The 112,858-nt window shown below is 67.8% G+C and carries 105 protein-coding genes and 1 pseudogene (2 of these 106 only partly in view); 52 read left to right on the plus strand and 54 right to left on the minus strand.

Going from position 1 to position 112,858, the window contains the following annotated elements; genetic code table 11:
• The 11 genes from hisA to WG898_RS08410 form a co-directional block, all read right to left on the minus strand.
• Positions 1–537: the 5' portion of a 1-(5-phosphoribosyl)-5-[(5-phosphoribosylamino)methylideneamino]imidazole-4-carboxamide isomerase gene (hisA, locus tag WG898_RS08360; protein WP_339602316.1), read on the minus strand. 210 nt of this gene lie to the left of the window's left edge; the window shows 537 of its 747 coding nt (coding positions 1–537); it begins with the start codon at positions 535–537; its stop codon lies off the left edge, out of view.
• Between the two features lie 75 nt (positions 538–612).
• Positions 613–1,260 (minus strand): imidazole glycerol phosphate synthase subunit HisH, encoded by a 648-nt coding sequence (gene hisH / locus WG898_RS08365; protein WP_339602317.1) that lies wholly within the window; start codon positions 1,258–1,260, stop codon positions 613–615.
• Position 1,261: 1 nt separating this feature from the next.
• Positions 1,262–1,852 carry an imidazoleglycerol-phosphate dehydratase HisB gene (hisB, locus tag WG898_RS08370; protein ID WP_339602318.1) on the minus strand — a complete coding sequence of 197 codons (591 nt, stop codon included), beginning with the start codon at positions 1,850–1,852 and terminating at the stop codon, positions 1,262–1,264.
• The gene (gene hisC / locus WG898_RS08375; protein ID WP_339602319.1) at positions 1,849–2,928 is read right to left on the minus strand and encodes a histidinol-phosphate transaminase; all 1,080 of its coding nucleotides are present in this window, start codon (positions 2,926–2,928) and stop codon (positions 1,849–1,851) included. The genes hisB and hisC overlap by 4 nt, the downstream gene beginning before the upstream one ends.
• Positions 2,929–2,932: 4 nt before the next feature.
• The gene (locus WG898_RS08380; RefSeq protein ID WP_339602320.1) at positions 2,933–3,373 is read right to left on the minus strand and encodes a PIN domain-containing protein; all 441 of its coding nucleotides are present in this window, start codon (positions 3,371–3,373) and stop codon (positions 2,933–2,935) included.
• A complete protein-coding gene (locus WG898_RS08385; RefSeq protein WP_339602321.1) occupies positions 3,370–3,588 on the minus strand; it encodes a CopG family transcriptional regulator in 219 nt (72 codons plus the stop codon). Before WG898_RS08385 ends, WG898_RS08380 begins: the two co-directional genes overlap by 4 nt.
• Positions 3,589–3,630: 42 nt before the next feature.
• A complete protein-coding gene (hisD, locus tag WG898_RS08390) occupies positions 3,631–4,944 on the minus strand; it encodes a histidinol dehydrogenase (protein ID WP_339602322.1) in 1,314 nt (437 codons plus the stop codon).
• A gap of 5 nt (positions 4,945–4,949) precedes the next feature.
• Positions 4,950–5,588, minus strand: a complete 639-nt coding sequence (gene hisG / locus WG898_RS08395) for an ATP phosphoribosyltransferase (protein WP_339602323.1) — start codon at positions 5,586–5,588, stop codon at positions 4,950–4,952.
• Positions 5,589–5,687: 99 nt separating this feature from the next.
• Complete coding sequence (locus WG898_RS08400) at positions 5,688–5,948, minus strand: BolA family protein (protein ID WP_339602324.1); 261 nt, start codon at positions 5,946–5,948, stop codon at positions 5,688–5,690.
• Between the two features lie 25 nt (positions 5,949–5,973).
• Entirely contained in the window at positions 5,974–6,744 is a 771-nt protein-coding gene (locus WG898_RS08405) for an ABC transporter permease (RefSeq protein WP_339602325.1), read from the minus strand.
• Positions 6,741–7,700, minus strand: coding sequence for an ABC transporter ATP-binding protein (locus tag WG898_RS08410; protein ID WP_339602326.1), 960 nt, complete (start codon positions 7,698–7,700; stop codon positions 6,741–6,743). The genes WG898_RS08405 and WG898_RS08410 overlap by 4 nt, the downstream gene beginning before the upstream one ends.
• Positions 7,701–7,806: 106 nt before the next feature.
• On the opposite strand from WG898_RS08410, the gene WG898_RS08415 reads away from it, so the two are divergent.
• From WG898_RS08415 to WG898_RS08430, 4 genes are all read left to right on the plus strand, one after another.
• Positions 7,807–8,463 (plus strand): TetR/AcrR family transcriptional regulator, encoded by a 657-nt coding sequence (locus tag WG898_RS08415; protein WP_285233568.1) that lies wholly within the window; start codon positions 7,807–7,809, stop codon positions 8,461–8,463.
• 12 nt (positions 8,464–8,475) lie between these two features.
• Positions 8,476–9,249 (plus strand): tetratricopeptide repeat protein, encoded by a 774-nt coding sequence (locus WG898_RS08420; protein ID WP_339602327.1) that lies wholly within the window; start codon positions 8,476–8,478, stop codon positions 9,247–9,249.
• 108 nt (positions 9,250–9,357) lie between these two features.
• Positions 9,358–9,777, plus strand: a complete 420-nt coding sequence (locus WG898_RS08425; RefSeq protein ID WP_339602328.1) for a hypothetical protein — start codon at positions 9,358–9,360, stop codon at positions 9,775–9,777.
• 192 nt (positions 9,778–9,969) lie between these two features.
• Positions 9,970–10,317, plus strand: a complete 348-nt coding sequence (locus WG898_RS08430) for a hypothetical protein (RefSeq protein WP_339602329.1) — start codon at positions 9,970–9,972, stop codon at positions 10,315–10,317.
• 161 nt (positions 10,318–10,478) lie between these two features.
• Here the strand turns inward: WG898_RS08430 and WG898_RS08435 are convergent, their stop codons facing one another.
• Positions 10,479–11,876 carry a wax ester/triacylglycerol synthase family O-acyltransferase gene (locus WG898_RS08435; protein ID WP_339602606.1) on the minus strand — a complete coding sequence of 466 codons (1,398 nt, stop codon included), beginning with the start codon at positions 11,874–11,876 and terminating at the stop codon, positions 10,479–10,481.
• Positions 11,877–11,995: 119 nt separating this feature from the next.
• Between WG898_RS08435 and WG898_RS08440 the strand changes: the two genes are divergently transcribed.
• Positions 11,996–12,247, plus strand: coding sequence for an acyl-CoA-binding protein (locus WG898_RS08440; RefSeq protein ID WP_339602607.1), 252 nt, complete (start codon positions 11,996–11,998; stop codon positions 12,245–12,247).
• A 95-nt stretch (positions 12,248–12,342) separates the two neighbouring features.
• On the opposite strand, the gene WG898_RS08445 is transcribed toward WG898_RS08440, so the two are convergent.
• Genes WG898_RS08445 through WG898_RS08455 form a run of 3 tightly spaced genes read right to left on the minus strand, consistent with a single transcriptional unit; the run spans position 12,343 to position 15,774 of the window.
• The gene (locus tag WG898_RS08445; RefSeq protein ID WP_339602330.1) at positions 12,343–12,669 is read right to left on the minus strand and encodes a polyhydroxyalkanoic acid system family protein; all 327 of its coding nucleotides are present in this window, start codon (positions 12,667–12,669) and stop codon (positions 12,343–12,345) included.
• Positions 12,644–13,732, minus strand: coding sequence for an aminopeptidase (locus WG898_RS08450; RefSeq protein ID WP_339602331.1), 1,089 nt, complete (start codon positions 13,730–13,732; stop codon positions 12,644–12,646). The genes WG898_RS08445 and WG898_RS08450 overlap by 26 nt, the downstream gene beginning before the upstream one ends.
• The gene (locus tag WG898_RS08455) at positions 13,729–15,774 is read right to left on the minus strand and encodes a molybdopterin-containing oxidoreductase family protein (protein WP_339602332.1); all 2,046 of its coding nucleotides are present in this window, start codon (positions 15,772–15,774) and stop codon (positions 13,729–13,731) included. The genes WG898_RS08450 and WG898_RS08455 overlap by 4 nt, the downstream gene beginning before the upstream one ends.
• Before the next feature lie 110 nt (positions 15,775–15,884).
• Here WG898_RS08455 and WG898_RS08460 point away from each other — a divergent pair, with 110 nt between their 5' ends.
• The 12 genes from WG898_RS08460 (at position 15,885) to WG898_RS08515 (ending at position 31,147) form a co-directional block, all read left to right on the plus strand.
• Entirely contained in the window at positions 15,885–17,081 is a 1,197-nt protein-coding gene (locus WG898_RS08460; protein ID WP_339602333.1) for a M20 aminoacylase family protein, read from the plus strand.
• A complete protein-coding gene (locus WG898_RS08465) occupies positions 17,078–18,169 on the plus strand; it encodes a M14 family metallopeptidase (RefSeq protein ID WP_339602334.1) in 1,092 nt (363 codons plus the stop codon). The genes WG898_RS08460 and WG898_RS08465 overlap by 4 nt, the downstream gene beginning before the upstream one ends.
• Positions 18,166–18,723, plus strand: coding sequence for a DUF1415 domain-containing protein (locus WG898_RS08470; RefSeq protein ID WP_339602335.1), 558 nt, complete (start codon positions 18,166–18,168; stop codon positions 18,721–18,723). Before WG898_RS08465 ends, WG898_RS08470 begins: the two co-directional genes overlap by 4 nt.
• Before the next feature lie 98 nt (positions 18,724–18,821).
• Positions 18,822–19,394 (plus strand): cysteine hydrolase family protein, encoded by a 573-nt coding sequence (locus tag WG898_RS08475; protein WP_339602336.1) that lies wholly within the window; start codon positions 18,822–18,824, stop codon positions 19,392–19,394.
• 15 nt (positions 19,395–19,409) lie between these two features.
• Entirely contained in the window at positions 19,410–20,384 is a 975-nt protein-coding gene (locus WG898_RS08480; RefSeq protein WP_339602337.1) for a GlxA family transcriptional regulator, read from the plus strand.
• 145 nt (positions 20,385–20,529) lie between these two features.
• A complete protein-coding gene (gshA, locus tag WG898_RS08485) occupies positions 20,530–21,993 on the plus strand; it encodes a glutamate--cysteine ligase (RefSeq protein ID WP_444718930.1) in 1,464 nt (487 codons plus the stop codon).
• 66 nt (positions 21,994–22,059) lie between these two features.
• The gene (locus WG898_RS08490; RefSeq protein ID WP_339602339.1) at positions 22,060–23,151 is read left to right on the plus strand and encodes a tellurite resistance/C4-dicarboxylate transporter family protein; all 1,092 of its coding nucleotides are present in this window, start codon (positions 22,060–22,062) and stop codon (positions 23,149–23,151) included.
• 179 nt (positions 23,152–23,330) lie between these two features.
• Positions 23,331–24,596 (plus strand): putative Na+/H+ antiporter, encoded by a 1,266-nt coding sequence (locus tag WG898_RS08495; RefSeq protein ID WP_339602608.1) that lies wholly within the window; start codon positions 23,331–23,333, stop codon positions 24,594–24,596.
• A gap of 186 nt (positions 24,597–24,782) precedes the next feature.
• Positions 24,783–25,073: a co-chaperone GroES gene (locus WG898_RS08500; protein WP_339602340.1), complete on the plus strand. Its 291-nt coding sequence runs from the start codon at positions 24,783–24,785 to the stop codon at positions 25,071–25,073.
• Positions 25,074–25,126: 53 nt separating this feature from the next.
• Positions 25,127–26,773 (plus strand): chaperonin GroEL, encoded by a 1,647-nt coding sequence (gene groL, locus WG898_RS08505; protein ID WP_339602341.1) that lies wholly within the window; start codon positions 25,127–25,129, stop codon positions 26,771–26,773.
• 111 nt (positions 26,774–26,884) lie between these two features.
• Positions 26,885–28,882 (plus strand): DUF1631 family protein, encoded by a 1,998-nt coding sequence (locus tag WG898_RS08510; protein ID WP_339602342.1) that lies wholly within the window; start codon positions 26,885–26,887, stop codon positions 28,880–28,882.
• A 27-nt stretch (positions 28,883–28,909) separates the two neighbouring features.
• Positions 28,910–31,147, plus strand: a complete 2,238-nt coding sequence (locus tag WG898_RS08515) for a patatin-like phospholipase family protein (RefSeq protein ID WP_339602343.1) — start codon at positions 28,910–28,912, stop codon at positions 31,145–31,147.
• Here WG898_RS08515 and WG898_RS08520 read toward each other — a convergent pair.
• Both WG898_RS08520 and yihA read right to left on the minus strand, forming a co-directional pair.
• Entirely contained in the window at positions 31,123–32,019 is an 897-nt protein-coding gene (locus tag WG898_RS08520) for an alpha/beta fold hydrolase (RefSeq protein WP_339602344.1), read from the minus strand. The genes WG898_RS08515 and WG898_RS08520 overlap by 25 nt on opposite strands.
• 54 nt (positions 32,020–32,073) lie before the next feature.
• Positions 32,074–32,886 carry a ribosome biogenesis GTP-binding protein YihA/YsxC gene (gene yihA / locus WG898_RS08525; RefSeq protein ID WP_339602345.1) on the minus strand — a complete coding sequence of 271 codons (813 nt, stop codon included), beginning with the start codon at positions 32,884–32,886 and terminating at the stop codon, positions 32,074–32,076.
• Positions 32,887–32,955: 69 nt separating this feature from the next.
• On the opposite strand from yihA, the gene WG898_RS08530 reads away from it, so the two are divergent.
• The 13 genes and pseudogenes from WG898_RS08530 to WG898_RS08590 all read left to right on the plus strand — a co-directional run bounded on the left by WG898_RS08530 (position 32,956) and on the right by WG898_RS08590 (position 45,808).
• On the plus strand, positions 32,956–33,573 hold the full coding sequence (locus tag WG898_RS08530; protein WP_339602346.1) for a c-type cytochrome: 618 nt from the start codon (positions 32,956–32,958) through the stop codon (positions 33,571–33,573).
• 95 nt (positions 33,574–33,668) lie between these two features.
• A complete protein-coding gene (locus WG898_RS08535; protein WP_339602347.1) occupies positions 33,669–35,807 on the plus strand; it encodes a cytochrome c biogenesis protein ResB in 2,139 nt (712 codons plus the stop codon).
• A complete protein-coding gene (gene ccsB, locus WG898_RS08540; RefSeq protein ID WP_339602348.1) occupies positions 35,804–37,171 on the plus strand; it encodes a c-type cytochrome biogenesis protein CcsB in 1,368 nt (455 codons plus the stop codon). The genes WG898_RS08535 and ccsB overlap by 4 nt, the downstream gene beginning before the upstream one ends.
• Before the next feature lie 88 nt (positions 37,172–37,259).
• The gene (gene msrP, locus WG898_RS08545) at positions 37,260–38,231 is read left to right on the plus strand and encodes a protein-methionine-sulfoxide reductase catalytic subunit MsrP (RefSeq protein ID WP_339602349.1); all 972 of its coding nucleotides are present in this window, start codon (positions 37,260–37,262) and stop codon (positions 38,229–38,231) included.
• A 2-nt stretch (positions 38,232–38,233) separates the two neighbouring features.
• On the plus strand, positions 38,234–38,836 hold the full coding sequence (msrQ, locus tag WG898_RS08550; RefSeq protein ID WP_339602350.1) for a protein-methionine-sulfoxide reductase heme-binding subunit MsrQ: 603 nt from the start codon (positions 38,234–38,236) through the stop codon (positions 38,834–38,836).
• Between the two features lie 67 nt (positions 38,837–38,903).
• A complete protein-coding gene (locus tag WG898_RS08555) occupies positions 38,904–40,103 on the plus strand; it encodes a GGDEF domain-containing protein (protein WP_339602351.1) in 1,200 nt (399 codons plus the stop codon).
• A 77-nt stretch (positions 40,104–40,180) separates the two neighbouring features.
• Positions 40,181–41,068: pseudogene (locus WG898_RS08560) on the plus strand (FAD-dependent oxidoreductase); the annotation flags it as partial.
• Positions 41,069–41,158: 90 nt separating this feature from the next.
• Positions 41,159–41,527 (plus strand): dihydroneopterin aldolase, encoded by a 369-nt coding sequence (locus WG898_RS08565; protein WP_339602609.1) that lies wholly within the window; start codon positions 41,159–41,161, stop codon positions 41,525–41,527.
• A gap of 5 nt (positions 41,528–41,532) precedes the next feature.
• Entirely contained in the window at positions 41,533–42,474 is a 942-nt protein-coding gene (gene ttcA / locus WG898_RS08570; RefSeq protein ID WP_339602352.1) for a tRNA 2-thiocytidine(32) synthetase TtcA, read from the plus strand.
• Between the two features lie 65 nt (positions 42,475–42,539).
• The gene (locus tag WG898_RS08575; RefSeq protein WP_339602353.1) at positions 42,540–43,145 is read left to right on the plus strand and encodes a DUF4136 domain-containing protein; all 606 of its coding nucleotides are present in this window, start codon (positions 42,540–42,542) and stop codon (positions 43,143–43,145) included.
• Between the two features lie 50 nt (positions 43,146–43,195).
• Positions 43,196–44,584 (plus strand): bifunctional UDP-N-acetylglucosamine diphosphorylase/glucosamine-1-phosphate N-acetyltransferase GlmU, encoded by a 1,389-nt coding sequence (gene glmU / locus WG898_RS08580; RefSeq protein ID WP_339602354.1) that lies wholly within the window; start codon positions 43,196–43,198, stop codon positions 44,582–44,584.
• 131 nt (positions 44,585–44,715) lie between these two features.
• Positions 44,716–45,204: a hypothetical protein gene (locus WG898_RS08585; RefSeq protein ID WP_339602355.1), complete on the plus strand. Its 489-nt coding sequence runs from the start codon at positions 44,716–44,718 to the stop codon at positions 45,202–45,204.
• A 73-nt stretch (positions 45,205–45,277) separates the two neighbouring features.
• Positions 45,278–45,808, plus strand: coding sequence for an SRPBCC family protein (locus WG898_RS08590; protein ID WP_339602356.1), 531 nt, complete (start codon positions 45,278–45,280; stop codon positions 45,806–45,808).
• Here the strand turns inward: WG898_RS08590 and WG898_RS08595 are convergent.
• From WG898_RS08595 to WG898_RS08605, 3 genes are read right to left on the minus strand one after another with little or no spacing between them, the layout of a single operon-like run.
• Positions 45,805–46,656 carry an amidohydrolase family protein gene (locus tag WG898_RS08595; protein WP_339602357.1) on the minus strand — a complete coding sequence of 284 codons (852 nt, stop codon included), beginning with the start codon at positions 46,654–46,656 and terminating at the stop codon, positions 45,805–45,807. The genes WG898_RS08590 and WG898_RS08595 overlap by 4 nt on opposite strands.
• Positions 46,646–47,530 (minus strand): transposase, encoded by an 885-nt coding sequence (locus tag WG898_RS08600; RefSeq protein ID WP_339602358.1) that lies wholly within the window; start codon positions 47,528–47,530, stop codon positions 46,646–46,648. Before WG898_RS08600 ends, WG898_RS08595 begins: the two co-directional genes overlap by 11 nt.
• A 53-nt stretch (positions 47,531–47,583) precedes the next feature.
• Positions 47,584–48,057: a thioredoxin family protein gene (locus WG898_RS08605; RefSeq protein ID WP_339602359.1), complete on the minus strand. Its 474-nt coding sequence runs from the start codon at positions 48,055–48,057 to the stop codon at positions 47,584–47,586.
• A 70-nt stretch (positions 48,058–48,127) separates the two neighbouring features.
• Here WG898_RS08605 and WG898_RS08610 point away from each other — a divergent pair, with 70 nt between their 5' ends.
• The 5 genes from WG898_RS08610 to WG898_RS08630 all read left to right on the plus strand — a co-directional run bounded on the left by WG898_RS08610 (position 48,128) and on the right by WG898_RS08630 (position 51,932).
• The gene (locus WG898_RS08610; protein ID WP_339602360.1) at positions 48,128–49,066 is read left to right on the plus strand and encodes a DUF808 domain-containing protein; all 939 of its coding nucleotides are present in this window, start codon (positions 48,128–48,130) and stop codon (positions 49,064–49,066) included.
• Between the two features lie 76 nt (positions 49,067–49,142).
• Positions 49,143–50,672 carry a S10 family serine carboxypeptidase-like protein gene (locus WG898_RS08615; RefSeq protein WP_339602361.1) on the plus strand — a complete coding sequence of 510 codons (1,530 nt, stop codon included), beginning with the start codon at positions 49,143–49,145 and terminating at the stop codon, positions 50,670–50,672.
• Positions 50,669–51,001 carry an EF-hand domain-containing protein gene (locus WG898_RS08620; RefSeq protein ID WP_339602362.1) on the plus strand — a complete coding sequence of 111 codons (333 nt, stop codon included), beginning with the start codon at positions 50,669–50,671 and terminating at the stop codon, positions 50,999–51,001. Before WG898_RS08615 ends, WG898_RS08620 begins: the two co-directional genes overlap by 4 nt.
• 43 nt (positions 51,002–51,044) lie before the next feature.
• On the plus strand, positions 51,045–51,287 hold the full coding sequence (locus WG898_RS08625) for a hypothetical protein (protein WP_339602363.1): 243 nt from the start codon (positions 51,045–51,047) through the stop codon (positions 51,285–51,287).
• 21 nt (positions 51,288–51,308) lie between these two features.
• Positions 51,309–51,932, plus strand: a complete 624-nt coding sequence (locus WG898_RS08630) for a UPF0149 family protein (RefSeq protein WP_339602364.1) — start codon at positions 51,309–51,311, stop codon at positions 51,930–51,932.
• On the opposite strand, the gene WG898_RS08635 is transcribed toward WG898_RS08630, so the two are convergent.
• Together WG898_RS08635 and WG898_RS08640 are read right to left on the minus strand one after the other, a co-directional pair.
• Positions 51,902–52,969 (minus strand): adenosine deaminase, encoded by a 1,068-nt coding sequence (locus WG898_RS08635; protein ID WP_339602365.1) that lies wholly within the window; start codon positions 52,967–52,969, stop codon positions 51,902–51,904. The genes WG898_RS08630 and WG898_RS08635 overlap by 31 nt on opposite strands.
• Before the next feature lie 9 nt (positions 52,970–52,978).
• Positions 52,979–55,645: a S9 family peptidase gene (locus tag WG898_RS08640; protein ID WP_339602366.1), complete on the minus strand. Its 2,667-nt coding sequence runs from the start codon at positions 55,643–55,645 to the stop codon at positions 52,979–52,981.
• Positions 55,646–55,796: 151 nt separating this feature from the next.
• On the opposite strand from WG898_RS08640, the gene WG898_RS08645 reads away from it, so the two are divergent.
• Positions 55,797–56,204: a hypothetical protein gene (locus WG898_RS08645; RefSeq protein WP_339602367.1), complete on the plus strand. Its 408-nt coding sequence runs from the start codon at positions 55,797–55,799 to the stop codon at positions 56,202–56,204.
• A 130-nt stretch (positions 56,205–56,334) separates the two neighbouring features.
• Positions 56,335–56,631, plus strand: a complete 297-nt coding sequence (locus tag WG898_RS08650) for a hypothetical protein (protein ID WP_339602368.1) — start codon at positions 56,335–56,337, stop codon at positions 56,629–56,631.
• A gap of 7 nt (positions 56,632–56,638) precedes the next feature.
• On the opposite strand, the gene uvrA is transcribed toward WG898_RS08650, so the two are convergent.
• Positions 56,639–62,284, minus strand: coding sequence for an excinuclease ABC subunit UvrA (uvrA, locus tag WG898_RS08655; RefSeq protein WP_339602369.1), 5,646 nt, complete (start codon positions 62,282–62,284; stop codon positions 56,639–56,641).
• A 320-nt stretch (positions 62,285–62,604) separates the two neighbouring features.
• Here uvrA and WG898_RS08660 point away from each other — a divergent pair, with 320 nt between their 5' ends.
• Positions 62,605–63,024, plus strand: a complete 420-nt coding sequence (locus WG898_RS08660) for a response regulator (protein ID WP_339602370.1) — start codon at positions 62,605–62,607, stop codon at positions 63,022–63,024.
• On the opposite strand, the gene WG898_RS08665 is transcribed toward WG898_RS08660, so the two are convergent.
• The 8 genes from WG898_RS08665 to WG898_RS08700 all read right to left on the minus strand — a co-directional run bounded on the left by WG898_RS08665 (position 63,021) and on the right by WG898_RS08700 (position 72,175).
• On the minus strand, positions 63,021–63,863 hold the full coding sequence (locus WG898_RS08665; protein ID WP_339602371.1) for an alpha/beta fold hydrolase: 843 nt from the start codon (positions 63,861–63,863) through the stop codon (positions 63,021–63,023). The genes WG898_RS08660 and WG898_RS08665 overlap by 4 nt on opposite strands.
• Complete coding sequence (locus WG898_RS08670; RefSeq protein ID WP_339602372.1) at positions 63,860–64,942, minus strand: branched-chain amino acid ABC transporter permease; 1,083 nt, start codon at positions 64,940–64,942, stop codon at positions 63,860–63,862. Before WG898_RS08670 ends, WG898_RS08665 begins: the two co-directional genes overlap by 4 nt.
• A gap of 6 nt (positions 64,943–64,948) precedes the next feature.
• Positions 64,949–65,980 carry a branched-chain amino acid ABC transporter permease gene (locus tag WG898_RS08675; protein ID WP_339602373.1) on the minus strand — a complete coding sequence of 344 codons (1,032 nt, stop codon included), beginning with the start codon at positions 65,978–65,980 and terminating at the stop codon, positions 64,949–64,951.
• 17 nt (positions 65,981–65,997) lie between these two features.
• Positions 65,998–66,732, minus strand: a complete 735-nt coding sequence (locus WG898_RS08680) for an ABC transporter ATP-binding protein (protein WP_339602374.1) — start codon at positions 66,730–66,732, stop codon at positions 65,998–66,000.
• A complete protein-coding gene (locus WG898_RS08685; protein ID WP_339602375.1) occupies positions 66,729–67,487 on the minus strand; it encodes an ABC transporter ATP-binding protein in 759 nt (252 codons plus the stop codon). Before WG898_RS08685 ends, WG898_RS08680 begins: the two co-directional genes overlap by 4 nt.
• Before the next feature lie 59 nt (positions 67,488–67,546).
• Entirely contained in the window at positions 67,547–68,695 is a 1,149-nt protein-coding gene (locus WG898_RS08690) for a substrate-binding domain-containing protein (protein ID WP_339602376.1), read from the minus strand.
• 302 nt (positions 68,696–68,997) lie between these two features.
• Complete coding sequence (locus WG898_RS08695) at positions 68,998–70,542, minus strand: methyl-accepting chemotaxis protein (RefSeq protein WP_339602377.1); 1,545 nt, start codon at positions 70,540–70,542, stop codon at positions 68,998–69,000.
• 106 nt (positions 70,543–70,648) lie between these two features.
• Positions 70,649–72,175, minus strand: coding sequence for a sigma-54 interaction domain-containing protein (locus tag WG898_RS08700; protein WP_339602378.1), 1,527 nt, complete (start codon positions 72,173–72,175; stop codon positions 70,649–70,651).
• A 115-nt stretch (positions 72,176–72,290) separates the two neighbouring features.
• Here WG898_RS08700 and WG898_RS08705 point away from each other — a divergent pair, with 115 nt between their 5' ends.
• The 5 genes from WG898_RS08705 to WG898_RS08725 all read left to right on the plus strand — a co-directional run bounded on the left by WG898_RS08705 (position 72,291) and on the right by WG898_RS08725 (position 76,874).
• Positions 72,291–73,589: a malonyl-CoA decarboxylase domain-containing protein gene (locus WG898_RS08705; RefSeq protein WP_339602379.1), complete on the plus strand. Its 1,299-nt coding sequence runs from the start codon at positions 72,291–72,293 to the stop codon at positions 73,587–73,589.
• A gap of 28 nt (positions 73,590–73,617) precedes the next feature.
• Positions 73,618–74,592 carry a Bug family tripartite tricarboxylate transporter substrate binding protein gene (locus WG898_RS08710; protein WP_339602380.1) on the plus strand — a complete coding sequence of 325 codons (975 nt, stop codon included), beginning with the start codon at positions 73,618–73,620 and terminating at the stop codon, positions 74,590–74,592.
• Positions 74,593–74,598: 6 nt separating this feature from the next.
• Positions 74,599–76,143: a malonate--CoA ligase gene (locus WG898_RS08715; protein WP_339602381.1), complete on the plus strand. Its 1,545-nt coding sequence runs from the start codon at positions 74,599–74,601 to the stop codon at positions 76,141–76,143.
• Entirely contained in the window at positions 76,140–76,340 is a 201-nt protein-coding gene (locus tag WG898_RS08720) for a cysteine-rich CWC family protein (protein WP_339602382.1), read from the plus strand. The genes WG898_RS08715 and WG898_RS08720 overlap by 4 nt, the downstream gene beginning before the upstream one ends.
• Before the next feature lie 93 nt (positions 76,341–76,433).
• Positions 76,434–76,874 (plus strand): hypothetical protein, encoded by a 441-nt coding sequence (locus WG898_RS08725; protein ID WP_339602383.1) that lies wholly within the window; start codon positions 76,434–76,436, stop codon positions 76,872–76,874.
• Positions 76,875–76,910: 36 nt separating this feature from the next.
• Here the strand turns inward: WG898_RS08725 and WG898_RS08730 are convergent, their stop codons facing one another.
• Positions 76,911–77,108, minus strand: coding sequence for a hypothetical protein (locus WG898_RS08730; RefSeq protein ID WP_339602384.1), 198 nt, complete (start codon positions 77,106–77,108; stop codon positions 76,911–76,913).
• A 215-nt stretch (positions 77,109–77,323) separates the two neighbouring features.
• Between WG898_RS08730 and WG898_RS08735 the strand changes: the two genes are divergently transcribed.
• Positions 77,324–78,094, plus strand: a complete 771-nt coding sequence (locus tag WG898_RS08735; protein ID WP_339602385.1) for a substrate-binding periplasmic protein — start codon at positions 77,324–77,326, stop codon at positions 78,092–78,094.
• A gap of 691 nt (positions 78,095–78,785) precedes the next feature.
• Positions 78,786–80,036 (plus strand): MFS transporter, encoded by a 1,251-nt coding sequence (locus tag WG898_RS08740; protein WP_339602386.1) that lies wholly within the window; start codon positions 78,786–78,788, stop codon positions 80,034–80,036.
• Between the two features lie 22 nt (positions 80,037–80,058).
• On the opposite strand, the gene WG898_RS08745 is transcribed toward WG898_RS08740, so the two are convergent.
• A complete protein-coding gene (locus WG898_RS08745; RefSeq protein WP_339602387.1) occupies positions 80,059–80,697 on the minus strand; it encodes a TetR/AcrR family transcriptional regulator in 639 nt (212 codons plus the stop codon).
• 101 nt (positions 80,698–80,798) lie between these two features.
• Between WG898_RS08745 and WG898_RS08750 the strand changes: the two genes are divergently transcribed.
• Genes WG898_RS08750 through WG898_RS08765 form a run of 4 tightly spaced genes read left to right on the plus strand, consistent with a single transcriptional unit; the run spans position 80,799 to position 86,208 of the window.
• Positions 80,799–83,213: a TonB-dependent receptor gene (locus tag WG898_RS08750; RefSeq protein WP_339602388.1), complete on the plus strand. Its 2,415-nt coding sequence runs from the start codon at positions 80,799–80,801 to the stop codon at positions 83,211–83,213.
• Positions 83,214–83,217: 4 nt separating this feature from the next.
• Positions 83,218–83,556, plus strand: coding sequence for a c-type cytochrome (locus WG898_RS08755; RefSeq protein WP_339602389.1), 339 nt, complete (start codon positions 83,218–83,220; stop codon positions 83,554–83,556).
• Complete coding sequence (locus tag WG898_RS08760; protein WP_339602390.1) at positions 83,553–84,944, plus strand: D-arabinono-1,4-lactone oxidase; 1,392 nt, start codon at positions 83,553–83,555, stop codon at positions 84,942–84,944. Before WG898_RS08755 ends, WG898_RS08760 begins: the two co-directional genes overlap by 4 nt.
• Complete coding sequence (locus WG898_RS08765) at positions 84,934–86,208, plus strand: alanine racemase (protein WP_339602391.1); 1,275 nt, start codon at positions 84,934–84,936, stop codon at positions 86,206–86,208. The genes WG898_RS08760 and WG898_RS08765 overlap by 11 nt, the downstream gene beginning before the upstream one ends.
• Before the next feature lie 13 nt (positions 86,209–86,221).
• Here WG898_RS08765 and WG898_RS08770 read toward each other — a convergent pair whose 3' ends face one another.
• Positions 86,222–86,656: a universal stress protein gene (locus tag WG898_RS08770; RefSeq protein ID WP_339602392.1), complete on the minus strand. Its 435-nt coding sequence runs from the start codon at positions 86,654–86,656 to the stop codon at positions 86,222–86,224.
• A 103-nt stretch (positions 86,657–86,759) separates the two neighbouring features.
• Here WG898_RS08770 and WG898_RS08775 point away from each other — a divergent pair, with 103 nt between their 5' ends.
• On the plus strand, positions 86,760–89,402 hold the full coding sequence (locus tag WG898_RS08775; protein WP_339602393.1) for a diguanylate cyclase domain-containing protein: 2,643 nt from the start codon (positions 86,760–86,762) through the stop codon (positions 89,400–89,402).
• Here the strand turns inward: WG898_RS08775 and WG898_RS08780 are convergent.
• The gene (locus WG898_RS08780) at positions 89,380–89,877 is read right to left on the minus strand and encodes a 3'-5' exonuclease (protein ID WP_339602394.1); all 498 of its coding nucleotides are present in this window, start codon (positions 89,875–89,877) and stop codon (positions 89,380–89,382) included. The genes WG898_RS08775 and WG898_RS08780 overlap by 23 nt on opposite strands.
• Positions 89,878–90,081: 204 nt before the next feature.
• On the opposite strand from WG898_RS08780, the gene WG898_RS08785 reads away from it, so the two are divergent.
• Positions 90,082–90,882, plus strand: a complete 801-nt coding sequence (locus WG898_RS08785) for a glutathione S-transferase family protein (RefSeq protein ID WP_339602395.1) — start codon at positions 90,082–90,084, stop codon at positions 90,880–90,882.
• A 754-nt stretch (positions 90,883–91,636) separates the two neighbouring features.
• Here the strand turns inward: WG898_RS08785 and WG898_RS08790 are convergent.
• Positions 91,637–92,836, minus strand: coding sequence for a hypothetical protein (locus tag WG898_RS08790; RefSeq protein ID WP_339602396.1), 1,200 nt, complete (start codon positions 92,834–92,836; stop codon positions 91,637–91,639).
• 305 nt (positions 92,837–93,141) lie between these two features.
• Between WG898_RS08790 and WG898_RS08795 the strand changes: the two genes are divergently transcribed.
• Positions 93,142–93,285, plus strand: a complete 144-nt coding sequence (locus tag WG898_RS08795; RefSeq protein WP_339602397.1) for a hypothetical protein — start codon at positions 93,142–93,144, stop codon at positions 93,283–93,285.
• A gap of 21 nt (positions 93,286–93,306) precedes the next feature.
• Here WG898_RS08795 and WG898_RS08800 read toward each other — a convergent pair whose 3' ends face one another.
• The 18 genes from WG898_RS08800 to WG898_RS08885 all read right to left on the minus strand — a co-directional run.
• Positions 93,307–93,540, minus strand: a complete 234-nt coding sequence (locus tag WG898_RS08800; protein WP_339602398.1) for a DUF2789 domain-containing protein — start codon at positions 93,538–93,540, stop codon at positions 93,307–93,309.
• Between the two features lie 2 nt (positions 93,541–93,542).
• Positions 93,543–93,992 (minus strand): acyl-CoA thioesterase, encoded by a 450-nt coding sequence (locus WG898_RS08805; protein ID WP_339602399.1) that lies wholly within the window; start codon positions 93,990–93,992, stop codon positions 93,543–93,545.
• Positions 93,992–94,564: a hypothetical protein gene (locus WG898_RS08810; RefSeq protein ID WP_339602400.1), complete on the minus strand. Its 573-nt coding sequence runs from the start codon at positions 94,562–94,564 to the stop codon at positions 93,992–93,994. The genes WG898_RS08805 and WG898_RS08810 overlap by 1 nt, the downstream gene beginning before the upstream one ends.
• Before the next feature lie 51 nt (positions 94,565–94,615).
• Entirely contained in the window at positions 94,616–95,818 is a 1,203-nt protein-coding gene (locus WG898_RS08815; RefSeq protein WP_339602401.1) for a TIGR04552 family protein, read from the minus strand.
• Between the two features lie 49 nt (positions 95,819–95,867).
• The gene (locus WG898_RS08820; RefSeq protein WP_339602402.1) at positions 95,868–98,477 is read right to left on the minus strand and encodes a TonB-dependent receptor domain-containing protein; all 2,610 of its coding nucleotides are present in this window, start codon (positions 98,475–98,477) and stop codon (positions 95,868–95,870) included.
• A 154-nt stretch (positions 98,478–98,631) separates the two neighbouring features.
• The gene (gene glk, locus WG898_RS08825; RefSeq protein ID WP_339602403.1) at positions 98,632–99,618 is read right to left on the minus strand and encodes a glucokinase; all 987 of its coding nucleotides are present in this window, start codon (positions 99,616–99,618) and stop codon (positions 98,632–98,634) included.
• A complete protein-coding gene (locus WG898_RS08830; RefSeq protein ID WP_339602404.1) occupies positions 99,615–100,781 on the minus strand; it encodes a Gfo/Idh/MocA family protein in 1,167 nt (388 codons plus the stop codon). The genes glk and WG898_RS08830 overlap by 4 nt, the downstream gene beginning before the upstream one ends.
• Positions 100,778–101,842, minus strand: a complete 1,065-nt coding sequence (locus WG898_RS08835) for a sugar phosphate isomerase/epimerase family protein (protein WP_339602405.1) — start codon at positions 101,840–101,842, stop codon at positions 100,778–100,780. The genes WG898_RS08830 and WG898_RS08835 overlap by 4 nt, the downstream gene beginning before the upstream one ends.
• Positions 101,839–102,885, minus strand: coding sequence for a LacI family transcriptional regulator (locus tag WG898_RS08840; RefSeq protein ID WP_339602406.1), 1,047 nt, complete (start codon positions 102,883–102,885; stop codon positions 101,839–101,841). The genes WG898_RS08835 and WG898_RS08840 overlap by 4 nt, the downstream gene beginning before the upstream one ends.
• Entirely contained in the window at positions 102,882–104,600 is a 1,719-nt protein-coding gene (locus WG898_RS08845) for an amylo-alpha-1,6-glucosidase (RefSeq protein ID WP_339602407.1), read from the minus strand. The genes WG898_RS08840 and WG898_RS08845 overlap by 4 nt, the downstream gene beginning before the upstream one ends.
• Positions 104,600–105,442, minus strand: a complete 843-nt coding sequence (locus tag WG898_RS08850) for a carbohydrate ABC transporter permease (RefSeq protein ID WP_339602408.1) — start codon at positions 105,440–105,442, stop codon at positions 104,600–104,602. The genes WG898_RS08845 and WG898_RS08850 overlap by 1 nt, the downstream gene beginning before the upstream one ends.
• Positions 105,439–106,350: a carbohydrate ABC transporter permease gene (locus tag WG898_RS08855; RefSeq protein WP_339602409.1), complete on the minus strand. Its 912-nt coding sequence runs from the start codon at positions 106,348–106,350 to the stop codon at positions 105,439–105,441. Before WG898_RS08855 ends, WG898_RS08850 begins: the two co-directional genes overlap by 4 nt.
• 104 nt (positions 106,351–106,454) lie before the next feature.
• Entirely contained in the window at positions 106,455–107,660 is a 1,206-nt protein-coding gene (locus tag WG898_RS08860; RefSeq protein WP_339602410.1) for an ABC transporter substrate-binding protein, read from the minus strand.
• Complete coding sequence (locus tag WG898_RS08865; RefSeq protein WP_339602411.1) at positions 107,657–108,709, minus strand: ABC transporter ATP-binding protein; 1,053 nt, start codon at positions 108,707–108,709, stop codon at positions 107,657–107,659. Before WG898_RS08865 ends, WG898_RS08860 begins: the two co-directional genes overlap by 4 nt.
• A 1-nt stretch (position 108,710) precedes the next feature.
• Positions 108,711–109,466: a sugar phosphate isomerase/epimerase family protein gene (locus WG898_RS08870; protein WP_339602412.1), complete on the minus strand. Its 756-nt coding sequence runs from the start codon at positions 109,464–109,466 to the stop codon at positions 108,711–108,713.
• Positions 109,463–110,569: a Gfo/Idh/MocA family protein gene (locus WG898_RS08875; protein WP_339602413.1), complete on the minus strand. Its 1,107-nt coding sequence runs from the start codon at positions 110,567–110,569 to the stop codon at positions 109,463–109,465. Before WG898_RS08875 ends, WG898_RS08870 begins: the two co-directional genes overlap by 4 nt.
• Entirely contained in the window at positions 110,566–112,605 is a 2,040-nt protein-coding gene (locus WG898_RS08880; RefSeq protein ID WP_339602414.1) for an aldo/keto reductase, read from the minus strand. The genes WG898_RS08875 and WG898_RS08880 overlap by 4 nt, the downstream gene beginning before the upstream one ends.
• Positions 112,606–112,689: 84 nt before the next feature.
• Positions 112,690–112,858, minus strand: the final stretch of a protein-coding gene (locus WG898_RS08885) for an SDR family NAD(P)-dependent oxidoreductase (protein WP_339602415.1). It continues 617 nt past the right edge of the window; the window shows 169 of its 786 coding nt (coding positions 618–786); the start codon falls outside the window, past its right edge; the stop codon is at positions 112,690–112,692.

The following is a 112,858-nucleotide window of genomic DNA, read 5'->3' on the forward strand; positions in this document are numbered from 1 at the left end:
GATGCCGCTGAGCATGCCGTCGCGGCCGATGTCGGTATAGATCACGCCCTCGACGCCATAGTCCTCGAACTTCTTGGCCAGGTCCACCACCTCGTGGCCGGTCAGCTTGCTCCAGCCATCGGTGGCCACCTTGCCGTCCTTGGCGTCCAGGCCCACGATGATGTGGCCGCCGAAGGCCGAGCAGGCGTCCTTCAGAAAGCCCGGGCTCTTCACCGCGGCCGTGCCGATGATGATGTAGGAGATGCCCGCGTCGAGGTAGCGCTCGATGGTGTCGAGGTCGCGGATGCCGCCACCGAGCTGCACCGGAATCTCGTCACCGACTTCGCGCAGGATGGACTTGATGGCCGCTTCATTGACGGGTTTGCCCGCGAAGGCGCCGTTCAGGTCCACCAGGTGCAGACGGCGCGCGCCGGCGTCCAGCCAGCGGCGCGCCATCGCGGCGGGGTCTTCACCAAAGGTGGTGGAGGCATTCATGTCGCCCTGTTGAAGGCGGACACAGCGACCGTCTTTCAGGTCAATCGCAGGAATCAGCAGCATGGCCGAGTTGCAGGTGGTGGTGGAAAAGGATTGGGGAGAGGAGAAAGAAACGGGCCGCCGAGGACGAGGCTGTCCTCAAGGCTTCCAGTGCAGGAAGTTGCGATACAGGGCGAGCCCCAGCGCGGCACTTTTCTCGGGATGGAATTGGGTGGCAAAAATATTATCCCGGGCCACCGCGCAGGTAAAGCGCAAGCAGTAATCGGTCTCGCCGGCGCTGTGGCGGGCATCCGACGGTTGCGCGTAGTAGCTGTGCACGAAGTAGTACCAGGATTCGTCGGGCACGCCGGCCCAGATCGGATGCGGCTGGCTCTGGCGGACGCGGTTCCAGCCCATCTGCGGCACCTTGTAGCGGCTGCCATCGGGTTGCAAGCGACCTTCCAGCTGGAAACGCTTGACGCGCCCGGGGATCAGGCCCAGGCCCGGCGTGTCCTGCTCCTCGCTGTGGTCCAGCAGCATCTGCATGCCCACGCACACGCCCATCAGCGGCTTGTGGGCGGCGGCATGCAGCACCGCCTCCTTGAGGCCGGAGTCCTGCAGCTCGCGCATGCAGTCGCGCATCGCGCCCTGGCCCGGCAGCACCACGCGTTCGGCGGCATAGACCTCGTCGGGATTGGCGGTGATCAGCACGGCCAGGCCCGAGTCCTGCGCGACATGCTGCACCGCCTGCGAGACCGAGCGCAGATTGCCCATGCCGTAATCGACGACAGCGACTGTGCGTGTCATCTCAGAGGCTTCCCTTGGTGGACGGAATCACGCCGGCCGAACGGGGGTCCAGCGTGGCGGCCATGCGCAGCGCGCGGCCGAAGGCCTTGAACATGGTTTCGCATTGGTGATGCGCATTGTGGCCCTTGAGGTTGTCCACATGCAGGCTCACCAGGGCATGGTTCACGAAACCCTGGAAAAACTCGTAGGTCAGCTGGGTGTCGAAGGCGCCGATCGCGCCGGCCGTGAACTTAACGTCCATCTCCAGGCCAGGACGGCCGGAGAAGTCGATCACCACGCGCGAGAGCGCCTCGTCCAGCGGCACATAACTGTGGCCGTAGCGGGTGATGCCCTTCTTGTCGCCGATCGCCTGAGCAACGGCCAGGCCCAGCGTGATGCCGACGTCCTCCACCGTGTGGTGGCCGTCGATGTGCAGATCGCCATGGGCCTCGACCTCCAGATCGATCAGGCCATGGCGTGCGATCTGGTCCAGCATATGGTCGAAGAAGCCGATGCCGGTGGCGAGCTTGGCCTCGCCGCTGCCGTCCAGGTCGACGCGCACGCGAATCTGGGTTTCCTTGGTATTGCGGGTGACTTCAGCGACGCGAGTCATGACAGGCTTTCCTTCAAGGCGGCCAGCATGGCCGCATTTTCGTCTGGGGTTCCGATGGTGATGCGCAGGCAGTTGGCCAGCAGCGGGTGCATGGCCGAGACGTTCTTGATCAGCACGCCGCGTGCCTTCATGGCCTCGAAGGTCTTGGCCGCATCGGCCACGCGTGCCAGCAGCATATTGCCCTGGCTGGGATAGGGGCGCACGCCCGGCAGGGCCTGCAGCGCCGCCAGCACGCGCTCGCGCTCGGCACGCAGGGCGCGGGCCTGCTCGGCATAGACCTCGGCATGCTCCAGCGCGAACAGGCCGGCCTCGGCGTTCAGCACGCTCACATTGAAGGGCGGGCGCAGCTTCTCGATCTCGTTCACCAGCGCCGCGGCACCGATCAGGTAGCCGATGCGCACCCCGGCCAGGCCGAACTTGCTCATGGTGCGCATCACCAGCACCTTGGGGAATTCGCGCAGCAGGGCCATGCCGTCGCGCTGGGCAAAGGGCTGGTAGGCCTCATCCAGCACCACCAGGCCGGGGGCGGCCTCGATGATGCGGCGGATCGCGCCCTCGTCCCACTGGTTGCCGGTCGGGTTGTTGGGATAGGCCAGGTAGATCAGTGCGGGCTGGTGCTGGCGAATCGCCGCCAGCATCGCGGCCTCGTCAAGCTCGAAGTCGGCGTCCAGCAGCACGCCGACAAACTTCAGCCCCTGATAACGCGCCGAGATCTCGTACATCACGAAGCTGGGCAGCGGCGCCAGCACCACCGCGCCGGGCCGGCTTACCGCCATGCTGAGCAGGCCGATCAGCTCGTCGGAGCCATTGCCCAGCGTGATGGCGCAGCCCGCGGGCATGTCGGCGTGCGCCGCCAGCGCGGTGGCCAGGTCGCGCGTGCGTTCGGCCGGGTAGCGGTTGATCGCCACCGCGCCCAGGCGCCGGCCCAGCTCGGTCTGCAGGGACTCGGGCAGGCGGTAGGGGTTCTCCATCACGTCCAGCTTCACCAGGCCGGCGGCGCTTTGCACCGGGTAGGCCTTGGTGGCGCGCAGGTCCTCGCGCAGGCAGTTCAGGGCAGAGGTCAGTTCGTCGCTCATGGGCTCAGGCCGTCAGCAGCTCGGGGCCGCATTGCAGGGGGTTGATGACGCGCACGCTGTCGAACTGCGCCTCGTGCGGCAGTTCCAGGCTCAGCAGCAGCTCGCAGCCCTGGGCCTTGGCGGCGGCCACGACCAGGGCGTCCAGATAGGCCAGGCCAAAGCGGCTTTCGATTGACCAGGCGCTCTCCACCGTGGCATGGTCCACGGCCCAGGGGTTCCAGCGCTGGTAGCGGCGCACCTCGGCGCGCGCGTCGCCGTTGGGCATGGCGGGTTCGATGCGGGTGGTGACGAGGCGGTAGAAATCGTTCAGCACCTGGGTCGAGACGCGCCCCAGGCGCTGCTGCCACAGCAGCCTGAGCCAGGCCATGGCCTGCTCGCGCCTGCTTTCGTGGGCGCCGTCTTCGCTCAGGATCAGCACCGAGGTATCCACGAATACCGGGCTCACTTGCTGCCCCGCTTGGGATAGACCTTGCCCGCCGAGGCCCAGGCGCGCTCGCGGTGCAGCCAGTCCTGCATGGCGCGCTCGTAGGCGTCGTCGTGCCGCATCTTCTCGGCCAGCAGCTCACCCACCAGGCGCGAGACGCTGGTATTGCGCCGCGCGGCCTCCAGCCGGGCCCATTCGGCCACGCTGTCTTCCATCGTGACGGTGACGTTCTTCATGAGCGCGATGGTACACGAAGTTCGTGTAACACGAACTTCGTGTCAGCGCTTCAGTCTCAGCTCGGCCGCGCGCGCGTGGCCCTGCAGGCCCTCGCCATAGGCCAGCTCGGCGGCGATCGGGCCCAGCTTCTGTGCCCCCGCCTCGCTCACCTCGATCAGGCTGGAACGCTTCTGGAAATCGTAGACGCCCAGCGGCGAGGAAAAACGCGCCGTGCCCGAGGTCGGCAGCACATGGTTCGGGCCAGCACAGTAGTCACCCAGCGATTCGCTGGTGTAGGCGCCCAGGAAGATCGCGCCGGCGTGGCGCAGCAGCGGCTCCCAGCGATGGGGGTCAAGACTTGACACCTCCAGATGCTCGGGCGCGATGCGGTTGCTGATCTCACAGGCCTCGTCCATCGAACGCGTCTGTATCAGCGCGCCGCGCCCTTCCAGCGAGGCGCGGATCACAGCTTCGCGCGGCATGGTCGGCAATAGTCGTTCGATCGATGCCCTCACCTCTTCGATATAGGCGGCGTCGGGGCTGAGCAGGATGCTCTGCGCCAGCTCGTCATGCTCGGCCTGGCTGAACAGATCCATCGCCACCCAGTCGGGCGGGGTGCTGCCATCGGCCAGCACCAGGATCTCGCTGGGGCCGGCGATCATGTCGATGCCCACCTGGCCGAACACATGCTTCTTGGCGCTGGCCACATAGGCGTTGCCGGGGCCGGTGATCTTGTCCACGCGCGGCACCGTGGCCGTGCCATAGGCCAACGCCGCGACCGCCTGCGCGCCGCCGATGCAGAAGGCGCGGTGCACGCCGGCCACATAGGCGGCGGCCAGCACCAGCGGGTTCTTCTCGCCCCGGGGCGTGGGCACCACCATGACGATCTCGGGCACACCCGCCACCTGGGCCGGTATGGCATTCATGAGCACGCTGCTCGGGTAGGCGGCCTTGCCGCCCGGCACGTAGATGCCCACGCGGTCCAGCGGGGTCACTTTTTGCCCCAGCAGCGTGCCGTCCTCGTCACGGTAGCTCCAGCTGCGGCCGCAGGCCTCCAGCTGGCGCTCGTGGTAGCTGCGCACCCGGGCGGCGGCGGCCGTCAGAGCCTCGCGCTGGGCCGGACTGATGGCGTCGAACGCGGCCTTCAGTTCCTCACGCGTCAGTTCCAGCGCGTTCAGGCCGTCGGCATTCAGCTGATCAAAGCGGGCCGTGTATTCCAGCACCGCGGCGTCGCCACGGGCGCGCACATCGGCCAGGATCTCGGCCACGCGGCCCTCGATGGCGGCGTCGGTCTCGGCCGACCAGTGCAGCACGCGCTGGAACTCGGCCTCGAAGTCGGCGGCGGCGGTGTTGAGTTGGCGAAGCTTGAGCGTCATGGTGATCAGGCCGGGATGGCAGAGGCAAAGGCGTCGATCATCTGGCGCAGCGGCTCGCGCTTGAGCTTGAGCGCGGCCTGGTTGACCACCAGGCGCGAGGAGATGTCCATGATGTGCTCGACCTCCACCAGGCGGTTGGCCTTCAGGGTGTTGCCGGTGGAGACCAGGTCGACGATGGCATCGGCCAGGCCGGTCAGCGGCGCCAGTTCCATCGAGCCATAGAGCTTGATCAGGTCCACATGCACGCCCTTGTCGGCGAAGTGCTGGCGCGCGATCTCGGTGTACTTGGTGGCCACGCGGATGCGCGAGCCCTGCTTCACCGCGGCGGCGTAGTCGAAATCGTCGCGCGTGGCCACGCTCATGCGGCAGCAGGCGATGTTCAGGTCCAGCGGCTGGTACATGCCCGCACCACCATGCTCGATCAACACATCCCGCCCCGCCACGCCGATGTCGGCGCCGCCGTACTGCACATAGGTGGGCACATCGGTGGCGCGCACCAGCACCACGCGCACGTCAGGGCGGTTGGTGGCGAGGATGAGCTTGCGCGAGGTTTCCGGGTCTTCCAGCACCACGATACCGGCCGCCTTCAGCAGCGGCAGGGTCTCTTCGAAGATGCGGCCCTTGGAGAGTGCCAGCGTGATCATGATGTGTCGTCCTTTGAATCTGAATTCGGTTCAGCGGACGGCAGCGGGTTCACACAAGTGGCACCAACAGCCACCCGCCCTCAGCAGCGGATGGTTTGTTCAGTGATGATGGTGCGGCTCGGCGGCCGCGTGCTCCGCGGGCGTGAGCGTTTTCATCGACAGCGCATGGATCTGCTCGCGCATGCGCTCGCCCAGCGCCTGGTAGACGCGTTGGTGGCGGCGCACCCGGTTCAGCCCCTCGAACTCGGTGGAGACGATGGTGGCAAAGAAATGGCGGCCATCGCCCTCGACCTGCAGCAATTGGCAGTCGAGTCCGTTGGCGATGTAGTCTTGAACTTCGGCGGGGGTGGGATCGGCCATGGTGGGTGGATTCTAAACGGGCCGCTCAATGGCGGATTTTGTAGCCGCGGCGCAGCAACTCCAGGGCAAGACCTGACACCACGACAAAGCTGATGGCGACGATGGCCAGCGAGATCCAGGGCGAGACATCGCTGATGCCGAAGAAGCCGCGCCGGAAACCGTCGATCATGTAGAAGAAGGGGTTCAGGTGGCTGATGCCCTGCCAGAAGGCGGGCAGGCTGTGCACCGAATAGAACACGCCCGAGAGAAAGGTCATGGGCATGATGATGAAGTTCTGGAAGCCCGCCATCTGGTCGAACTTCTCGGCCCAGAGCCCGGCGATCAGACCCAGCGCGCCCAGCATGCCCGCGCCCAGCGCGGCGAACACGACGATCCACCAGGGCTCGGCAAAGCCGGGCGGTCCGAACCATACCGTCACCAGGAACACGCCCGTGCCCACCGTCAGACCGCGCACCACCGAGGCACCCACATAGGCCACGAACCAGGCCCAGTGCGACAAGGGCGTGACCAGCAGGAACACCAGATTGCCGGTGATCTTGCTCTGTATCAGGCTGGAGCTGCTGTTGGCAAAGCTGTTCTGCAACACGCTCATCATCACCAGGCCGGGGATCAGAAAGCTGGTGTAGCCCACCGAGCCATAGACCTTGACATGGTTCTCCAGCACATGGCCGAAGATCAGCAAGTACAGCACGGCGGTCAGCACCGGCGCGGCCACGGTCTGGAAGCTAACCTTCCAGAAGCGCAGGATCTCCTTGTAGAACAGGGTTCGCGCTCCCTGCAGTCGAATCGCGCTCATTGCCCTGCTCCCTGCATGATTTCGAGAAACACATCTTCCAGATCGGCGCGGCCAATCTCCAGGTCCTCGATCGGGCAGTTCGCCGCACGCAGCGTACCCAGGATGTGTTCCACCTCGGCCGCGTCATGCGCCTTGATCTGCGCGATGCGCCCGGTCACGCGCGTCTGGGCAGCCAATTGCGGCGGCAGGGCGGCGTCGGTCTTGAAGCGCAACATGGTGGAGGCGCGGCCGGCCAGCAGGTCGGAGGTGCGGTCAAGCGCCACGATGCGGCCCAGCTTGAGCATGGCGATGCGTTGGCACAGCGCCTCGGCCTCTTCCAGGTAATGGGTGGTCAGCAGCACCGTGTGGCCCTCGCGGTTCAGGCGCGCGATGAACTGCCAGAGGGTCTGGCGCAGTTCTACGTCCACGCCGGCTGTAGGCTCGTCCAGCACGATCACCGGTGGGCGATGCACCAGGGCCTGGGCCACCAGCACGCGGCGCTTCATGCCGCCCGAGAGCTGGCGCATATTGGCGTGGGCCTTGTCGGCCAGGCCCAGGCATTCCAGCAGTTCGGTGATCCAGGCGCCGTTGTTGCGCACGCCGAAGTAGCCGCTCTGGATCTCGAGCGCCTCGCGCACCGAGAAGAAGGGGTCGAACACCAGCTCCTGCGGCACGATGCCCAGCGACATGCGCGCCTCGGCGTAGTTGCGCACCACGTCGTGGCCATGCACCGACACGCTGCCACCGCTGGCCCGCGAGAGCCCGGCCAGGATGCTGATCAGGCTGGTCTTGCCGGCGCCGTTCGGGCCCAGCAGGCCGAAGAACTCGCCCTGCTGGATGTCGAAGGAGACGCCGTCGAGGGCGCGGACCTGGCCCCCTCGGTAGGTCTTGCTGACCTGGTCAAAACGGATTGCGGGAACGCCCGCGGGCAGGGCTGAGGGCGGGGCAATGGGCAGGGCTGGGGGGCTGGCATGCATGGGCGGCGATTGTAGGGAGGCCGCTCTTTTCCTGCTGGGCCTTGGCCAAATCCCTGGAGAGCGCGGCCGAACTGATGCCAGAATCGGCGCAGGAGATCACCCGCCCATGGCCACCAAGAAGCCGCGCCGCACCGCGGAACGCATCCTCGAAGTCACGCTGGACCTGTTCAACCGCTTCGGTGAACCCAATGTATCCACCACGCTGATCTCGGCCGAGCTCAATATCAGCCCGGGCAATCTCTACTACCACTACCCGGCCAAGGACGAGCTCATCAACGCGCTCTTCATGCGCTACGAGCGCGAACTCGAAGAGTTGCTGAGCGCCGCCGACAACGTGCGCAATGTGGAAGACGCCTGGCTGTTCTTCCATATGTTGATCGAGCTGATCTGGAAGCACCGCTTCCTCTACCGCGACCTCAACGACCTGCTCTCCAAGAACCGCAAGCTGGAGACGCATTTCCAGAGCGTGCTGCAGCACAAGGGTCAGGCCATGCGCACCGTGCTGGCCGGCCTGCAGCATGGCGGCGCGCTGCGCATGGATGCGCGCGAGGCCGGGCCCGCCGCCAACTCCATGGTGGTGCTGCTGAGCTACTGGCTCAGCTATGAATACGTGCGCGACCCGCGCCATGCGCTCGAACCCGAACGTGCCGGCGCGGCGCTGATGCGCGGCGCCTTCCATGTGCTGAGCCTGCTCCTGCCCTATCTGGAGCCGGCCTCACGCGAGCATCTGTTTGCACTCGCCGACTCATACCAACAATCCTGAAGGAGACGACCCATGGCCAAGTGGACCGCATTTCCCTATGACAACGCCGCATTCATCTACGACGCTGCGTCGCTGAAGAAAAACTGGGCACGCCTGCACGCCGGCGATGCCGAACCCTGGCCCAAGGACGCGGCCGTGGTGCAGGCCTGGATCCACTTCCACGCGGGCGAGTTCCAGAAGGCCTATGAGGCCGGCCTGGCGGCCGAGGGCGCCGGCATCACGGTCGCCAACAAGGCCCAGGCCATCTACGCCAACTACCTGGAGAAGAAGGAAAAGACCAAGCTCGAAATGTTCCTGGAAGTGGCCGAGCGTGCCGACATCCAGCAGGGCAGCGAGCCCAAGAACCCGAATGCCTATTACTGGCAGGCCTATGCGATCGGCCGCTACGGCCAGGGCATCAGCGTGGCCAAGGCGCTGGCGCAGGGCCTGGGCAGCAAGGTCAAGAACGCGCTGGAAAAGGCCATCGAGCTGCAACCCAAGCACGCCGATGCGCATATCGCCCTCGGCGCCTTCCATGCCGAGGTAATCGACAAGGTGGGCAAGCTGCTGGGCAAGACCCAGGGCGCCGATACCGCCACCGGACTGAAGATGTTCGAGCAGGCCCTCAAGCTCAACCCCAGCAGCGCGATTGCGATGATCGAGCGCGCCAACGGTCTGGTCATGCTGGAGGGCGACAAGCGCATGAAGCAGGCCGAGGCCCTGTATGCCGAGGCGGCCGCCTGCACACCCATGGATGCGATGGAATGCCTGGATGTGGAACTGGCGCGCGAGGAGCTGGAGGACTGAACGAGGACCAGCCCCTAGTCTGACGATCCGAAGGGGCGGCGGCTCCGTAGCAATTCGCAGGGCTCAGGACTAATCTTGATCACCCTCAAGCAGTACCGGGAGCCGCCCATGAAGCCCATCGTTCTCATGATCTTGCTGGCCGGCAGCGCCATGGCGCAGAGCGGCACAGGCAGCAGCAGCAGTTCCGACGCCGCCATCGAGGCCAGGCAACGCGTCGATTGCGCAATCAGCAAGCATGCCGGCAGCCGGCCCGATGCACCCAGGCCGCGCGGCTATATGAACACCGAGGCCACCGACTACGACAACCCCAGCTACGAGTACTCGCCCTGCAGCGATGCCGAGTACGGCGAGTACAAGAACCTGTTCGACCCGGCCCGCATGCTGCGCGAATCACCGTCGGCCGCGGGCCGCAGCAGCCCGGCCCAGGAACGCGCCCTGGTGATACGCGAACTGCAGCGCGCGCGTCAGGCCGGGGAGCTGAATTGGGCGGACCTGGAAATCGGCCTGCCCATCAAGACAGCGCCCTGAGCTGCCGCAACAAGGCGCGCAAGGCAAGCGCATTAATTCACGTTTTCACCCGACTGATCTCGCGATCCACCCCCGCAGTCACGGATGGCAATCCGTCGGCCGCGGGGCTAAGCTACGTGCCATGTGCTGGGCCTCAACGCATCGACATCCGGCACCGGCATTCCTTTCACTCACCGCGAGACAAGGTTGAATATGAAGCACGCCCTGATTGCCCTGATCCTGGCCCCCCTGGCCGCTGCCTCCTGGGCCAGCAACCAGGAAGCCAATGCCCTGCGCGCCGAGTGCGCCGCCAAGTACAGCCCGGTGGCCGAGGCCACGGCGTCGAACGAATACCAGTTCGTCTACAAGAAGGGCGACTACCGCGGCGAGAAGCACAACGGCAAGGTCGTGGGCTGCTCCGACTCGCAGTACAACACCTACCTGGCCAGCGTGGACCCGGCACGCGTGATGTCGGCCAACCCGACCGCCGCCGGCCGCCCCAATATCAAGCCCAATATCAAGCCCAACCTGGCCGGCGAAGCCGCCAAGGGCAGCAAGTAAGCCGCGCGAGGGCGTCAGGCTCGCATGCACGGAAGGAACCGAATCGGCGCCAGGTCGATTCGGTTTTTTTGTATCCACCCAGCAAGGCCCGAGGATCCGGCTCCGCCGGTCCTGCGGGCCTGCCCCCTTGAGGGGGCGCGCGAAGCGCGTAGGGGGTGGGCCTACTCCTCACCCCAGGGCAGCATGAGGGCGAGCATGAGCAGCTTGTTGAACTCGGGCGCAAAGCGCTTGATGATGGCCTCGGGGTCGGGGCAGAGCTTGCTGTCGGTGATGAGGCCGAACTGCACATGGCCGGCATAGGTGAGTATGCTGACGCCAACGCCGATATCGCCAGATTGCGGCACCCAGAACATCACCCGCTCCACCGTCGAGCCGCAGAACTTCAGCGCCTGGGCCGGGCCGGGCACATTGGTCATCACCGCGGTGGCCTTCTTGGCGAAGATGTTCAGCATCGCATGCTGCACCGGCTTGATCAGCAGGCCGGCCACACTCAAGAGCCCGAAGGCCATGATGGGCTGAAAGCTGCCCTTGAGCTCCTGCATGCGCGAGCGCACGGCGTAAAGCCGCTCTACCGGGTTCTCGATGCCGATCGGCAGCACCAGCGGCACCAGGCCGAAGCGGTTGCCCAGCTGATAGGCTTTTTCCAGCGGCCGCAGGTTCACCGGCACCATGGCGCGGATTTCCTGCCCGGCCACCTCATCGCCCTTGTCCATCAGATAACGACCGATCGCCCCGGCCACGCAGGACAAGAGCACATCGTTGACCGAGCAATTCAGCGCCTTGCCCACCGCCTTCACCGCGTCCAGCGGCAGCGCATCGTCCCAGGCCACGCGCTTGTGCGTGCCCGGCTTGCCCTTGAGGCGGGTATGCGAATCGTCGCTCATGAGCGCAAAGGCGGCCACATCGCTGACCGCCTGGTAGCCCATGCGCGCGGCGTGCAGCGAGCTGTCGAGCGGATGCTCCGGGTGCATCACCATGTCCACCGACTTGGCCATGCCCGCGCCGGCCATGCCTATGGCCTTGATGGTCAGGTCGCTGATGGGCTTGAGCAGTGCGTCGGTGATCCAGTCCTGGTCGTCGCGCGGCTGCTGCCGGCGCTTGGGCGGTGCCTTGCCACCGTCGGTGATCGAAAGCGTGACCGCCATCAGCGCGATGCCGTCGGCAATGCAATGGTGGATGCGCGCGATCAGCACGCTGCCGCCATCGAAATCCTCAACGAGTTGAAACTCCCACAGCGGGCGGCGCGGGTCCAGCGGCGTGGCCGCCAGCTCGCCCACGCGATCCTGCAGGGCCGCCTGCAAGGACTGACCCCTGGCGGGCGTGATGTGGCTGGCGCGCACATGCTGCTCGATGTCGAAGTCGGCGTCCTCCACCCATTGCGCGCCCAGCGTGTCTTCCACCACCTTCTGGCGAAAGCGGGTGTATTGCAGCAGGGTCTGCTCGATGCGCTTGCGCAGGGCGTCGAGCTTGATGCTCGGGCGTATGAACCAGACGCCGACGATCATCATCAGATTCGCCTCGGTGTCCATGCGCAACCAGGCGGTGTCCACCTTGGACATGCGTTGTACGGCCAGTACCAAGTTCGTTCTCCTGTTGACTTCTAGAGTTTGCGCACCAGAGCTTGCTGGTTAACATCCGCTGACTCGCACCCGATTGTCACCAGTACTGAGGAGCCATGATGAGCCTGAATGAGCAATTCGAAGCCGCTGTTGCAGCATCCAAACAACTGCCCGAGCGCCCCGACAACATGACCCTGCTGAAGATCTACGCGCTCTACAAGCAGGGCAGCAGCGGCGATGTGGAGGGCTCGCGCCCCGGCTTCACCGATATGGTGGGCCGCGCCAAGTACGACGCCTGGGCCGCGCTCAAGGGCACTTCGGCCGACGAGGCCAAGCAGCAGTACGTCGATCTGATCGAGTCGCTCAAGTAAACAGACCACCCCCTACGCGCTGCGCGCGCCCCCTCAAGGGGGCGGTACCGGCAGCCCGGCAGAGCCGGCGCTGCGGTACCCGCCAGGGAACAGCCTCAGCCCATCTTCTTCTTGCTGGACTTCCTGGCGCCGGCCCCGGCCAGCAATTGGTCCAGCTCCTTCTGGATCTCGCCCTCGATGGTGGAGCGGAAGGCGCCCAGCAGCAGGCCCAGCCTGGCGTGCAGATCGAAGTGGTCGGCCGCCACGATCAGCTCGCCCTTCACGCCCGAGCGCGTGAACTCCACCGTGTCGCTGGTCTCGCCCTCCAGCACCGTGCATTCCATGTCGAACTTGTCCTCCACCTGCTCGGCCCAGGCCCAGGCAATTTCGCGCGCCTTCTTCAGGCCCAGGGCATGTTCACGGTGGATGCGGATCTCGGCCATCGGTGGCTCCTTGTTCTGACGATGCCTGCAACTCTAAGCGACGCTGCGGCTTGGCCAGCGCGGCCAGGCGCCGCACCTCGGCATAGAAGCGCGGCCAGTCGCCGTCCAGCCGGGCATGCAGGCGCTCGAACTGCGGCGTGAGTTCGTTGTAGGCGCCCAGCAGCGCCAGGCTGGCGTTGTTGACACTGGCGTACCAGGCGTCGTAGCCGGCATGACCGCCCCATTGCTCGCGCTTGAGCCGTTCGTATTCGGCTCGCAGCTCGGCCAGCAGGCCCTGCTTGGCCGCGCGCTTGTCGGCGTCGGGCCGCGTCGAGGCATAGAGTGCCGCCAGGCGCTCGCGGTAGCGCAGATTCAGCGCCAGGAAGTCGCGCCGCCGTGCATCGCCCTGGCGGTACTGCGCCAGGGCCTCGGCCCGGGGCTGCTGGCCCAGCCAGCGCTGCGCGCCCAGGCGTTCCACCGCGGTGGCAAAGCTTTCGTTGAACACCGTGTCATCGGCGGCATAGGCCACCTGGTGCGCCAACTCATGAAACACCATGCGCGCCAGCTCACCTTCGGGGTAGGCAATGAAGGTGTTGAGCAAAGGGTCGCCGCCCAGCCAGCCGCTCCAGCCCAGGGTGGAATAGGCGGGCACGCCGTAGACGCTGACCTCCAGGCCCTGGGCGCGCAGCTCGGCCGCAAAGGCATCGGCCCGCGCACGCTCGAAGTAGCCGCGGTAGCTCACGCAGCCCATCACCGGAAAGCACCATTGCTGCAGGCTCAGGCTCAGCTCGGGCGCCGCCACCACATTCCAGACCGCGGCGCCACGCTGCAGATCGGCGTAGCGGCGGTAGCTGTTGTTGTCGGGCAGCTTGAGCTCGCGCACCGAGAACTCGCGCAGGCGCTGGCTCAAGAGCAGGCGCTCCCGCAGCACGGGCTGGAGATCGGGCTGGGCCAACCAGTCGTCCACCGGCCTGGCGGCAGCGACCAGGCGCAGATGGCCGGCCACGGAATGGCCCAGGTAGCCCAGCTCGGCGCAGCCGCTCAGCAGCACCGCAGCGGCCAGCGCCAGCGTGCTGCGCCTCACGCGGCGGCCACCTCGACCAGGCAGTCGTAGAACACCGGCCCATGGCCCATATCGGTGAGGCCCTGCTGCGTCACTTCGTTGACATTGCTGCCGCCCGCACCCAGCTTGCGCCACCACACTCCCAGGCCGTTGACCACGCCGGGGCGCGCGCGCGCGCTCACCGCCAGCCGGCACAGATAGCTGCCGCGGTCGTTGAAGGCGCGCACCATGGCGCCATCGGCGAGGCCGCGCGCCGCCGCGTCGTCGGCATGCATCTCCAGCAGCGGCTCGCCCTCGATATCGCGCAGGCTCTTCACGTTCACGAAGCTGGAATTGAGGAAGTTGCGCGCCGGCGGCGAGATCATCGCGAGCGGATAGCGCGCCGCCAGCGTCGGTGCGGAGCGCGCACTCTCGTAGTTGGGCACGAAATCCGCCCCGGCGGCCTGGGCCCGGCCATTGGGGGTCAAGAACTGACCCTCGGAAAACGGCGCCTCGGCCAGCGGCAGGCTCCACCAGCCCTGGGCGCGCAAGGCCTCGAAGTCGACGCTGTCCTTGAACGCCTGGCGCGCCAGCTGCTCGTCACTGTCGGCAAAGCAGGCTTCGGTGAAACCCATGGCCGCGGCCAGCTCGCGGAAGATCTGGGTGTTGGGCTTGGCCTGGCCCAGCGGCGCGATCGCCGGCTCGTTGATCAGCACGTCGGTATGGCCATAGCTGGTGTGCACATCCAGATGCTCCAGCTGGGTGGTGGCGGGCAGCACATAGTCGGCCAGATCGGCCGTGTCGGTCATGAAATGCTCCAGCACCACGGTGAACAAGTCCTCGCGCTGGAAGCCCCGCACGACCTTGGGCGATTCGGGCGCCACCGCCACCGGGTTGCTGTTGTAGACGATCAGCGCCTCGACCTTAGGGCCGAACTCCGCGCTGGCCTCGCGCAGCAGCGCATCGCCTATGGTGATCATATTGATGGTGCGCGACGGCCGGCCAGCGCGCAGCTGGGGCAGCTCCAACGCATCGACGTTCTTGTGCGACGCAAACCAGCCCGAGCTGGAGAGCAGCAGGCCGCCGGCGCGCTGGCGCCAGGCGCCGGTCAGGCAGGGCAGCAGCGCGATCAGGCGCACCGCATTGCCGCCGCCGCGCACGCGCTGCATGCCGTAGTTGAGGCGGATCGCGGCCGGCGCGATGCTGGCGTAGTCGCGCGCCAGCGCGCTCACCTCGGCGGCCGTGATGCCGCAAACCTCGGCCACCCGCTCGGGCGGCCATTGCAGGGCGCGCGCGCGCAACTCCTCCCAGCCATCCACATGGCGCGCCAGGTAATCGTGGTCCAGCCAGTCATGCGCGATCAGCTCGTGCATCAGGCCCAGCGCCAGCGCGCCGTCGGTACCCGGCAGCAAGGCGATGTGCTGGTGGCATTTGTCGGCCGTCTCGGTCTTGCGCGGGTCTATGCAGATCAGCTTGGCGCCGGCGCGCTTGGCCTGGTTGGCAAAGGTCCAGAAATGCAGATTGGAGGCGATCGAATTGCTGCCCCAGATCAGGATCAGGCGGCTCTCGGCAAAGAAGCGCAGGTGCATGCCCACCTTGTGCCCATAGGTGGCCGCCAGCGCCGCGCCGCCGGCGGCGGCGCAGATGGTGCGTTCCAGCTGCGAGGCGCCCAGCTTGTTGAAAAAGCGCGCTGCCATGCCCTCGCCCTGCACCAGGCCCATGGTGCCGGCATAGCTGTAGGGCAGGATGGCCTGCGGGTCGGCGATGGACTTGAGCCGCGCCGCGATCTGGCGCAAGGCCTGCTCCCAGCTCACCGGCTCGAAACGCGGCGCCTCGCGCTTGCCGCTGACGCGCTTGAGCGGCTGCAGCACGCGCTCGGGGTGGTAGCTGCGCTCGGCATAGCGCGAGACCTTGGTGCACAGCGCGCCATGGGTGGAGCCATGCTCGGCCTGGCCCTGCACCTTGGTGACGCGGCCGTCTTCCACGGTGATGCGCAGGGCGCAGGTATCGGGGCAATCATGCGGGCAGGCGCCCTTGACGGCGCCACTCAGCGGCAGCGGGGAGGCGGAGAAATGGGCGTTCATGCGCGCATGATTGCACAGCGCCCGGGCCGGCGGCACGGGCGGGGACTTTGCCGGGGGCTTGCCTTAAACTCGACGGCGTGCGGCGCGCCGCCCCCATTGGAGTGTTCGCCATGAAGCTCATAGCCCCCATCCTGGCCGACGCGCCGACCCTCACCAAACTGCGACGAGACATCCACGCCCATCCCGAGCTCTGCTTCCAGGAAGAGCGCACCTCGGAGCTGATCGCCCAGACACTCACGGAATGGGGTATCCCGGTGCATCGCGGCCTGGGCAAGACCGGCGTGGTGGGCATCGTCAAGAACGGATCGAGCACGCGCGCCGTGGGCCTGCGCGCCGACATCGACGCCCTGCCGATGACCGAGCACAACCGCTTCGAGCATGCCAGCGTCTACCACGGCAAGATGCACGCCTGCGGCCACGACGGCCATACCGCGATGCTGCTGGCCGCCGCCAAGCACCTGGCCACGCAGCGCAATTTCGACGGCACCGTCTACCTGGTGTTCCAGCCCGCCGAGGAAGGCGGTGGCGGTGCGCGCGAGATGATCAAGGACGGGCTTTTCGAGAAGTTCCCGATGGAGGCCATGTTCGGCGCGCACAACTGGCCGGGCATGGCAACCGGCCAGTTCGCCGTCAAATCTGGCCCGGTGTTCGCGTCCAGCAACGAGTTCAAGATCACCATCCGCGGCAAGGGCGGCCACGGCGCAATGCCGCACCTGGGCGTAGACCCGGTGCCGGTGGCCTGCCAGATGGTGCAGGGCTTTCAGACCATCATCACGCGCAACAAGCGGCCCATCGATGCGGGCGTGATCTCGGTGACCATGATCCATGCCGGCGAGGCCACCAATGTGATCCCCGACAGCTGCGAGATCCAGGGCACGGTGCGCACCTTCACGCTGGAGTTGCTGGACCTGATCGAGCAGCGCATGCAGCAGGTGGCGCACTCCATCGGCGAGGCCTTCGAGACCCAGGTGGAGTTCGAGTTCAGGCGCAACTACCCGCCCACCATCAACCACCCCAAGGAAACCGCCTTTGTGCGCAGCGTGCTGGAGGACCTGGTGGGTGCCGAGAATGTGCAGGAGTTCGAGCCCACCATGGGCGCCGAGGACTTCAGCTACTACCTGCTGGAAAAGCCCGGCTGCTATTTCCTGATCGGCAACGGCGATGGCAGCCACCGCATCGGCGGCCATGGCCTGGGGCCCTGCATGTTGCACAACCCCAGCTACGACTTCAATGACGAGCTGATCCCGCTGGGCGGCAGCCTGTGGGTGCGCATGGCCGAGGCCTGGCTCAATAGCCCGCGACCATGAGCACCGCCGCCTCCTGTTTTTCGCAGAGCTACGCCGAGGCGCGCAGCAAGTTCCTGGCCGCCGTCGATGCCGCGGGGCTGGACAGCGAGGCCCACCTGCACCCGCTGCTGGGCCGCGATGGCGAACGCCTGGCGATGGACGTGGTGCTGCAGGGCCCGGCCGACGCAACCGGCCTGCTGATCATCAGCAGCGCCTGCCATGGGGTGGAAGGCTTTTGCGGCTCGGGCGTGCAAGTGGCCCTGCTGCGGGATGATGGCTGGCGCACCGCGGTCGCGGCCAGCGGCCTGGCTGTGCTCTACATCCATGCGCTCAACCCTCATGGCTTCTCCTGGTGGCGCCGCGTCACCCAGGAGGGCGTGGACCTGAACCGCAATTTCATCCACGATTTCCACGCGCCCCTGCCTGCCAACCCCGGTTACGACGAGCTCGCCGCCTTCCTGCTGCCGCAGTATTGGCCGCCCACCGACGCGAACGAACGCCAGCTGCGCGCCTATGCCGAGCGCCACGGCGAGCGCGCCCTGCAGGCCGCCATCACCGGCGGCCAGTACGAGCATGAGCTGGGCCTGTTCTATGGCGGCCACGCACCCACCTGGAGCCAGCAGACCCTGCGCCATGTGCTGCAGGCCCATGGCCAGCGCTGCGCGCGCCTGGCCTGGATAGACCTGCACACCGGCCTGGGCCCCAGCGGCCATGGCGAGCGCATCTTTGCCGGCCGCGACGACCCGGCCGCCCTGGCGCGTGCGCGCGCCTGGTGGGGCCCCGAGGTCACGTCCATCAGCGAGGGCAGCTCCAGCTCGGCGCCGCTGCAGGGCCTGATGTGGAACGCCGCTTATGAGGAATGCCCGCGGGCCAGCTACACCGGCATCGCGCTGGAGTACGGCACCCTGCCGCTGGACGCGATGATCATGGCGCTGCGCGCCGACCATTGGCTGGAGGCGCATCCCGAGGCCGAGCCCGAGCAGGCCCTGCGCATCAAGCACCAGATCCGCGACGCCTTTTATGTGGATGACGAGGGCTGGAAGGCCCGCATCCTCGACCAGGCCTTTGATACCGCATACCAGGCCCTGCAAGGCCTCAGCCAACCATGAGTCCCGAAGAAGTAAATACCGTCCAGCAAGAAACCCAGCATTGGCTGGAGAAGGCCGTGATCGGCCTCAACCTCTGCCCCTTCGCCAAGAGCGTGCATGTCAACCAGCGCCTGCGCTATGTGGTGAGCGAGGCGGAAACGCCCGAAGCGCTGCTCAAGGAGCTGGCGCGCGAACTGCTGGCGCTGCGCCGCGCCGATCCGGACGAGATCGAGACCACGCTGCTGATACATCCCAAGGTGCTGACCGACTTCCTGGACTTCAACGACTTCCTCGGCGCCGCCGACGCGCTGCTGGAAGACCTGGAGCTGGACGGCGAACTGCAGATCGCCAGCTTCCATCCCGACTACCAGTTTGCCGGCACCGCGCCCGAGGACATCAGCAACTACAGCAACCGCTCGCCCTACCCCACCCTGCACCTCTTGCGCGAGAGCAGCATTGAGCGCGCCGTGGCCACCATGGCCGACACCGACGCGATCTACGAGGCCAACCTCGAGACCCTCGACAAGCTCGGCATCGAGGGCTGGAAGGCGCTCGGCCTCAAGACCCGGGACTGATGTCCTGATTTGACCGATGCCGGTCCGCAAGCGGCGCGACGACCGAGCCCGCGCCGGGCACAGTGGAGACCTCTGCAACCAGCACCGAGGCCCACGCCATGAAAAAGACCGCATTGCTCGTCATCGACGTCCAGGAATCCTTCCGCCAGCGCCCCTACTGGAGCGACCAGGATCTGCCCGCCTTCATCGCGCGCAGCAATGCGCTGATTGAAGGCGCCGAGAAGCTGGGCCTGCCCATCGTGCGGGTGTTCCACAACGAAGGCCCGGAAACCGCCAACAACGCCTTTGCCCTCGCCTCGGGCCAGGTGCGCCAGCTCGCCGAGCTGCGTGTCTATGCGCCGGCGGTCGAAATCATCAAGCATCGCCACAGCGCCCTGGCCGGCACCGGCCTGGCCATCTGGCTGCACCAGCAGGGCATCCAGCGCCTCATCATCAGCGGCATCCGCACCGAGCAATGCTGCGAGACCACCACCCGCCATGCCAGCGACGAGGGCTGGGAAGTGGACTACGTGACCGAGGCCACGCTGACCTTTGCGATGACCCACGCCAGCGGCGTCACGCTCTCGCCCGCCGAGCTCAAGTTGCGCACCGAGACCGTGCTGCAGGATCGCTTCGCGCAGATCTGCACCGTCGAACAGGCGCTTGACCGCGCCGCCACCGCAGGGCTGTAGGGCGATACTGCCGGCATGTCTCAAATTGATGTCGTGATGCTGGTCGAGCCGCGCGCGCTGCTGCTGGACCTGGCCGGGCCGGCCGAAGCGTTTCGGCTCGCCAACCAGGCCCTGCAGCGGCACGGCGAGGCGCCCGCCTTCCGGCTGCGCTTTGTCGCCGCGCAGCCGAGTTGCAGCAGCTCGGTGGGTCTGCAGCTCGGCGGCCTGGAGCCCCTGCCCGACACATTGCCGCCCGACGCCTGGCTGATGCTGGTGGGCTGCCGCCATGCCCAGCCCGGCGAAGCGCCCCCCGGCAGCACCGAGCTGGCCGACCAGCTGCGCACCCAGAACTGGCTGCATGCACGCGGCCAGGCCTTGCTGAGCCGCCCCGAGGGCCGGCTGCTGAGCATTTGCTCGGGCGCCCTGCTGGCGGCGCGCGCGGGGCTGCTGGAGGGGCGCCGCTGCACCACCCATCACGAGCTGCTGGACGAGTTGCGCCGTCAGGCGCCGCGCAGCGAGGTGGTGGACAACCGCGTCTTCGTGATCGACGGCCAGGTGGCCTGCAGCGCCGGCATCACCGCCGGCATCGACCTCTGTCTGCATCTGATCGCCCAGCATTGCGGCGACGCCATTGCCGCCGCGGTGGCCCAGACCATGGTCGTGTACCTGCGCCGCAGCCCGCAGGATCCCGAGCTCTCACCGCTGCTGGCGCATCGCAACCACCTGCACCCGGCCCTGCACCGCACACAGGACGCGATCTGCGCCGATCCGGCGCGCGACTGGAGCCTGGAGCGCATGGCCGAGGTGGCCCATGTGACCCCGCGCCATCTGAGCCGCTTGTTCGCCGCCCACACCCACACCACGCCGCTGGCCTATCTGCAGGCCATCCGCATGGAGCGCGCCCGGCGCGCCCAGGCACGCGGTGCCTCGCTGCAACAGGCGGCGCAGGAGGCCGGCTTCAGCTCCGACCAGCAGTTGCGCCGCACGCGTCGCAAGCTGGAATTGCGCTAACACAGAAGCGACAAACCTGCCGCGAGCGGAGTTCACCCACATCTGTTAACTTGCTCGCCCAGAACAACGAGACCTGCCCGAGGAACCCCGAGTGAATAATTGGCTGCAGCGCCTGGAAGCGCTAGACCCCGACCGACTGCAAGCCATGCGTCGCGGCGTGGAGAAGGAGAGCCTGCGTGCCAATGCCGACGGCTCGCTGGCCCTGACCCCGCACCCTGCGGCGCTGGGCTCGGCGCTCAAGCACCCGCATATCACCACCGACTTCAGCGAGTCGCAGCTGGAGCTGATCACGGGCGTGCATGCCTCGGCCGAGGCTTGCCTGGCCGAGCTGACCGAGATCCACCAGGCCGTGGTGCACAGCCTGGGCGGCGAGATGATGTGGGCCTCCAGCATGCCCTGCACCTTGCCGGCCGACGAGACCATCCCGATCGGCAATTACGGCTCGTCCAATATCGGCCGCGCCAAGAGCGTCTACCGCATGGGCCTGGGCCACCGCTACGGCCGGCGCATGCAGACCATCTCGGGCATCCACTACAACTGGTCGATGCCGGGCATCACGAGCGAGCAGTATTTCGACCTGATACGCAATTTCCGTCGCCACAGCTTTCTGCTGCTGATGCTGTTCGGCGCCTCGCCGGCGCTGTGTTCGAGTTTTGTCGAGGGCCGGCCGCACGAGCTGCAGGAAATGGGCGCGGGCACGCTCTACCAGCCCCATGCCACCTCGCTGCGCATGGGCAGGCTGGGCTACCAGAGCGACGCGCAAGCGCAGCTGGCCGTCAGCTACAACAGCCTGGAGGGCTATGCCGAGTCGCTGCAGGGTGCGCTGACCCAGGCCTACCCGGCTTACGAGGCGATCGGCGTGCGCAACCCGGGCGGCGAGTACAACCAGCTCTCCACCAGCCTGCTGCAGATCGAGAACGAGTTCTACGGCACCATCCGTCCGAAGCGCGTGATCAAGAGCGGTGAGCGCCCCCTGCATGCGCTGCGCGAGCGCGGCGTCGAGTACGTGGAAGTGCGCTGCATGGATCTCGATCCCTTCGAAACGGTGGGCATCAATGCGGACACGATGCGCTTCATCGACATCTTCCTGCTGCATTGCCTGCTCGCCGACAGCCCGCCCGACACGCCGCAGGAGATCGCCGCACTGGCCCGCAACCAGCAACGGGTGGCCCACGCCGGCCGCGACCCCGGCCAGGCGCTGGAGCGTGGCGAGCAGCGCGTCACCGTGCAGTCCTGGGGGCTGGAGCTGCTGGAGGCCTTCGGCCCGATCGCAGCCAAGCTTGACCGCGTCCTGGGCGGCCGAGCCTACGATCAAGCACTGGCACGTGCCCGCCAGAGCTTCGCCGACTTCGACAGCCTGCCCTCGGCCCACGTGCTGCAGCAGCTTCGCGGCGAGCATGACTGCTCCCATGTCGGCTTCATCGGCGAGCGTTCGCGGACGATCAAGGCCAGCCTGTTGGCACTGCCAATCTCGCCGCAGCGGCTGGACGACTATGCGCGCATGGCGCTGGTGTCGCGCGAGCAGCAAAGCGCGCTCGAGCGCGCCGAGCACGAGCCCTTCGAGGCCTTCCGACTGCGTTACCTGGACTCCCAACAGCTGCTTGCCTGAGCGAGCAGGCGCACACCGCGGGCAAACCGCAGCGCTGACTCCTGAGGCTGGGCCTAATATGGCCGCATGGACGTCACTGCATCGCCGCGCCCCCTGAGCCTCCAATCCCTGCATCCAGGCAACTTTGCCTTTGTGATGGCCACAGGCATCCTGGCGGTGGCGCTGGATTTGCACGGCTGGCGCGTGCTGGCGCAGGTGTTAGAGGGGATTGCCATCGGCGCCTGGCTGCTGCTGCTGGCGTTGTCGATGCTGCGCGTGCTGCGCTACCGGGCCGCGGTCGGCATCGATCTGCGCAACCCACGCATGGTGTTCGCCTACTTCACGCTGGTAGCCGCGACATCCGTGGTGGGGCTGTTGCTGCTCAATCGGGGCCACCAGCAGCTGGCCCTGGCTTGCTGGGCGCTTGCCTTCCTGGCCTGGGCCAGCCTGCTCTACCTGGCCTTTGCCGTGTTGACCTTTCTCTCGCACGAGCACAACGTCAATATCGTGCATGGCGGCTGGCTGATCACCATCGTCGGCACGCAGTCGCTGGTGCTGCTGGGCGGGCGGCTGGCGCCCCAGTTGGGCATCTGGACTAGCGCCATGTTTGTAGAGGTCCATCTGCTGTGGGGGCTGGGACTGATCCTGTACGGCATCTTCGTCACCCTGTTCTGCTACCGCATCTTCTTTCTGAGCCTCAAGCCGCAGGACGTCAGCCCGCTGCTATGGGTCGTGATGGGAGCGGCCGCCATCAGCACCAATGCCGGTACCACCTTGATCACGCAGGATCCTCAACTGCCCTTCCTGCTGGCGCAGCGCCCCTTCATCGATGGCATCACGCTGATGATTTGGGGTTGGGCCACCTGGTGGGTGCCCCTGCTGGCGATGTTTTTCATCTGGAAACACGGCGTGCACCGTTTGCCGCTGCACTATGAACCGGTGCAATGGAGCTTTGTGTTCCCGCTCGGCATGTATGCCGTGGCGAGCAGCCGCCTCGGCCTGGCCGCCGACTTTCCGCCGCTGCAGCACATCTCGCATCTGATGCTCGTGGCGGCCTTGCTGGCCTGGACGGCGGTGCTGACCGCACTGCTGCGACGCACGCTCGGGCAAATACGTGCCACGCCCGCTCAACATCCGATCGTCGCCGCGGAATCCGCGCCGCAGGGCAAGGAGCGCTAGCGCGTACCGCCGCTTTGCAGCCCATGGCCGACCCGACGTCGATTGTGTCCGGCCCTTTGGCACCGTCTGGCCCCACGGTTGATGCTTCCCTTGGCTACACTCCCGCCGGGTGCTGACTCGATCCCGGGCGCGGCAGGTTGATCGCGCTGGTCGGGCCGCCACGCGGAACCGCCACGACCATGCACTCAACGCCCGATCAAACCGTTCAGTACATCGCCCTTGCCATCTTTGTGCTGGCATTGGCACACACCTTCGCTGCCAAGCAGTTCGAACGCCTCTCCCATCGGTTTCCGGGGCATGCGGGGCTGTTCCACCTGCTCGGCGAAGTGGAAGTCGTTTTCGGTTTCTGGGCCATGGTGCTGGTGCTCGCGATGGCATTGATGACCAGCGGCAGCCAGGCGCTCTCCTATGCCGAATCCCGCAACTACACCGAGCCCTTGTTCGTCTTTGTGGTGATGGTGGTCGCGGCGTCAAGGCCTGTGCTGCGCACGGTGACCCAATTGGTCGACGGCCTCGCTCGCATGGCGCCGCTGCCCACACCGCTGGTCAGTGCCTGGTTGGGCCTCGCGGCCGTGCCCTTGCTGGGTTCGCTGATCACCGAGCCCGCCGCCATGACCATTGCGGCCCTGATGCTGGCACCGCAGGTATTCCGCCCGACCATGCCGGAGCGGCTCAAGTACTTCGGTCTGGGCGTGCTGTTCGTCAACGTGTCGATTGGCGGCACGCTGACGTCCTATGCGGCGCCGCCGGTCCTGATGGTGGCCAGCACCTGGCAGTGGGACAGCGCCTTCATGTTCTCGCATTTCGGCTGGAAGTCAGCGGTGGCGGTGCTGGCCAACGCCAGCATCGCGACCTTCATGCTGCGTCGACATCTGCTTGCCGCAGCGCCGGCAGCAAGCTCCACGGAGACCCCGGTGCCGCTGGCGGTCCTGTTTGTGCATCTGGCACTGCTGGCAGGCGTGGTGCTGTTGGCGCATCATCCCGTCGCCTTTCTAGGCCTGTTCCTGCTCTTTCTGGGTTTCACGCAAGCCTACGAGCGGCACCAAAGCCCGCTCATCCTCAAGGAAGCGCTGCTGGTCGCCTTCTTCCTCGCGGGCCTGGTGGTGCTGGGCGGAATGCAAGGCTGGTGGTTGCAGCCCATCGTCGCCAGCCTGCAGCCGCTGGCGCTGTTTTTTGGCGCGCTCGGCCTCACCGCTGTGACCGACAATGCCGCGCTGACCTATCTCGGCTCGCTCATCGCCGGCATTTCCGAGCAGTCAAAGTACATGTTGGTGGCCGGCGCGATGGCCGGTGGCGGCCTGACCGTCATCGCGAACGCGCCTAACCCTGCCGGCGTGGCCTTGCTCAGGCGCGGTTTCGAAGACGAGTCCATTGGCGCTGGCGGGCTGCTCCTCGGCGCGCTGGCACCAACGGCCCTGGCGGCCGCAGCCTTGCTGCTGCTTTAGCAAGCAATCGGGCCCTCTTGAAAGCCGCGCCGGCACCCATATAATCCCCTTGCTAGCACTCGAACAGTTCGAGTGCTAACAGCTCCATACGACCCCGGTCGACGGGGCTATCGCATGTGAAGAGGTGTTGCTCACCTTGACGCAGCACCTGGCATTCAAGCACCAAGACACTCTGAAGGAGATGTGATGAAACTGCGTCCTCTGCACGATCGCGTGATCGTTAAGCGCCTGGAACAAGAAACCAAGACCGCTTCGGGCATCGTCATCCCTGACGCCGCCGCCGAGAAGCCCGATCAGGGCGAAGTGCTGGCCGTGGGTCCTGGCAAGCGCAATGACAAGGGCGATTTCGTGGCCCTGAACGTGGCCGTGGGCGACCGCGTGCTGTTCGGCAAGTACTCGGGCCAGGCCGTCAAGGTCGACGGCGACGAACTGCTGGTGATGCGCGAAGAAGATCTGTTTGCCGTCGTTCAGAAGTAATTCTGCTGCGACCCGCAAGATCTGACCCCAATTAAGAATCCGGAGAAATACACATGGCAGCAAAAGACGTGATCTTTGGCGGCGAGGCACGTGCCCGCATGGTTGAAGGCGTGAACATCCTGGCCAACGCGGTCAAGGTGACCCTGGGCCCCAAGGGCCGCAACGTGGTGCTCGAGCGCTCGTTCGGCGCCCCCACCGTGACCAAGGACGGTGTGTCCGTGGCCAAGGAAATCGAGCTCAAGGACAAGCTGCAGAACATGGGCGCGCAGATGGTCAAGGAAGTTGCTTCCAAGACTTCTGACAACGCCGGTGACGGCACCACCACCGCCACCGTGCTGGCCCAGGCCATCGTGCGCGAAGGCATGAAGTATGTGGCCGCCGGCATGAACCCGATGGACCTGAAGCGCGGCATCGACAAGGCCGTGCTGGCCCTGGTTGAGCAGCTGAAGGCGGCCTCCAAGGCCACCACCACCTCCAAGGAAATCGCTCAAGTCGGCACCATCTCGGCCAACAGCGATGCCGACGTCGGCCAGATCATCGCCTCGGCGATGGACAAGGTGGGCAAGGAAGGCGTGATCACCGTTGAAGACGGCAAGAGCCTGAACAACGAGCTGGATGTCGTGGAAGGCATGCAGTTCGACCGCGGCTACCTGTCGCCCTACTTCATCAACAACCCCGAGAAGCAAGCCGCGCTGCTGGACAACCCCTTCGTCCTGCTGTTCGACAAGAAGATCTCGAACATCCGCGACCTGCTGCCCACGCTGGAGCAAGTGGCCAAGGCCGGCCGCCCGCTGCTGATCATCGCTGAGGAAGTCGAAGGCGAAGCGCTGGCGACCCTGGTGGTCAACACCATCCGCGGCATCCTGAAGGTCGTGGCCGTGAAGGCGCCTGGCTTCGGCGACCGCCGCAAGGCCATGCTGGAAGACATCGCCATCCTGACCGGCGGCAAGGTCATCGCCGAAGAAGTCGGCCTGACGCTGGAGAAGGTCACCCTGGCCGATCTGGGCCAAGCCAAGCGCGTCGAAGTGGGCAAGGAAAACACCACCATCATCGATGGCGCCGGTGCTGCTGCCGACATCGAGGCCCGCGTCAAGCAAGTGCGCATCCAGATCGAGGAAGCCACCAGCGACTACGACCGCGAGAAGCTGCAAGAGCGCGTGGCCAAGCTGGCCGGCGGTGTTGCCGTGATCAAGGTTGGCGCTGCCACCGAAGTCGAGATGAAGGAAAAGAAGGCACGCGTGGAAGACGCGCTGCACGCCACCCGCGCTGCCGTTGAAGAAGGCATCGTGGCTGGTGGTGGCGTGGCCCTGCTGCGCGCCAAGCAAGCTGCTGGCGAGATCAAGGGCGACAACGCCGATCAAGACGCCGGCATCAAGCTGGTGCTCAAGGCCATCGAAGCCCCGCTGCGCGAGATCGTCTACAACGCCGGCGGCGAAGCCTCCGTCGTCGTGAACGCTGTGCTGGCCGGCAAGGGCAACTACGGCTTCAATGCCGCCAACGACACCTATGGCGACATGATCGAAATGGGCATCCTGGACCCGACCAAGGTGACCCGCACCGCGCTGCAGAACGCTGCTTCGGTCGCGTCGCTGATGCTGACCACCGAGTGCATGGTGGCCGAGTCCCCCAAGGACGAGGCACCGGCTGGCGGCATGCCTGGCGGCATGGGCGGCATGGGCGGCATGGGCATGGACATGTAATCTCGGGAAACCGAGACTTTTGACGCGTGATCCGTCACGCTCAAACACAGGGGGCCGCAACAGCGGCCCCTTTTTCATGCTTGGCGCCGCAGATAATGCCAACAAACGCCCATGAACATCATGCCCAACGCACCCACGCTGCAGTCACTCGTCGACGAGGTCGTCGCCCGCGTGCCGGCGCTGAGCCTTGCCGTGCTGAACGAGACGCACGACGAGCTCAAGGACAAGCCCCAGTACCACCAGCTGTTCGCCGGCTGGCTGCGCGAACGACCGCGCTTCATCGGCGACTTCGAGTCTTCGCTGCGCCCCCTGCTGGCGGCGGCCCGCGAGGGCAAGGATCCGCTGCAGCGCAGCGCCCCGGTGCGCCTGGATACGCTCAGCCTGGTGGATGAGAAGCAGGCCTTGCAGGATGTGGCCATCGCCCATGTCGTCTCGGTGATCGAGGATCGCAGCAAACCCGAGCTGCACCAGCTTGGCAACTTCTTCGCCGCACTGCGCGGCATTGCCAGGCCGCTGAAGAACGACAACCCGCTGCGACCGGCGCTGTTCGCACAGGCCCTGAACCGCGCCATGCAGGGTGTGGACATGGACCCCGAGGGTCGTTATGCGCTGATGCGCGTGGCCGCTCAGCCCCTGGCCAACGCGGTGCATACCATCTATGGCGCCCTGTGCCAGCAATTGCGCGAGGCCGACCTCATCAATATGGTGGCCAGCCATGGCGCCGGCATCAAGGCCTCGGAACAGCGCCAGCGCCAGTTCGCCAACACCCACGCTACCGCCCTGCCCACCTCGCTGGACAGCCTGGCGCGCCGCGTGGACGAGCTCAACTCGCGCCCGCAGCGCCTGGGGATGCGCCTACCCACGCAGCCGCCCGCCGCAAGCGGCGGCGATTTGCTGTCGCGCCTGTACGGGCAGATCCTGGCCGACCCGAATCTGCTCCCCATGGTGAAGCAACTGCTGGCGCGGCTGCAGGTGGCCGTGGCGCGGCTGGCGCAGACTGACGGCAGCCTGCTGCGCCGGGCGGACCATCCCACCTGGCAGTTGCTGAATCGCGTGTCGGCCCACGGCCAGGCCTTTGAGAACCCGAACGACGAGCGTCTGCGCGAGTTCCTCAGCTTCATGGACGCGCAGGTGCAGCAGCTCGTGGCCGCGCCGGTGCCCACCGCGCTGCAATTCCAGCAAACCCTCAACGCGGTGGATCAGCAGATCCGCCAGCACGCCAGTCAACGCAGCGAGCGCAGCGCCGTGGCGCTGGCGGCGCTGGAGCGCGAGCAGCAGCGCGGCGACTGGTTGAAGCTGCTGCGCGAGCAGCTCAAGGAACAGCTGGCCGATGCTCCGCTGACCGCCAGCCTGCGCAAGTTCCTGCTCAGCACCTGGGTGGAAGTGATCGTGCAGGCGATGGTGCTACATGGCCGCGACGCGCCCGAGGCGCTGGCCTATATCGGGCTGGTGGACGAGCTGTTGGATAGCCTGCAACTGCCCGCGACCGAGGCACAGCGTGATCAGTTCCGCAGCCGACTGCCGGGCCTGGTCTCCCGCATGGAGCAGGGCATGGCTTCGATTGCGATGGACGCTTCCAAGCGTCAGGCCATCATGACCGAGCTGATGCAGCAGCATGGCCGCATCCTGCGTGGCCTGCCCGCGCTGGCCGAAGCGACGCCCAGCCGCCCCGCGAAGGCCGGCCAGGAGCTCAGCCCCGAAGAGTTGCTGCAGCAATTGCTCACCGAACGCGAGTCACAACTGCCTTCGCACTGGGCGCATTCGCAGGTCGACCGCGGCCATCTGCCCACGGTGCCGGTCTCGCTCTACGCGGGCCAGGACGAGGACAAGGCGCGCGTTGCGCTGGAGGCCTGGATGGACCAGCTGCAGATCGGCAATTGGTACCACCTGTTCCTGCAAAGCCAGTGGATGACGGCACAGATCGCCTGGATAAGCGAAAGCCGCCAGTTCTTCCTGTTCGTCGGCCAGGACGCCGACGAGCGCCATTCGCTCACGCGCGGCGCCATCGAGCAACTGCTGGCCAACGGCCTGATCACCGCGCTGGAAGAGGAATCCCTGGTACAACGCGCCGTGACCACGCTGATGCAGGATCTGGACGCGCATTCCTAGGCGCACCTGGTCCGCGCCCAGGACCGCATGACCCGCCCCCGACACTACGCTCTCATTGCCCTGTTGCTGGCTCCGCTGGCGTGGGGGCAAGTCCTGACAAGCACGCCTCCGGAGGAGCGCCCCAAGCTGGGTCTGGTGCTCTCGGGTGGCGGCGCGCGCGGCCTGGCCCATGTGGGCGTTCTCAAGGTGCTGGAGCGCGAGCACATCCCGGTGGACCTGATCACCGGCACTTCGATGGGTGCCATCATCGGCGGCCTCTACGCCAGCGGCATGAGTGCCGCGCAGCTGGAGCACGAGCTGACCCGGCTCTCTTGGGGCGATGTGTTTGCCAGCCGGGTGGAGCGCCAGGACCTTTCGCAGCGCCGCAAGGAGGAGGACTTCGAGTTCTCGGCAGTGCTTGAGTTCGGCATGCGCGATGGCGAATTCCGCGCCCCGCAGGGCACGCTCTCCAGCCGCGGGCTGGAAGCGCTGCTGCGCCGCTTCACCCTGCCGGTGCGCAAGATACGCCGCTTCGACGAATTACCCACGCCCTTTCGCGCCGTTTCCACCGACATGGAGTCGGGCGAGCAGCGGGTGCTCAGCGAGGGCGACCTGGCGCTGGCGATCCGCTCCAGCATGAGCGTGCCGGGCGTGTTCGCGCCGGTGGAGTGGGAGGATCGCATCCTCGGCGACGGCGGCCTGGTCAACAACCTGCCGGTGGACATCGCGCGCAGCATGGGCGCCGGGCGGCTCATTGCCGTGAATGTCGGCACACCGATCGGCGGACGCGAGTCGCTCGGCTCCTTGATCGGCGTGACGGCGCAGATGATCAACATCCTCACCGAGCAGAACGTCAAGCGCAGCATGGCCAGCCTGTGGGAGGGCGATGTGCTGATCAAGCCGCAGCTGGGCAAGCTCAGCTCCGGCGATTTCGAGCGCGGCGTCGACTTCATCAGGCTGGGAGCGCAGGCGGCGGAGGCGGCGCTGCCGCAGCTGCGCGCCTTCGCGGTCGACGAGGCCGACTACCGACGCTGGCGCGAGGCGCGCGGCGGTGCGCAGCTCGACAAGCCGCTGCTGGCCGCGGTACGCATGGAGGGCAGCGAGATCGCCAACCCCCAGCGCTTTGCCGACCAGCTCGAGTCCAAGCCCGGCGCACGCTTCGACCTCGCCAAGGCCGAACGCGACACACGCTTCCTCGCCTCTTCGGGCGACTATGAGCGCGTGGACTACCATGTCGAGGCGCGCGAGGCCGGCGACACCCTGGTGTTCAGCATGGAAGACAAGTCCTGGGGGCCTAACTACTTCCGTGTCGGCCTCGATCTCAGCACCGACCTGAGCGGCGACAGCGCCTTCAATCTGCGCATCTCGCACAACCGCCACTGGCTCAGCGCCAATGGCACCGAATGGCGCAACCAGCTCACGCTGGGCCAGACACCGCGTTTCTATTCCGAGCTCTACCATCCGCTGGGCATCGGGATGGGTGCGTCCAAGGACTGGTTTGTCTCCAGCTGGGGCGAAATTGAGCGCAAGCAGCTCAACCTCTACGACGATGCAGGCAATGGCCGCGCGCGCTTTCAGCGCAGCGGCGTCAGCGTCGGGGGCGATCTCGGCCAACCCTGGGGCAAATGGGGCGAGATCCGTCTCGGTCTGGTGCATGAGCGCTGGCGCCTGAGCCCGAGCCTGCTGACCATCGATCTGCCCGACCACGAAGCGCATCGCCAGGCCCGCGAAACCGCGCTGCGCCTGAAGGCGGTGGTGGACCAACTCGACTTTGCCAACTTCCCACAGCGCGGCTATCGAATCGCCTTCGAGGCACTCTACGGCCAGCAGACCAACAAGGACCACGACAGCGGCCGCTTCGAACGCGTCGAATTGCAGGCCTCGGGCGTGCAGAGCTGGGGTCGGCACACCCTGAATCTGCACCTGCGCAGCCTGTTGGCGCGCGAGCCTGAGAACTCGGTGCAAGGCCCCTACAGCCTGGGCGGTTTCCAGCAGCTATCCGGCTACAAGCAAGGTCAGCTCACCGGCGCGGCCCTGCTGTTCGGCCGCGCCAGCTACTACATGCGGCTGAGCGAAACGCCGGTGCTGACGCGCGGTTTCTTTGTGGGCGGCTCGCTGGAGGCGGGCAACACCTGGGACAAGCATCGTCAGGTCAGTCTCAAGGGCCTGCGCTGGGCCAGCAGCCTGTTCCTGGGCACTGACACCACGGTGGGCCCGCTCTACGTGGGCCTGGGCTACGCGCCGCAGGGCGGCAGCGCGCTCTACCTCTTCATCGGCAGGCCCTGACGGATCAGCCTGGCGATCAGTGCCGGCTGCTCATGCACGATCCAATGCGTCGCACCCGGCACGCGCTCGAGCCGCAGCTGCGGCACAAACTGCGCCAGGCCCTCCAGCATGCTGGGCGGCAGGGCGCAGTCGGCCTCGCCCCACATCACCAGGGTAGGCAGCTTGACGGTGACGAACTCGGGCGCGAACTCCAGCGCCATCGCGCCCGGATCCTCGGGCGTGGGTGGTCGCATCGGCGAGGCCCGGTAGTAGTTCAAGGGGCCGGTGAGGCCGCGCGACCAGAGCTCGCGGTAGCGCGCGCGCAAGGCCTCGCCGAGCCAGGGTGCGCCGTTCTCGGCGTGGTCGGAAAAGAAGGCGAACATGCCGGCAAAGTCATGCTCGGCCAGGCGCTCCTCGGCATCCGGCCGGCACAGCATGTTCATATAGGCGCTGGCGCGGCGCTGCGCCGGATTGAGCTGCAGCTCGCGCAAGAAGGTGCCCGGATGCGGTGAGTTGATGATCACCAACTGCTGCATCAGCTGGGGCTGCTGCACCGCCAGATTCCAGGCCAGCGCACCGCCCCAGTCATGCGCCACCAGGGCATCCAGCGGGCCGTCACCGGTGGCTGCCACCAGGGCCGCGATATCCGTCATCAGGTGCTTGACGCGGTAGGCCTCGACCTCGCGCGGCGCACTGGAGCGCTCATAGCCGCGCAGATTGGGCGCTATGCAGCGGTAACGGTCCGCCAGCATCAGCATCGTCTCGTCCCAGATGAAGGCCGCCTCGGGAAAACCATGCAGAAAGATCAGGCGCGGCGCCGCGGCCGGGCCGCAGGCACGGCAGGACAGGGTGATGCCATGCGGCAGCACCTGGTCAAAGCATTCAATCGTCATGGCCGAGGCTCCCTATGGAACCTCAGTATCGAGAGCCACCTCCCGGCAGCCCTGTCACTCCGGCGACAGCTCGGGGGGCGGAATTTCCCCCATGGTGGGCGCCACCACGGCCGACTGCATCCAGTCGTACAGGATATGGGCAACGTCCGCCACGCCCTGCTTCTTCAGCGCCGAGAACAGCGTCACCGAGACGTCCGACTCCTCCGTGGCCAGGCCAGCCAGGAAGGCCTGGCATTCGGCCAGCGCCGCGTTCGCTTCCTTGCGGTTGAGCTTGTCGGATTTGGTCAGCAGCACCAGCAGCTTGATCTCGCCGGTGCCCACGCGCGCCGCCACGAATTCGAGCAACTGCTTGTCCAGATCGGTCAGGCCCAGGCGCGAGTCCACCATCAGCACCACGCCGGAGAGGCTGCGGCGCACCTCCAGGTAGTCGGCCATGACCTTCTGCCAGCGCAGCTTGGCCGAGCGCGCCACCGCCGCATAGCCATAGCCGGGCAGGTCGGCGAAGAGCGCGTTGGGCGCGTCCTTGGGCCCGACCTCGAACAAATTGATGTGCTGGGTGCGGCCCGGCGTCTTGGAGGCAAAGGCGAGGCGCTTTTGCTGTGCCAGCGTGTTGATGGCGGTGGACTTGCCGGCATTCGAGCGCCCCACGAAGGCGATCTCGGGCAGTTCGTTGGCCGGCAGATGCACCAGCTGGCTGGCGGTCGTGAGGAAGCGCGCGGTGTGGGTCCAGCCCAACACCACCTTGTCCGACGCCGTTTCGGCGGCCCCGTCGGTGGCCCCTTCGGCGGGCACCGACGCCTCGGCAGGCAAGGCCTTTTGCGGGCCTGCGGCAGCTGTTTTGGCGCCGCGCTTGGTGTTGGTAGTCATGAAGTTCCAGGTCTCGTTGGTTTGCCATTGTAAAATCCGCCGGTTGCGCTTACCGAACCCAAAATACTCATGAAGACTGCCGCTATCCTGTTGACCGGTCTGATGTTCGCCGCCGCAGCGGTGGCCAACGAGCCTGCTGCTACCGCCAAACCCGATCTGGCCAAGGGCCAGGCCACTTCCACGCAAGTGTGCGCCGCCTGCCATACCGCCGACGGTTCGCGCGGCAGCCCGGCCAATCCCATCCTGCAGGGCCAGCACGCCGACTACCTGGCCAAGCAGCTGGACGAATTCAAGTCCGGCAAGCGCAACAACGCCATCATGAAGGGCATGGCCGCGACGCTGTCGCCCGAGGACATGAAGAACGTCGCCGCCTTCTATGCCAGCAAGCAGGCCAAGCCCGGCTTCGCCAAGGACAAGACCCTGGTGGCCCTGGGCGAGAAGATCTACCGCGGCGGCATTGCCGATCGCCAGATCGCGGCCTGCGCCGGCTGCCACAGCCCCAACGGCGCCGGCATCCCGGCCCAGTACCCGCGCCTGGCCGGCCAGCACAGCGACTACACCGAGGCCCAGCTGAATGCCTTCCGCAGCGGCCTGCGCAGCAACAGCGCCCAGATGACCGGCATCGCCGCCAAGATGAACGACCGCGAAATCAAGGCCGTGGCCGATTACGTGGCCGGCCTGCGCTGAGCAGACGCGCCTCGATGGTTCGCAAAGGCCGGTGTTCGCACCGGCCTTTTTTCGTTGCCCCCAGGTGAGCGCGCGCTCGCCGCGACAATTCCGCCATGTCCGAGACCTCCGAGACCCTCGCCCCGCCGCCCCGCCCCAGCCATGGCGCGGGACGCGAATTGCTGGACCTGCTGGCCTCGATGCGCTTTGCCATCGCGCTGCTGACGGTGATCTGCATCGCCTCGATCATCGGCACGGTGGTGAAGCAGCGCGAGCCGCTCAACAACTATGTGAACCAGTTCGGGCCCTTCTGGTCAGAGGTGTTCGGCAAGCTGGACCTCTACACCGTCTATGGCGCCTGGTGGTTCCTGCTGATCCTGGCCTTTCTGGTGATCTCCACCAGCCTGTGCATCGCCCGCAACACGCCCAAGATCATCCAGGACCTGAAGAGCTACAAGGAGCAGGTGCGCGAGCAGTCGCTGCAGCTCTTCAAGCACCGCGCCTTGGGCGAGCTGCCGCTGGCGCCCGAGGCCGCGCTCGGGCAGGTCTCGGCCTTCCTCGACCAGCAGGGCTGGAAGGCGCGCGCCCAGGTGCGCGCCAACGGCATCATGGTGGCGGCGCGCAAGGGCGCGGCCAACAAGATCGGCTATCTGTGCGCGCATAGCGCCATCGTGCTGGTCTGCCTGGGCGGCCTGTTCGACGGCGACCTGCTGGTGCGCGGCCTGATGTGGGCGCAGGGCAAGAGTGTCTACGAAGGCAGCGGCCTGATCTCCGAGGTGCCGGCGCAGCACCGCCTGTCGGCGCGCACGCCCAGCTTCCGTGGCAATCTGGTGGTGCCCGAGGGGGCACGCAACGGCACGGCGGTGCTGAGCATGCCCACCGGCGTGCTACTGCAGGAACTGCCCTTCGACATCGAGCTGAAGAAGTTCAGCGTCGAGTACTACGCCACCGGCATGCCCAAGCTGTTCGCCAGCGACATCGTCATCCGCGACCACGAGAGCGGCGCGATGCGCGAGGCCAAGGTCAAGGTCAACGAGCCGGTCACGCACCGCGGCGTGGCGATCTACCAGAGCAGCTTCGACGATGGCGGCTCCAGCCTCAAGCTGCGCGCCCTGCCACTCGCCGGCAAGGGCGATGGCTTCACGCTGGAGGGCAAGGTCGGCGCCAGCACCCAGCTCGTGAATGGCGAGGCCAGGCTGGGGCTGGAATTCACCGGCCTGCGCGTCATCAACGTCGAGAACATGGGCGAGAACGGCACGGCCAGTGGCGCCGATGTGCGCAAGGTCGATCTGGTCGAGTCGCTGCAGGGCCGGCTGGGCAGCAGTGCCAAGGGCAAGGCCGACCGCGACCTGCACAACGTCGGCCCCAGCTTCAGCTACAAGCTGGTGGACGCGAGCGGCCAGAAGCGCGAGTACAACAACTACATGGCGCCGGTCGAGCTGGACGGGCAGCGCGTCTTCCTGATGGGAATGCGTGAGACCCCCAACGAGCCCTTCCGCTACCTGCGCATCCCGGCCGACGATCAGGGCGGCCTCAGCGGCTGGCTGCGCCTGCGCCAAGGCCTGGCCGACGCCGGCCTGCGCGAGCGCGCTGCCGGCCGTTATGCCGATGCCGCCACCCCCGCCGACAAGCCGCAGATGCGGCCGCAGCTGACGGCCACGGCGCGACGCGCGCTCGACCTGTTTGCCGGCCTGGATGGCGGCAAGCCCGGCCAAGCTGACAAGATCGGCGGCCTGCCCGCACTCTCGCAGTTCATCGACCGCGAGGTGCCCGAGGCCGAGCGCGCGCGTGTCTCCGAGGTGCTGCTGCGCATTCTCAACGGCAGCCTGTTCGAGCTGCACAAGCTGCAGCGCGCGCAGGCCGGCCAGGCCGCGCCGGCCGCCGATGCCGCCACCCAGGCCTTCATGACCCAGGCCGTGCTCTCGCTGTCGGACTCGATGTTCTACCCGGCCCCGGTGCTGCTGCAGCTGGAAGACTTCCAGCAGTTGCAGGCCAGCGTGTTCCAGGTGGCGCGCGCGCCCGGTCAGAATCTGGTCTATCTGGGCGCGGTGCTGCTCGCCATCGGCGTGTTCGCGATGCTCTACATCAAGGAGCGGCGCCTGTGGATCTGGCTCGAGCCCGCGCCCGGTGGCCAGGAACACACGCGCGTGCGCATGGCGCTGTCCAGCACCCGCGAGTCGCCCGATACCCAGACCGAATTCGCCCAGCTCAGGCGGGCGCTGCTGAAGGAAGACGAAGGAAAGAGCCAAGCATGAACAGCACCACCACCGCATCCCCTGCGCTGATCGTGGGCCGCCGCGGCCTGCTGGCCCGGCGCGACCTGTTCGACTGGGTGTTTGCCGCCCTCATCGTGGCCGGCGCCGGCTTCGCCTTCAGCCGCTACGGCGGATCGATGGACGGCTACGAGAAGGGCATCCTCGTGTTCGCCGTGCCCGCGCTGATCGCGCTGGGCTGGTTCTGGAAGCCGGTGCGGCTGCTCAGCCTGGGCGTGGGCGCGGCCAGCCTGCTGGCCATCCAGCAATACCTGCAGCACACCGACGGCTTCGGCGCCGACCTGGCCGCCGCCGACAAGGTCTTCCTGCTCAAGTACGCGCTCTCCAGTCAGAGCGCGATCCTGTGGATGAGCCTGTTGGTGTTCATGAGCACGCTGTTCTACGGCCTGGGCTTTTTCGCCAAGGCCGGCGGCGCAAGCGTGGCCGAGCATATCGGCACGCGGCTGGCCTGGGGCGCCGTGTTCATGGCGCTGCTGGGCACCATGGTGCGCTGGTTCGAGAGCCACCAGATCGCGCCGGACATCGGCCATATCCCGGTGAGCAATCTCTACGAGGTGTTCGTACTGTTCAGCTGGATGACGACGCTGTTCTACCTCTACTACGAAGAGCGCTTCAAGACCCGTGCGCTGGGCGCCTATGTGATGCTGGCCGTCAGCGGCGCGGTGGGCTTTCTGCTCTGGTACACGGTGGCGCGCGAGGCGCATGAGATCCAGCCCCTGGTGCCGGCCCTGCAAAGCTGGTGGATGAAGATCCATGTGCCGGCCAATTTCGTCGGCTATGGCACCTTTGCGCTATCGGCCATGGTGGCCATGGCCTATCTGCTCAAGACCGCCTCGCAGCGCGCGCTCTATATCGGCCTGCTGGCGGTGCCGGGCGGGCTGGTGGCGCTGATCCTGGCGTTTCGCTTCGCCCTGCCGGAGCTGCCCGCCGAGACTCTGGCCGGCATGGATGGCTGGGCGCGCAAGATGAGCGCGGTGCTGGTCTTCTTCATCGCCGCCGTGGCCCTGCGCCGGCCGCTCACCGCGCGCCTGCCGGCGCTGGAGCAGCTCGACGACCTGATGTACAAGGCCATCGCGCTGGGCTTTGCCTTCTTCACCATTGCCACCATCTTGGGCGCCTTCTGGGCTGCCGAGGCCTGGGGCGGCTACTGGAGCTGGGACCCCAAGGAGACCTGGGCCCTGATCGTCTGGCTCAACTACGCGGCCTGGCTGCATATGCGATTGATGAAGGGCCTGCGCGGCGCGGTCTCGGCCTGGTGGGCGCTGGTGGGCCTGGTGGTGACGACCTTCGCCTTCCTGGGCGTCAACATGTTCCTCTCGGGCCTGCATTCCTACGGCACGCTCTGACGCCGCCAGCAGAATTTGCCCGGTTGACGTAAGGTTGTGCCCATCAGCCCGACTGATGGGCATCACCCGCTGAAAGTCGTCCACCATCATGCATCTGCTGCGCCCACGCTCCGGTCTTGTCATCCCCTCGAGCGAAGTCACGCCCCGGTCCGTCTACGAGAGTCGGCGCGACTGGCTGAAGCTGATGGCCGGCAGCGCGCTGGCGGGCTGGGCCGGCGGCGCGGCGATCGCGCAGAGCGGCAAGCTCGCCAAGCTGGCCGCCGGCAAGAGTGCCGTGCCGGGCGCGCTGACGCTGGACAAGCCCACGGCCTATGCCGACGCCACCGGCTACAACAATTTCTACGAATTCGGCACCGACAAGACCGACCCCGCACGCGCCGCCCACACGCTCAAACCCCGCCCCTGGACCGTGACGGTGGAGGGCGAGGTCGGCAAGCCCGGCGTCTTCGATCTCGACAGCCTGCTCAGGCTCGCCCCCATGGAAGAGCGCATCTACCGGCTGCGCTGCGTGGAGGGCTGGAGCATGGTGATCCCCTGGGTGGGCTATTCGCTCGCCGAGCTGATCCGGAAGGTGGAGCCTACGGCCAAGGCCAAGTACGTGGAATTCATCAGCCTGGCCGACAAGGCCCAGATGCCGGGCCTGCGCTCCGGTGTGCTGGACTGGCCCTATGTGGAAGGCCTGCGCCTGGACGAGGCCATGCACCCGCTGGCCCTGCTGGCTTTTGGCATGTATGGCGAGGTCTTGCCGAATCAGAACGGCGCGCCGCTGCGCCTGGTGCTGCCCTGGAAATACGGCTTCAAGTCGGCCAAGAGCATCGTCAGGATCCGTTTCGTCGAGAAGCAACCCGTCAGCAGCTGGACCAAGGCGGCGCAGCAGGAGTACGGCTTCTATTCGAACGTGAATCCGCAGGTGGACCACCCGCGTTGGAGCCAGGCGAGCGAACGCCGCATCGGCGAGGACGGCCTGTTCGCAAGGAAGCGCCCGACGCTGATGTTCAATGGCTACGAGGCCCAGGTTGGCCAGCTCTATGCAGGCATGGACCTGAAACGGCATTTCTGAGCATGGCCAAGCGATCGCTGTGGCTGCATCCCGCGGCCAAGCCGCTGCTGTTCGCGCTCTGCCTGACGCCGCTGGCCTATTTGGTGTGGGGCGCCGCCAGCGACGCGCTGGGCGCCAACCCCGCCGAAGCGCTGATACGCCGGCTGGGCGACTGGACCCTGCGCGGCCTGTGCCTGACCCTGGCCATCACGCCCCTGCGCGTCATCAGCGGCCAGCCCGCGCTGGCGCGCTTTCGCCGCATGCTGGGCCTGTTCAGCTTCTTCTATGCCTGCCTGCACCTGCTTGCCTATGGCTGGCTGGACATGGGGCTGGAGCCAGGCGAGATCGCCCGTGACATCGCCAAGCGCCCCTTCATCCTGATGGGCTTCAGCGCCTGGCTGCTGCTGCTGCCGCTGGCCGCCACCTCCTTCAACCGCGCCATCAAGGCGCTGGGTGCGCGGCGCTGGCAGGCGCTGCATCGCTGCGTCTATCTGCTGGTGCTGATCGCGCTTGCACATTTCGTCTGGATGCGCGCCGGCAAGCACAACTTCGCGGAACCCGCCGTCTACGGCGCGGTGATCGCCGCTCTGCTGGGTTGGCGCTTGGTTCGGCGCCGGCGCGCGTAATCTGACCAGCAGGCGTGCCGCCAGCTGCGCGATACTCGCCGCCATCGCTCGACCGCCCCTCGCCCGCATGGACGCCTTCACCCTGCAAGTCGCCGCACTGCTCGCCAGCGCAGTGATGGCCATCTCGATGTTCGGCCTGCACCGCGCCAGCCGCCGCGAGATCTGCTTGCGCGACTGGGCGGTGGCCGGCATGTGCTTCTTCTCTTCCAGCGCGCTGGGCTGGGCGGCGCAGTCGCAGGGCCTGTCGTACTGGATCGCGCCGGCGCTGGCCAACAGCTTCTACATCTGCGCTCACGCTGCCATCCTGGTGGGCGTGCGGCGTCATATGGGGCTGTCCGCCCACGCGCGTCTGTTGCCGCTGCTGGGCGCGGTGGCGCTGGCCATGCACGCCCTGCCCTTTGCCCAGGCCGCAGTGGCGAATCGGCTGATGCTCACCTACCCCGTCATCATGGCCTGCAATCTCGCGGTGATCGCCCTGCTATGGCGCGCCCCCGCAAGCGAGATGACGCCCGCCTACTGGCCGCTGCTGCTCACCGAACTGCTGTTCCTGCTGCAATTGCTGATGCGCGCCGCGATGGTGCTGATGGGCGACCAGACCGCGCTGACCCTGTTCGGCAGCCAGTTCGTCCAGACTTCGGGCTCGCTGGCCCTGCTGGCCTTTTTGTCGCTCGCCACCATGAGCTGCGCACTGATGGTGATTCGCAAGCAGGAGCTGCGCCTGCGTCGCGCCTCCCGCACCGACAAGCTCACCGGTTGGCTGAATCGACATGCACTGCACGAGATGGCGCAGCGCGAATTCCAGCGTCATGCGCGCCAGGCGGAACGCCTGGTCTTCATGATGTTCGACATCGATCACTTCAAGAGCATCAACGACAGCCATGGCCATGCCGCCGGTGATGCGGCCATCCGGCACGCCACCGCACAGGCCGCGACGGCCCTGCGCGGTTACGACGCCCTATTCCGCATCGGCGGTGAGGAATTCCTGGTCTTGATCAGCACGCCCGACGAGTCGGCCGCCCTGGAGGTGGCAGAACGGGTGCGCGCGCGCATCCAGGCCCAAGCTGTGGAGTTCGAAGGCAAGGCCATTGCCATGACGGTAAGCCTGGGCCTGGCAACGCGCCAGGCCGATGACCAGAACTGGGAGCAGGTGCTGCAGCGCGCCGACCAGGCGCTCTATGCTGCCAAGAAGGCCGGGCGCAACTGCGTGCACTGCTACACGCACGAGCCCGAGCCAGCACCGCGCATGCAATTGCTCACGCCCGCATAGCCCCTGGAATCGCGGCCCGGAGCGGCTGGCAGCGATAATCGCGGGTTTTCCTGCCCTTCACCCCCCGGCCGCCGTTTATGCCCGATTCCCTGCTGCCCCAGTACGACGTCGCCATCATTGGCGGCGGCCCGGCCGGCTGCTCGGCGGCATCCTGGCTCGCCCAGCTGGGCCTGAGCGTCGCGCTGATCGAGCGCGCGCCCCAGCTCTGCGCCGCCCTGCAGGGCCTGCAATTCGGCCAGCACTGGGTGCTGGGCGCCCCCGGCCAGAATCTTGCCACCCTGGGCCAGCAATACGCCCGCCAGATCGAGGGCATGGCCGGCCTGCGCCTGCTGCTGGGCCAGAGCATCGGCCATCTCGATTGGAATGCTGGCGAAGGCTGGCGACTGCAGTTGGACGACGGGCGCGCCTTCGCGGCCCGCGCCCTGCTGCTGGCCACCGGACTCAGGCCGCTGCGCCCCGAGGCCTTCTTTCCCGGCCCGCTGCCCCAGCCGCGCGTGCTGGACGCGCTCAGCCTCACGGCCCAGCGCGAGCAACTGCCGCCCGGCCGCCTGCTACTGCTGGGCGGCGGCGACAACGCACTGGAGAACGCGCTCTATCTGCAGGCGCGCGGCCACCAGGTCACGCTCTGGTCGCGCAGCGACTGGCGCGCCCAGCAGGCCCTGGTTGAGCGCATGGAAGCGCTGGGCGGCGCCATCCAGACGCGCCCGCGCAGCCCCATGCCCAGCCGGCTGCTGGCGGACGAACAAGGGGTGACGGTGGTTTCCAAGGCCCATGGCGAGGAGCGCTTTGACCATGTGGCGGTGCTGCTGGGCTTCGAGGCCGAACCCAGCGCCTGGCTGCAGGTGGGCGATGCGCTGCAGCGCGCCGGCATCACCGCGCCCTCGCACCCCTTCCGCGACGAGCCGCGCTTTGCACCGCTGGGCCTGTTCGTGGCCGGCGACGCCAGCGGCCGCCAGCACCCCTGCGTGCAGACCGCTTTAGGCGACGGCGTGGTGGCGGCCAAGGCGGTGGAGAGCTTTTTGCGCCCCTTGCGCGAGGGCCAGGCGCCGCTGGCCCTGCGCCGCAACAACCGCCAGATCATCCATCTGCAGGGTCTGCGCTTCGGCGCCAACCTGGGCGTGCTGGACTTCGAGCGCGAAGGCCCCCAGCCCATCCTGGTGGATGCCGAGGTCAACCTGGGCGCGCAGATGATCGTCTCGCGCGACGCCGACATCGGCCATGTGCTGGACTACCGGCGCGTGCGCAGCATCATCATCGACGAGTGCACCGCCGAACACACCGACCTGCTCGAAGCGCTCTTGGGCAAGCTCTGCACCCGGCTGATGAAGTTGCCCGGCGTGGTGGGCGTGCGCATCAAGGTGACCAAGCTCGAAATCTTTCCCGACTGCCAAGTCGCAATCAGCGCCGAATGCGGCCAGTGGTGACCCCCATGACGACGACCGAACTCCTGACCCCCGACAACACCGCCGATGCCAAGGCTGCCGAGAAAAAGGCCTCACTGGAAATCAACAAGCTCTCCAAGCGCCTGCACCGCCAGGTGGGCCAGGCGATCGGTGACTTCAACATGATCGAGGACGGCGACAAGGTGATGGTCTGCCTGTCCGGCGGCAAGGACAGCTACGCGCTGCTCGACATCCTCATCAACCTGAAGCAGCGCGCACCGATCAAGTTCGACATCGTCGCCGTCAACCTCGACCAGAAGCAGCCCGGCTTTCCGGCCGATTTGCTGCCCAGCTACCTCAAGTCGCGCGGTGTGGACTTCCATATCGAGACGCAGGACACCTATGCCATCGTCAAGCGCCTGATCCCCGAGGGCAAGACCACCTGCAGCCTGTGCTCGCGGCTGCGTCGCGGCATCCTCTACCGCGTGGCCGGCGAACTGGGCGCGACCAAGATCGCGCTGGGCCACCACCGCGACGACATCGTCGTGACCCTGCTCTTGAACATGTTCTTCGGCAGCCGCATGAAGGGCATGCCGCCCAAGCTGGTGAGCGACGACGGCAAGAACGTGGTGATACGCCCGCTCGCCTATGTGGCCGAGGACGACCTGGTGCGCTGGGCCGCGCACCGCGAGTTCCCCATCATTCCCTGCAACCTCTGCGGCAGCCAGGAGAACCTGCAACGCGTGCAGGTCAAGGCCATGATCCGCGAGTGGGAGAAGAAGTACCCGGGCCGGGTCGACAATATGTTCACCGCGATGAGCAATATCGTCACCTCGCACATGATGGACCGCGAGCTCTTCCCCTTCCAGAGCATCAAGGCCACCGGTGCGCCCATGCCCGATGGCGATATCGCCTTCGACGAGGACGAGGCCTGCGGCAGCGCGCCGACCGCGCCCTCGGTGATCAAGCTGCATCGCAACGACGACTGACTTTACAAAGCGTCAACATGCAAGGGCCACAATGGCGCTGTTGAGAACAGCACAGGAGGCCTGTCATGACTGCGACGCGACGTACCGCCCTCATCATCATCACTGCAGCCGCCGCCCTGGCGGCCTGCTCCGGCATCTACACCCTCAGCGCCGACGTGCAGACCTTCGGCGCCTGGCCCGAGGGCCGCAAGCCCGGGCTCTATGCCTTCGAGCGCCTGCCCTCACAACAGGGCGACAAGCGCCAGGACGCGCTCGAGGACAGCGCCCGTGTGGCGCTTGAAAAGGCCGGCTTTCGCCCCGCCGCCGATGCCAAGAGCGCCGACATTCTGGTGACGCTGGGCGCGCGCGTCAGCGCGCTGGACCGCGCCCCCTGGGACGATCCGCTGTGGTGGCGCTGGCATGTGGGCTATGCCAACTGGCGCCATGGCTTCTGGCGTGGCCGCGGTTATGCCGGCCTGGACCTGAGCGAGAAACGCTACGACCGCGAGGTGGCCCTGCTGCTGCGCGAGCGCGCCAGTGGCGAGCCCCTGTATGAAGCGCGCGCCAGCAACGACGGCATGACCCAGGGCGATGCGGCCCTGCTGGGCGGGCTGATGCAGGCGGCGCTGGGCGACTTCCCGCAAACCCGGCCGGAAGTGCATCGCATCACGGTCCAGCTCGGCGCGAAGTAGTCGCAGCCGGCGCCGCCGCGATAATCGCGGCTTCAAAAAATGGAGTCGCGATGGCGCTGAATCTGGTGATCATGGCCGCGGGCAAGGGTACCCGCATGAAGTCCGCCTTGCCCAAGGTGCTGCACAAGGTGGCCGGCCGCTCGCTGCTGGCCCATGTGCTGGGCACCACCGCGGGCCTCGACGCGCAGGCGCGCATCGTCATCACCGGCCATGGCGCGGACGAGGTCGAGCGCGCCGTGGCGGCGCCCGGCATCAGCTTCGTGCGCCAGCTGCCGCAGCTGGGCACCGGCCATGCGATCCAGCAAGTCGTGCCGGCACTGCAGGGCGAAGGCACAACGCTGATCCTGAACGGCGACGTGCCCCTCATCAAGGCCGACACCGCCAGCCGCCTGGTGCAGGCCTGCGGTGGCGAACGCCTGGCGCTGCTCACCATCATGCTGGCCGACCCCAGCGGCTACGGCCGCATCGTGCGCGCCGGCGGCGCCTGCGATGGCGAGGTGCAGGCCATCGTCGAGCACAAGGACGCCACGCCCGCGCAGCGCCAGATCCGCGAAGGCTATACCGGCATGATGGCCGCGCCCACCGGCGCGCTCAAGCGCTGGGTCGCGCAGCTCAACAACAACAACGCCCAGGGCGAGTACTACCTGACCGACATCGTGGCGATGGCCGTGGCCGAGGGCGTGCCCGTGGTGGGCATTGCCGCCCCCAACGAGACCGAGGTGCTGGGCGTCAACAGCCCCCTGCAACTGGCCGACCTGGAGCGCCGCCACCAGCGCGAGCAGGCCGAGGCGCTGATGGAACAAGCCGGCGTGCGCCTGGCTGACCCGGCACGCTTCGACCTGCGCGGTTCGCTGAGCTGCGGCCAGGATGTGGAGATCGACGTCAACTGCGTGTTCGAGGGCCGGGTCGCGCTGGGCGACGGCGTGCGCATCGGCGCCAACTGCGTGATCCGCAATGCCAGCATTGCGGCCGGCGCACGCATCCATGAATTCACCCATATCGACGGCGAGAGCGTCGGCGTGAAGATCGGCGCGGGCGCGCTGATCGGCCCCTTCGCGCGCCTGCGCCCGGGTGCGGAGCTGGGTGACGAGGTGCACATCGGCAACTTCGTCGAGGTCAAGAACTCCACTCTGGCCAAGGGCGCCAAGGCCAACCACCTGGCCTATCTGGGCGATGCCACGGTGGGCGAGCGCGTCAACTACGGCGCTGGCTCCATCACGGCCAACTACGACGGCGCCAACAAACACCGCACCGTCATCGGTGCCGACGTGCATGTGGGTTCCAACTGCGTGCTGGTGGCCCCGGTCAGCATCGGCGCCGGCGCCACCATTGGCGGCGGGTCCACCATCACCAAGGACGTGGGCGAAGGTGAGCTGAGTGTGGCGCGCGGCAAACAGGTAGCCATCAGCGGCTGGCAGCGCCCGGCCAAGAAGCGCTGATGCTGGTTTGCCAGCGTGACAAATTCACGCGCCACCTCTAGCATGGGCCCGCTTGCCACCGGATTGCGGGGCAGCAATTCGGGTGGCTTGGCCTAGTATTCAGGCTCAGGCAGTCGGACAGGAAGTACAGCATGGCGCAGCAAGGCAACTCGACCAAACACCAGCTCACGCGGCTGACGGATGAGTGCAGCGAGGCGCTCGAAGGGTTCGTCATAGACAGCTTGCGAAAGGACCTGGAACAGGCCACCGACCAGCAGGACCAGGCCGCGCGCAGCGAGACCCTGGAGCAGCTGGCCCTCTATCACGCCCAGTGCGATGACGCCGCCAAGGCCTGCTACTACCTTTGCCGCAGCCTTGGCCTGGCACGCCAGCAGGAGCCCGGTGAGCCGACGCTGGAGCTGCTGTTCGAGCTGCTGGGCGCGCTGGCCGATCTGCCCGCCGATCTGGGCGCCAGCGCCCAGGCCGAGCCGGTGGGTGAGGCCGACGGGCTGGGCGTGTTCGAACTCTGCCACCAGCTCGCCGCCGCGCGCGAACTCACGCAGGCCGCCTGGGATCAGGCCGAGCAAAGCGAACTCACCGACGCCCCCTGCCCTAGCGCGCCGGCGCACGCGCTGCATTAAGGTTTTGCCCCCTTGCGCCGCCCGGCGCAAGCATCGCATGCTGCGCCCACCAATCACTTCGTGAGGCGCCGGCATGAAGATCCTCAAATGGCTCGTGATCCTGCTGGTGGGCCTGATCGCCCTGCTCTACGCCGGCGGGCTGGCGCTATCGTCCAAATTCACTGTCTCGCGCAGCCTGCAGATCCAGGCCCCGCCCGACAAGGTCTATGCCCTGGTGGTCAACCCCAGGCATTGGGCGCAATGGTCGGTGTGGCACGCACGTGACCCGCAGATGCAGATCGACTACAGCGGCCCCGAGTCGGGCGCTGGCGCGGTATGGGCCTGGAAAAGCAAGACCGAGGGTGACGGCCGCATGAGCTTCACGGCCGCCGAGCCCGGCTTGCGCGTGGCCTATGACCTCTACTTCCCCGACTTCGGCACCACCTCGGGTGGCGAGCTGCGCTTCCAGGCCGTGAACGGTGGCACCCAGGTCAGCTGGGTGATGAATGGCGACATGGGCAAGAACCCCTTGTTCCACTGGATGGCGCTGTTCGCCGATGGCATGGTGGGCAAGGACTTCGAGGCCGGCCTGTCCAAGCTCAAGACGGTGGCCGAAAAACCCTAATCCAAACCGAACAGGCGCGCGCCATTGCCCCAGGCAATCAGGCGCGCCGCCGGCGCGGGCAGATCGCCCAGCCAGAGCCGGGCCTCGCTCATCAGGCCCTCGTAGTACTGCCAACGCTGGTTGATCCAGGTGTCCGAGCCGATCAGGAAACGCTCGGGCTGCTGGCTTAGCAGCGCCTGCCACGCCGGACTCAGATGGCCGCTCGCATCGGTCAGGCCGGGCCGGTAGGACAGCTCGGCCAGCAGGCCCGGGTAGCGCTGCAGCAGTTCGCGCACGCGCTCGATCGGCGCGCCGCCTATGCCGGCATGGGCCCAGATCAGCCGCGCCTTGGGCGCGTGGGCCATCAGCTTGTCGATCGCCACGTCATCCACATGGGCCAGCACCAGCAGGCCGCGCTGCTCGGCCAGGCGCATCAGCTTGATGGCCACCGGCCCATCGGCATGGGCGCTATCGTAGAGATGGAATTCGCCCAGGCCGCGATAGGGCCCGGCCGGTGTGCCGCGCGCCAGTTCGTCCAGCACCATCTGGTAGATGCTTTCATCGGCGAACCAGCCGCCGTAGTCGGCACGGTCGCGGTACAGGCGCACAAAGGGCACGACGCGCACGCCGGCCGCACGCGTCGCGTCCAGCGCCGTCGCCAGGCTCAGGGTGCCGGCATTCGGCCGGCTGTTGGCCAGCACCGCGCGCACGCCGCTGCGCTGCATGCGGCCCAGCACATCGGCCAGCGGATGGGGCTGCTGAGCCTCGACGTTGTAGTGCAGATGGGCGTCGAACAGTGGCCCCTCGTAAGCCTGGGCATGCAGGCCACCGCACAGTGCCAGCAGCAGCAGCGGCAGCTCAATGCGCATGCAGGCTGCGCTCGTGCCCGGCGATCAGGCGGCTGACGCGCGAGACCGAGAGGCCCAGCTCATGCGCCAGCCCGGTCATCGACAGCCCGCCCTCGGTGTGGGCGCGGTACAGCGCCTCCTCGCGGCTGCTGGATTCGCGCAGCCAATCCCGCCATGGGCGCCAGGGGCGCGAGCGCAGGCCCGCGGCGCGGCCACTGCCCGCCGATGCGCGCCTGGCGGGCGCCGGCGCGAGCTGCTGCATGCGCGCCGCAAAGGCCTCGTCGCCCAGAAAGATCTGGTGCCGCAGCCGCTGCCAGATGTCGGGGCCGGCGCCCTCGGCCAGCAGGCGCTCGTAGCGCTGGGCGGCGCGCTTGCGGTCGGCCACGGCCTGGGCCGGCTTGCCGATCAGGTAGGACCACAGCCCCTGCACCTCCAGCCACTCGGGCGCCGCGACGGCGCCGGCATGGGCGGCATAGCTGGACCAGGGCCAGCCCTGCGGCGTCTTGGCCAGGCCGGTGCGCACGGCGGACTGATCCACATGGCGGCAGACCTCCAGCAGCATGGCCTCGCGGTCCACCAGCACCGCCTTGAAGCGGCCCTGGAACAGATTGCCGGCGCCGCCATGGCGGCGGTTGTAACCCTGGGTGTAGACGCCGTTCAGATGGCGCATCAGGCGCGAGAGATTGGCCTGGCGCGTGAACAGCAAGAGCTCGTAACCGTCATGCCCGAGGTGATAGGCCAGCACCTGGGCGTCGAAGCGCTCCATCGCCTGGGCGATCACCGCCAGCAGGGCGCGGCGATCCGCATCGTCGTGGAACACCGCTGCGCCAGCATCGCCCTTGGAGGCGACATGGTAGACAGCGCCGGGGATTTCAATGCGTAGAGGTCTGGCCATGCTGGCAACTTAGGCCACCCATGCCCAAAAGGCAAGGCCTGACCCCAAAGGACTCAGCGCAGTTTCAGGCCGTCCAGCACCTTGAGCACGGCCTCTTCACCCATGCTGCGCGCATCGGCAAGCTCGCCCGCTCCCGTTGCACTCAAGACCTGGCCCTCGGGCCCGAGCACCGCGACCGCCGGGATGCCCTTCTTCAGCGGCACGCCCATCTGCGCGGCCAGCTCGGTGTTGCGGTCGAAGCGCCCGACATTGACCTTCAGCGTCACGAAGCGCCGGTTGGTTTCGGCCTGCAGCCGGCCCTCGGCCAGCTTGGCGTCCAGCGCCAGGCAGTCCTTGCACCAGTTGGCGCCGAACACCACCAGCACGTTCTTGCGCTGGGCGTTGGCCTGGCCGAGCGCCAGGTTCAGCTCGGCGCGCGCATCGGCCTGCTCGTTGTAGACCGGTTTGGCGCTGCCCTGGGCGGCCGCGGGATTCAGGCAGGCTGCGAACGCCAGGCCGCAGGAAATCAGCAGTTTGCGAAGCTTCATGGCGACAGTGTGCCATCGCCCTGAGGTACAACAGCGGCCTTGCCAGAATACTCCCGAAAGCCCTCACGCCATGGCCGGATCCAGCCTGCTGACCCTGATCGACGACATCGCCACCCTGCTCGACGATGTCGCCTTCCTTTCCAAGATGGCGGCGCAGAAGACCGCCGGCGTGCTGGGCGACGATCTGGCGCTGAACGCCCAGCAGGTCAGCGGCGTGGCGGCCGAACGCGAGCTGCCGGTGGTCTGGGCGGTGGCCAAGGGCTCGCTCAGGAACAAGGCCATCCTGGTGCCGGCGGCGCTGGCGATCAGCGCCACTGCGCCCTGGGCGGTGACGCCGCTGCTGATGGTGGGCGGCGCCTACCTGTGCTTCGAGGGCTTCGAGAAGATCGCCCACCAGTTTCTGCATGGCGAAGAGGACGTGGCACATGAGCGCGAACTCGCAGCGGCCCTGATGGATCCGACCGTGGACCTGGTGGCGCTGGAGCGCGAACGCATCCAGGGCGCGATCCGCACCGACTTCATTCTTTCGGCCGAGATCATCGCCATCACCCTGGGCACCGTGGCCGCGGCCGGCCTGGGCACGCAGCTGCTGGTGCTGACCGGCGTGGCGGCGCTGATGACGGTAGGCGTCTATGGCTTCGTGGCAGGCATCGTCAAGCTCGACGATCTGGGCCTGCACCTGCAGCGCCGCCCCGCCGCGCTGGCGCAGCAGCTTGGCCGCGCCATCCTGGCGGCAGCCCCCTGGCTGATGCGCGCGCTGTCGGTCGCCGGCACCGCGGCGATGTTCCTGGTGGGCGGCGGCATCCTCGCCCATGGCCTGCCGGTGCTGAGCCAACCCGCCGAGGCCCTGCTGGCGCGCCTGGCCGAGGCTTCGGGGTCAGGTTTTGCCGCCCTCACCCAGAGTCTGGGCGGCATGCTGCTGAACGGCCTCTTGGGCGTGCTTGCGGGCGCGCTGGTGCTGGGCGGCCTGAGCCTGGGCCAGGGTGTCTGGCGCCACTTGAGGCGCTGAGGGTCGGATGGCATAGTGCAGCCACTCGGGAGGATTCCGGATGCTGCATGCCAGGCGAACTACCCTTTGGGTCGGCTTGCTGTCCCTGCTGCTGGCCGCCTGCGGTGGCGGCGGCAGCAGCAGCCCGGCGGCGCCGGATGCGCCCCCCAGCGCCGAGTCCGGCCTGCTGAACGACCCGGTGCGCTATGCACTGGACGCCGACGCAGCGCTGCCCAGCGCCACCGAAAGCTCGGTGCAAACCAGCCAGCAGCTAAGCCTGGATGGCGCACCGATCGACTACCAGACCGACACCGGCCACCTCACCGCCAGCGACCCGGTGAGCGGCGCCGCCAAGGCCAGCATGTTCTACGTGGCCTACACCCGCAAGGGCGTGGCCAGCGCAAACAGGCCGCTGGTGTTCTTCTACAACGGCGGGCCGGGCTCGGCCTCGGTATGGCTGCATCTGGGCTCCTACGCGCCCAAGCGCCTGGCCGCCCCCATGCCCGCCAGCACGGTGCCCCAGCCCTATCGCATGGTGGACAACCCGCAGACTCTACTGCGCGAGGCCGATCTGGTGTTCGTCGATGCGGTGGGCACCGGCTATTCGCAGGCCATCGCGCCCAACAGCAACCGCACGTTCTGGGGCGTGGATGCCGACGCGCTGCTGTTCCGCGACTTCGTGCTGCGCTACACCGCCAAGTTCCAGCGCCAGGCCTCGCCCATCGTGCTGTTCGGCGAGTCCTATGGCGGCCTGCGTTCGCCCATCCTGGCCGCGGCCCTGCTCGCCGCGGGTGCGCCGCTGCAGGGCGTGGTGCTGCAGTCTGCCATCCTCAACTACAACAGCAACTGCGCCGTGCTCGCCCCCGGCCGGCTCAGCTGCAGCGCCTTCGTGCCCAGTTACGCGGCCGCGGCGGCCTGGTTCCAGCGTGCCCGGCCGGTGCCCACCGAGCTGCCCAGCTTCGAGCAGCAGGTGATCGCCTATGCCGAGGCGCAGTACGAGCCCGCCGCGCAGGCCTGGCTGACGCGGCGCCAGCCGCTGGCAGCACCGATCGCGCAGCAGCTGGGCGACTACAGCGGCCTGGCCGCCAGCAACTGGCAGGCCGAGCCCCTGCTCCATCCCGAGCGCTTCCGGCGCCTGCTGATGCCCAGCCAGCTGATCGGCCGCTACGACGCCCGCGTGGCCGCCGGCGTCAACGACGCGCTCGCCGCCGAGGGCGACCCGTCCAGCACGGTGCTCACGGTCGCCTTCGTCAGCAGCATCGCCGAGCATCTGCGCGCCAACCTCAGGTACCAGGCGAGCGTGAACTACCGCCTCGTCAACAGCGAGGTGATCGATCAATGGCAATGGCGCCACGATGACCATGAGCTGCCCGACGCCATCCCCGACCTGGCGCTGGCCTTCGGCCTCAGGCCCACGCTCAAGCTGCTGGTGATGGGCGGCTACCACGACCTCGCCACCCCCTTCCGGCTCACCGAGCAAGACCTGGCACGGCTGGCGCCCCAGCCCGCCGGCCTACAGCTCAGGCGCTATGTGGGCGGCCACATGACCTATCTGGACGACCAGGTGCGGCCCGCCATGCGCGCCGATCTGGCCGGTTTCCTCACCAGCCTCGGGGGTGCCCCATGAGATGCCTGTTGTTGCTGCTGCTGGCGCTGCCGTGCGGGCTGGCCCAGGCCCAGCCCATGCAAGATCCCTGGCTGCCGCCGGCCGCACGCCAGGCGGCGTTGGCGCCGGCCACCAGTGGCCATGCCTTGCGCGCTCAGGTGCAGGCCAAGCTGGCCGCGCAGTTCCGCCAGGCCGACCTGCGGGGCCGCGGTGCCCTTACCCTGGCCGAGGCACGCGCGGCCGGCTTTGGCTGGCTGGTACAGCATTTCGAACGCATAGACAGCGGCGGCCGCGGCGAGCTGAGCCTGCAGGATTTGCAGCAGTATCTGCTGCGCCAGCAAAGCCTCTGAGCGCCCGATACGCTACGCTCTCGCCTTTGCACCGCCCTCGGCCATGATGAAAACACACACCGTCGAAATCCAGAAATTCAAGGCCGCGACCACCACCGGCCATGGCGAAGTCATCTTCAAGATCGACGCCATCATCAATCCGCGCCAGCCGGTCGATGGCATCGAGCCCAGCAGCGTGATCACCATGACCGAAGCCAACGCCCGCGTGCTGATGCTGCTGCTGAAGGCACAGATCGCCGAATTCGACGCCAAGAAACCCAAGAGCCGTCACGGCCGACACGGCTGAGCCCCAGCCATCGAGCACCCCATGGAATACCCCAGCTACAACCCCGCCTCCGACTATCTGCCGCTCAACGACGAGGAACTCTCGACGCTGGACGACATGCTGACCAAGCTGCCCAGCGAGGCGGCGATGAATATCGAGGCCATGGACGGCTACCTCACCGCCCTGCTGCTCAGCCCCAAGGCCCTGTCCGAGCTGCCCGGCGCCGCCTGGCTGCCCCTGGTCTGGGGTGGCGACGGTGCCGATGGCCTGGCCCCTTTTGTGAGCGGCAAGCAGAAGAAGCGCGTGATGATGCTGGTGCTGCGCCATCTGCGCAGCATCGCCGTCCAGCTCGGCGAGCGCCCGGATGCCTGGGAGCCCATCTTCAGCATCGCCGTCACCGAGGACGAGCAGGAACTCACCGACGCCGAGGACTGGTGCATAGGCTTCATGCTGGGCGTGGACCAGGCCGCCGACGCCTGGGCGCCGCGCTTTGCCGACGCCGAACTGGCCGCCGCGCTGGCACCGATCGCCCTGCTCGGCGGCGATGAATCGCAGCTCACGCCCGAAGACCAGGCGCGCCTGAACGACGAGGCCCTGCACGACGCGCTCAGCCGCGAGGTGCCGGAAGCGGTGCTTCAGCTCGCCGCTGCGCTCAAGGCCGACTGAAAAGCGGTATCCAGCGCCGCCTGCCAGCGGCGCTTCTGCTCGGGCGCGGCAAAGCTGGCCTGCAGGCTGTTGCTCAGGAGCTGCCAGGCATGGCCACCGTGCAAGGCCGGCAGGGCCTCGAAGCATTGCAAGAGGTTGTCGTTCAGATAACCGCCGAAGTAGGCCGGGTCGTCTGAGTTCACCATCGCGCACAGGCCAGCGTCGAGCAGGGCCGGCAGATTGTGCTCCGCCAGGGTCTTGAACACGCAGAGCTTGATGTTGGAAAGCGGGCAGACGGTAAGCGGCATGCGCTCGGCGGCCAGCCGCGCCACCAAGCCCGGGTCTTCGAGGCTGCGCACGCCATGGTCGATGCGCTGCACCTTCAGCACATCGAGCGCGCTCCACACATAAGCCGGCGGCCCCTCCTCGCCGGCATGCGCGACGAGGTACAGGCCGAGCTCGCGGGCACGTGCGAACACGCGCGCGAACTTCTCGGGCGGGTGGCCGCGCTCGCTGCTGTCCAGGCCCACGCCGATGAAGTCCTCGCGCCAGGGCAAGGCCGCCTCCAGCGTAGCCAGAGCCTCGTCCTCGCTGAGATGGCGCAAAAAGCACAGGATCAGCGCGGCACTCAGGCCCAGCTGCGCCTCGGCCTGGCGGCAGGCACGGCGCAGGCCCTGGATCACCGTGGCCATGGGTACGCCGCGCGCGGTATGGGTCTGGGGGTCGAAGAAGATCTCGGTGCGCACCACGCCGTCGGCGGCGGCACGCTGCAGATAGGCCCAGGCCATGTCGAAGAAATCCTGCTCCTGCAGCAGCACGCTGGCACCGGCGTAGTAGATGTCCAGAAAGGACTGCAGGTCGCTGAAGGCGTAGGCGGCGCGCAGCGCATCCACGCTGGCATAGGGCAGATTGACGCCGTTGCGGCGTGCCAGCGCGAAGATCAGCTCGGGCTCCAGCGAGCCCTCGATATGGATGTGCAGCTCGGCCTTGGGCGCCGCGCGCAAAAGCGCGGGAAGGGCCGAGCGGGGGACGGCGGCGAAGTCTGTGGAACTGGGCATGCGCCCAGCTTACTGCACCCTGCCCAGATGCTGAAGCCAGAAGGCCTCGTACTTGCGGTGCCAGCCCACGGCCTTGACCGCGCCGCCCATGCCATGCTCGCCGTCCGGGTCCAGGAACAGGTCCACCAGCGCCTCCTTGCCCGACTCCAGCAGGGCACGATAGACGTTCACCGTGTCCTGGTAGAGCACATTGGCGTCCTGCATGCCATGCACCAGCAGCAGCGGCTTCTTCAGGTTCCTGGCCAGCGGCAGCAGCGAGTACTTGCGCAGCACCGGCTTCGTGCGGTCTACCTTGCCGATGGTGCGTCCGCTGTACCAGCTGTTGTAGTTCTCCCATTCGGTCGGTCCGGCACCGGCGATGCCGGCGGCGAACAGATCGGGCTTGGTGTACAGGGTGTGCTGGGTCTGGAAGCCGCCGAAGCTCCAGCCGTTCAGACCCAGGCGCGCTGCGTCCACGCCCAGGTTCGTTTTCATATACGCCACCAGATCTTCCAGATCCTCGCTCTGGGCCACGCCGGGCTGCTCGAAATTGGCGTCGGCAAAGCGCTTGCCATAGTTGGAATGGCCGCGCGGGTCCACCGTCACCATCACATAGCCATGCCTGGCCGCCATATACATGGCGAACAGATAGCCAGTGGACTGGAAGCTGTCGGTCTCGACCGGATGGCGGTCGTTCAGCGGGCCGCCATAGGTATAGACCACCGCCGGCCGGCGGTCGCTGGCCTGCCAGCCCGCCGGCTTGAACACATAGGCCGGGATGCTGTCGCCATGGCGGTTCTGGTAGCTGAAGCGCTCGGGCCGCAGCACATCCACCTCGGCCCAGGCGGGGTCATGGCTTTGCGTCAGCACCCTGGGCTCGGCCGGCTGGCCCAGGCCGCGCAGCAGCTTGAGTTCGGGGCGCTGTGCCCAGTGGCCGGCATTCGCGGCCAGCCATTGGCCGTCGTGCGAAACCACCGCGCCGCGGTGGTAATCCGGCGCCTGGCCCAGCGCCTGCATGCTGCCGTCCCTGAGGCTGACCCGATACAGATTCATGGCCGCCAGGTCGTCCTTGTTGGACTGCACGAACATCTGCCGGCTGTCGGGCGTGAAGCCCAGCACCTGGTGGGCCTCGAACTCGCCCTTCAGCAGCGGCTGCCATTGCCGTGTGGCCAGCTCGTAGGCATGGGGCTGGCGCCAGCCGTTCTCGGCCAACACCAGCACCAGACGCTTGCCGTCGGGCGTGAACCGGGGCCTGAGCATATTCACCAGCTCATGGTGCACGTCGCCGCGGCGCTCCAGCACCAGTTCGGGCCTGGCGTTCTCGTCGGCCCCACCCAGATAGACGCGCAAGAGCTCCTTCTCGCGCTCCCAGGTGGCGAAGGCGTAGTGGCTGCCGTCCCGCGCCCAGCCCACCGGGCTGATCTCGAACCAGCCGTCGCCGCCCTTGTGCGTGAACACGGGTTGCGGCTGTTTGCCAGGCGCCGTGTCAAGACCTGGCACCTTGCGGATGTAGAGCGCCAGCGGGCGCTCCATGCGCTTGTCGTCGGAGACCTCGCGGTCCACCTTTTTGGCGCTGGCGAAGCGCTCGCCGTAGTTCATGATCTCCACCTGGCGGCCGGGCTTGGGCGCGCTGCCCTTGCCATCGGGCGCGGCCAGCGGCGCGCGCGCCAGCAGGCTCATCCAGCGCCCGTCCTCGCTGATCACGGTCTCGTCGATGCGGTACTTCTTGCCGCTGTCCTCGTCGTCGGGGTGGATCAGCTCGCGGTTGAGCACCTGCACGGCGGCGCTGGCGAAGCGCGCGCGCAGCAGGCGCTTCTCGTCCATGAAGACAAAGCCCTGATCGTCGGGCGTGTAAGCCACCACGCGCAGCTGGCGCTGCGTGCTCAGCAGGGGCTGCAGCTTCTCCTGCCCGGCCTGCCAGCGCAGCAGGCTGCCGCGGTATTGCAGGATCAGCTCATCGCGCTGGTTCGCCCACACGACTTGCGCGACACCGGGGTAGAGGTCCTCGGGCTTGAGCTTGTCTTTGGCCTGCTTCTTCTTGAGTTCGTCGCGCAGCTCCCAGAGTTCCAGCTCGGCCGGCTTGGCCGGCTGGGTCGGCGCGGAGGCAGCCGAGGCAGCGGCCTCGGGCGGCTTGCCGGCACGTTTGGCGGCCAGGGCCTCGGCGGCGCGTTTCTCTGCCTCGGCCTCGGCCTTGTCGGCGGCTTTCTGGGCCTCGTCGCGCGTCTTCTTGTCGGCCAGCTCGATCTTGAGCCTAGCCAGCGCGGCGTCTTCCCACTGGTTCAGGTCCACCGCAGCGCCGCGCAGATAGGCGGCCTGCGCCTCCTCGCGCGCCTGGCGCTCGGCCATTTCGCTGCGCTTTTGCTGCAGCTTCCGGTCGAAGCGCGTCAGGTCCTCGGGCGCGTCAAAGGCCTGCATCAGGGCCGGCGATGTCAGGCGCAGGGTCTTGCCGCTGCGCGTATCGACCACATGCAGATCGCTGCCCGCCTCGCCATAGGGGCTCCACAAATAGGCCAGGTAGCGGCCGCTGTGGCTGAACTCGGTCTGCTTGGCGGGCTCGCCGCGGTAGGGCTGCTCGCGGAACAGCTGCTCCAGGCTGGGCGCCGGCCTGGGCTGCGCCCAGGCCCAGGGTGACACCGCGGCCATCAGGATGAGCCAGCTCGATCCGGCCAGCATCGCCGCTGTTTTTCCTTTGCTCACGCTTCGCTTTGCTTGCACGCTTGTCGCCTCCATCGGCGAGCACGCCGGGCGCGGGATTCTAGGCGGCTGCTCACAAACGGCACCATGACGAAAGACAGGGGCTGGCAATCCAGGACGTATGCTCTAGGCCTGATCCAAACGGAGGAACTTGATGATCATCAACAAGAAAACGTTGGGCGCCCTGGGCCTGGCCCTGCTGAACGGGATGGCCTCGGCTGCCGATGTGGGTGTGTCCGTCAGCATCGGCCAACCCGGTTTCTATGGCCGCATCGACATCGGCAACATGCCGCAGCCACCGCAGGTGGTGGTGGCGCAGCCGATCTGGGTGCAGCGTTCGCCCGGGCGCGTGCTGCAGCCCATTTACTTGCGCGTGCCGCCGGGCCACCAGAAGAACTGGGCCAAGCATTGCGGGCGTTACGACGCCTGTGGCGTGCCGGTCTACTTCGTGAAGGAAGATTGGTATGCGCGCCAATACCGTGGCGACGGCGACGACAGGCGCGACGAAACCGAGCATGGGCACAAGAATCATGGCAAGGGCCATGACAAGCACCGGGACTGAAACCACGCAGTAATACCGATGCGCCCCCTGTCCTGGGGGCCTAGCATCCTGGCTCAAGGCCAGCCGACGGTGGCACACTGCGGCCATCGAGCCCCGCCCCGGGGCTCGGGTCCGTGCGTTCAGCCATTCCATGTTCGTCAAGCTCGTCGCCAGCGTCGGTCTGCTCATCTGCCTCGCACTGGCCTTGCACATGTGCCTGGGGCGGGCGCGCCAACGGCGCCTCGAAGCCTGGCTGGCCGGCTACCGTGACCGCCTGTTCGCGATCGGTTCACGCCGTTTCAATTCGCGCGAACGTCGGCGCGCCGCCCACGAGGCCGCGATGGACGCGATCAGCCGCGCCAAGCGCACGACCGACGACGAACTCTGGGACGGCAACGTCTATCGTCCCAAAGAGTTCAACGGCAAGCCGCCCGGCAAGCCTCACTGACCCACGATCAGGCCACCTGCCGCGCCAGCACCGGCGCCAGCGCCACGCCGGAATGGCTGCCGCTCTTCACCAGCGCCTCGGGCGTGCCGGCCAGCACCACCGCCCCCCCGGCCGTGCCGCCCTCGGGGCCCAGGTCGATGACCCAGTCGGCCTCGGCAATCACGTCCAGGTCATGCTCGATCACCAGCACCGAATGCCCGCCCGCCACCAGGCGGTGCAGCACGCGGATGAGGCGCTCCACATCGGCCATGTGCAGGCCCACGGTGGGCTCGTCCAGCACGTACAGGGTGTGCGGCGCCTTCTGGCCGCGGCGCGCCACATCGTCGCGCACCTTCACCAGCTCGCTCACCAGCTTGATGCGCTGCGCCTCGCCGCCCGAGAGCGTGGGCGAGGGTTGGCCCAGGGTCAGATAGCCCAGGCCCACGTCCTTGAGCAATTGCAGCGGATGGGCGATGGACGGCATGGCGGCAAAGAACTCCACCGCCTCGTCCACCTCCATGGCCAGCACATCGCCGATGCTCTTGCCCTTCCAGCTGACGTTCAGCGTCTCGGGGTTGAAGCGCTGGCCATGGCATTGGTCGCACAACACCTTCACATCCGGCAGGAAGCTCATCTCTATGGTCTTCATGCCCTGGCCCTCGCAGCCCGGGCAGCGGCCCTCGCCGGTGTTGAAGGAGAAACGCCCGGCCGCATAGCCGCGTGCCTTGGACTCCAGGGTCTCGGCGAAGAGCTTGCGGATCGCGTCCCAGAAGCCGATATAGGTGGCCGGGCAGCTGCGCGGCGTCTTGCCGATGGGGGTCTGGTCCACTTCCAGCACCCGGTCCACCTGCGCATGGCCCTCGATGCCCTCGCAACCGATCCAGCTGTTGGGCGCGCGCCGCAGCGGCACGGCCTGCGCCATATTGGCCAGCAGCACATCGCGCGCCAGCGTGCTCTTGCCCGAGCCCGACACGCCCGTCACCGCCACCAGCCGGTGCAGCGGCACGTCCACCGTGACCTGCCGCAGGTTGTGCAGGCTGGCGTTCAGGATGGTGAGCTTGGGGGCGGCCGGGTCGATCTCGCGGCGCGCCTGCAGCGGGTGGATGAGCGGATGCGCCAGGAAGCGGCCGGTGACCGAATCGCCGGCAGCCGAGAGCTGGGCCACCGTGCCCTGCGCCACCACATGGCCGCCGCGCTTGCCAGCGCCTGGGCCGATGTCGATGATGTGGTCGGCGCGGCGTATGGTGTCCTCGTCGTGCTCCACCACCACCAGGGTGTTGCCCTTGTCGCCCAGCGTGCCCAGGGCCTTGAGCAGGATCTGGTTGTCGCGCGGGTGCAGGCCTATGGTGGGCTCGTCCAGCACATAGCAGACGCCTTGCAGGTTCGAGCCCAGCTGCGCCGCCAGGCGGATGCGCTGCGCCTCGCCGCCCGAAAGCGTGGGGGCGGCGCGGTCCAGGGTCAGATAGCCCAGGCCCACTTCTTCCAGGAACTCCAGGCGGCCCTTGATCTCGCTCACCACATCGCGGGCGATGTCGGCATCACGGCCATGCAGCCTGAGGCCCTCGACCCAGGCGCGCGCCTCGCCCACGCTCCAGGAGGCCACCGTGGAGATGGCCTGTTCCTCGAAGGTGACCGAGCGCGCGGTGGGGTTCAGGCGCGAGCCCTGGCAGTCCGGGCAGGGCTGGTCGGCCAGGCCCTCGATCTCGGCCTCCTGGCTGGCAAAGTTTTGCTCGCGGCGGTCGCCTTTCTCCTGCAGCGATTCGTCCAAGGCCTTGCGCTGTTCGCGCGTGAGGGCAAGACCTGTCCCCACGCAGCTGCCGCACCAGCCATGCTTGCTGTTGTAGGAGAACAGGCGCGGGTCCAGCTCGGGATAGCTGGTGCCACAGGCCGGGCAGGCACGCTTGGTGCTGAACACCTTCACCTGGCCGATGGCGGCGGTGGAGCGGCCGCCGGCAATCGCCGCCTTCAACTCGTCCAGCGGCGCCAGCACATGCAGCACGCCCTTGCCGTGGTCCAGGGCCTTGGCGAGCAGCTCGCGCAGCTCGGCCTCCTTGTCCACGCTCACGATCAGATCGCCTACCGGCAGCTCCAGCGTGTGTTCCTTGAAGCGGTCCAGGCGCGGCCAGGGCGCCGTGGGCAGGAACTCGCCGTCCACCCGCAGATGGCTGTGGCCGCGCGCCTTGGCCCATTTGGCCAGATCGGTGTACAGGCCCTTGCGGTTCACCACCAGCGGCGCCAGCAGGCCGATGTGCTGGCCACGGTAGTCGCGCAGCAGCTGGGCGGCGATGGACTCCACGCTCTGGGGCTTGACCGGCATGCCGTCGTGGACGCAATGCTGCACACCCAGCTTCACATAGAGCAGGCGCAAAAAGTGCCAGACCTCGGTGGTGGTGGCCACCGTGCTCTTGCGGCCGCCGCGCGAGAGCCGCTGTTCGATCGCCACCGTGGGCGGGATGCCCCACACCGCATCCACCTCGGGCCGGCCGGCCGGCTGCACGATGGAGCGCGCATAGGCGTTGAGCGACTCCAGGTAGCGGCGCTGGCCCTCGTTGAAGAGGATGTCGAAGGCCAGGGTCGATTTGCCCGAACCCGAGACCCCGGTGATGACGTTGAACTTGCCGCGCGGGATGCACACGTCCAGGGACTTGAGGTTGTGCTCGCGCGCATTGACGATGCGGATCGCCTCTTCGGTGGCCTTGCGCTTGGCGCGCACCAGGCTCTGCAGCGGCCGACCCTCCTCCACCAGGGTGGCCGGGCGGTCCATGTGCAGGGCGTATTCGCGCAAGGCCAGCGCGGTGTGCGAATGCGGGTGCTCGCGCACCTCCTCGGGTGTGCCCTGGCAGACCAGTTCGCCGCCCTCCTCGCCGCCCTCGGGGCCGAGGTCGATCAGCCAGTCGGCCGCGCGTATCACGTCGAGGTTGTGCTCGATCAGGATCAGCGAATGCCCGGCCGAGAGCAGCTTGCGCATGGCGCGCATCAGCTTGGCGATGTCGTCGAAGTGCAGGCCGGTGGTGGGCTCGTCGAAGAGGAAGAGCGTGCCCTTTTTGGCCACCGCCTGGCGTGGCTTGCTGCTCGCCGCCTCGGCCAGGAAGCCGGCCAGCTTCAAACGCTGCGCCTCGCCACCCGAGAGCGTGGGCACGGGCTGGCCCAGCTTGATGTACTCCAGACCCACGTCGACGATGGGCTGCAGCTTTACAAGCACCTCACGCCTGTCCTTGAACAGCTGTGCGGCCTCGCTGACGGTCAGGTCCAGCACATCGGCCACGCTCAGTTCACGCTCACCGAGCGAGAGCTTCACATCCAGCATCTCGGCGCGGTAGCGGCGCCCGTCGCAATCGGGGCAGCGCAGGTAGACATCGGAGAGGAACTGCATCTCCACATGCTCGAAGCCCGAGCCGCCGCAGGTGGCGCAGCGGCCGTCGCCGGCATTGAAGCTGAACATGCCGGCGCTGTAGCTGCGCTCGCGCGCCAGCGGCGCGTCGGCAAACAGCTTGCGGATCTCGTCGAAGGCACCCACATAACTCGCCGGGTTGGAGCGCGCAGTCTTGCCGATCGGCGACTGGTCGACGAACACCGCGTCCGACAGCCAGTCGGCGCCCAGGAGCCGGTCGTGCGCGCCGGGCGTCTCGGTGGCCTGGCCGAAGTGGCGCGCCAGCGCTGGGTAGAGCACGTCCTGCATCAGCGTGCTCTTGCCCGAGCCCGACACGCCCGTCACCACCACCATGCGCTGCAGCGGGAACTCGACGCTGACGTTCTTCAGGTTGTGCTCGCGCACGCCCTCCAGGATCAGGCGCGGCGTGCTGGCCTCGACGATGCGCTTGAGCCCCATGCCCACCTGCTTGCGCGCGCCCAGGTAGGCGCCGGTGAGGGTGTCGGCGGCGCGGATCTGCGCGGGCGTGCCGTCGAACACGATGGCGCCGCCCTTCTCGCCCGGGCCCGGGCCCATGTCGATCAGGCGGTCGGCCGCCAGCATCACGGCCGGGTCATGCTCCACCACCACCAGGGTGTTGCCGGCATCGCGCAGGCGCTGCATGGCCTGCACGATGCGGTTCATGTCGCGCGGATGCAGGCCGATGCTGGGCTCGTCCAGCACGAACAGGGTGTTCACCAGCGAGGTGCCCAGCGCGGTGGTGAGGTTGATGCGCTGCACCTCGCCGCCGCTGAGGGTGCGGCTCTGGCGGTCCAGCGTCAGGTAGCCGATGCCCACATCGCAGAGGTATTTGAGGCGGTTGCGGATCTCGTCCAGCAAGAGCTTCAGGGCCTCGTCCAGCATGGTGCTGGGCAGCTGCAGCTCGTCCATGAAGCGGCGCAGGCGATGAATGGGCAGCTGCATCAGGTCGTGCAGGCACAGGCCTTCCAGGGCCTCCAGCTGGGCACGGTCCCAATCCACGCCCGCGGGCATGACACGTTGCTCAGGAGCAAGCGCCGCATCGGCCAGCGCCTTCGAGCCCACGCGCCAGAGTAGCGCTTCGGTCTTCAGGCGCGCGCCGCGGCAGCCCGGGCATTCGGTATAGCTGCGGTACTTGGACAAGAGCACGCGGATGTGCATCTTGTAGGCCTTGCTCTCCAGGTATTCGAAGAAGCGCTTGACGCCGTACCACTGCTTGTTCCAGCTGCCCTTCCAGTTGGGCGTGCCGTTCACCACCCAGTCGCGCTGCGCCTCGCTGAGCTGGCTCCAGGCGGTATCGCGCGGGATGCCGGCCTCGCCGGCGTACTTGATCAAATCGTCCTGGCATTCCTTCCAGGCCGGCGTCTGCAGCGGTTTGATGGCGCCGTTGCGCAGCGTCTTTCGCTCGTCGGGGATCACCAGCCCCATGTCCACGCCGATCACGCGGCCAAAGCCGCGGCAGGTCTCGCAGGCGCCCATGGCCGAGTTGAAGGAGAACAGCGGCGGCTGCGGTTGCTGGTAGCGCAGATCGCTGTCGGGGCAATGCAGGCCGGTGGAGTAGCGCCAGAGCTCGGGCTCGCCCTCACCTTCTGGAGGGAGAACATAGACGTTCAAGCGAGCGCCCCCGCGCTTGAGCGAAAGCTCGATCGCCTCCATCGCGCGCTGTTTGTCCGCGCCCTGGATGCGAAAGCGATCCGCCACCACGTCGAGGATCTTGCGATCGCCCAGCTGGCGCTCGGCCTGGACGCGCGTGAAACCGCTGGCGGCCAGCCATTGCTGCACCTGCTCGCTGCTGGTGTTGGCCGGCAGCTCGACCGGAAAGCTCAGCACCAGGCGGGGGTCAGACGTTGCCGTCCGGGCCATCAGCTCGGCGTAAATCGTCTGCGCCGTGTCATGCCGCACCGGCAGCGCGGTCTGGCGGTCGTACAGCGAGGCGGCGCGCGCGAACAAGAGCTTGAGGTGATCGTTCAGCTCGGTCATCGTGCCCACCGTGGAGCGCGAGGTGCGCACCGGGTTGGTCTGGTCGATCGCGATGGCGGGCGGCACGCCGTCGACCTTGTCCACCGCCGGCCGGTCCATGCGGTCGAGGAATTGGCGCGCGTAGGCCGAGAAGGTCTCCACATAGCGGCGCTGGCCCTCGGCGTAGAGCGTGTCGAACACCAGGCTGGACTTACCCGAGCCGCTGGGCCCGGTCACCACCGTCAGCTCGCCGGTGTGCAGATCCAGGTCGAGGTTCTTGAGGTTGTGCTGGCGGGCGCCGCGGATTCGTATCGTGCCTTCGGACATGCTGGAGCAGCCTGCTGGGGATGGGGACCGGACATTCTATGGACGCATGCGACACGAAAATGTCAGCAGCCAGAATGCCCTTGATTTGTCGGCGCGCCGCTCGGCGGCCTGGCAAGACCGTCTGTCAAGACCCCATCTTGAAGGTATGCGCGCGCATTGCCAGCGGGCCCGGTCGGCGGCAACAATGGCCACGGCGGTTCTGGGGGACAATCAAGGGTAAACACGGAACCCTGCATCCAGGCCATCCGGGAAGCAAAGCAAAAATAACAAACAACGGCCAGCCCATGCGCTGGCATGCAGTAGGCATTTATCCATCTGTCATGACATCAGCGATTTCCTCCCTGCCCGCTGAGGCCGCAACCATCCTGCTGGTAGAGGACAACCCAATCAACCAGGTGGTGGCGCTGGAGTTCCTGGCCCTGATGGGCTTGCAGACCCGGCTCGCCAACAACGGCCTCGAGGCGCTGCAGCTGTGCGCCGAGACCGCGCCCGATCTGGTGCTGATGGACATCCAGATGCCCGGCATGGACGGCCTGGAATGCGCACGCCGCCTGCGTGCCCTGCAGGGTGCCGGCGAGCTGGCGCGCTTCCCCATCCTGGCGCTCACCGCCCATGCGCTGGACAGCGATGTGCAGGCCAGCTTGGCCGCCGGCATGGACGAGCACCTCACCAAGCCGCTGGACTTCGTCTCGCTGCGCCTGCGCCTGGGGCGCTGGGTCGCGCTGCCGCAGCGCTCTTAGGCCGCGTCCAGAAAGCGCTCCACCAGGTCGAGCTGGGCCGGCACGTTCAGCGCCGGCGCATGGCCGCAAGCCGCGATGGTGGCCACCACCGCGCGCGGGCCGCGGCTGCGCATGGCCTCGGCGGTCTCGGCCAGCAGCAGATCGGAATCCGCGCCGCGCAAGCACAGCACCGGCAGGTCCAGGCTGTCCCAGGCCTCCCAGAGTTCGTAGTCGTCGGGATGGTCGATGAACTGGCGCACCATCGCCGGGTCGTAATGCGGCGTCACGCGGCCGTCGGGCAGGCGCCGCGTCGAGGTCTCGGTGAGGCGGCGCCATTGCGCATCGCTGAGCCAGCCATAGGGTTTGTAGACCGAGCGGAAATACTGCTCCAGCTCGGTGACGGTCGCAAAGGCCGCCGGATTGCCCGCATAGGACTTGATGCGCTCCAGCGCGGCCGCGGCCAGCGCGGGGCCGTTGTCGTTCAGCACCAGGCGGCGGATGCGGCCACGCAGCGCCCCCGCCGCGGCCAGCGTGCCGATGGCGCCACCCATCGAGGTGCCGACCCAGTGGAACTGGCCCAGCCCCAGCTGGTCGACCAGCTCCTGCGCGACGCGCACATAAAACGCCAGGCAGTATTCGCGCCCCGGCTCCGGGCTCCACTCCGAGAGGCCGCGGCCAATGGTGTCGGGGCAGATCACGCGGTAGCGGCGGCTCAGCTGCGCGGCCAGCTCGTCCATGTCACGGCAGGTGCGCGCCAGGCCATGCCAGGCGATCACCGCTTCCTGATGCTCGCTGCCCCATTCGGTGTAGTGGATCTCACGGCCGGCGCAGCGCAGGTAATTGGATGTGAAGCCGCTCATGGGGACTCCTTGTTCTGCAACATCGCGCGCAGCCGCAGCCGCCCGACGATGCCGCTGGGGAAGTGGTAGACCGAGAGCACGAACAAGAGCCCCAGCCAGAGCAGCCAGCGGTCCGGCGAGATCAGCTGGGCGAGCAGCGGCAGGTCGGTGAGCCGGTCGGCGCCCAGCTTCATCAAGTCCTGCAGATAGCTCTGCGCCAGCACGAACAGCACGCTGCCTATCACCGCGCCGTAGATCGTGCCCATGCCGCCTATCACCACGATCAAGAGGATGTCCAGCATCAGCTCGAAGGCCAGCGAGGTGTCGGGCCCGTTGTAGCGCAACCAGAGCGCCAGCAAGGCACCGGCCAGGGTGGCGAACAGGGCCGCCAGCATGTTCGAGAGCGTGCGGTAGACCACGCTGCGGTAACCGATCGCCTCGGCGCGGAAATCGTTCTCACGTATCGCCTGCAGCACGCGGCCGAAGGGCGAATTGACGATGCGCAGCATCAGGAGCACCAGCGCCAGGGTGGCGACGAAGAGCAGGTAGTAGCTGAGGAAGCGGCCGTCGATGCTGGCGCCCAGCAAGGGCTCCTCCAGGTACTCGGTGCCGGGCTGCAGGGCCTCGGGGACCTTGAAACTCAGGCCGTCCTCGCCGCCGGTGAAGTCGGACAGCTGCGAGGCCAGGGTCATGAAGGCCGAGGCCACCGCCAGCGTGATCATGGCAAAGAAGATCGCCTTCACGCGCAGCGAGAACAGGCCGATCAGCAGCGAGAGCAGCAGCGAGGCGAGCAGCGCGCCACCCAGGCCCAGGGCCACCGCGGCCCAGCCCGGCCCCATGCGGGTGCTGGCGATCGCCACCCCATAAGCGCCGATGCCGAAGAACATGGTGTGGGCAAAGCTGACGATGCCGGTATAGCCCAGCAGCAGGTCGTAGCTGGCCACCAGCACGATGAAGACCATGATCTTGGCCGCCACATTGAGCGCCTTGGTGCCGGGAAAGATGAAGGGCGTGAGCGCCAGGCCCAGCACCGCCAGCAGCAGCAGCAGGGCCAGCAGCTTGCTGCGCGGCAAATCGTGGGAAAGCATTGCCTTGAGCATGGTGAATCAGCCTTGTTTGACGGGGTAGAGACCCTGCGGCCGCCACAGCAGCACCGCCACCATCAGCGCAATATTGGAGAACAGCGCCACCTTGGGCGCCAGGAAGCCGCAGTAGTTGGCCATCAGGCCCACCGCCAGCGCGCCGACGAAGCAACCCAGGGTGGAGCCCAGGCCGCCGATGATGATGACGATGAAGATCAGGGTGTTGACCTGGCCGCCGATCTGCGGCGTTACGCCCTGCTGGTAGAGGCCCCACATCACCCCGCCCAGCCCCGCCAGCGCCGAGCCGCCCACGAACACGCCCACGAACAGGCGCTTGATGCGGTAGCCCAGGCTCTCCACCATCTCGCGGTCCTGCACGCCGGCGCGTATCAAGAGGCCCAGCTTGGTGCGGTTGAGCACCAGCAGCAGGGATGCGAACACCAGCAGGCCCAGCACCACCGCGAGGATGCGGAATTTTTCGATCGCGACATCGCCGAACAGCAGCGCGCCGCGCAGGCCTTCGGGCAGCGGCATGGCAATCAGCTGCGGCCCCCACCAGGCCTTGATCAACTCCTCGCCGATGATCATGCCGCCCATGGTGATGAGGATCTGCTTGAGATGCTGGCCATACACCGGCCGCACCATCACACGCTCGAACACCAGCCCCAGGGCCGCGGCGGCCCCCATGCCGGCCAGGCAGGCCGTTCCCACCGCCACCAGGTTGGCCAGCAGTGAGGGGTTTTCGGTCCAGGCCCCCATCGCCCCCATCACCGTGGTGGCGACAAAGGCGCCCAGGGCGATGAAGACGCCATGGCCGAAGTTCAGCACATCCATCAGGCCGAACACCAGGGTCAGGCCCGAGGCGATGATGAAGATGATCAGGCCCATGGCGAGGCCGGCCACGGTCAGTGTGCTCCAGCTGCTGGCGCTGCCGATCAGCGGCAGGGCGGCCAGCATCAGTCCGGCCAGCAGCAGCAGGGGCAACTTGTCGAAGCGCGCCTGTGGCACCGGCTCGGCGGCCTGTGCGGCGGAGGCGGGCAAGGTTTGTGCAGTCATGTGCAGGCCTCTTGTCGTCATTGATGCGCGGCCAGCGAGAGCCCGAGCAGGCGCTGCTGCAGCGCTTCGTCGGCGGCCAGTTCGGCCATCGCGCCGGCATGCACGACGCGGCCGTTGTCCATCACCGCGACGCGGTCGCCCAGCGCCTTGGCGACCATGAAGTTCTGCTCCACCAGCAGCACCGTGGTGTCGGTGGCCTTGAGCTCCTTGAGCGCCGCGATCAGGTTCAGGATGATGGCCGGCGCCAGGCCCTTGGAGGGCTCGTCGATCAGGAGCAGGCGGCGCGGCTCGATGAGTGCGCGCGCGATCGCCAGCATCTGCTTCTGCCCGCCGCTGAGCTTGCCGGCCGGGTAGAGCCAGAACTTCTTCAGCGCCGGGAAGAGCGTGAACAGCCAGTCCAGGCGCGTGGTATCCAAGTCGTTCAGCGAACGCGCGCGGCGCGCCGCCAGCAAGAGGTTCTCGCGCACCGTCAGGTCGCCGAAGATGCCCATGTTCTCGGGCACATAGGCGATGTCGCGCTGCGCGATCTCCGGCGTGGCCTGGCCTTGGATGGGCTGACCGTCAAACAAGACCTGACCCTGGCTGGCGGGCCACAGGCCCATGATGGTGCGCAGCGTGGTGGTCTTGCCCGCGCCGTTGCGGCCCAAGAGCATGGTGAGCTGGCCGGCCGGCACGTCGAGGTCCACGCCGTGCAGGATGTGATAGGCGCCGATATGGGTGTGCACACCCTGGAGACTCAAGAGCGCGCTCATGCTGCGACCTCGTCTGCAACAACACCGAGATACGCGTTCTGCACCACCGGCGAGGCGATCACTTCGGCGGGGTCGCCATCGGCCACCAGCTGGCCGTTGTGCAGCACGATGATGCGGTCGGCCAGTTCGCGCACCACGTCCATCTTGTGCTCCACCAGCAGGATGGTGTGCCGGCCCTGGGCCTTGAGCTGGCGTATCAGGTCCAGGATCACCGGCACCTCGTCCACGCTCATGCCGGCGGTGGGCTCGTCGAACATATAGACCTTGGGTTGCAGGGCGATCAGCATCGCCACCTCGAGCTTGCGCTGGTCGCCATGCGGCAGGGCCGCGGCAATGCTTGAAGACTTCCCGGCCAGCCGCACCTGGGCCAGGATGGCCATGGCCTCGTCGATCAGTTCGCGATGCTGCAGCCAGACCGACAGCATCTTCAGCCCGATGCCGCGCCGCGCCTGCACCGCCAGCCGCACGTTCTCCAGCACCGGCAGGTGCGGGAACAGCTGGGTGAGCTGAAATGCCCGGCCCAGGCCGCGCCTGGTGCGCAGCGGCGCACTCAGCGCACTGAGGTCCTCGCCGTCCAGCAAGACCTGACCCTCGGTGGCGCGCAGCTGGCCCGAGATCAGGTTGAAGTAGGTGGTCTTGCCGGCACCATTCGGGCCGACGATGGCGGTCAGGCTGCCGGGCGCGAAGGCGCAGGACACATGGTCCACCGCCACATGGCCGCCGAAGCGGATGGTGAGGTTCTTGGTTTCAAGCATGGTGCTCGGTCACCCGGGTGCAAGGGTGACCGCAGAGTCGCGGGGTGCGGTGGCGGTGCTTATCGCTTGTTGCGAATCGGCACGTTCATTTCCTCGGGCTTGATCTCGCGCACCAGCTCGGGCACGCCCCAGGCAAAGGCCGGATCCACCTTGATCTTGAAGTGGTACATGGACTGCATGGCCTGGTGATCCTCGGCGCGGAAGCTCATCCGGCCCTTGGGCGTCTCGAAGCTCATGCCCTCCATGGTCTTGATGAGCTTGTTGGTGGCGGTGTCGCCGCCGGTCTTCTTCAGCGCTTCCACCACCGCGATCGCGGCGCTCATGCCGCCGGCGGTGAAGAAGTCGGGCGGCGCCTTGTACTTGCTGTAGTGGTTCGCCACCAGCCATTCGTTGACCGGGTTCTTGGGCATGCCGAAGTAGTAATAGGCCGCGCCCTCCATGCCGGGGAACTGCTTGTAGGCCGTCATCGCCGGCAGGATGTTGCCGCCGGTGGCGATCTCGATGCCATAACGCTTCAGGTCCAGGTCGGCGATCTTGAAGGGGTTGCCGCCGCCGGCCCAGATGATGAAGATGATCTTGCGGCCCGGCTTGTCCTTGAGCGCGTCGATGAGGCGCTGCGCACCGGCGGTGAAGTCGGTGGTGCTGGTGGGCAGGTATTCCTCATGCGTGATCTTGGCGGTCTTGAGGGCTTCCTTGAAGGCCTTCACGCCGTCGCGGCCAAAGGCATAGTCCTGTGCCAGCGTGGCGATCGTCACGCCCGGCTTGTCCAGCGCCACCGCATTGGCGATCGCATCCTGCGAGCTGTTGCGACCGGTGCGGAAGATGTATTTGTTCCATTTCTCGCCGGTGATGGCATCAGCCACGGCCGGCTCCACCAGCAGGATCTTCTTGTATTCCTCGGCCACCGGCAGCAACGCCAGCGCCACGCCGGAGGAGCTGGGGCCGACGGCCAGGTCGGCCTTGTCGTCGCCATAGGCGGCGGCCAAGAGGCTCTTGCCCACATCGGGCTTGCCCTGGTCGTCCTTCTCGATCACCACGATCTTCTTGCCGGCCACCGTCATCGTGCCCTGGGTGGCGTAGTCCAGGCCCATCATGAAGCCGGTCTGGGTCTGCTTGCCATAGGCTTCCAGCGGCCCGGTCTTGCTGTAGACATGGGCGATGCGGATCTCCTTGGCGCCGGCCTGGGCCCAGGCGGGCAGAGTCGCCATTGTGGCCAGCATGGTGGCCAAGCCAAGGGCCGACAGGCCAAGAAATCGTCGTGTCGTGATCATCGGCATTGCTTGATTCTCCTGTGATGCCCTCGCGGGCGGCTGGCTGCACATGGGCTTGTAATGCAAGCCTTGTGCCCAGCGTCGCCCACTCAGGGTAAGCACTGAAAAACAAGCCGCCGAGCACGGGGCCCGAGCAGGGTCGGCGGTCCGACCGTACAGAACTCAGACAGCCGACGCACAGGCGCATGCCTGGATTTCGGTCACTGCCTTGTTTGCAGACAGTGGCCGCGCCAACAGGGTCAAGCGCGCGCGAGCTTGAAAACCGACACCAGGGCGTTGAGCGAGGCCGCCTGCTGCTTCAGCGATTCAGCCGCGGCCGCGGTCTGCTCCACCAGCGCGGCATTCTGCTGCGTCATATTGTCGAGATTGGCCACCGCCTGATTCACCTGGGCAATGCCGTCCGCCTGGCCCACGCTGGACTGGCTGATCTCGTTGACCGTGGTGCTGACATGCTGCACCGCCTGCAGTATGTCGTCCATGGATTGACCGCCGCGCCCGACCTGCTGGGTGCCGGCGTTGACGCGCTCCACCGAATCCATGATCAGGCTCTTGATCTCCTTGGCCGCCTGCGCGGAGCGCTGCGCCAGGCTGCGCACCTCCGACGCCACCACCGCGAAGCCACGGCCCTGGTCGCCGGCGCGCGCTGCCTCCACCGCGGCATTCAGCGCCAGGATATTGGTCTGGAAGGCCACACCGTCGATCACCGCGATGATGTCCGAGATCTTGCGGCTGGAAGTGGAGATGCCGTCCATGGTGGACACCACCTCGGTCATCACCGCCGCCCCTTGGCGCGCCTGTCCGGCGGCCTGATCGGCCAGCGCGTTGGTCTGCCGCGCCGCCTCGGTGGACTGCCGCACCTGCTGCACCAGCTCTTGCATCGAGGCCGCGGTCTGCTGCAGATTGGCCGCCGCCTGCTCGGTGCGCGCCGACAGATCCTGGCTGCCCAGCGCCACCTCGCTGGAGGCCGTGCCTATCGATTCGGTGGCCTCGCGTATGCCCTGCACCAGCTCGGTCAGGCGCCGCTGCATCGCCAGCACCTCGCCCAGCACCTGCCCGATCTCGTCGGAGCGGCCGATCTCGACATGGCCGCTCAGATCCCCAGCGGCCACCGCATGCATGAGGTCGCGCATCGCGCCCAGGCGCCGCCGCAGGCTGCGCACAAACACCTCCACCCCGAGCAGCGCGGCCACGCCGGCCAGCACCACCAGCCCCAGCGTGAACAGCGCGTCGCGGCGGCTCACCGCGGCCACGTCGTCCACATAGACACCCGAGCCCAGCACCCAGCCCCAGGGCGCGAAACCCATCACATAGGAGCGCTTGGGCTCGGGCTCGCTGGCACCCGGCTTGGGCCAGAGATAGCTGACATAGCCGGCGCCCTCGGCGCGCACCGTCTTGACGAACTCCACGAACAGCAGCTTGCCCTTGGGATCCTTGCTGCCGCTCAGGTCCTGGCCGTTCAGCTCGGGCTTGATGGGGTGCATGACCATGCGCGGCCCCATGTCGTTGATCCAGATGTACTCGTTGCCCGAGTAGCGGATCTTGCCGATCTCGGCCGCCGCGGCGGCCGTGGCCTCGGTCTCGCCGAGCGTGCCGGCACGCACCTTGTCGGCGTAGGCACGCGCGATCTTCTCGGCCGCCTTGACCTGCTCCACCGTGGTGGTCATCTTGACCGCGAGCAGGCTGTCCGCCGCTCGGGAGCTCAACAGCGCTATCACCAGCACAAAGGCCAGCAGCACCAACACCACGGCCAGACGCAGACGCGTTGCCAACATGAGCTTGCCCATAGGTATCTCCTGCCAGTTGTCCGTGCGACCAGGGAACTATCGCTCCAAAGGCGGCTTGGCGACAAGGGTAGCCTAAGCGCAGCCGCTTGGGTCAGCACTTAGGCATTCAAGGCGTAAGGGCGGTGCTTTGCCACGCCGAGCCCAATTCCGGCCAGCGTGTCAGGCGCTCGTAAAGAGAGGCGCGCGAGATCTGCAGCAGGCGCGCGGCGGCCAGGCGATTGCCGCCGGTGCGGTTCAGCGCCTGTGCAATCGCGTCGCGTTCGACCTGGGCAATCAGCTCGGGCAGCGGGCGCAGGGTCTCGGCGGGCGCTGCTGCTTCGGCCTGCGCCACGGCCGGGCGTGGCGCTTGCGCCGGGCCCTGCGGCAGGGTGCCGGGCTGCTGCGCATAGGCGGCGAAGCTGGCCTCGTCCAGCACCGCCTCGTCGCTCATCAGGCTGGCCTGCTCCAGCACATTGCGCAACTCGCGGATATTGCCCGGCCAGGGCCGCTGCTGCAGCCATTCCAGCGCGCCCGCGCTGAGCATCTTGTGCGCCATGCCGCTGCGCCGCGCGATGTCGTCCATCAGGGTGTCGGCCAGGGCCTCCAGATCGCCCAGGCGCTCGCGCAGCGAGGGCACGCGGATCGGCAGCACATTGAGGCGGTAGTAGAGGTCGGCGCGGAACTCGCCGCGCGCCACCATGGCCTGCAGGTCGCGGCTGGTGGCGGCGATGACGCGCGCATCCACCTTGATGACCTGGTTGCTGCCCAGCGGCTCGAACTCCTGCTCCTGCAGCACGCGCAAGAGCTTGCTCTGCAGCGGCAGCGGCATGTCGCCGATCTCATCCAGAAACAGCGTGCCGCCATCGGCAAGGCGGAACTTGCCGTCGCGGCCCTTGCGGTCGGCGCCGGTGTAGGCGCCCGGCGCCACGCCGAAGAACTCGGCCTCCAGCAAGGTGTCGGGCACGGCGGCGATATTGATGCTCACCAGCGGTTTGTGGCTGCGCGGCGAGGCGGCGTGGATGGCATGCGCCAGCAGCTCCTTGCCGGTGCCGGTCTCGCCCAGCAGCAGCACGGTGGCCTGGCTTTGCGCCGCACGGCGCGCCTGGCGTTTGACCTCCAGCGCCGCCGGGCTGGCGCCGATGAAGCTGGCAATGGTGTGCTTGGGCCGGCGCGCCTTGCTCTGCTCGACGGCCAGCTGGCGGCGCGTTTCCTCCAGCTCGGATTGCATGCGGCCGAACTTGGCCATGAGCGGCTGCATATTGGTCTCGGGATGGTCCAGCAGCACAAAGCCCAGCCCGCCGATCACGGCGCCGGCCTCGTCGCGCAGCGGCAGGCGGCTCACCAGAAAGGTGCCCGACTGGTTGCTGATCAGGTCGACCAGGATGGGCTTGCCGCTGTCGATCACCTGGCCCATCAGGCTGTTGGGCACCACCTCCTCGACGCGGCGGCCGACGAACTCGGTCTCGCTGCCAAAGCCCAGCGCTGGCAGAAAGCGCTTGTAGCCGTCGCTGATCCAGACAATGCGATGCTGGCGATCCACCACCATCATGCCCTCGGTGGCGCCGGCCAGCACCTCGAACATCGACTGCGCAGCCAGCTTCAGCACGCCATCGGCATCCTGGGGAAAGTTGGCTACGGGCGCATGCGTGCTCATGGCGGGGGCTGAGGGATTGATTGGAGCGGGCGTTCAATGTAGCAGCCGCCCCGCCGGCGCGGCCACCGTATCAGCCCGTAGCCGCCGCCGCGCCGCTTCCTCTATAAAGGCGGCCATGAGCGCATTACCGCCACCCGCCAGCCCGAGGGCACAACGCCAGGTGCTGATCCTGGCCCACAAACTGCTGAGCGAACGCGGCGAGGCCAACAGCCTGGCGCTGGCGCGCGAGCTGCTCGACAAGATTGCGCGCCTGCCGCCCGATGCGCTGGCGCAGCTGTTCGAGCGCCTGGCGCAGGACTTCAACCCCGATCCGCAGGCCGTGCTGGCCGCCGCCCAGGCCTATGCGGCAACGCCCAATGCGCGCGCCCTGCTGCAGCTCACGCGCGTGAGCGAGCCGCCGCGCCAGGAGCTGTTCCGGCGCCTCAACCGCGCGCCCGGCGCCACCGGGCTGTTGGTACGCCTGCGCCGCAGCCTGCTCGGCGGCCTACCCAGCCACCCCGAGTGGCGCTGCGTCGAGGCCGATCTGCTGCATCTGTTCAGCTCCTGGTTCAACCCCGGCTTTCTGCAGATGCGCCAGGTGGACTGGAACTCGCCGGCGCAGCTGCTTGAACAAATCATCCGCCACGAGGCGGTGCACGAGATCGACGGCTGGGACGATCTGCGCCGCCGCCTGCAGCCCGACCGCCGCCTGTTCGCCTTCTTCCATCCGCAGCTGCCCGAGGAGCCGCTGATCTTCGTCGAGGTGGCCCTGCTGCCCGACATGCCTGCGGCCATCGCGCCGCTGATCGACAAGGCCAGCGCCACCATGGAGCCCAGCAGGTTCAAGTTCGCGGTGTTCTATTCGATCAGCAATTGCGAGCCCGGCCTGCGCGGCGTTTCGCTGGGCAACTTTCTGATCAAGCGCGTGGCCGAGCATCTGCAGCGCGAGATCCCCCGGCTCAGGACCTTCTGCACGCTCTCGCCCATTCCCGGCCTGCTGGCCTGGCTGCGCAGCGAACCGGCGCTGGAGGCCTTGGCGCCCCTGCTGAAGAAAAAACCCCAGCTGGAGCGCACACGCGCAGCGCGCGAACTGCTGCGCCAGGCCTGCGGCGGCGACTGGGCCAGGCTCGGCCAGCTCGACAGCCTGAACGGCCTGGACGCCGATGCGCAGGCGGCCCTGCAGCGCCTGTGCGCCGCCTACCTGCTGGCCTGCACCGCCCTGCCCGACGGCGACCCGGTGGCGCGCTTTCACCTCGACAACGGTGCGAGGCTCGAACGCATCAACTGGATGGGCAACCGCGCGCCCAAGGGCCTGCAGCAATCCTGCGGCATGATGGTCAACTACCTCTACGACCTGGCCAAGATCGAGGGGCATCACGAGGCATTCACGCAGGGCGAGATCGCGTATTCGCGGGCGGTGGGCAACTTGCTCTGATTCCAACAAGACCGAGACAGGAGACCTGATGAAGACAGCTTCCCTTGCACGCGTGCTGCAGGCGCTGAGCCTGGCCGCCTTCGGCCCGGTAGCGCAGGCTCAACCCTGGCCCGCCAAGCCCGTCACCATCGTCGTGCCCTTCCCCGCCGGCGGCGGCACCGACGCCTTCGCGCGCCCGCTCACCGCCCAGCTCAGCAAGCAGACCGGCCGCCAGTTCATCATCGACAACAAGGGCGGCGCCGGCGGCACCGTCGGAGCCACCCTGGCCGCCAAGGCCGCGCCCGACGGCTACACCTTCTTCATGGGCGCGGTGCACCATGCCATCGCCCCCTCGATGTACCCCAGGCTCGACTACAAGCTGGAGGATGACTTCGTGCCGGTGGCCCTGGTGTCCAGCGTGCCCCAGGTGATCGTGGTGAACCCGAAGAACGTGCCCGCCAACGACCTCAAGAGCCTGCTGGAATACGTCCGCAAAAACCCCGCCAGGCTCAACTACGCCAGCGCCGGCAACGGCACCTCGCACCATCTGGCGGCCGAGCTGTTCAAGCTGCAGACCAAGACCTTCATCACCCACATTCCCTACCGCGGCGCCGGCCCGGCCCTGCAGGACCTGATCGCCGGCCAGGTGGACCTGATGTTCGACGGCCTGGGCAGCTCGGCGGCCCATATCAGGAACGGCCGCGTGAAGGCGCTGGCGGTGGCATCGGCCAGGCGCGCGCCGGGCTTCCCCGAGCTGCCCACCGCGGCCGAGGGCGGCGTGCCGACCTACGAGGTGGCCACCTGGTACGGCCTGTGGGCCCCCAAGGGCACGCCCAGGGAGGTGGTGGCCAGCCTGCAGGCCGAGCTGAGAAAGGCCTATGCGAGCGACGAGATCAAGGCCAGCTGGACCGGGCTGGGCGCCGACATCCCCACACTCTATGGCGAGGCTTTTGGCAAGTTCGTGCACAGCGAAACCCTGCGCTGGGCCGAGGTGGTCAAGAGCTCCGGGGCGAAACTGGACTGAAACGACATGAAGACTGGCAAGAACGCGAACCTTTTTGCCGCCCTGCGCGCGGCCTTCCCCGACGACCTGGACGCGGTGGCGATCGAATGCGCCGACGGCGAGACCTTGCGCTACAGCTGGCGCGATCTCGAGCGCGGCAGCGCCATGCTGGCAAATCTGCTCGACTCGCTGGAGCTGCCGCCGGGCAGCCGCATCGCGGTGCAGATCGAGAAGAGCGTCGAGGCGCTGATGCTCTACCTGGCCGTGCTGCGCGCGGGTTATGTCTATCTGCCGCTCAACACCGCCTACCAGGCGGCCGAGCTGGCCTACTTCATCGGCAATGCCGAGCCCGCCGTGGTGGTGTGCACCGGCAGGCAGTTCGGCTGGGTCAGCAAACTGGCCTTCCAGGCCGGCGTTGGCTATGTGTTCTCGCTCAACGAGGACCGCAGCGGCAGCCTGCTGGAGCGCGCCGCCCAGATGAGCGACCAACACCAGCCCGCCACCAAGCGCGCCGACGAGTTGGCCGCCATCCTCTACACCAGCGGCACCACCGGCCTCGCCAAGGGCGCCATGCTCTCGCACGGCAATCTGCTCAGCAACGCGCTGACGCTGAAGGACTACTGGGGCTGGCAGCCGGACGATGTGCTGATCCATGCCCTGCCGATCTTCCATGTGCACGGCCTCTTCGTGGCCTCGCATGGCGCGCTGTTGAATGGCAGCAAGATGCTGTGGTTCAGTGGCAAATTCGATCCCAAGGCGGTGATCGCGCGCTTTACCGAGGCCACCGTCTTCATGGGTGTGCCCACGCTCTATGTGCGCATGCTGGCCGAGCCGGCGCTGGACCAGCAGGCCTGCCGGCATATGCGCCTCTTCATCAGCGGCTCGGCGCCGCTGCTGCTGGAAACCTTCCGCGACTGGCAGACCCGCACCGGCCATACCATCCTGGAGCGCTACGGCATGAGCGAAACCCTCATGCTGACCTCCAACCCCTATTTCCCCGACGAGGGCGAACGCGTGGGCGGCACCGTGGGCCAGGCGCTACCCGGCGTGGGCGTGCGCTTGCGCACGGACGCGGGTGAACTCTGCGCGGTGGACGAGATCGGCCATATCGAGGTCAAGGGCCCCAATGTGTTCGCCGGCTACTGGCGCATGCCGGAGAAGACCAGGGAGGAGTTCAGCGCCGACGGCTGGTTCAAGACCGGCGATGTGGGCAAGCAGGACGCACACGGCTATCTGCACATTGTCGGCCGCAGCAAGGACCTCATCATCAGCGGCGGCTACAACGTCTATCCGGCCGAGATCGAGGGCTGGCTGAACGACATGCCCGGCGTGGCCGAATCCGCCGTGGTGGGCGTGCCGCATGCCGACTTCGGCGAAGCCGTGATCGCCATCGTCGTGCCCAAGCCCGGCGCGCAGCTCGATCCGGCGGCGCTGATCGGCGAGCTCAAGCGCAAGATCGCCAACTTCAAGGTGCCCAAACAGCTCTTCCTGGTGAACGAGTTGCCGCGCAACGCCATGGGCAAGGTGCAGAAGAAGCTGCTGCGCGAACAGCACCAGGGGCTGTTTGCATGACTGAGGTCGCACCCTTGAACGAGGACCGCTGCCCGCGCTGCGGCCAGCCCTTTCACTGCGGCGCGCAGGAGCCGCGCTGCGACTGCTTCGACCTCAAGCTCAGTGAGGCGCTGCGCCAGCAACTGGCGCAGCAGTACAGCCGCTGCCTGTGCATCGCCTGCCTGAGGCAGTTGCAGGCGGCCGAATCGGCGCCATAGGCAGTAGCGCTTCGGCGTGAGGGACAGCACGAGTTTCCCCGCTTGTGAGCGCCGCTCGATTGGCGCAACACTGGCCCATCACCGGAGAACGCCATGACCGAAGCCGTTCAGAGAACGCCCATGCATTGCTGGCTCGTGGGCGGCTTCGCCCTCTTGTTCAACGCCATCGGCGTGTTCGACTTCGTCATGACCATGGCCCAGGGCGCCGCCTACCAGGCCAGCGCGGGCATGACGCCCGAGCAGATCGCGCATTACCAAGGCATGCCGGCGTGGATGACGCTGGTCTGGGCCGTGGGCGTGTTGGGCGCTTTCCTGGCCTCGGTGCTTCTGCTGCTGCGCAGGCGGCTGGCCGCGCCGGTGTTTGTGCTGTCGCTGGCGGCCTTCGCGATCAGCCTGCTCTACACCTATGTGCTCAGCAACAGCGGCGCCATCATGGGCCCGCAGATGGCGATCACGAGCGCCGTCATCGCTGCCCTGCTGCTGTGCTTCGCCTGGTATGCACGCCGCATGACGATGCGCGGCGTGCTGCGCTGAAGCATAGACCGACGCGGCCTGCGCTTGTCCAGTGCTTCAGTGGCCGGGCGCGCCCGCCAGCCCCACATCGAAATCCATCAACACGCTCGCCAGTTCCAGCGCCCGCCACAGATGCGCCGGCATCTCGTTCATGATGCGTTCCGGCGTCTTGGCGTGGTGCGCCCAGGCATGGATCTGGGCATGCTGGGCGGGCGTGAGCAGGCTCAGCGCGAGCATTTCGTCCAGGGTCTGCATGGCGAACCTCCGTTTCTGCGCAGCCTTGTCTGCCGAGGCCAGCTCAGACTATCACGGGCCAGCCGCGGGCGCCGCCCGCCACATCGGCGCGGCTGCCGCCTTGTGCCCAATTTGCCGCAGCAGCGCGCAATGGCGGGTGAGGCGCCTAGAATTTGCTGCTCCAACGCGAGGTCTTGAAGCTCATGACAAGCCTTAGCCGCAGATTGACGACTGCCATGCTTGCCCTGGCCGTGAGCGGCGCCATGGCCGCAGGCCAGCAGCTCCAGTTCCTCACCCATGAGCTGCCGCCGCTGAACTACCGCGATGGCGCAAGCGTCACCGGCCTGTGTACCGAGCTGGTGCGGGAATTGCAGCGCCGCAGCGGCGTCGGCGGTGAGATCGAACTGATGCCCTGGGCGCGTGCGGTGGCGATGGCCGCCAACACGCCCAATGTGGCATTGTTCTTCACCACCCGTACCGCCGAGCGCGAGGCCCAGTATCAATGGATAGGCCCGATCGTCAACGTCAGCTCCAGCGTCTACATGCGTGCGGGCGCGCGGCTGAATGTCGAGCGCATCGGCGATCTCGCTGCGGTGAAGCAGATCATCGTGCACCGGGGCTCGTTTCTGGAGCAGGCATTGCGCCGGCTTGGCCTGCAGAGGCTCACGCTCGCCAACACACCCGAGGACGCATTGCGCCTGCTGCTGTTGCAGGACCTCGACGATGCGGTGATGGTGCTGACCGACCCCGTCGTGCCCGCCGCCGGCAAGAAGCTGCGCGTGCCGCTGGATGCGCTCAAGCCGGTGCTGGTGGTGCACAAGGGCCAGGGCTATCTGGCCCTGTCCAAGGGTACGGCGCCGGACACCGCCGCGCTGCTGCAAAAGGAACTGGATGCCATGAAACGCGATGGCACATTCGCGGCCATCTATGCGAAATGGCTTCCGCAGGCGGCCGCCCCTGGCTTGTTGCCCGAGCCGGCGCTGGACCTGCTGCAGCCGAGCCCATAGCGCCCCTGCACCGGCAGCTTGCTCGGTGAGCGCATGCGCTGATCCGGCCATAGCCGCTGGTGAGGATACGGATTCAAGTGCGCGACATGCCATGCATGCAGTCTTGATGAAGGAAACAAAACACCTAATCTCAAGACTCGCCGTCACCGTCAGGCAGACAGGGTCCGGCATGACGAACGCGGCCAAGGCGTTCCGCGCCCGCACAATAGCCCCCCCAACACCACCGATCTGAAACTCCGCATGCGGTGGAGTCGGGCTCGCCCGATGCGCATTACGCCATCGTCGAGCAAAGCGGTGCCCAGGGCCGGCAGGCCCAGCTGGCGCGCCTGCGCCGGCGCAGAGTTCCAGGAGGCGCTGGCGCGGCCGGCCGGTGTTCGTGGGCGTGAGCACGAATTACTCGGCCGAGGCCACGGTGCGCAGCGCCGAGGACCTGCACCGCGTGGCGCTGGCCAATCTGCAGGGCGAGTACGCACGGGTGCGCGAGAGCGCCGAGCTGCTCTAGAAACGGTGTCGGGGGTTGAGACGCAATCGACGCGCCCGCTGGCTTTCCGAGCCGGCCTGGGCATGCGGCGCAGTGTTCCGGGTGAAAGTACCGCTGCGAAGCCGGGCGCATGGGTGATATGTTCCACGCCTTCGCTTTCCTTCTTTCTTTCTTCAAGCCGCCTGTTCACGCGACCGGCCGCCCCCACCCATGAGCACCTCCGCGCATCTGCTGCCCACCGAGCAGAAAGTCCCCCACCCGGCCTACTTCATGTTCCTGATCGCGCCCTTTGGCGCGAGCAGCGGCTTCACCGGGGTGTGCGTGGCCTATCTGCTGGCGCAAGCCCATGTCAGCGCCGAGCTGATTGCCGCCATGCTGGCCCTGCACTACATCCCGCAGACCTGGAAGTTCCTGTGGGCGCCGGTGATCGACCTGACGCTGACGCGCAAGCGCTGGTTCGCGATCGGCATGGTCTGCCTGGTGCTCAGCATGCTGGCGCTGGGCCTGCAGCCCCTCAGCAGCGAGGCCATGCCGCGCATCATCGCGCTGGTGGTCACCCTGAGCGCCGCGTCCACCGTGGTGGGCATGGCGGTGGACTGCCTGATGGCGCACCAGACCCCCGAGCATGCCAAGGGCCGTGCGGCCGGCTGGTTCCAGGCCGGCAATCTGGGCGGCAACGGCCTGGGCGGCGGACTGGCGCTGTGGCTGATCCATTCCGGCGGCCTGAGCGTGCCCGCTGGTGCTGCCGTGCTGGCCCTGGCCTGCGCCCTGTGCAGCCTGCCAATCTTCTGGCTGCACGAGGACCTCTCGCAGGCCATCGCCGGCAGCGTCGGCGAGCGCCTGCGCGAGACCGGGCGCGACCTCTGGAGCGTGGTGCGCTCGCGCCGCGGCGCCCTGGCGATGCTGGTGGTGTTCCTGCCGCTGGGCACGGGCGCGATGAGCAATATGTACTCGATCTTTGCCGAGCAATGGGGCGCCAGCGCCGACACCGTGGCCCTGGTCACCGGCACCATGAGCGGCCTACTCTCGGCCGCTGGCTGCCTGCTCGGCGGCTATCTGTGCGACCGCATGAACCGCCAGCTGGCCTATTGCCTGCTGGGCCTGGGCACCGCCGGCATCAGCGTGGCGATGGCGCTGGCACCGCAGACCGAGACCCAGTTCATCATCTGGACCAGCCTCTACGCCTTTGCCAACGGCCTGTGCTACGCGGCCTTCTCGGCCGTCACGCTGGAGGCGATCGGCAAGGGCGCCGCCGCCACCAAGTACAACCTGATGGCCTCGCTGTCCAACACGCCGATCGGCTGGTCCACCGCCGTCTATGGCTACATCTTCGGCAAGTACGGCAGCCATGCCACCCTGCTGACCGAGATGGCCATGACCGTGCCGGCGGTGCTGCTCTTCCTCGCCCTGCTGGGCTGGAGCCGGCGCAGCGCAGGCCGCGGCAGGCTGCAGACGGTCTGAGGGGCCTTGCTGCGCGGCCCCTTCAGCCGCGCCGCAACTTCATCATCTGCCCCGCCACCATCTCCGCCATGGTGGCGGCCACCGCCTTGGGGTCCAGGCTCGGGTCGTCGAACAGCAGTTCCTGGGCCGCATAAAGCGCGTCGATGGCGAGGCGAATCGTCAGGCGCGCCTGCGCCCGGTTGGCGCGCGGGTGGGCCTGCATAAAGGGCAAGAGCAGCAGGTCGGTGACGAAGTCGTGCGAGCGGTTGCGCACATGCTGCAGCGAGGGCACGGCGCGCAGCGCGCGCGTCACCCACACGCCGGCCGGCATATGCTCGGTGAGATCCACCGTCTGCAGAAAGAGCTCGGCCACGCTGGCGGCAAAGGCCGGCTCGGGCAGGGCAAAGGTGTCGGGCCGCGCCCAGGGCGTCAGCAGCTCGTTCTGCACCCTCATCAGCCGCATGCCCAGCTCATGGAGGATGGCGTACTTGTTGGGGAAATACTGATACAGCGCCGGCGGTGAGATGCCGGCACGCTGGCACACCAGATTGGTGGAGAGCCGCTCTATGCCCACCTCGCCCAGCAGCTCCGCGCAAGCGGCCAGGATGCGTTCATAGGTCTCGACGGCACGCTGCTGCGAGGGCGCCTTCTTGAGTTCGAGGTCGGGCAGGGTGGTGGGCATGGCGCGAGTCTAGCGTCCCTGCTGCACAGGGATTCCCCGCATCTGCGGATCGTTCTGGATGAATATAGTCATCGCTATATTAAAACGACAGGAGACCTCCGATGCGCGCATCCCGACTTCATCCGATCGCCCTGGCCGTGCTCGGCCTGCTGAGCCTGAGCCCGGTGCGGGCCCAGCAGACCGGCGATGCCGCACCCACCCAGCTGGAGCAGGTGGTGGTGTCGGGCCAGGGGCGCCAGCAGCAGTTGCAGAGCGTGCCCATCGCCATCCAGGTGATGGGCGGCGAGCAGCTCAAGAAGCTGGGCGCGGCCAATCTCGGCGACGTGGCCAGCCATGTGCCAGGTCTTGCCATCGACGCCACGCAAGCCACCCAGCCGCGCATATCGCTGCGCGGCATCGGCACCGAAGACTTCGGCATCGGCACCGACTCGCCGGTGGGCATCTATGTGGACGGGGTCTACACCGGCAAGACCGGCGGCGCGCTCTTGAACTTCAACGACGTCAAGCGCATCGAGGTGCTGAAGGGCCCGCAGGGCACGCTGTTCGGCCGCAACAGCGCGGGCGGCGCGATCTCCATCGTCAGCAACGACCCCGAATTCGCCACCCGCGCCAAGGCCGCGCTGCGCCTGGGCGAGCATGGCCTGCGCCACGCCGAGCTGCTGGGCAACACCGCGCTTACGCAAGACCTGGCCCTGCGCGTGAACCTGGTGGCGCAGCGCGGCGATGGCGCCTGGCGCGATGCCGGCAGCGGCGAGCGCGCCGGCGGCGAAAACGCCTGGGGTCTGCGCGCCGCCCTGCTCTGGCGCGCCAGCGAGGACACGAAGGCCCAGCTGAGCCTGGAACACGAGAAGCTGGACCAGCGCGCGCGCCCGGCTTTCGGCCTGGTACGAGAAACCCAGGCCGGTGCGGTGCCGGCCTTCCCGGCCGACCCCGCCGGCTTCGTCGACCCGCGCCGGGCGGCGCTGCGCAACGACGTGGCCGGCGACCGCGAGGCGCGCGACTTCAACGGCGCCACCCTGCGCATCGAGCATTCGCTGCCCTGGGCCGAGTTCACGTCCACCACCGCCTACCGCCATTTCACGTCGCGCAACCGGCAGGACAACGACGGCACGGCCAACCCTTCGCTCTACCTCAGCACCACCAACCAGGAGGCCAACAGCAGCTGGCAGCAGGAGTTCCGCCTCAGCGGCAAGCACGGCATGGCCGACTGGCTGGCCGGCCTGAGCCTGTATGGCGAGCGCGCGCGCCAGACCGCCTTCATCGACGCCAGCACCAGCTCACTGGACACGCTGTTCGGCAATGTCGCCGGCCTGCCGCTGTTCCAGACCGTCAACGCCCTGGCCGAGGGCGCCGGCATCCCCGGCGTCGATGTGCTGGGCAAGCCCTGGGGCGAGGCGATGACGAACGAGGGCCGCTTCAAGGCCATCGCCCTCTATGGCGACGTGATCTGGCAGCTGAGCCCACAGACCCGCCTCACCACCGGCGCGCGCCTGACGCGCGACGACAAGCGCTTCAGCTGGTTCAACCCGCTGCGCAGCGCCGCCGCACTCGACGAGCAACTCGCCCTGCTCGATGCCGCCCAGCTGTTCCCGGCCATGGTGGCCGCCGGCGCCATCAGCCAGGAGCAGGCGGAGCTGATGCAGTTCGCACTGCACAACAACGCGCTGGTAGCCACCAGCGGCGCCAGCGCCGCGGCACTGACGCGCAAGCAGGCCTGGACCGACGCCAGCCCGCGCCTGGTGCTGGACCACCGCGTCGATCGCGAGCTGCTGCTCTACGGCTCGCTCACGCGCGGCTACCAGGCCGGCGGCTTCAACACCTTGCAGGTCAACTCGCTCTATGCGCCCGAGAAGGTCACCAGCCTGGAGCTGGGCGCCAAGGGCGGCTGGGCGGCCGCCGGGCTGAGCTACGCCGCCTCGCTGTTCAAGTACCGCTACAACAATCTGCAGACCCTGCAGCTGGTGCCCGATGCAGGCGGCGGCATCCCGGCCTACCAGGTCAGCATCAGCGACCAGCAGGCCCATGGTCTGGACCTCGATCTGCGCTGGCAGGCGACGCGCGCGCTCAAGCTCTACGGCAACCTCGAATGGCTGGACCAGAGCTACCGCCGCGGCAGCAGCAGCACCGGCCACGACCTGGCCGGCCAGCCCGCGGGCGCGCCGCGGCTGCAGGCCACGCTGGGCGCCGAACTGCTGTGGAACGCGTTCAGCGGCCAGGCCCACGCCAGCCTGCAGGCCAGCCATGTGGGCGCCACGCGCTGCAACGAGGAATCGGTGATCCAGGGCCTGTGCCTGCAGACGCCGACATTCAAGGTGGGCGGCGCGCGCCAGCGCCTGGATGGCCGCATCGGCTGGGACAGCGCCGACCAGCGCTGGGGCCTGAGCCTGCTGGGCACCAACCTGCTCGACAAGCAGTACATCAACCGCCTCTGGTACGAGTCCGCGCCGCTGGGCTCCGCCTACGCCACGCTGGCCAGGCCGCGCACCCTTTCCGTCGAATTGCGCATCGCCTACTGATCTCATGCGCGCCCTGATCCTCCTCCCCCTGCTGCTGGCCGCCTGCGGCGCCGATCAGGCAGCGGCGCCCACGGCGGCGCAGCTGGAGCGCCACCGCCCCGCCGACGCGCGCCTGGCCGCGCAATACGAGCGTGCCTGCTTCAACTGCCATGCGCGTGCCGAGAGCGGCGCGCCGCTCACCGGCCACGCGGCCGCCTGGGCGCCGCGCCTGAAGCGCGGCATGCCGGCACTGTTGTCGAGCGTGAAGAACGGCCTCAACAGCATGCCGTCCATGGGCCTGTGCCCGGACTGCAGCGATGCCGATCTCGAACAACTGACCCGTTACATGAGCAGCCCGCTATGAGCACCAAAGCACGCCGCGACGTCCTGAAGAAAACGGCAGCCCTGGGCGCCGGCCTGCTGCTGGCCGGCCAGGCAAGACCCGGCCCCGCGCCATCCACCCCGCGCCCCTGGCAGAACTGGTCCGGCCTGCAGCGCTGCGAACCCAGGGCCTGGCTGATGCCCGAGAGCGAGGCGCAATTGCAGGCCCTGCTGCCCGGCAGTTCGGGCACGCTGCGCTGCGTGGGCGCCGGCCATTCCTTCACCGCCCTGGTGCCCACCGATGCCAATCTGGTCTCGCTGGACAAGCTCAGCGGCATCGTCGCCATCGACCAGGCCAATCCCAATGGTCCCACCGTGAAGGTGCGCGCCGGCACCCGGCTGGCCCAGCTGGCACGCGAACTCGACGCCCAGGGCCTGGCCCTGCACAACCAGCCCGACATCGATGTGCAGACCCTGGCCGGCGCGCTCGCCACCGGCACCCATGGCACCGGCCTCGCCCTGCCGGCCCTGCATGCCGAGGTGCAGGCGCTGCGCCTGGTCACGCCGCAGGGCGAGCTGCGCGAATGCAGCGCCACGCAAAACGCCGAACTGTTCGACGCCGCGCGCGTCTCGCTGGGTGCCCTGGGCGTGATCACCGAAGTCACGCTGCGGGTGCGGCCGCGCTATATGCTGCGCCGCAAGGTCTGGCTGGAGCGTACCGAGGCCCTGCTGGAGCAGGCACCCGAGCTGGCGCGCCGGCATCGCCATTTCGAGCTCTATGTGCTGCCCTTCACCGGCTACAGCGCCGGCATCGTGCACGACGAGGTGACTGGCAGCACCCCCGAGCGCCCGCACAGTGCCGACGAGGACGTGCTGCGCGACCTCAAGCGCCTGCGCGACTGGCTGGGCCGCTGGCCCGAGATGCGGCGCTGGGCCGCCGCCAAGCTGATCGCCCCCACCCAGGTCGAGCATGCGCAGGACTGGTCGCACCGCCTGCTCAGCACCGTGCGCCCGACGCGCTTCAACGAGAGCGAATACCACCTGCCGCGCGAGGCCGGCATCGCCTGCCTGAAGGAAGTGCTGCGCACGCTGGAGCAGCGCAACGAGGTGTTCTTCCCCATCGAGTTCCGCTATGTGCGCGCCGACTCCGCCTGGCTGAGCCCCTTCTTCGAGCGCGACAGCTGCTCGGTGGCCGCCCATGCCGCCGCCGGCGAGGCGCATGACTACCTGGTCCAGGAGCTGGGCCCGGTATTCCGCCGCCATGGCGGCCGGCCGCACTGGGGCAAGCTGCACGATCTGCAGGCGAAACAGGTGGCAGCGCTGTACCCGCGTTTTGCCGACTTCCAGCGCCTGCGCCAGGCCGTCGACCCACAAGGCCGCATGCTCAACGCCCACCTCGCGCAACTCTTTGGAGTCAAGCATGGCAACTAACAAGCGCAGGCTCATGCTCGGCGCCGCGGCCGCCCTGCCCTTGGGCGCCTGGCTGGCGCGCCCGGCCGAGCAGGGCGGGCCGCACGATGCCTACTATCAAAAGCTTTCGGCCGCGCTGCGGGCCGCCGGCGTGGCCCAGGCCAGCCTGGTGATCGACCTGCCGCGCCTGCGCGCCAACCTTTCAGCCATCGGCAGCCACCAGGCCAAGACCGGCATGGCGCTGCGTGCGGTGCTCAAGTCCCTGCCCTGCCTGGCGCTGATGGACGAGCTGGCCCAGGCCTGGCAGAGCCAGCGCGTGATGGCCTTCAACGCCGCCCAGACCCTGCAGCTGCTGCAGGCGCGCCCGCAGGCGAGCGTGCTGCTGGGCAAACCGCTGCCGGCGGCCGCGGCGGCGCAGCTGCTGCAGGCCCTGCCGCCCGGCATCGGCGCCGGCATCGAATGGCTGATCGACACGCCCGAGCGCCTGGCGCAGTACCGCGAGCTGGCCATCCAGCGGGGCCAGGTCTTGCGTGTGAACCTGGAGATCGACGTGGGCCTGCACCGCGGCGGCTTCGAAGACATGGGCCAGCTGGCTCAGGCCCTGGCCAGCCTCAGGGGCGACCCAGCGCTGCGCTGGAGCGGCCTGATGGGCTACGACGCCCATGTGGCCGCCCTGCCGGATGCGCTGGGCATGCGCGCGACGGCCTGGGCCAGCGCGCTGGCGCGCTACCAGCAGGCCTGGCAGGCGGCAGAGGCGGCGCTGGGCCCGCAGCGCCGCGAGGCCCTCACCCTCAACACCGCCGGCTCGCCGACCTTCCGCCTGCACGATGGCAAGGCCGTGCCCAACGAGGTCTCGGTGGGTTCGGCCGCGCTGCTGCCGCTGGACTTCGAGAAGCCGCTGCTGGAGGACCTGCGGGCCGCCGCCTTCATCGCCACCCCGGTGCTGAAGCGCTTCGAGACCTTCCGCCTGCCCGAGGGCGCCACCTGGCTGAGCCGCCTGGCCCAGGGCTGGGACCGCAACCAGGCGCGCGGCTATGCCATTCATGGCGGCCACTGGCTGGCCGAGCCGGCCTCGCCGCCCGGCCTGGTCGCGAGCGGGCTCTACGGCAGCTCGTCCAACCAGCAGGTGATGGTGAGCTCGGCGCGCGTGCAGCTGCGGCCCGACGACTACGTGTTCCTGCGCCCGCGCCAGAGCGAGGCCCTGCTCTTGCAGTTCGGCGATCTGCTGGTATTCGACGGCGAGCGCATCAGCGCGCGCTGGCCGGTGCTGCCCGCGTCGGCCTGAACGCGCCCGCGCCTCACTTCACCACGAACACCGGCACCTTGGCCAGGGTCAGCACCTTGTGCGCCACGCTGCCCAGCAGCACCGCATCGAGGCCACGCCGGCCGTGCGAACCCAGCACGATCAGGTCGGCGCCGCAGGCCTTGGCATGCTCGACGATGCTTTGCGCCGGGCCATGCTCGCGCAGCACATGCGAGACGCAGGCCACGCCGGCCGCCTTGGCCGCAGCCTCGGCCGCGGCGATGCCCTGCTTGGCACCCTCCTCGGCCGCATCCAGGTAATAGGCCAATGCCTCGCCGCCGCCCTCGGGAAAGCTCACGAAGGGCACCGGATCGATCACGCTGACGATCTCCAGCGCCGCGCCATAGCGCCTTGCCAGGTCGCAGGCCACCGCGGCGGCGCGCGCCGCATGCTCGGAGCCGTCGGTGGGGAGCAGGATGCGCTTGAACATGGGATCCTCCTTGGCAAGGGCTGGCTACGTCATGATCATCATGCCACCGCACTTGCGGCCGTGGCGGCACTGGGCACAATCAAGCGCAAATCCCGGGGGTCTCATGAGCGAGGAATTGCTGAAGCCGCCGCCCGAGCCCGAACAACGCCTGCTCGCGCGCATTGCGACCATCAGCCCCTATGTGGCCCTGCTGCTGGCCCTGGCCATCGTCTGGGCCGCCTGGGCTTGGTTTGCGCTGGTCTACCCGCGCCAGCAGCTCGAGGCCTGGGAGCAGAGCATGCACGACGCGGTGCTGGTGACCGGCCAGAACATGGAGGGCTCGCTGCGTCAGGCCGAGAGCGCCTTGCGCTCCATCGACCTGCTGCTGCTGACGCGCGCCAAGGACAGCCCGGCCAGCGACGCCACCGTGGCCCTGATGGCCGATGCCCTGAAGGAAAGCTCGGCCGGGCTGATGGAGCTGATGCTGGTGGCAAGCGACGGCCGCGTGTTTCGCATTCCCACCACCAGCAGCCATGCCTCGGCCGACCTGGCCCACCATGCGCTGATGCGCGAGCTGGCGGCACAGCCGTCGGGCGCCGGCCTGCTGATCGGCAGCCCGGTGCGGCTCAAGCCCAATGGCCGCGAGCTGACGCCGATGGCGCTGCGCTTAAGTGCGCCGATCGGCGCATTCAGCCATCTGCTGGCCATGATGGACCTGGAACTGCTGGCCGAGCTGCAGCGCCCCGACCTCGGCCACCCCGACATGAATCCGCGCGACACCGCCATCGGCCTGCTGCGCGACGATGGCCTGATGATGATGCGACTGCCGCGCCTGGACGACGCGCGCGCCCAGCCCGGCAGCAATGTGCTGGCCGAACGCCCGGCCCTGCGCGCGCGGCTGGACGGGCGCAAGGGCAGCTTCCGCCAGATCGGCTGGGACGGGCATGAACGCCTGTTCTCCTTCCGCGCCTTCGAGAACTACGGGCTCAAGCTGGTGGTCTCGCAGTCGGTGGACGCCAGCCTGGCGGAGTTCCGCGGGCAACGCCTGACCCTGCTGGTGGTGGCGCTGGCGGTGAGCCTGGGGGCCACCCTGCTGACCGTGCTGCTGCAGCGCGCGCGGGCACGCAGCAATCTCTACGACGCCGAGCTGCGCGCCACCAGCGACGCGCTGCCGCTGGGCCTGTTCCGCTGCGATATGCAGGGCCGCGTGGTCTACGCCAACCAGACCTATCGCGAGCTGATCGGCGTGTCCGAGAGCGAGCAGGGCTTCGGCTGGCTGCGCCTGCTGCCCGAGGCCGAGCGCATCGACACCTTGCAGCGCTGGCGCGAGGTGATCCGGCGCGGCAAGACGCAGGAGCTGATACGGCCTCTGCCGCTGCGCGCCGGCGAGCAGCGCCTGGTCTCCATCCGCACCGCGCCGCTGCGTGTGGGCAAGCGCCTGGTCGGGCAGGTCGGCACCTTCGCCGACATCACCCGCGCGGCCGAGCAGCAGCAGGCCGCCCAGACCCTGACCGCCATCTTCGATCTCACCCCCAACTATGTGCTGCAGATCGATGCCCAGCAGCAGCTGGTCTACCTCAATCCGGCGGCGCGCCGCTCCATCCACATGCCCGAACATGCAGAGATCGGCGAGCTGAGTGCGCTGCGCTTCCAGACCGAGCACAGCATGGCCCAGTTCGCCAACGAGATCCTGCCGGCGATCGAGCGCGACGGGCATTGGTTCGGGCGCACCGAGTTTCGCGACGACCAGGGTCAGGTGATCCCGGTAGAAGGCACCTTCCTGCGCCACACCGGCCGCAGCGGCGAGCTGGAGAGGATCTCCATGATCATGCGCGACGTCAGCGCGGAGCTGCAGGCGCAGCGCGAGCGCAGCCGCAGCGAGGCGATTCTGCAGGCGGTGGCGCAGAGCTCGCAGGCAATGATTTCGGTGATCGACCCCGACTTCAGGGTGCGCTTCTTCAACAACGCCTTTGCCAGCATCCATGGCGTGCGGCTGGCCGACTGCCTGGGCCGGCCGCTGGCCGAGGTGATAGGCGCGGCCGCCTTCGAGCAGACCCTGCCCTATTTCCAGGCCGCCCTGCAGGGCCAGCGCGGCCAGTTCGAGCGCAAGCGCGGCGAACCGGGCGAGGCGCAGGTGCTGCAGATCCAGTACGCGCCGCTGCGTGGCGAGGGCGGCGCCATCGAGGGCGTGATCGGCATCTCGCACGACATCAGCGAGATCAAGCGCGAGGAGCAGCGCCTGCGCGACGCCTCGCGCACCGACCCCCTGACCCAGCTGCTCAACCGCAGCGGCTTTGCCGCTCAGGTGCAGGAGCAGCTCGCCCAGGCGCATGAGCGCAAGGACGACTGGGTGGCCCTGCTCTACCTGGACCTCGACCGCTTCAAGCCCGTCAACGACACGCATGGCCACCCGATCGGCGATGCGCTGCTGAAGGCGGTGGCCGGGCGCCTGCGCCATGCCCTGCGCGGCGAGGACATCGTGGCGCGCCTGGGCGGCGACGAGTTCGCCGTGTTCCTGCCGCGCCTGGCCCACACCGCTGACGCACAGCGGATTGCCGACAAGCTGGTGCAGGCGCTGGGCCAGCCGTTCACGCTCGGCAAGCTGCAGCTGCAGATCGGGGCCAGCGTGGGCTTTTGCGTCGTACAGGCGGGGCAGGCCGAGATGGACGGCCTGGTGGCGCGCGCCGATGCGGCGCTCTACCAGGCCAAGCGCGAGGGGCGCGGGCGCGCGCAGGGCGAATTGTTCAGTGTGCCGCCGCTAGCCTGACCCTCACCAGTGCCAGCTGCAGCACGCGCGCATCGCTGCTGGCGCGGTGGCGGCCGATCTGCAGCTCGGCGCGCACCTCGTCGAGCACGCGCTGCCAGCAGGCCGTCTCGGCCTCGGAGAGCAGGCTGCGCAGATCGGCCAGCTTGAAGCTGGGCACCAGGTCCACCACGTCGAACAGCCGCGCCAGCCAGGGATAGTCGTGCGCCCAGGCATCGCAGTAGACGGTCTGGCCGGCCAGGCGCTCGTTGGCCTGGCGCGCCACCCAGGCGGCCGGCCGGCCATGCTGTTGCAGCAGCTCGCGCGTGATGCCGTGCAGGGCCTCGGCGCTGGCATCCCAATGTTGCCAGTCGGGGTCCGGGCGTATCAGCGAGCAAAAGCAGCTGCCGTCCGGCGCCACAAAGCCCAGCTCGATCGGGTAGCTGCCGCGGCCAAAGCCCGAGGCTTCAAGATCCAGGATCGCAGGTGGCCACGGCATGGTCGTCGCGCGCTCGCTCAGGGAGTAAGCGCTCAGTGTAGCGGGCGATCCGCGCCTCGCCCATGCGCAAGACTTGACCCTCGCGCGGCCGGGCCGCAGGGCATCGAGGGCGGCGCGCTCATCGCAACGCTGCCACGTCCAGCCTCCCGCTGCCAGAATGCGAAGCGCGAAACCGAACGCCGCCAAACCCGGAGCAGTGCCAGCATGAAGCAGGTCCGTCCCATCGTTCACCACATCCCCGTCTGCCCGTTCAGCCAGCGGCTGGAGATATTGCTCGCGCTGAAGGGCGCGGCCGACGCCGTCGAATTCCGCGTCGTCGACATCACCAAGCCGCGCGATCCGGACCTGCTCGCCAAGACGCGCAACAGCAGCGCGCTGCCGGTGCTGGAACTCGCCGACGGCCGCATCCTGAAGGAGAGCTTGGTGATCCTGCGCTACCTCGAGGACACCGTGGGCGGCCCGCCCGTGGCACAGCGTGACCCGTGGCAGCACGCGATCGAGCAGCTGCTGGTGCGCATGGAAGGCGACTTCGTGGCGGCGGGCTACCGGCTGGTGATGGCGCAGGACGAGGCTCAGCGCGCGGCCCTGCGCGCGGCCATGCTGGAGCAATACGCGAAGCTGAACGGCTTCCTGCTCGAACACGCGCCGCAAGGCCCTTTCCTGTTCGAGCGCTTCGGCTGGGCGGAGACGGTCTACACGCCCTTCTTCTGGCGCTTCGAGTTCCTGCCCTACTACGAAGACTTCGAGCTGCCGGCGGACGGGCGCTTCGAGCGCGTGCGCGCCTGGCGCGAAGCCTGCCAGGCCCACCCGGCCGCCCAGCAGGTCACGGCCGAAGAGATCGTGAAGCTCTACTACGACTATTCGCTCGGCGTGGGCAATGGCGCGCTGCCGGCGGGGCGGCAGCATTCCTCCTTCGTGTTCCAGCCCGACTGGCGCAAGCGCCCATGGCCACCGCGCGGCAAGCCGCGCCCGGCGGCGACGGACGCGGAGCTTGGGCTCGTTTGATGCTCAGGGGAGAACGAGGTCAGGGAGCGTAGAGGTGGGCGGGCGGCGGGGGTGCGGCATGGTGGCGTCGAGGTGGGCGAGGCCATCGAGATCAGCGAACAGGCAGAGCCTAACCACGATGATGGCTGGCCTGCCCTGCATAGGGGTCGGGGTGGTGGAGGCCGGTAGCTGAAGATTTCTGGCCTGGGAAGGGATGGGCGCTTGGGGCGAGGAGCGGAAGTTCGCCTGTTCGATGCAGGAGGCAGTTCTAGGCTGGACGAAGATGTTCGCACTTGTTGGTCGACTGTCAGTTGCCCACGAAACCAGTCCCTCGGCAGCGCTCGCCACAAGCTACGCACCCAAACGCATGTTGAGAAAAGCTCGCTTGACTTGGAAAGCCTCTGCCCGCACGCGCTGTCTTGCGACTTTTCCAGAAAACTCCACCGGAGCGCCTATGCCACGGTAGGAAACTGCCTGGGCCGCGATCTTGCGGTGCTTCCAAAGGGAGTAAGAGATGTCCAAGGGCAAGTCCTCACCCATGACGCGCCGCGCAGCGAGCCGAATCGCTTCCACGACTGCCACAAAGAACGGCGGAAAAATTCCGGCCGGAAGCTTTGCCAGCCGGGCAGACGCTACCGTCCAACGCGCCCGTGTCGCGACTGAGTCGGCCAAGCCGCAGAAGGGATGAAAAGACAGGACCTCGACGCGAGCGTCGTCGCCGGGGGGGCTCATGGCTCAACGGCCTTGAGTGAGTGCGGCGAGGTGCTTTCGGTACCTACTGTCCCCTCGGTGAGCCATCCGTCCCTGGCTTCGACATTTGCAGATATCGGGTCAGCAGCATGCGCTGACCGTGCTTCCACGTCGGCGGATCCGACCGCACACTGGATCGAAGGAAATCGCACAGAAACGCAAGGAAGCGAGCTAATGCAAAGCGGGCCACCAGTTGGTCTCTGGCCTTCTTGTCGGCAACAACTTCAAGTATTGACTGGCATCCCTTCAGACTCATCAGCATCCCGGGCCTCATGGCTGACCAGCCTTTAAGGGTGTCGTGCGTAATCGAACGCTGAGACTGATGGCGCACTTGCTTACGCTCGAGCAGATCGCTCAAGACTTGAAGGTCATTGCACTTCGTATCCCTAAGTAGCTGGCGACACCAATGGCCAATGGGCTTCGCCTTTGGGTCGAGAAAGCTCTCCACTACAGAGTCTCCCTTGGCGTGCCGCGCCTGTTGTTGAGCGCACATAGCCTCGACCTCAGTCAGGACCAGCAGACTGGTCTCAATTCGGATGCAACCTTCCAGTGACAGTTGGGGGCAGATTTCGCGCCAAGCCGGTAGTGTTTGACTGAACCGCCCCGCGACAAGTGCATCGGCATCCTCGTGACGATCTGCTGCCTTCAGCACTGCGGCAGCATCACCTAATTCGTCGAGTTTGACGAAGGAAGAAACGATGACGTCGAGCAGGTTGTCCTCGGACAACACTCCCCAGGCGGTCGCGACGCACTGCCAGTCTGATTTCGACTGCAGATCATCTGACTCCCTCGCACCATCGAGCATTGGGGCCAACGAAGACGAGATTGGGCTGAGCGTCCTTAGAACCGTCGCCCGCGTTGTCTCGGTGAGCTTGTGTTTTCCCAACAGCGCATAGCGCATTTGCCTGAATGGCCCGAGCAGTCCCTCGTCTCGGAGAAGCGTTTGGACACTCTTGCCTATGGCAGCCCGCAGTACCGTATCTGGGCCTAGGCATAAATGCGAGGACACCTCGACTGCAAAGCTGGCTCCGAAGAGCTCGAGCGGACGAACAAGTGGCACAGGGGGGAAACGACTCGTGGGGAAGGCGCGGCCGTCTACGCTCGCCGACGCACCAGCGTCCACACGTGCAAGCCTTTCATGCTCGTCCGTGCTTCGCTCGCGACGCTGAATGGGCGCGCGCTTCGGTTTTGGTCGCATGCCCTCAAGGCCGAGTTCTTCTTCCACTGTCTCTCCCTGGTTTTCGTGCAATCTTAGTCATGCGTTCTATAGATATCGGGACACTGCACACCAGGTGCGCGCCAATTCAGAAAAGCACTGGCCTCGATATAGCCAATGATCTCGGGAGATGAAGGAAGAGTTTCCGGGAAACAGGCGCCGGAAATGCGCAGCGACCGCTTCACGGCCAGCAGCGTGAGTTCGCCTCCTAATGGCCATGGTCAGCCATTGCTGCGAAGCAGTCGTCGAGCCGGCCGGCCCAACCTACTTGACAGTCCGCAGCATGGCGGGCGGTCGGACTGTACTGCGGCGCGATGAACGACAGCCGGCTTTCCTTGTGTGGCTGCTCCTTGTTTTCCAATCTCGCCCATGGCGTCTGGCTGGTGCTTTTCCTGACCATTAGATTCAGCGTCCCGCTGGGCTGGGTGGTGCTGCTGCGCCTGCGGCAACACGGCTGACGCCACTCGCTGCGCGCCGGCTCAAGCCCGCAGCGCGGCGTTCAACTGGTCCACCACCTCGGCCCAATCGGCATCTTCGGCCAGTTCCTCGCGCAAGAGCGTGGCCTGGGCGTTGCTCCAGAACGGCGCGTCGGCCAGCAGCATGCCGGGTGGCAGCGGCGCATGTCTGCGCACGAAGCCGGCGATGGCGGCCGCGTCGTTGGGCAGGCCCAGTTGTGCAAACAGTTCGGAAAAACGATGGAAGGATGCATCCATGATCAGCGCTCCTCAAGGGCGACGACGGCCGCCCCATAGATGTTGCAGAAGTCCTCGGGCATGCGCCTGGCGCGCCCGCTGCTCAGCTCGATGCACACCAGCTCCCAGCGGCCGTGCAGCACGGTGACGCCGTCGCGCTCGCGCCTGAGTTGGAAGCGGCGCTGCATTGTCAGCTTGCCGTCGCTGGCCGACAACCAGGTGGCGAGGGTCAGGTCTTCACCCAGCAGGGTGGGCAGCAGATAGTCGTAGCTGCCATGGCGTATCGCCATCGCGCGATCCAGCCGCCGGTAGTCGTCCAGGCTCAGGCCCAGTGACTCCGAATGGGCCCAGGCCACCCGCTCGCACCATTGCACATAGACGGCGTTGTTGGTGTGGTTCAGGCCGTCGATGTCGCCGGGCTGCGGGCGCAGCGCCTGCGTGAACGGCCGCGCATGGTCCCAATCATCCATCATCAGCCCTCCACCACCAGTTCGCGCTCGAACAGTTCCAGCGCGGCCCGGCCGACCTGCTGGGTGTCGTACCAGGCATAGGCGCTCACGCCGGCCGCGCCGACCAGCGGCAGCCAGCGCGCCACGCTTTTGCCGAGCGCGCGTTCGCTGAGCTTGAGGCCGATGCTGGTGGCGATCTGCTTGAGCACAGCGGTGGTGGCCGGCCGCACCAGCACGCGCTCACCCACGCGCACGATCAGGTCGCGCAGGCCCTGGGCCGCGGTATGGCGGAACAGGCAGTACAGCATCTGCGCCTGGTCCAGCTCGGCCGTGCGGCCATAGAGCGCCGCGATGTCGGCCACCAGCTGCGCCTGAATGCGCCATACCGCCATCATCTCGGGAACGATGGTCAGCCAGCCCAGCGGCCCGGGCGGCAGGGCCAGCGCGCCGGCGGCGGCGGCGGCCTTGGCGGCCGCCAGCTGGCCCAGCTTGCGCGCCGCCACGCTGGGGTGGGCGCTGGCGGTCTGCGTGGAGTCGGGACGCTGCGCCACCAGGGCGAGCACGGCGGTGGCGATGCGGCTATCGGGCTGGGTCATGGCGGGCGGGTTGACTGACTGACTGACTGGGGCTGAGGAAGGAGGTCTCGCTCAGTGTGCCAGCAGCCAGTCCAGCAGCTCGGCACCCAGCACGCGCCGCCGCGCGCTCTCGACCTGGCGGCGCTTGTAGGCCTCGTGGCTGGCCGCGCCCTGCTGGCTCTTGTCGAAGCTGGCGGCGTCCAGCAGCTGGATCTCGTAGGCAAAGAAGAAGCTGGTGCCGCCGCCATTGGCGATCAGGCCTTCGGCGCCATCCTCCTCCTCCACCTCCACCGCTGCGCCGGCGCCCTCGGTCGGCCGACCCAGGGCGGCGGCCGGCAGGTGGATCATCTTGCGCACCGTCAGCTGGATGCTCTGGAAGTCCGCCGCGCTGTGCGGGTTGTCGCGCTGCGTCGGCTGCTGCGAGATGCGCGCCAGCTCGCGGTCCATCTGCTGCAGCACCTGCTGCGGATAGCCCTGGCAGCGGTCGATCTCGGCGCGGTGGCAGTTGAACACCTGCTTGGCGGCGCTGAGATCGACCAGGGTGTTGCGCACGCGGCTGATCTCCAGATTGGTCAGCGTCACCAGGTGCGCACGGCGCAGCAGGTCGAGCGCCAGCAGGCATTCGATGCGCGTGCCCAGCGTCAGGCGCACGCCCAGGTGGTCGTGGATGTCGGCGGCCACATACTCGGGCTTTTGCAGCAGCTTGAGCAGGATGCTGTGGCGCCCCTTGTTGCGCTTGCGGTCCAGATGCAGCAGGGGCAGGCAGATCAGGCCGTCGGTCAGGTACTGGCGTTCGCCCTCGACCTGCAGCACCGCGTCCAGGCCGGCGAATACCTGCTGGCGGATCGCGTTGAAGTGGCGCAGCTTGAGGTTGTTGTCGATGTAGAACAGGCCGTGCATGACCTTGAGCAGGGCACAGGCCCACAGCCGCGTCGGCTCGAAGCGATGCGCGCGCTGCGAGGCCAGCACCAGCAGGCGCAGCGGGTCGTCGTTGTGCTCCAGCTCGGCGGGCAACAGGCCCTGCTGGGCGGGGTCAAGGAACTGCGCCCGCACAAAGGCGATCGCCTCGCGCTGGATGCCGCGCAGATAGTCCAGCACGCCGGGCTGGTCGATGTCGTAGCCATACTCGCGCGCGAACTGGCGCGCATCGCCCAGATTGCGCAGCGCCAGGGCCCCCATATCGATCACCGACACGCCGCGCGTGATCGCATCGAGATAGGTCCAGTTCAGCGAGAAGCGCTGCTGCGTCTTCAGCGTGGCCTGCAACTCGTCCATGGGGCCCAGCATACCCCTGCGGCACCGTGCCGGCCACGCCCCGCTGGCCTCAGAAGCTGTAGGTGGCCGAGATCTGGGCATTGCGGCCCAGGATGGGTCGGGCGTAGTAGTAGTCGCTGCCGGCGGGCGCCTGCACAAAGCCCGAGCGCGGATTGCCCTCGGTGAGCCCGATGGTGTTGGTGAGGTTGCGCACCGCGGCATTGATGGTGAGCTGCGGCGTCAGCTCGTAGCGCAGGCTGAGGTTGATGGTCTTGTAGGCCGGCAGCTTCACCGAGTTGGACACATCCGCATAGCGCATGCCGATGTAATGCCAGGCCAGGCTCAGCTCGCCCTTGTTGTCGTTGAAGTAGACGCTGGGCGCGATGGTGTAGTTCACATTGGGCGTGCGCTCGGGCCGGTTGCCCGACCAGCCGGTGGCCTCCTTCAGCAGCGCATCGAGATCGGCGCCCGAGCCGCGCAGCACGCGCAGATTGTTGACGCTGAACTTGGAGCGCTGCACCACACCGGTGGCGTTGAACTCGAACCAGTTGATCGGGCGCCAGCTCAGCTCGAACTCCAGGCCCTTGGCGTTGACACCCTGCAGCATCTCGATCTGCGCGTTGTCGACCTCGGCGCCGTTGGGGTCACCCTTGAAGTCGGCCTTGTAGAAGGTCAGCGTGCCCGCATAGTTCTTGCCCTGCATGCGCATGCCCAGCTCGGCGAACTGGATCTTGGTCACCGGCAGCTCGCCGGTGGACTGGTAGCTCTTGGCAAAGCGACCGTAGAGCGCGATGTTCTGGTTCAGCAGGTAGTTGCCGCCCACCGTCCACGAGGGTTCGTTCCAGTTGTTGCGGATCGGCGTGAACTGGCCGTTGGTCGGATAGGCGAAGTAGTTGTTGGCAATGATGTTGTCCACATCGCAGGCCGCGTCGCCCAGCGCGGCGCGGTCGCAGCCGGGCTTGAAGGCGCCGGGAATGGGCGTGAACTCGTCATAGCCCGCCTGCTGCGCGCGGTAGCGGAAGTTCTCGAAGCGCAGGCCGGCATCCAGGCGCAGGCTGGAGCTGAGCTTGAACTCGTCGTTCAGGTAGTAGGAGAGCGAACGGGTGCGCGAGTTGCTGAGACCGTCGCCCCAGGTCGAGTACTCGCGCACGCCGTTCTCGGTATAGGAACCCACCACCTTGCCGGCGGGGTCCAGCGCCACCAGGTCGACGCGGCGCGCATGGTTGCGCACATCGCTGACGAAGCGCGCCGTGGCCGGGCTGCCGCCCTCGCTCTTCACATGGAAGGCCAAGAGGCCCAGGGCCAGGCTGTTGTTCGGCGTGTTCCAGCTCAGCCGCATATCGTTCACCACCTCACGGTTGAGCTGCTTGTCGGCCTGCAGCACATTGTCCGAGAGCAGGCCGTTGCCGTTCAGCGCATTCAGCTGCGCCGGCGTGGACAGGATCTCGCCGGTCGAGACGATGCGTATCGCTGGCGTGCAGGCGCCACCGCAGGCCGGGCCAAAGCGGTCCAGCATTTCGGCCACGTAGTCGAATTTGCTCGGATCCAGGCGGTCGGTGGCCGGACGCAGGCTGCGGTTGCTGGACGAGAACACCACGCTGGCGGTGACGTCGGCATCGGTGTAACGGCCCTTGGAGGAGAACTTCCAGTCGGGCAAAAGATTCTTCTCAAAGTTGTAGCCGACGGCCGTGGCCTTGACGTGGTAGCCATCGCGCGAGTCCAGCACCTGGCTGAAGCTGCCGGGCACCAGCGAGGTACGCACCGTCTGCACGCCGCTGTCCAGGCCTATCATGGTGCCGTAGTTGGCGTCCAGGCCGGGCAGGCTGCGCGGCTTGTCCTTGCCCACCACCGGGATAGGCAGGTAGAAGGTGTTGTGGTCGTTCACCGCCTTCAGGTTGACGCTCCACTCGCCGCCGTCGATCTGCTTGCCGACATGGGCGCGCACCGTGCCGCCGTAGTTGGCGGTGAACTCGGGATTGCGCACGCCATCGTCGCGGCGGTAGAAGCCCGACACGCCACCGAACCAGCCATTGCCCAGGCCGCCGGCATAGCGCAGGTCGACGCGGCGCTGGTTGTAGTCCGACAGGGTGAGGCGCGCCGCGCCCTCGGGCGCGCCCTTGTTGCGGTAGGTCAGGAAGTTGATGGTGGCGCCGGCGCCGTTGGTGGTCAGGATCGCCGAGGTGCCGCCGCGCACCGCCTCCATGCGGTCCAGCCCCAGTTCCTGGTGCAGCAGGCCATCGGCCGTCCAGCTCGGGTAGTAGAACACCGGCAGGCCGTCCTCCTGCAGCTGCACCCAGCGCTGGTTGCCGCCCGACATGCCGCGCACCGAGTAGTTGTTGGACATCTCGCCGCCCGAGGCCTCCACATACATGCCGGGAATCAGCTCCATCGCCTCGGCGGTGGAATGCGGCGCCTTGCGGTCCAGGGCCTCGCGGTCGGCCACCGTCACCGCCACCGAGGATTCGCGCACCGTGCGTATGCCGGTGCTGCCGGTCACCACCACGCGGTCGAGCTGGTTGGCGGTCTCCTCCTTGCTCTTCTTGTCCGCGGCCGGCTCGCCTTGCGCCATCGCCGACAGCATCGTCAGCTGCAGCAGCGCCCCGGCCAGGCAGGTGGCACGCAGCTTGAAACGATTCAATTCCTGGCCGCGTTGCGGCCGCACGTTGCTCTTCTTCGTCATGCTCTTGTCTCCGTTGTTGTAGCGATCAGATGGCGGGCAAAGCGAAGCCCCTGCAGGGCCGAAAGAATCGGCCTCGCATGCATGCTTCGATGGGGACGGTCGCGCCCAGCCCCGGGCGCGCCGTTGTCGGGTTATGGCGGCGGGCTTCGGCTTCTCATAGCGCTCGACTCGCTCCGAGCAGGGCCGGCGGCTCCTGGCTCGCAATCACATAGGAGGGCACCGCGTGCATATAGCCGGCCAGGCGCCCCTTGGCCTCGAAACGGGTGCGGAAGCCCGAGCGCATGAAGCGCTCGGCCCCCAGGCGCGGCACGATGCCGCCGCCGATATAGACACCGCCGCGCGCGCCCAGCGAGAGCACCAGGTCGCCCGCCACATCGCCCAAAAAGGCGCAGAACAGCGCCAGCGCCTCAGCGCTGCCGGGCTCGCCGGCGAGCGCCTGGCGCACCACCTCAGCGGCACTGGGCTCGGCCTGCAGGCGCTGGCCGTCCAACTCGGCGATGGCCTGGCGCAGATTGGCAAGACCCGGCCCCGAGAGCACCCGCTCGGCCGAGACGCGGCCGAAGCGCTGGCGCAGCCGGCCCAGCAGGGCCGCCTCGCGCTCGTTCTGCGGCGCCAGGCCGACATGGCCGCCCTCGGTCTGCAGCGCGATCCACTGCCGGTCTCCCTGGGGGACAAGACCTGACACCCCCAGCCCAGTGCCCGGCCCGATCACGGCCAGCGGCCCCGGCGCAGCGATGGCCGGTCCGCCCACATGCCAGAAGTCCGGCTCGGGCAGGGCGGGAATGGCCAGCGCCAGCGCGGTGAAGTCGTTCAGCACCACCAGGCGCTGCAGCTCCAGCTGCCGGTGCAGGGCCTGGGCGGAGAAGGCCCAGTCGCGGTTGGTGAGGCGGATCTGGTCGTCCAGCACCGCTGAAGCCACACCCAGCGCCGCCTGCGTGGGCCGGGCCGCGCCGGCCTTGTCCAGCGTCCGCAGATAGCTTTGCAAGGCCTCGCCCAGGTCGCGGTGGGCATCGCAGGCCAGGGTCTGCACATGCTCGATGGCCGCGCCATCCCCGCCCTGCCAGCCCAGGCGCACATGGGTGCCGCCCACATCGGCGAGCAGGCGTGCGCCCCCGGTCTCACGGCTTCCGATCTCGATCATGGGGTGTCTCCTCCCTGTTCCTGCTGCAATGGCGTCCAGGCGCTGCCGGCGGCATGGCTGGCCAGCACTGCCTCCACAAAGGCCAGGCCGGCTACGCCGTCGTCCGCCGTGGTGAGCCAGCGGCTGCTCTCGGCCGGCGCGCGGCCCTCGCGGCGTGCGCGTATATGCTCGGCAGCCTCGCGGTAGAGCTGGGCGAAGGCTTCCAGATAACCCTCAGGATGGCCGGCCGGTATGCGCGTGGCGGCCAGTGCCTGGGCGGCAGCGCCGGCGCGCCCGCGCGTGAGGCGCTGACTGGCCCCGCCCAAGGGGGTCAGGATCAGCTCGTTGGGCTGCTCCTGCGCGAACTCCAGGCTGGCGCGGCTACCGTAGATGCGCAGGCGCAGTGCGTTCTCGCAGCCGGTGGCCACCTGGCTGGCCCAGAGCATGCCGCGCACGCCGCCCGGAAAACGCAGCATGGCCTGCACATGGTCGTCCAGCTGCCGGCCCGGCAGCAGGCTGCCGAGCTCGGCGCACACGGCATCGGCCCGCAGGCCGCTCACAAACGAGGCCAGCTGGTAGGCGTGGGTGCCGATGTCGCCCAGCGCACCGGCCGGGCCGGCCAGGGCCGGGTCGCAGCGCCAGGCCGCCTGCTTCTGGCCATCGCGCTCGATCGGCAGGGCCAGCCAGTCCTGCGCGTACTCCACCTGGATCAGGCGCAGCACGCCCAGCTCGCCCGCCTCCACCAGGGCGCGCGCCTGCCGCAGCATCGGATAGCCGCTGTAGCAGTGGGTCAGGCACAGCAGGAGATCGCGGCGCCGCGCCAGGGCCTGCAAGGCGCGCGCATCGGCCAGCGAGGTGGCGAGCGGCTTGTCGCAGATCACGGCTATGCCGGCCTCCAGAAAGGCCGTGGCCACCGGGGCATGCAGATGGTTGGGCGTGACGATGGCGACGGCGTCAACACCGTCGGGCCGGTCCGCCTCGCGCCGCGCCATCTCCTGCCAGCTGGCATAGCTGCGTGCCAGGCCCAGTTCGGTCGCACTTGCCTGGGCGCGCGCGGGGTCGCTGGACAAGGCCCCGGCCACCAGCTCCCATTGCCCATCCAGGCGCGCGGCCATGCGGTGCACGCCGCCGATGAAAGCGCCCTGCCCGCCGCCGACCATGCCGAGTTTCAATACCTGTGTCATGCCGCGTCTCCCAGACCCAGCAACTGGCGCAGCTCGGCACGCGGCATGCGCGCATCGGCAAAGTCATCGAAGGCGCGGTCCGCCACGCGGATGATGTGGCGCCGGATGAAATCCGCGCCTTCACGGGCGCCGTCTTCGGGATGCTTGAGGCAGCATTCCCATTCCAGCACCGCCCAGCCCGGGTAGTCGTATTGCGCCAGCTTGGAAAAGATGGCCTTGAAGTCGATCTGCCCGTCGCCCAGCGAGCGAAACCGCCCGGCGCGCTTCGGCCAGGGCGCGTAGCCGCCATAGACGCCCTGCCGGCCGTTCGGGCGGAACTCGGCGTCCTTCACATGAAAAGCGCGGATGCGCGGGTGGTAGATGTCGATGAAGGCCAGGTAGTCGAGCTGCTGCAGCAGGAAATGGCTGGGGTCGTAGAGGATGTGGGCGCGCGGATGCTGGTCCACCGCGTCGAGAAAGCGCTCGAAGCTCAGGCCGTCGAACAGGTCCTCGCCCGGGTGCAGCTCGTAGCAGACATCGACGCCTGCCGCATCGAAGGCATCCAGCACCGGCCGCCAGCGCCGCGCCAGCTCGGCAAAGGCCTCCTCGATGAGGCCGGCGGGCCGCTGCGGCCAGGGGTAGAGATAAGGCCAGGCCAGCGCGCCGGAGAAGGTGGCATGGGCGTTAAGGCCCAGGCGCTGCGAGGCGCGCGCGGCCAGCATCAGCTGCTCGGCCGCCCAGACGCTGCGCTGCGCCGCATCGCCGCGCACGGCCGGCGCGGCAAAGCCGTCGAACTGGCACGCGTAGGCCGGGTGCACCGCCAGCAGCTGGCCTTGCAAATGCGTGGACAGCTCGCTCAGCTGCAAGCCATGCTCGGCCAGGCGGCCGCGCAGCTCGTCGCAATAGCCCTGGCTCTCCGAAGCAAGCGCGAGGTCGAAGAGGCGCGCATCCCAGCTCGGGATCTGCAGGGCCTTGAAACCCAGACCGGCGGCCCAGGCGGCCAGGTGGTCCAGGCTGTCAAAGGGTGGCTGGTCGCCGGCGTACTGGGCGAGGAAGAGTCCGGGGCCTTGAAGGGTCTTCATGGCGTGGCTCCCAGGCGGTCGGACTGGCGCTCGATCAGCTCGGCGCGATCAAGCACACGGAGTTGCTCCACCGGCTCGCCCTCCAGCCGGCGCAGCAGGAGCTGCCCAAGCTGGCGGCCCGCCCCATGCAGCGAGGCGTAATAGGTGGAGAGCGGCGGCACGAAATAGGCGCTGACATTGCTGTCGTCGGTGGCCACCACGCTGGCCTCGCGCCCGGCCTGCCAGCCCAGCTCGGCAAAGGCCGAGAGGGCGCCGAGGGCGCCATATTCATTGGCACACACAAAAGCAGTAGGGCGTGGCCGGCGCCCGGCCAGTTCCAGCACCAGGCGGCGGCCATCGGCGGCCGACAGGCCCGAGCATTGGGTGAGCGCCGGGTCATGCGCGATGCCCGCCTCGCGCAGCGCGCGGCGGTGACCGGCGTCGCGGTGCTGGCTGTACATCAGCTCGGCCGGCGGATTCAGCATCGCGATGTGGCGATGGCCGCGCGCAATCAGGCGGCGCGTGGCCTGGTAGGCCATGTCCTCGTGGTCGGTGTCGTACCAGGGATGCGGCGTGGCCAGCGCGCTGCGGCCATAGCTGACGAAGGGAAAGTCCTGCTCCAGCAGGTAGCGGATGCGCTCGTCCTGCGGTTTGGTCTGCGTCAGCACCAGGCCGTCGACGCGGCGCGTTTCCACCAGCTTGCGCAGGCCCGCCACCGGGTCCTCGTCGGGCAGCTCGGGCTGCACCACCAGGCTGTAGAAAGTGCCGGCCAGGGCCGCATGCAGGCCCGAGACCAGGGCCATGAAGCCGCTGTCGGTGAAGTCCTGCTCGCTGCGATCTTCCACCGGCAGCACGATGGACAGGGTGTAGGTCTTGCCGGTGCGCAGCTTCACGCCCGCCAGATTGGGCGTGTAGCCCAGCTCACGCGCGGCGGCCTTGACCAGCTCGCGCGTCTCGAGCCTGACCTCGGGGCCGTCCTGCAGCGCTCGCGAGACCGTGCCCAGCGAGAGGCCGGTGTGGCGCACCAGGGTCTTGAGGGTGACCTTGCTTGGAGCTTCGCTCATGGGGCGACTTTCTTCGAATAGAGACGGTGGCCCAGCAACAGGGCCACGCTGGAGGTCCAGGTAAACGCCGGGTCGCGCAGCGGCGCGCCGCTCTGGGCATCAAAGTTTTCCGCCAGGCCGGAGGACGCGCACATCGCGGTGTAGCGCCGTGCCAGATCGTCGCCCAGATCGGGGCGGCCGCAGCGGTCCATGGCGTCGACAAACAGCAGCGTGGTGGGCGCCCAGATCGGGCCGCGCCAGTAGCCGTCGGCGCGGTAATGCGGGCTGCGCTGCGATTCGGTGGCCAGGCCATGCGGGCTCAGGAAACGGCCCGGCTCGAACAGCTCGGCCAGCAGCCGCTCGCGCAGCGCCATCGGCAGGCGCTGGCCCAGCAGCAGCGGGGTGTAGAGGATCAGGCTGTCGCCATCGTCGTTGACTACGCGGCCGTCCGCCAGCCGCGCCACAAAGCGCTCGCCGGTCCAGAGCTGGGCCATCAGCCGCTCGAACAAGGCGTCGGCCTGGCGGCGCCAGTCCAGCGCCTGCGCCGCGCGCCCCAGCAGCTCGGCCAGCGCCGCCAGCTCTTCCAGCTGCAGCACCAGGAAGCTGCTGAGATCGGGGCTTTGCAAGGGCGTGCCTTGCAGGAAGGTGGTGGCGTTGTCCCAGCCGGCGTCGTTGCCATGGTCGTAGGCGGGCAGGCCTCCCTCGGCTGCGGTGGCCAGCCAGCTACGCGCCTGGGCGGCCAGCCAGTCGTGCATCTGCGCGCAGCGCGCCGGCGACCAGTTGGCCTGGCGGCGCAGCTGCGCCACCGTCCAGCCATGCACCGGCGGCTTGGTGAAGCGCCAATAGGCCTGCAGATCGTTGGCAAAGTCGGGCAGGCGGCCGCTTTTTTCGTGCTGCAGCTCAAACAAGACGGCCAGCTGCTGCCAGGCGCGCTCGGGCTGGCCGGCGCCCAGCGCCAGCGCGTTGAAGCAATGGTCCCAGCTCCAGATATTGGTCATCCAGTTCTTGGACATATACATGGCCGGGTAATGCAGCATGCCTTCTGCCGGCACCAGGCAAGACCAGGTGATGTAGGCCGCCAGCCGGCGCAAGGGGGCCAGGTCTTGCGGCAGGGGCAGGGTCTGGGCCAGCCAGGCCTGGAAGTCGGCGTCGCTGGCGGCCCTTGCCGATTCGAAGCCGGCCACATCCTCGCGCGCCGGCAGCACCCGGTACAGATGCACCGAGGCCGCCAGGGCACCGGCCGCATCCGGCCGCAGCTCCAGCGCAATGTGCTCGGCGCGCTGGCCCTGCCAGGGCGCGTCCAGCCGCAGCTGGCCCTCGGCCAGCGCCACGCGGGCCGAGAGGTCCTGGCCGGCGCAGCTCACATGCACGGTGCGCTCGGTCAGGCGCTGGGCATAGTCGTAGCGCTTGCTCTGCAGGGTCAGCTGCAGGCCCACGCCCTGCCCCTGCAGCGCCAAGGTGTCGGCGTCGGCCCAGGCGAACTGCAGCGTGCCGCCGTCCTCGGCGACAAAACTCAGCTGGTCGGGCTGCAGCGTCCATGCCCCCTGCAGCAGCCGGCCCTCGCCGTCCACCGGCTGCAGGCGGAACAGCCGGCCCAGGTCGGTGTGCTCGTCGCCACCGCGCACCTGGCGCAGCCAGAAGGACGCATCCTCCGCCAGCCACGACAGGCACAGCCAGCTCTCGCGCCGCGAGAAGGGCAGGCGCTGCGGGTCGAACAACAAGGTCTCTGAACTCATCATCCCTTCACCGCGCCGGCGCTGGCGCCCTCCATGATGTGGCGCTGGGCCAGGAAGAACAGCAGGAGCGGCGGCAGGCATAGCAGCACGGTCATCGCGGCAATGGCGGTGAGGTTGTTGGCATGCAGGCCGCGGAACTGGGCCAGGCCCAGCGGCAGGGTGTAGACGCTCTGGTCGTTGAGGAAGATCAGCGGGCCCAGGTAGTCGTTCCAGCTGCCCAGGAACTGGAAGCTGCCCACCAGCACCAGGGCCGGCGCCATCAGCGGCAGGTGGATGCGCCAGTAGATCTGCCAGGCATTGGCACCGTCCATGCGCGCCGCCTCGTCGAGCTCGCGCGGGATGCTCATGATGAACTGGCGCAGCAGGAAGATGTAGAAGGCCGCGCCGAAGAAGTTGGGCACGATCAGGGGCTTGAGCGTGTTGATCCAGCCCAGCCAATTGAACTGCATATAGAGCGGGATCATGGTGACGTCCCAGGGGATCATCATCGAGCCCAGCATCACCATGAAGAGCGTGTCGCGGCCGCGGAACTCGAAGCGCGCAAAGCCATAGGCCACCAGGCTCGACGAGAACAGCTGGCCCAGCGTGGACAAGCCCCCCACCAGCAGCGAGTTCCACAGGAACTGGCCAAAGGGCTGCGTGGCCCAGGCCTCGGCGAAATTGGCCCAGCGCGGCAGCGCCGGCCACCACACCGGCGGCCAGGTGTAGAGCTCGCTCTTGGCCTTCAGCGCGGTGACGAGCGTCCAGTACAGCGGCAGCGCAAAGGCCAGGGCCAGGCCCAGCATCAGCGTGTACCAGGCCAGGCGGCGCGCGTGGCTTGCGGCGTCGAACGGCTTCGTCATGACGCCCCCCCATCGCGCTTGACCTCGTTCTCGTAGAACACCCAGAGGCTGGAGAAGCGCATCACGCTCATGGCCAGCGCCAGGATCAGCAGGAACAGCAGCCACGAGAGGGCCGAGGCATAGCCCATGTCGAAATACTTGAAGGCGGTGTCGTAGATGTACATGGCCAGCATATAGGTGGACTTGAGCGGCCCACCCTCGGTGAGCAGCAACGCCAGCGTGAGCTGCTGGAAGGCCGCGATCAGCGTGGTGACAAGGTTGAACAGCAGCACCGGCGAGAGCAGCGGCAGGGTGATGTGGGTGAACTGCTTCAGTCGCGACACGCCAGCCAGCGCCGCGGCCTCGAACAGGTCCACCGGGATGCCCTTGAGCCCGGCCAGGAACACCAGCATGGTGCCGCCCAGGCTCCACAGGCTGGCGATCACCACCGACCACATGGCCCAGCGCGGGCTGCCCAGCCAGTTCACCGCCTCCAGGCCCGCCAGGCTCAGCAGGTAGTTCAGCAGGCCGTACTCCTGGCTGTAGATCCAGGTCCAGATCGTCACCAGGGCCACGCCCGAGAGCATGCTGGGCAGGTAGAACAGGGTGCGGAACAGGCCCTGCCCCCAGGCGGGGCGGTTCAGCAGCAAGGCCAGGCCCAGCGCGCCGGCCAGGTGGATGGGCACATAGAGCAGCGCGAAGCGGCCGGTGACGGCCAGCGCGTCCCAGAAGTCGTCGTCGCTCGCGAGGATGCGGCGGTAGTTCTCCAGGCCCACGAAGCGCTCGCCGCCCATCAGCGGCCAGTCGAAAAAGCTGGTGTAGAGCGAGTACAGCAAGGGGCCCAGCGTGAAGGCCACAAAGCCCAGCACCCAGGGTGCCACCAGCAGATAGGGCGTGAGGCCGCTGGGCCAGCGCAGGCGGCGTGCCATCGAGGCTTCCCCAGCGGAGGCCCAGGATCCGGCTCCGCCGGTCCTAGGGCCTCGCCCCCTTGAGGGGGCACGCGAAGCGTGTAGGGGGTGGTTCACATCCCCGCTCATTGCAGCTTCCTTTCTGCCTTGAGGGCCGCCTTGCTGAGGATGGCCGCCACATCGCCCTTCTTCAAAAACACCTCCTGGATCGCGTCGCGCACCACGCCAGAGGCGCGGGTCCAGCGCGGGTTGAGCAGGAATGCGGGGGGTTCCTGCATGCTCAGGGCCATCGCGTAGAAGGGTGCGACCTGCGGGTCATCCTGCAGCGAGAACTCGCGCGCGACGCTCATCAGCACCGGCAGGTCGCCCTGGCGCAGGCGCACCGCCTCGGCGCTGCTGTAGAAGCGAATGAACTGCCAGGCCAGCTCCTTCTGCTTGGAGTCGCGCGCGATCGCCAGCGAGGACACGCTCACCACGCTCTGCGCCGGCCGGCCCTGGAAGCTGGGCAGCGGCGCCACGCCGTAGCGCTTGCCGTCCTGCGCCAGTTCCAAGCGGAAGGCGGCGCCGTCCATCAGCATGGCCACGCGGTCGGCCACGAAGAGCTGGCGCTGGTTCTTGCCATCGCCCACGCCCAGGGTGGCGGCCAGGCCCTGGTCCAGCAGGCCCAGCAGCATGCCGAACATGGCCTGCGAGGCCGCGGAATCGAGCTCGCCCTGCACCTTGTGCCCGTCGGCCGCCAGCATGCGCGTGCCCGCGCTCCAGAGATAGCTCTGGAAATCGTAGGGATCGGGTGCCACGTCCAGGCCATAGCCATAGACCTTGGCGGCGGGGCGGCTGAGTTTTTGCGCGAGCGCACGCAGGTCCTCCCAGCGCCAATCGGCGCGTGGGTAGGCCAGGCCGGCGCGGTCGAACATGTCCTTGTTGTAGTAGATGACCTGGCTGGTGAAGCCGGCCGGCACACCGTATAGGCTGCCCTCGACGCTGGCAAAACGCAGCAGGCCGGGCACCAGGTCGGCGGCATCGAAGGCGCGCTCGCGCGCCTGATAGGCGTCCAGCGGCTCCAGCACGCGGTGATAGAGCGGGAAGTTCCACATCATCATCACGTCGGGCGGGTTGCGCGCACCGAAGGCGGCCGAGAGCTTTTGATTGAAGCCCGCGCCATAAGCCTCCACCTGCACGCGCACGCCGGGATGGCGCTGCTCGAAGGCCGCGGCAATGCGGCGCTGGATGCCAAGGTTCTCGCTGCCGTCCCAGGTCGCAAAGCGCAGCAGCTGGGCGCTGGCCCACAGGGGCCACAGCGCAGCAAGCAAGACCAAAAAGCGCTTCTTCATGCCACGGCCAATGCGTCTTGCACCGCCTCGCTGAGTACACGCGGCAAGGCGCGGCCATCGGCCCCGAAGGCATGCAGGTGCTCGGCCGGCACCGCCACGCCCACGTGGTCGCCCTGGTGCACCACGCGTGCCCCGTCCACGCTGGCCGTCAGCGCGTGACCATTGCCCAGGCGCAGATGCACCAGGCTTTGCGCGCCCAGGCGCTCCACCATCAACACCTCGGCGCGCAAGGCCCCGGCGTCGCCCAGGCGCAGATGCTCGGGGCGTATGCCCAGCGTCGTCGCACCCGCACGCGCGGCAGCGCCTTGCAGCGCCTCGGCCGGCAGCAGGTTCATGCGCGGCGAGCCGATGAAGCCGGCCACGAACAGATCGGCGGGCGCGTGGTAGAGCTCCAGCGGCCGCCCCACCTGGGCGATGCGGCCCTGGTTCAGCACCACCACCTTGGTCGCAAGCGTCATGGCCTCCACCTGGTCGTGGGTCACGTAAATCATGGTCGCCTGCAGCTTCTGGTGCAGGCGTGCCAGCTCCATGCGGGTGTTCTCGCGCAGCGCGGCGTCCAGATTGGAGAGCGGCTCGTCGAACAGGAAAATGCGCGGCTGGCGCACGATGGCGCGGCCGATCGCCACGCGCTGGCGCTGGCCGCCGCTGAGCTGGCGCGGCTTGCGCTCCAGCAAGTCTTCCAGCTGCAGCATGCGCGCGGCCTCAAGAATGCGCGCCTCGATCTCGCCCTTGGGGCGGCCGCGCAGGCTCAGGCCGAAGGCCAGGTTCTTGCGCACCGACATATGCGGATAGAGCGCATAACTCTGGAACACCATGGCCAGGTCGCGCTCGGCGGGCGGCAGCTCGTTGATGCGGCGCCCGTCCAGGCGCAGCTCGCCGCCCTGCACCGCCTCCAGCCCGGCGATGCAGCGCAAGAGCGTGGACTTGCCGCAGCCCGAGGGGCCGAGGAAGCAGACGAACTCGCGGTCGGCGATCTCCAGATGGATGTCCTTCAGGACCTCCACCGTGCCGTAGCGTTTACACAGGGCTTGGATGCTCAGCTGGGCCATATCAGTTCAAGCGCTCGCTCAGATAGCGCAGGCCCACGCGCGCGGTGCGCGCCGGCTGGCTGGGGTGGTCGTGTTCAACGATGAAGGTTTGCAGCCGCGCAGCCAGCCCCGGCAGCCACTGCGCCCAGGGCAGGCGGCCCTCGCCCAGCGTGGCCCAGCCCTGCTCGGCGGGCTCGCCCTGGCCTTCCGGCGCCAGGTCTTTGACATGCACCGACTGCAGGCGCGCGGCGTAGCGCGCCAGCCATACGGCGGGGTCCTCGCCGGCACGCGCCACCCAGGCCACATCGGGCTGCCAGCGCAGCGCGGGGGCGACATCGAACAGCGTCTCCAGCACGGTCTGCCGCTGGTCGAGCCGATCAAACTCAAAGGCATGGTTGTGATAGGCCAGGCTGATGCCCTGCGGGGCCAGGTCTTGCGCGTACTGCTGCAGCTGCGCGCCCAGGGCGCGCCAGCCGGCCGCATCGGCGGGGCGTTCGGTTTCGTCCAGCCAGGGCATCACGAGCTGCTGGCAGTCCAGAGCCTTCAGCGCCTGCAGGATCTCGGGCAGGCGCGAAAACGCCAGGTCGCTCATTTCCACATGCATGGAGGCCAGGCCCAGGCCGGAAGCACGCAGCGTGTTGATGAAGGCCTCGGCATCGAGGCCGTGCAGGGCCTCGGTCTCCACCCAGGCGTAGCCGGCGTCGCGCGCCAAAGCCAGGCGCTGGGTCAGATCGCCGGCGCTGCGCACGGTGTAGAGCTGTAGGGCAATCTTGTTCATGCGCTCACCTCGCAGCCGATCTGCTGGGCAAAGCCCAGCGGCAGCGGCGCCGGCCGCTCGCAGCGCGTAGCCAGCAGCACCGCGCTGCCCTGCTCGGCCGCGCGCAAGATGGCGTCCATGATCTCCAGCACATGCAGGGCCAGTTCGCCGTTGGTGCGATGCGGCTGGCCGGCGCGCAGGGCCCAGGCCATCTCAGCCACGCCCAGGCCGCGCAGGCGGCCGGTGAAGGCACGCGGGGCCAGGTCTTGCCAGTCGCCATCGCATTCGCAAACGCTCAAGGTACCGCCGAACTGGTTGGGATCGGGCAGCACCACCGAGCCCTGCTCGCCATACAGCTCGATATGGCTGCTCTTGTGCTTCCAGACATCGAAGCTGGTGCTGAGCGTGACAAAGGTGCCGGCCTCGAACTCCAGACCCGTCACCACATGGGTGGGGGTCTGCACCGCGATGGTCTGCCCCAGGCGCGGACCGCGCGGCACCTTGCGCTGCAGCCAGCTGGTGTGCGCCATGCCGCTGACGCGCCGCACCGGGCCCAGCAGCTGCACCAGCTGGGTCAGGTAGTACACGCCCATGTCCATCAGCGGGCCGGCACCGGGGCGGTAGAAGAACTCGGGGTTGGGATGCCAGTCGTCGGGGCCACGCTCCATCATGCAGGCCTGGCCGGCGACGATGCGGCCGAGCCGCCCGCTGTCCACCAGCGCGCGCGCGGCCTGGCCGGCGCCGCCCAGAAAGGTGTCGGGCGCGCAGGCGATGCGGCACCCGCTGCGCGCCGCCGCATCCATCAAGGCCTGACCCTCGGCATAGCTGGCCGCCAGCGGCTTCTCGGTATAGAGATGCTTGCCGGCTTCAAGCACCTGCTGCCCCACCGCCAGATGCGCGGCGGGCGGGGTCAGGTTGATGACGATATCGGCATCGCTGGCCAAGAGCTGCGCTGGCGTCATCGCCACGATGCCGAACTCGGCGGCACGCGCGTCGGCGGCTTCCGCGCGCGCATCGGCCACCGCGACCAGCCGCACATTGCCGAAGGCGGCCAGGCCCTTGGCATAGGCCGGGAAGATGTCGCCGGCACCGATGATGCCGATGCGGGTGGCATCCACGCTCACAGCGGCGCTCCCAGATCGGCCAGGTCCAGCCAGGCCAGTTCCTCGGCGCTGAGCGAGACATCCAGGCCGCGCATCGAGCTGGCGGTCTCGGCGATGCTGCGCGGGCCTATCAGGCTGAAGGTGCTGAAGCCCTGCGCCAGCACCCAGGCCAGCGCGATATTGATGGCCAGGCAGCCATTCTTGGCGGCCAGCTCGCGGGCCCGCGCCAGGCGCAGGAAGTTGGCCTCGCTGTACCAGCAGCGCAGCAGTTCCTCGTCGTCCTTCTTGCCGGGCGCGGCACGGCCGTCCACAAAGAAGCCACGCGCCTGCGAAGACCAGGCGAACAGCGCCAGGCCCTGCTCGGCCAGCCAGCGGCGCGAGTCCGGGTCGCCGGCCGAGACGCAGCCACGCCAGATCGGCGCCTGCATGCGCGCCAGGCTGAGCTGGTTGTTCACCAGCGAGAAGCCTTGCTGGCCGGTCTTGGCCGCATAGGCATTGGCCTCGGCCACACGGGCCAGCGACCAGTTGCTGCCGCCGAAGGCCTGGAACCGGCCCTTGGCGCGCTGCTCGTTGAGCGCGTCGATGAACTCGCCCACCGGCACCTCGGGGTTGTCGCGGTGCAGGATGTACAAGTCGGCGCTGTCGGTCTGCAGCCGCTCCAGGCTCTCGGCCAGCTCGCGCCGCATGCCCTCGGGCGTGCAGTTGGGCGTGTGGGCGCCCTTGGCGATCAGCACGATGTCGTCCCGGATGCCTTGTCGTGCCTTCAGCCAGTCGCCAAAGATGGACTCGCAGTGACCGCCCTCGAAGTCGTAGACCCAGGCGGTGTCGAAGGCATTGCCGCCGCGCTCCAGGTAGTCGTCGAACAGGGCCGCGGCATAGGGCAGCGTTTCCTGGTGGTCCACGCCCATGATCAGGCGCGAGACGGGTTTACCAAGACCTGGCACCTGGCCGTAGCGCATATTGGCGCCGGGGCGGCGCGCGATCGGCAGCCCGGCCAGGGTCTTGCGCCCGGCCAGCGCGGGAGCGAGCTCGCGCGGATAGCGCAGGCCGATGGCCTGACGCCAGCGGTCCAGGGCCGCGAGATTGCCCATGGAGTCCGCCGGGCTCATGGCGGGGTGCGGCACCGCGCCGGCCTTGACGGCCTGGGCAAAGGTGTCGGCCTCGTAGGCGTAGAGCCCGCGGTCGGTGGCGATGGTCCAGGTCTGTGCCAGCGCCTCGTCCACCCACAGCTCGATGCGGCTCTCGCCCGCCTGGGCGCCAGCGCCGTACCAGGGATTGGGCACCACCAGCGCGCCCTTGGCGCCACCCAGGCGCAGCGATTCCTCCTGCTCGAAGCTCACCGCCGTGCTGAGCTGCGCCGTGATGTCGCCGGGGAAGCGCAGCGTCGCCAGCGCCCAGGCATCGACGCCGAAGCTCTCGTGCAGGCGGCCCATGGCCTGCAGTTCCACCGGTTCCGCAAAGTCCTGGCCGCGCGCCACGCCGGCCAGCAGGCGCGCCATCGACATCGGGTAGCAGCCCACGTCCAGGATGCCGCCCCCGGCCAGCGCCGGCTCCCAGGTACGCGAGCCGGCACGCGGGGTGGAGGCGTAGCAGAAGGAGGCCTGGATATGGCGCAGCTCGCCGATCACCCCGCTCTTGAGCAGCTCCAGGAGCTTGGCGGTCTGCGGCAGGCAGCGGTACATAAAGGCTTCCATCAGCACGCGGCCGGCGCGCTCGGCCTCGTCGTAGGCGATCATGGCCTCGGCGTGGTTGATGCCCAGCGGCTTCTCGCACAGCACATGCTTGCCGGCGCGCAGGGCGCGCACCGTCCAGTGCAGGTGCTCGGTGTGCGGCAGGCCGATATAGACCGCGTCCACGGTCGGGTTGGCGAGCAGCGCTTCATAGCCGGCGTGGGCGATCACGGCCGTGCCTGCGGCGGCATGCGCATCGGCAAAGGCACGCGCCTTGGCCTCCTCACGGCTGGCCACCGCCACCAGGCCGCCGCTGTCGGTCTGTTGCAGACCCTTGGCAAATGCGCCCGAGATATTGCCGGCGCCGATGATTCCCCAGTTCAGCATGATGTTGTTTTGAAACGTTTTGATTTGTTGAAATATATTGACCGCATGTGAGCCATCTCAGATGGGAAACCCTTGTGCTGAAGGTCAGGCTGAGCCTGCGAGCCCTCCGCCGTCCACCACATAGGCAGAGCCGGTCACGAAGGACGCTCGCTCGCTGGCCAGGAACAACACCACCTGGGCGATTTCCTCGGCCTGGCCCACGCGCATCAAGGGGCGGGCATTGCCGGCCTCCACCAGGGCGGTTTCGGCCAGG

Origin of the sequence: Paucibacter soli (genome assembly GCF_037482845.1) — a bacterium.
GTDB classification, from domain to species: Bacteria; Pseudomonadota; Gammaproteobacteria; order Burkholderiales; family Burkholderiaceae_C; genus Paucibacter_B; species Paucibacter_B soli.

Coding starts and splice junctions, on each gene's coding strand:
- WG898_RS08445 (WP_339602330.1), bottom strand. CDS start 12,669: ATGGCCGAGATCCGCATCCACCGTGAACATGCCCTGGGCCTGAAGAAG.
- WG898_RS08410 (WP_339602326.1), bottom strand. CDS start 7,700: ATGCATGCCAGCCCCCCAGCCCTGCCCATTGCCCCGCCCTCAGCCCTG.
- WG898_RS08705 (WP_339602379.1), top strand. CDS start 72,291: ATGAGCGCATTACCGCCACCCGCCAGCCCGAGGGCACAACGCCAGGTG.
- glk (WP_339602403.1), bottom strand. CDS start 99,618: ATGATCGAGATCGGAAGCCGTGAGACCGGGGGCGCACGCCTGCTCGCC.
- hisD (WP_339602322.1), bottom strand. CDS start 4,944: ATGACGCTCAAGCTTCGCCAACTCAACACCGCCGCCGCCGACTTCGAG.
- WG898_RS08710 (WP_339602380.1), top strand. CDS start 73,618: ATGAAGACAGCTTCCCTTGCACGCGTGCTGCAGGCGCTGAGCCTGGCC.
- WG898_RS08750 (WP_339602388.1), top strand. CDS start 80,799: ATGCGCGCATCCCGACTTCATCCGATCGCCCTGGCCGTGCTCGGCCTG.
- WG898_RS08635 (WP_339602365.1), bottom strand. CDS start 52,969: ATGCCCAGTTCCACAGACTTCGCCGCCGTCCCCCGCTCGGCCCTTCCC.
- WG898_RS08520 (WP_339602344.1), bottom strand. CDS start 32,019: ATGACGATTGAATGCTTTGACCAGGTGCTGCCGCATGGCATCACCCTG.
- WG898_RS08820 (WP_339602402.1), bottom strand. CDS start 98,477: ATGACGAAGAAGAGCAACGTGCGGCCGCAACGCGGCCAGGAATTGAAT.
- WG898_RS08795 (WP_339602397.1), top strand. CDS start 93,142: ATGAACGACAGCCGGCTTTCCTTGTGTGGCTGCTCCTTGTTTTCCAAT.
- WG898_RS08815 (WP_339602401.1), bottom strand. CDS start 95,818: ATGGACGAGTTGCAGGCCACGCTGAAGACGCAGCAGCGCTTCTCGCTG.
- WG898_RS08855 (WP_339602409.1), bottom strand. CDS start 106,350: ATGGCACGCCGCCTGCGCTGGCCCAGCGGCCTCACGCCCTATCTGCTG.
- WG898_RS08460 (WP_339602333.1), top strand. CDS start 15,885: ATGAAGCTCATAGCCCCCATCCTGGCCGACGCGCCGACCCTCACCAAA.
- WG898_RS08765 (WP_339602391.1), top strand. CDS start 84,934: ATGGCAACTAACAAGCGCAGGCTCATGCTCGGCGCCGCGGCCGCCCTG.
- WG898_RS08720 (WP_339602382.1), top strand. CDS start 76,140: ATGACTGAGGTCGCACCCTTGAACGAGGACCGCTGCCCGCGCTGCGGC.
- WG898_RS08730 (WP_339602384.1), bottom strand. CDS start 77,108: ATGCAGACCCTGGACGAAATGCTCGCGCTGAGCCTGCTCACGCCCGCC.
- WG898_RS08420 (WP_339602327.1), top strand. CDS start 8,476: ATGGCCAAGTGGACCGCATTTCCCTATGACAACGCCGCATTCATCTAC.
- WG898_RS08835 (WP_339602405.1), bottom strand. CDS start 101,842: ATGAAGACCCTTCAAGGCCCCGGACTCTTCCTCGCCCAGTACGCCGGC.
- WG898_RS08800 (WP_339602398.1), bottom strand. CDS start 93,540: ATGGATGCATCCTTCCATCGTTTTTCCGAACTGTTTGCACAACTGGGC.
- WG898_RS08725 (WP_339602383.1), top strand. CDS start 76,434: ATGACCGAAGCCGTTCAGAGAACGCCCATGCATTGCTGGCTCGTGGGC.
- WG898_RS08650 (WP_339602368.1), top strand. CDS start 56,335: ATGTTCGTCAAGCTCGTCGCCAGCGTCGGTCTGCTCATCTGCCTCGCA.
- WG898_RS08745 (WP_339602387.1), bottom strand. CDS start 80,697: ATGCCCACCACCCTGCCCGACCTCGAACTCAAGAAGGCGCCCTCGCAG.
- WG898_RS08530 (WP_339602346.1), top strand. CDS start 32,956: ATGAAGACTGCCGCTATCCTGTTGACCGGTCTGATGTTCGCCGCCGCA.
- msrP (WP_339602349.1), top strand. CDS start 37,260: ATGCATCTGCTGCGCCCACGCTCCGGTCTTGTCATCCCCTCGAGCGAA.
- WG898_RS08585 (WP_339602355.1), top strand. CDS start 44,716: ATGGCGCAGCAAGGCAACTCGACCAAACACCAGCTCACGCGGCTGACG.
- WG898_RS08620 (WP_339602362.1), top strand. CDS start 50,669: ATGAGATGCCTGTTGTTGCTGCTGCTGGCGCTGCCGTGCGGGCTGGCC.
- WG898_RS08880 (WP_339602414.1), bottom strand. CDS start 112,605: ATGCTGAACTGGGGAATCATCGGCGCCGGCAATATCTCGGGCGCATTT.
- WG898_RS08600 (WP_339602358.1), bottom strand. CDS start 47,530: ATGGCCAGACCTCTACGCATTGAAATCCCCGGCGCTGTCTACCATGTC.
- WG898_RS08595 (WP_339602357.1), bottom strand. CDS start 46,656: ATGCGCATTGAGCTGCCGCTGCTGCTGCTGGCACTGTGCGGTGGCCTG.
- WG898_RS08490 (WP_339602339.1), top strand. CDS start 22,060: ATGGACGTCACTGCATCGCCGCGCCCCCTGAGCCTCCAATCCCTGCAT.
- WG898_RS08740 (WP_339602386.1), top strand. CDS start 78,786: ATGAGCACCTCCGCGCATCTGCTGCCCACCGAGCAGAAAGTCCCCCAC.
- WG898_RS08385 (WP_339602321.1), bottom strand. CDS start 3,588: ATGAAGAACGTCACCGTCACGATGGAAGACAGCGTGGCCGAATGGGCC.
- WG898_RS08770 (WP_339602392.1), bottom strand. CDS start 86,656: ATGTTCAAGCGCATCCTGCTCCCCACCGACGGCTCCGAGCATGCGGCG.
- WG898_RS08555 (WP_339602351.1), top strand. CDS start 38,904: ATGGACGCCTTCACCCTGCAAGTCGCCGCACTGCTCGCCAGCGCAGTG.
- ccsB (WP_339602348.1), top strand. CDS start 35,804: ATGAACAGCACCACCACCGCATCCCCTGCGCTGATCGTGGGCCGCCGC.
- WG898_RS08510 (WP_339602342.1), top strand. CDS start 26,885: ATGAACATCATGCCCAACGCACCCACGCTGCAGTCACTCGTCGACGAG.
- WG898_RS08695 (WP_339602377.1), bottom strand. CDS start 70,542: ATGGGCAAGCTCATGTTGGCAACGCGTCTGCGTCTGGCCGTGGTGTTG.
- WG898_RS08590 (WP_339602356.1), top strand. CDS start 45,278: ATGAAGATCCTCAAATGGCTCGTGATCCTGCTGGTGGGCCTGATCGCC.
- WG898_RS08715 (WP_339602381.1), top strand. CDS start 74,599: ATGAAGACTGGCAAGAACGCGAACCTTTTTGCCGCCCTGCGCGCGGCC.
- glmU (WP_339602354.1), top strand. CDS start 43,196: ATGGCGCTGAATCTGGTGATCATGGCCGCGGGCAAGGGTACCCGCATG.
- WG898_RS08665 (WP_339602371.1), bottom strand. CDS start 63,863: ATGAGCGGCTTCACATCCAATTACCTGCGCTGCGCCGGCCGTGAGATC.
- WG898_RS08465 (WP_339602334.1), top strand. CDS start 17,078: ATGAGCACCGCCGCCTCCTGTTTTTCGCAGAGCTACGCCGAGGCGCGC.
- WG898_RS08860 (WP_339602410.1), bottom strand. CDS start 107,660: ATGAAGAAGCGCTTTTTGGTCTTGCTTGCTGCGCTGTGGCCCCTGTGG.
- WG898_RS08840 (WP_339602406.1), bottom strand. CDS start 102,885: ATGAGCGAAGCTCCAAGCAAGGTCACCCTCAAGACCCTGGTGCGCCAC.
- WG898_RS08430 (WP_339602329.1), top strand. CDS start 9,970: ATGAAGCACGCCCTGATTGCCCTGATCCTGGCCCCCCTGGCCGCTGCC.
- WG898_RS08495 (WP_339602608.1), top strand. CDS start 23,331: ATGCACTCAACGCCCGATCAAACCGTTCAGTACATCGCCCTTGCCATC.
- WG898_RS08680 (WP_339602374.1), bottom strand. CDS start 66,732: ATGAGCGCGCTCTTGAGTCTCCAGGGTGTGCACACCCATATCGGCGCC.
- WG898_RS08610 (WP_339602360.1), top strand. CDS start 48,128: ATGGCCGGATCCAGCCTGCTGACCCTGATCGACGACATCGCCACCCTG.
- groL (WP_339602341.1), top strand. CDS start 25,127: ATGGCAGCAAAAGACGTGATCTTTGGCGGCGAGGCACGTGCCCGCATG.
- WG898_RS08675 (WP_339602373.1), bottom strand. CDS start 65,980: ATGACTGCACAAACCTTGCCCGCCTCCGCCGCACAGGCCGCCGAGCCG.
- WG898_RS08670 (WP_339602372.1), bottom strand. CDS start 64,942: ATGCTCAAGGCAATGCTTTCCCACGATTTGCCGCGCAGCAAGCTGCTG.
- hisC (WP_339602319.1), bottom strand. CDS start 2,928: ATGAGCGACGAACTGACCTCTGCCCTGAACTGCCTGCGCGAGGACCTG.
- WG898_RS08440 (WP_339602607.1), top strand. CDS start 11,996: ATGAGCCTGAATGAGCAATTCGAAGCCGCTGTTGCAGCATCCAAACAA.
- WG898_RS08760 (WP_339602390.1), top strand. CDS start 83,553: ATGAGCACCAAAGCACGCCGCGACGTCCTGAAGAAAACGGCAGCCCTG.
- WG898_RS08630 (WP_339602364.1), top strand. CDS start 51,309: ATGGAATACCCCAGCTACAACCCCGCCTCCGACTATCTGCCGCTCAAC.
- WG898_RS08755 (WP_339602389.1), top strand. CDS start 83,218: ATGCGCGCCCTGATCCTCCTCCCCCTGCTGCTGGCCGCCTGCGGCGCC.
- WG898_RS08660 (WP_339602370.1), top strand. CDS start 62,605: ATGACATCAGCGATTTCCTCCCTGCCCGCTGAGGCCGCAACCATCCTG.
- WG898_RS08575 (WP_339602353.1), top strand. CDS start 42,540: ATGACTGCGACGCGACGTACCGCCCTCATCATCATCACTGCAGCCGCC.
- WG898_RS08455 (WP_339602332.1), bottom strand. CDS start 15,774: ATGAACGCCCATTTCTCCGCCTCCCCGCTGCCGCTGAGTGGCGCCGTC.
- yihA (WP_339602345.1), bottom strand. CDS start 32,886: ATGACTACCAACACCAAGCGCGGCGCCAAAACAGCTGCCGCAGGCCCG.
- WG898_RS08480 (WP_339602337.1), top strand. CDS start 19,410: ATGTCTCAAATTGATGTCGTGATGCTGGTCGAGCCGCGCGCGCTGCTG.
- WG898_RS08535 (WP_339602347.1), top strand. CDS start 33,669: ATGTCCGAGACCTCCGAGACCCTCGCCCCGCCGCCCCGCCCCAGCCAT.
- ttcA (WP_339602352.1), top strand. CDS start 41,533: ATGACGACGACCGAACTCCTGACCCCCGACAACACCGCCGATGCCAAG.
- WG898_RS08470 (WP_339602335.1), top strand. CDS start 18,166: ATGAGTCCCGAAGAAGTAAATACCGTCCAGCAAGAAACCCAGCATTGG.
- WG898_RS08830 (WP_339602404.1), bottom strand. CDS start 100,781: ATGACACAGGTATTGAAACTCGGCATGGTCGGCGGCGGGCAGGGCGCT.
- hisG (WP_339602323.1), bottom strand. CDS start 5,588: ATGATCACGCTGGCACTCTCCAAGGGCCGCATCTTCGAAGAGACCCTG.
- WG898_RS08405 (WP_339602325.1), bottom strand. CDS start 6,744: ATGAGCGCGATTCGACTGCAGGGAGCGCGAACCCTGTTCTACAAGGAG.
- WG898_RS08775 (WP_339602393.1), top strand. CDS start 86,760: ATGAGCGAGGAATTGCTGAAGCCGCCGCCCGAGCCCGAACAACGCCTG.
- hisB (WP_339602318.1), bottom strand. CDS start 1,852: ATGACTCGCGTCGCTGAAGTCACCCGCAATACCAAGGAAACCCAGATT.
- WG898_RS08500 (WP_339602340.1), top strand. CDS start 24,783: ATGAAACTGCGTCCTCTGCACGATCGCGTGATCGTTAAGCGCCTGGAA.
- WG898_RS08810 (WP_339602400.1), bottom strand. CDS start 94,564: ATGACCCAGCCCGATAGCCGCATCGCCACCGCCGTGCTCGCCCTGGTG.
- WG898_RS08685 (WP_339602375.1), bottom strand. CDS start 67,487: ATGCTTGAAACCAAGAACCTCACCATCCGCTTCGGCGGCCATGTGGCG.
- WG898_RS08515 (WP_339602343.1), top strand. CDS start 28,910: ATGACCCGCCCCCGACACTACGCTCTCATTGCCCTGTTGCTGGCTCCG.
- uvrA (WP_339602369.1), bottom strand. CDS start 62,284: ATGTCCGAAGGCACGATACGAATCCGCGGCGCCCGCCAGCACAACCTC.
- WG898_RS08805 (WP_339602399.1), bottom strand. CDS start 93,992: ATGATGGATGATTGGGACCATGCGCGGCCGTTCACGCAGGCGCTGCGC.
- WG898_RS08785 (WP_339602395.1), top strand. CDS start 90,082: ATGAAGCAGGTCCGTCCCATCGTTCACCACATCCCCGTCTGCCCGTTC.
- gshA (WP_444718930.1), top strand. CDS start 20,530: ATGCGTCGCGGCGTGGAGAAGGAGAGCCTGCGTGCCAATGCCGACGGC.
- WG898_RS08700 (WP_339602378.1), bottom strand. CDS start 72,175: ATGAGCACGCATGCGCCCGTAGCCAACTTTCCCCAGGATGCCGATGGC.
- WG898_RS08645 (WP_339602367.1), top strand. CDS start 55,797: ATGATCATCAACAAGAAAACGTTGGGCGCCCTGGGCCTGGCCCTGCTG.
- WG898_RS08735 (WP_339602385.1), top strand. CDS start 77,324: ATGCTTGCCCTGGCCGTGAGCGGCGCCATGGCCGCAGGCCAGCAGCTC.
- WG898_RS08400 (WP_339602324.1), bottom strand. CDS start 5,948: ATGGCCGATCCCACCCCCGCCGAAGTTCAAGACTACATCGCCAACGGA.
- WG898_RS08415 (WP_285233568.1), top strand. CDS start 7,807: ATGGCCACCAAGAAGCCGCGCCGCACCGCGGAACGCATCCTCGAAGTC.
- WG898_RS08845 (WP_339602407.1), bottom strand. CDS start 104,600: ATGAGTTCAGAGACCTTGTTGTTCGACCCGCAGCGCCTGCCCTTCTCG.
- WG898_RS08865 (WP_339602411.1), bottom strand. CDS start 108,709: ATGGCCCAGCTGAGCATCCAAGCCCTGTGTAAACGCTACGGCACGGTG.
- WG898_RS08870 (WP_339602412.1), bottom strand. CDS start 109,466: ATGAACAAGATTGCCCTACAGCTCTACACCGTGCGCAGCGCCGGCGAT.
- WG898_RS08690 (WP_339602376.1), bottom strand. CDS start 68,695: ATGGCGACTCTGCCCGCCTGGGCCCAGGCCGGCGCCAAGGAGATCCGC.
- WG898_RS08425 (WP_339602328.1), top strand. CDS start 9,358: ATGAAGCCCATCGTTCTCATGATCTTGCTGGCCGGCAGCGCCATGGCG.
- WG898_RS08850 (WP_339602408.1), bottom strand. CDS start 105,442: ATGACGAAGCCGTTCGACGCCGCAAGCCACGCGCGCCGCCTGGCCTGG.
- WG898_RS08625 (WP_339602363.1), top strand. CDS start 51,045: ATGATGAAAACACACACCGTCGAAATCCAGAAATTCAAGGCCGCGACC.
- hisH (WP_339602317.1), bottom strand. CDS start 1,260: ATGACACGCACAGTCGCTGTCGTCGATTACGGCATGGGCAATCTGCGC.
- WG898_RS08780 (WP_339602394.1), bottom strand. CDS start 89,877: ATGCCGTGGCCACCTGCGATCCTGGATCTTGAAGCCTCGGGCTTTGGC.
- WG898_RS08605 (WP_339602359.1), bottom strand. CDS start 48,057: ATGAAGCTTCGCAAACTGCTGATTTCCTGCGGCCTGGCGTTCGCAGCC.
- WG898_RS08475 (WP_339602336.1), top strand. CDS start 18,822: ATGAAAAAGACCGCATTGCTCGTCATCGACGTCCAGGAATCCTTCCGC.
- msrQ (WP_339602350.1), top strand. CDS start 38,234: ATGGCCAAGCGATCGCTGTGGCTGCATCCCGCGGCCAAGCCGCTGCTG.
- WG898_RS08435 (WP_339602606.1), bottom strand. CDS start 11,876: ATGTCCAAGGTGGACACCGCCTGGTTGCGCATGGACACCGAGGCGAAT.